The organism is Prosthecobacter sp. GW821-HT29F12 (assembly GCF_058803405.1).
This window is the reverse complement of sequence record NZ_CM179517.1, coordinates 344,981-460,323: the sequence shown is the minus strand read 5'-3', so window position 1 is coordinate 460,323 and position 115,343 is coordinate 344,981. Positions and strand designations below refer to the sequence as shown.

Genomic DNA, 115,343 nt, shown 5'->3' with positions numbered 1-115,343 from the left:
CCGTTTAATCGCAAATTCAGCAGCCTCAATGAAGTGGATCTGGTGGCACGTGCAGACGAAATCCAGGCGGCCAGACCAGACTGGCGCTCTTTTTTCACGCTCCGGGGCACCGGCCAGTTGGATGTGAACATGGCCTCTGCCGAAGTGCTGGCTGCGGCGACAGGAGCTTCACTGGAGAATGCCAGCCGGCTGGTGCAGCTGCGCAATGGTCCGGATGGTCTGCAGCAGACCGAGGATGACCAGCCGCTCCAAAATTTGAACGAGGCACTCTCGCTGCTTGGCATTGTCGGACAACAGGGAGCGGAAATCACCCCCTTGCTCACGCTTCAGGGAGCGACACTGCGCATTGAAAGCATCGGCACCGCAGGAGATTCACGCTGCGGCATCGCAGTCATCATGAACAAGAATGGCGGCCTGCCACGCATCACCGAGTGGCGCGAATTTCCCGTGGAAGGAGCACATCGGCTTTGAGATTTATGACCTTTCAACGTCCATCGCAGCAGTCACTCAGCTTTCCGGGAGAGGAATCTCGTGAAGCCTGGCAGTGCGGCGCCGATGGTGTTTGGATGCCTGTAGAGCATGCTGCCCACGACGGTCTGATGGGGATCGAGGCACTCGCCTTTGACAGCGCACCCTTCTGGTCTCTGACTCAGGAGGCCCTCAATGAAACGGTGGATCTTCGCTGGGAAGGTCTGGGGATGAAAAACGAAAGCGGTTCGCGCCTGTGGCTCAACTGGCCGGTGCTGCAAAAGGGCAGGCAGGCTCTGGTGGGCACTCTGGCGCTGGCCGAGGAATTTTCCGACTGGGAACAGTGCGTTCATGGCCGGTTTGAGCCCAGCGTCCGCATGCTCCCGCTGCCTGACAATGGCATAGCCCTGTGGAAGGAGCTGGGCCGCCATGTCGTGGCCTTCACCCATGAAGCTAAACTGCTGCATCTTGGAGTGCTGACGGCTCGCAGTCTGGATGTGGACGCGGCCTTTGAAATTCGTGACATGTGCGCCACGTTGCAAACACACGGCTTCATCAACTTTGCCCAGGTGGACGCCATCCACGTGTGGACGCACTGTGAAACCGATTTCGCCCCGCAGCTCGCCTGCCTGTTTGAATCTGCCTCCATCCTCAAGGAGAAGCGTCCTGACCCGCGCCCTCCTGCGGAGTCCAGCGGCCTGCTTCCGGTACAGGTGGCCGTGCGGCGGCAGCAGCAAAAGCGCCGCCAGAGCCAGATGCTCATCCTGGCCGCCGCAGCACTGGTTTATCTCTGCTTTTTCGGTGCCTGGTGGCTGCGCTTGCAATGGCGCACATCGCAGTTGGATCATGCGGATGTCGTCATGAGCAACGCTCAGCCGGAAATCGATCTCGTGCGCGAGGCGCAGAACCGCTGGCAGGAGATGGAGGCCGCGATCAATCCGGATTTGTATCCGGTGGAGCTGTTTCATCAGATCGTCTCGCTGCTCCCTCCCGAAGGCATCCGGCTGAAGGAATTTCAGATCGACGGCGACAGGCTCATCGTCAGTGGTGAGGCCACGACGGTAAATCAAGCGCTCGCCTTCAAAAGCCAGCTGGCCGCGTGCATTCCACTCCAGCGCTATGCCTGGAATTTCCCGGTACCGGCCATTCGCGAAGACAATCGCGCGGAATTTCGCGCCGAAGGAAGATTCAATGGAGGGCTTGTGAATGAAGGCCAGTGAACTCAGGCTGCTCATGATTCTTGGCGTGCTCGCCGCACTGTGCGGTGGTGCTCTCCTGTCACAGCGTCTCCTGCGCAAGCAGCATGCGATTGAACGGCGTGAACAAGCCCTCGAACTGCGGCAGATGGAAATGCAGTCGATGCTCACCGAAGTCGAAATGTGGAGGCAGCGCCTGAACTGGCTGCAGGAGACGCAGCCGGCGATGACCAGTGAAAACCAGGCCAGTGAGCAACTGCTCGAAACGCTGCTGGCCACTGCCGCCACAAACGGACTGACAGTGCAGAAGAAACAGCTGCATGAGCCGGTGACCGCAGCTTTTTACCGTGAGGTGGGAGTCACGCTTACCATCAGAGGTCCGCTGCCTTCCGTTTTCCGCTGGATGCACGGCCTGCTTGCTCCCGCATCTTTCAGGGTGGTCCCCCAGGTGAAGATCACGCCGGATGCCGCCAATCCGGCAGACGTCGTTGCCATCCTCCACATCAGCCAGCTTCATGCACCCGCCGTGGCGCAGGAACCATCCCCGGAGGGTGCTGGCTCATGAAACCTGGAGGCCTGATGATCCTTCTGCTGCTGACGGCCTTCCGGGCATACGCGCAGCAGGAAGCACTGATCTTCCAGCCGCCCGTCCCTCATGACGTGCAACGCTACGAGGCTGGCTGGAACAAGAATCCGTTCACCTTGAAAACAGTGGCTCCCGTAGCGGAGCAAGCCTCCTTCGCAGCGGATCTCACCATCGGCACCTACTTTGGCGACTCCGCCGATCCCACGATCATCATCGTCAATACGAAAACGAACGAACGCACCAGCCTCAGGCAGGGCCAGCCAGCTTCCAACGGCATGAAGCTCAGCAGTGTCAAATTGGGTGCCAGTCGCAAGGACTTGGTGGCCCAAGTCACGCTCGGCACGGAAACAGCCGCCATCCGTTACAACGACAGCTACGTCAAACAGATGGCCGCCGCCGAGACGACCAAGGCTCCTTCAATGCAGCCGTCCCATCAGCAGCCCGGCACCCAGTTGAAATTTCCGACACCACAAAATCCCTCTCAGCCAGGCAGGGGCTCTGCTCCGGGTGCCGCTCCAACCAACGCACCGGCCACCGCGCAGGCGAATACTCCCGTAAATCTAGGCCGGCCTGGCTTCGTTCCGCCTCCAGGCACACTTCCAGGCACCCTCAATGCGGTAAATCCGCCCCCCTCCTCACCGCTTGTGTCACAATCTGCTGTTATGCAAGGCTCTCCCCCTGTTCCAGTACGCCGCAGGCTGATTAGCCCGTCTCTCAATTCCCCAGTCATCTCGCAGTAATCATCTGCCTCCGCCTCCCCCATGAAATTTTTCTGCAAATTGGTTCTGCTTTGCACTGCCTTGACAGGCATGGTTCCTGGATTCCTGGCGGCGCAAAACGCCCCCATCCCCCCGACGCGCAACCGCCCGCGCTTGGGTGCGCCTGTAAATCCTCCCGCACCCACGCCTCCCCAAATCACCGTGCCTGCACCTGGGCGCACATCAGCTCCATTTCCCGCTCCGCTCCCGCCGCCCGCCGCCGTTCCCACTTCGCCTCCCACGACACCGCCTCCGTCCTCCGGCAAAAACATCATCGGCTTCACCGCCACCCCGCTCTCTGAGGTGATTGGAGAATATTTCCGGGTGACTGGACGCCGCGTTCTCAAAGACCGCGGTCTGGAAAACGCCACTGTCACCATTGAAGTCCCGGGTGAGTTCAGCGACGAAGAATACCGCACCATCATCGAAAAGGGGCTGCTCATGCACGGCTATGTGCTCGTTCCCAGCGGGGACAATCTGTTCAAACTCATCGCTGCCGAACAGGGCACCAGTCCCTCCACCCAGGGCGTGCCGCTTGTGCTGCGCTCAGAAGATCTGCCGACCAACGACCAGGTCGTCACCCATGTCATTCAGCTCAACTACCTCCAGGCGGAGGAGGCCTCCACCGCCTTTCAGCAGCTCATCCCCCTCCATCCGTATGGAAAAATCCTCGCCGTGGCCAACGGCCAGTCGTTGATCATCACCGAGGCTTCGCAGACCATCCGCGCTTATTTGGAACTGGCCCGGCAGGTGGATGCTCCCCCCATGGAAACCATCCATAAAACAGTCCGGCTTGAGCGTGCGGAAGCGGCAAAAGTGGTGGAGCAGCTCAACAGCCTGCTAGGCTTGGGCGGTGGCGATGGCAATCGTTCTGCCGCACCGAAATCCAGCGGCGCCGCCAGACCCCCGGGCGCACCAGGATCCGTTCCAAACACTCCAAACGCTCCAGTATCCGCCTCCATGGGTGGCGGAGCAGGCGCCACTCCGGAGGCATTTCAACCGGTCATCGAAGCCATTGAGCGAACCAACAGCCTCATCATCGTCGCTCGCCCCGTCGACATGCGGCGCATCGACAGCTTCATCACGGACTTGGACGCGCAATCGCCCTCCTCCCGTTATTATTCACGTCGGCTCAAATACCTCGACCTCACCGTTTTCCTCAGCCTCGCCGAAAAGGCGTTGCAGCGGACTTCGCAAAACATCGGCTCCAGCGGCCTCCCCCAGCAGAACTCATCCTCCACCCCGACAAATCCAGTCAACAACAGCTTTGGCAGTTCCGGTTCCAGCTCTGGATTCGGTGGCAGCTCTGCATTCGGTGGCAGCTCAGGATTGGGCGGCAGCTCAGGATTGGGCAGCGGCGGGATGTCTGCCAGCAACTCCTTTGGCGCGGGCAACATCTCGCCATTGGATGTCACCAAAAAAACCATCAGCATATTGATCGGCAGCACCTTCGTCATCGCCGATTCCGCCAGTTCCAAATTCATCGCCACCGGTCCGCCAGATCAAATCAAGGCCCTGGAGGAGCTCGCGGATGAAATGGACGTTCGTCCACGCCAGATCCTGCTCTCCGCCATCATCGGCGAGTTCACGCTCGGCGATAACTTCAACTTCGGTCTCGACTGGATTCAGTCCCTCAAAAAAGTCGGGGACAACGGCTTGGTTGGCGGCGTGCTCAACACGCAGGGCACCGCCTTTGCCAACCCTGCTAATTTGAAGGACGTCGCCGGCTTTCTCGGTGCTGGCGGCCCTGCGGCGCTCGGCGGGCTCACCGCCTACGGCCAGATCAACAAAAACCTCAACATCTTCCTGCAGACCCTCGAAAGCACGCAGCGCTTCCATGTCCTGCAGCAGCCCACCATCACCGCTCTGAACCACCAGTCCGCCAGCATCTACATCGGCCAGCAGATCGCCATCGCCGGGCAGAGCTACACCAGCGGCGTGGTTGGCGGCGGGTTCACCTCCACCACCCAGTACATTCCCGTGCGTCTTCAGCTCGACATCACGGCGCACATCTTCAACGACAACGAGGTCATGCTCGAATTCAAGCAGCAGAACAACGATGTCTCCGGCTACACCACCATCAGCGGCAACCAGGTCCCCAACATTTCCGAACAGGGCATGCACAACAGCCTCATCGTTCCCGATCAGGCCACCGCCATGCTCGGCGGCCTCATCACCGAGCGTGACACCAACAACAAAGGCGGTCTCCCATTTCTTGTTCGCATCCCCGTTCTCAAGCACCTCTTCGGCAACACCAACATCAAAAAAGAGCGGCGTGAGATGATGATCTTTGTGCAGCCTCGGATTCTCTCCGACTCGGCCGACCACATGCTGGAACAGGCAAAAATTGGCGACCACATGAGCACTTATACTCAAACCGAACAGTTCGCCAGCATGCCCGAAGATATCGTCCCACGCGCCTTGCCGGCTCGCGAAAACAAGCCCAACGATCTCCTCCCGCCGCCGCCCAATGCTCCCGCAGAACCCAAACAGGGTCTCTTCGGTAAAATGAAGGGCTGGTTTCAAAAGCCGAAAAAGTGATAGGCGGTGTCGTCTTCCGTCATCCCACTCCGCTTGACACCAGTCCCAACGGGACTGCGCATCATAGCGAAGGGTTGCCGAGCCTCAGCGAGGCTACCCTGGTACAGGGTACAACCCGGCAGGGAAAGCAAACCCAGCGCCTTCGCCACACACCACGTCCACCAGCAGCGTCTGCAAGGCGCTCCGCCGCACTCACAACGTACCGCCAGCTCCCAAATCTCGCTAACTTGCCAACGTCGAACTAGCTTCCGCCAGCCGTAAACACCAGCCGCATGAAGCGCCGGTTCGGATTGCCCGTCGCAAGCGGATCGCGAGCACGCCAGGTTTGCACCGGACCATCGCTCACAAGTTCCAGAGTAACGGGGCTCCACAATCCAAGGCTGTCCGTCGATTGCGCTGAGTAGCTGACGTCGGGCAAATCTTTGGGGCGCGTGAAGGTCAAGGTCAGACCATTGGCATCCGCGATCGGAGCGGGAGCGGCATTGCGCACCCACGGATCGGTGCCGAGCGCGTACTCGGCCAGATTCTTCAAGCCATCGCCATCGGGATCGACATCATCGGCGGCCCAGCCTGCGGTGGTCTGTGTGGGGGTGAAGTGCTGCGTGCGCCAGCTTGCGGCGGACTGCCCCCTGATGGTCAGCGTGCCGCTTGCCGTGCCGCTGTAGTTGGCGTCGTTGATGCTGGCGGCAATGACATAGCTGCCATGATTGGTGGGCGCTGTTGCGGACCCGTCATAGGTGATGCTCACCGTGAGTCCGGACGGCGTGGTGGTGGCCGAAACGGCCTTCGGGCTGCCGTCATACGTTTGTTGCAGCCCGTTCAAAACAAGGCCGGCTGTCGCTTTGTCTATAACGATGCTAAAATTCTGCGTCGCCGCCGTGCCAATGCCATTGCTCGCCGTCACCGTTCCCGTGAAGGTTCCCGCCGCCGTCGGCGTCCCCGTGATCACTCCGCCCGTGCTCAGGCTCAAACCACTGGGCAAGGCTCCCGCGGTCACCGTGAAGGTCGGTGCAGGTGTGCCGCTGGCCGTGTAGGCGAAGGATGTGTAGGCCGTGCCAAACACGCCGGTGCCAGTCGGCGGCCCATTGGTGAATGCAGGCGCCTGATTCACCGTGATGCTGAAATTCTGCGTGGCCGCAGCACCAATGCCATTGCTCGCGGTCACCGTGCCCGTGAAGGTGCCGGATGCCGTGGGTGTCCCTGAGATCACCCCTGCCGTGCTCAGGCTCAAGCCGGTCGGCAACGCTCCCGCGGTGACACTGAAGGTCGGCGCAGGAAATCCGGTCGTGGTGTAGCTGAAGTTGTAAGGCGTATTCGCGAGCGCAGCCGGAGGCGGGGAACTCGTGATGGCAGGCGCTTGATTCACCGTGATGCTGAAATTCTGCGTGGCCACAGCACCAATGCCATTGCTCGCGGTCACCGTGCCCGTGAAGGTGCCGGCTGCCGTGGGTGTCCCTGAGATCACCCCTGCCGTGCTCAGGCTCAAGCCGGTCGGCAACACTCCTGCGGTGACACTGAAGGTCGGCGCAGGAAATCCGGTCGTGGTGTAGCTGAAGTTGTAAGGCGTGTTCGCGAGCGCAGCCGGAGGCGGGGAACTCGTGATGGCAGGCGCTTGATTGACGGTGATGGTGAACGTTTGCGACACCGTGCCGCCATCAAGATCCGTCGCAGTAACCGTCACGTTGGTCTGGCCGCCTGCCAGCGCATTGATCTGCACGTTCGTGCCGTTGATCGTGGCACTGGCCACGGCGGGGCTCGTGTTTCCTGTCACCGCGTAACTCAGGACCGCCACCGGCGCCGCCGAGGTGATCGAAACCACCTTGGTCGTGTCCATCGCAGCGCTCGCGGAGGTCAGCGGCCAGCTGTCCATGCTCGTGGCGGTTCCCCCCAGATTCACGTTGTAGGTCGCGGTTGGCAGGTTGCCGATGGCGTCGGCCACCGTCATGCCGTTCCCCGCCACGCGCGCGAACGCGGTGAACCCTCCGTTCGCATTCGGGCTGCCGCTGTCGCGGTCCAGGTTGCTGCTGTTGTTGCCCAGGTTCACAAAGAACTGGTCCGTCGCGCTGTTCGGATTCCCGCCAACCTTCGCCATCGCCACGGTGCCGCGCAGGTTCGAGATCCCCGGTTCGTTGGTCGGGGAGGCGCTTGTCGGCGTCACGCTAAAATTGTTCGGTGCAGACTGCACTTTGAAAGCCCCGCCCTGCGCCACGAAGCCGGGGACCGAACGATGGAACACCGCCCCGTTGTAGTTGTTCGCTTCTGCAGTCACGTAACTCAGGAAGTTCGCCACGGCCAGCGGAGTGGCCGAGTTGTACAGGATGAAGTCCATCGTCCCCAGGTTCGTGACGATGCGCACCGCAGATTCGGAGTCCGGGTCCGCGAACTTGTCCCCCAGCGCCACGACAGTGTTCCCGCCCGCAGTGAGCGACTGCGTCCCGATCGTCGTCGCGGAGACCGGCGCCGCGGGCGCTCGGATGACACGCAGCTGCAGCGTGTTGCTGGCCGTCCACCCGTTCGCAAAGGTCGCGGACATCGGACAGTTGAAGGCCCCCGTGACAGTGGGCGTGCCGCTGATGGCACCCGTCGAACTGTTAAAGGTCAGGCCTGTCGGCAAACCCGTGATGCTCCATGAACTGCGAGACGATCCGGTGCTGACCACCGCCTGATACGAAAACGCCTGATTGTAAAAAATGGGCGGCGCTGTGCCACTTGTGAATCCGTCCTTCGTCGTCGCGCTGGCAGTGTTGCTTGGGGCCGATTCGATGACCGTCGTGGATTGGTACGCGGCGGTCACCTTGAAATCATACGCAGTGCCCGCGCTCAGCCCCGTCACCGAGTAGGTCGTGGCATTCGCGGCGGCATAATTGAACAGAGTGTAGCTGCCGCTGCCGCTCAGCCGGTAATACACCGCATACCCGCCCTCGACCGCCGAGTTGTCCGTCCAGCTCAAATTCACCGTGCCTTCCGAAGCAGCCGTGGCCGTGAGACCGGTGGGGGCATTAAACAGCGTGGTGAGGGTGGCGGTGTTGGAATACCCCGTGTACGTATAGGGAGCTGAGGCTCCTGCCCGAGCACGAACTCGAACTTCATAGCTGGTATTGGGTTCAAGAGAACCACTGAGATCGACTACTGCTATGTTGGCACCTACAGAACCAAGCGATGTGAATGAACCACTGGGCAGTTTTCGCGTCTCAATTTCAAAACCTGTTTCGGTCGTGGCGTTGTCCGCCCATGTGATAAGGACCGACTCTTTGTTGACCAGCCCGTTTAAGCTGCCAGGAGCGTTGAATGTGGCCTGCGTACAAGTCACAATCGGGGTAAAAGCCGAATTGCCGCTGCCGTTAATCGCGCGCACCTGATATTGCGCAGAAAAGCCCGCTGGAGTGCCTAGAACGGTATAGGTCGCATTAGTCGCAGCGACTGTGGCGGTGGCCCAGCCGCTGCCAGTGTTGTATTGAACCTCAAAACCCGTCTCGTCCGTGGAGTTGTCATTCCATAGGAGCACCACATTGGTCGCATCATAAGCAGAGGCGGCCAGATAGGTCGGCGCATTCGGTGCCGCCACCGCAGCACTGGTGAGAGCCAGGGTGAGGAAGCTGACTAAGGAAAAGCAAACAGCCCGGAGGGAGAAGGAAAATAAAGCCATGGACGTTAAACGGTCAGGAAACAAAAAACGGCGAGGGTAGCGAAGCAGGCTGCCAACGTCAATTCCTAGAAGTCGCAGCAAGCCTGACGGCCCTCTAAAGACACCCCGGAACGGATTTTGTTCAGCAAATGGGCGATCAGCCCCGGGCCTTGCGCGAGATCACAGATTGCTGAGCGTGATTGATGCTCCCGCGCATCATAAACTTTCATTTGGAGAAGGCGCACTCCCAACCCGCCTTGTGTCATCTCGACGCGGCGCAGAAGCACGCCCAGAGCCGGTTAAAAACCCACTGCTCCCACTACGGACTCCCGCACCGCGCCGGGCGAAGCTCATTGCTGGGAGCGCTGGTTTTTAACCGGCTCTGGGAGCCCCGTCATGCGAACACGCGCCGCATTTCCAACCGTACCGGAATGCATCATCTCTTTCATTTTGAGAAGGCCCACTTTTGAAGGTTGATGATGCGCGGCTATAACAGGCAAGCGCTCCACACAGCCAATGGGACCGCTCCGCCGCCGGGCACCGTGACAGGCTTTTTAAGAACGACCTGGGAAGGCATGCTGCTGGAAGTCCTGGTCTCCAGTCCATCCACTTCAGCCAGCCTCCCGGGCCGTCCATGATATTTTTGCGGAGGTGCTTGTCCCCTTGCCTTATCAGACAGATACTCTCACGTCTTGTCATGCAATCCCCGTCACCGTCTAAACCCGAGATCCCGGAAACGGACATCGAATCCTTGATTCCCAAAAAAGGCGGCAAGCTTTCTTGGTTCGCCATGCTGGCGTGGGTGCTGATCGGCGTGGCGTTGCTGGGAATGATAGGATTGGTCTTGGCCAAGTTCGACGTCGGCAGGCTGCGCGGACCCGGCTACTTTGTCACCCAGGCAAGGGCGGCCTTGGACGCGGGCAATCTCCCGGAAGCCCTGAGTGCGATCCAGAAAGTGCACGGGCCAGCCGCCGCCAGCCCGGAGTTCCTGCGGATTCTTGCGGACTACCTGCAAAAAACCTCCTCCGAACCCGCCTTGCTGGCAGATACCCTGGAGAAACTGGAAATGGCCGGCAGCGCGCGCCCAGAAGACGTCTTATGGATCAGTCAGGCACGCTTTCTTACCGGAGACATCCGGAGAGCCAGAGCCGCCTGGGCCCGCCTCCCTTCCTCCCAGCGTTCCAGTTTGATGGCGATGAAACTCAACATCGATCTTCTCCGCAAGGAAGGTTATGTTCAAGAAGCGTCAGAGCTTGAGCTTCAACTCTTCCAGCGTTTTCCGAACGAGCCCGAGGTGGCGTTCCGCAAGGCGTTAAAAGACCTGGATGGCACCTTCCCTGAGATCAAGGACGCGGCATGGAAGGCCCTCTTCAAACTGGCCTCGAACGGCGGCCCGACGGGACTCGATGCACTGAGGGCTCTGAGCCGACGCACCGAACTGACCCTGGCCGAGGCGGAACAATTGCTGAAACTGGCGGCAGCGCATCCCGACATCTCACCGGCTGACCGGCTGATGATCGTTTCCACCATCATGCGCCTGAACCCGGCGCGGCGTGAGGCAACGATCCAGGCAGAAATCGAACGCTACAGAACGGGCGATCCCGCCATCCTGGCACAGGTGGCTGCTTGGCTCACCAGGGAGAAGGAATACGCCAGAATTCGCGAACTTGTTCCGGAGAGTGTCCTGCTCGAATCACCTGCCCTGTTTCCCTTGGTCGCCCAAGGTCTGCAGGAACAACAAAAGTGGCAGGAATTGATGGATCTGCTGAAAAAAGGAAAAAAGCTCCCTGTCTCAAATGCACGCGCCGCCACCTGGCGGGCGCTGGCGGTGCGAAACCTGCATCCTTCTGACATCAAAGCCGCCCGGGATCATCTTGAAGAAGCCATCGTGCAGGGTCTTTCGGAAAGAAATGCCCTGGCCCTTTTGGGAGCCGCCACTCTCGCCGAGTCCTGGCATATGACGGATCTGGCGCTCCAGGCCTACCAGGCGCTCGCACAACCCGGCTCCCCTGGCGAGCTGCAGATGCTCGAGAAATGCTGGGAAATGGCCACCATTCAGAACGATTCCCCCTTGCTCGTCCGCCTCGCCAGCAGGCTCCTCAAGCTAAGGCCCGACGACTTTCAGTTTGTCCGAAGGCACGACTACCTCTGCCTCCTCCGTGGCGTGGAACTCGAGACCACATTGTTGGATGGCTCAACAGCCGCCAGAAGTGCTTCCGACCATCTGCTGGAAGCTCTCAAAGCCTACCGGCTGCATGACATGGCACACGCCTCCGTCGTCCTGCATAAGGTGGTGGACACAAAAGACTTTTCCATGGGTGAAAAAGCCGTTTATGCCGGTCTGCTCGCCACGACATGCAATGAAGTCTCTCAAGCTTACCAAATCGCCGAAAAAATCCACACCGATGGGCTCTTGCCCGAGGAAAGGGTGTTTTGGAATTTGGCCCAGTGAGCCTTGGTTCTACTTGGGTAAGTCATCGGGGGGGCACCGAATCCATTGGCCGGTTGTCGCCGTCTCATCCCACTCCGCTTGACACCAGTCCCAACGGGACTGCGCATCATAGCGAAGGGGTGCCGAGCCTCAGCGAGGCTCCCCTGGTGCCAGATGTCGTCATCGGAAAGCAAACCCAGTTTACCCTTCGTAGCTTCAGCGAAGAATGGGCGCCTTCGCCACATACCACGCCCACCAGCAGCGTTGGCAGCGCCCAGCGAGAGTGTCGCCCCCCCTCGATGACTTGCCAAAGTAGAATTAGCCCGGTGAGACTTGGCACGGTTAGCCTTGGCTCCAGACACCCCTGCACTGTCAAGGTGCACAATACACAAGACCTGCCCTTTCACAGCCCTGCTGAGCGAACCAAAAAAGGGCCTGCGTGAGCAGGCCCTTCGAGGAGAAAACAATGTGGAATCTCTTTTACCGCCGGCGGCGGCGCAGGGAGATCAAACCAAGTCCAAAGGCTGCCAGAATAACGCGGCTGGGTTCGGGAACACCTGCAACGGTGAGGGTAGCATTGCCAATCGAGTTGGCATTCGTGCCAGTGGCGAGCTGTGCACTCTGAGTAAACATATAAAGTTTGTAGCCACTACTTGTGCTCGAGGGTGTTACCCATGCGCTACTTCCGTCGGCATTGCCATTTCCGGTATAAATGCCATACGAATTTCCTGCTGCTGCTTGGGTATTAGCTGCGGTAAGCGTTGGGAACCAAAGAAGTGCCAAAGGGTCACCCGAAGTTAATGCGGAGTATATGCCAGAACCAGGTGTAATACTTGACGTGAATGCAGCAAAGGCACCAGCCGCTCCTGTCGTGGCCGCGATGGTGTTTTGGTACAATACGAGTTCTGTGTTACCCGCATCCAAGAATGAACCTGCCGTAAAGGATGCTCCTGGCACAACCGCTCCGAAATTGCCAAGTCCACTTGTGTCTGCCACAAGCATGACAATGCCATCAGGGGCAAGTGCTCCACCGCTTGTGCGAAGTGAATCTGCCTCCAGATCGAATGTAATCGTCGTGGCTCCGAACAGGGACGAACCCATGACCAGCATAGCAACAGCGGTAATTTTGCCGAATTTCATGATATTAACTTTGTATAAGGGCTCTTTAGCGGGTTGGCAACTGAAGGCATGCTAATAAGTTAGAGGCATGCGCCAAATGAGTGTGGACACGGCACCCGTGCCCTGCTTGCGAATATTGTAACCAGACCCTGGCTGAAACACCACGTCGTTGTTTCGAATGGTGGTGAGCCCTCCACCTTGCAGCCTCCAACCAGCACCACCAAAGCCTGTGCCTGTGTAGTAGTAGTAGGATTTAACTGCAGCCTTGTCGATTGCTGCAGTAGTATCATCAAAAACTAATAATTTATCACCCGAAGCTCCACTGATGCTGGTTGTTCCTGCAAATGCACCAGACTCAAAAAGATTGGACTGAGTCAAGGTCAGTGGAATTGGGACATCAACAGCAATTGCGTTGTCTTGATCCGTATTGGCGGCACGAGTCCCAATGACATAACTGCGAGCACTTGTTGGGACTCCGCCGGCAACAGTGATGGCCGCATTCGTGGCAACTCCATCTTGCCGAATGATCACGTACGAATCCGGCGAAAGAATATCGTCATTTTTCTTATTGGTGAGCCCACCGCCAGAGCGCCGCCAACCGGCACCACCAAACCCGGTTCCCGAGTAGTAGTAGTAACTGATCGTGGCTGCCAGATCCACTCCGGCCGAGGTTGGATCGGGAATAAAAATTCGAGTCATTGACCCCGCACCGCTGATTGAGGTTGTGGTGGTGATTCCAACTTGCCCCGGGAATACTGTATCCAAAGTCCAATAAGGCACAATTGACAGGCTGTCTCCGGTGACGATGCCGGACACGTCATCCAGAGTATCGCCGGCAGTGTCTACAGTTAAGGTCGTTGTATTTGCTGTGCCATTATCCGCTGCATTCGCCGTGATGGTGTAAAACATACCCATTTTGTTCCCGCTGGTAGGAGTCACATAATAGGTATTGGTTTGGGAGCCTGCTACGTAAAGAAATTGGCCCGAGGTCCATCCTGGAAGCCCCTGAACGGTAATGACATTGCCCGAAACACTTTGAACCAAGCCTTGATACACTGACGGACGCTGAAGAGGGATGCTGTAGCGTGTGTCAGAATTTCCGAGGGCGGTCACTGTGTTAAAACCTACCGGAGCGGTGGTCACCTGTGCCAACGTGACCGTGGCCATCAAAGGCAGCAAAAGCAGGGAGAGGCGGAGGGTTTTCATGTGTGAATAAGTTTCTATTTAGCAGAAGTGGCAGGATTTGAGTAGCGGAAAGTTGACAAATTTTACCCCTATGACTTCCGCATCGGGCGGGCGGAAGCAGAAGAAGCCTTAATGGTCATACCCCGACTTCGTTGATTTGTTACAGGAAAAAATATTTAATGCCAGATTTTCCCCTTTCGCTTAGGATTTGTGTTTATTATTTTTAAGAAAATTAAGCGCGATCCGCTTGCTTGAAGTCCCTCATCCCGCTCAACTTCACAATTGCACATTTCGATCATTCCCATATGATGATTTTTTTCCAGATTTGCTGCCTGAGCGAGTCATGCCAGTTTTTTTCCTTCAAGAGTACTCGTATTGTGTGAATAATCCGACGCTTGAACAACTAGCACCATGGGGTGATCCAATGCTTGGTGAATAGTCGCACCCATCTCTCCCGAACTCTTGGAACCGCAGACGAAGTCCACCACTCCAGCCCAATGACCTCCTTCCGCCGCCGAATGTTGCCTCAGAACCCAAAAAAGGCCTCTTCAGTAAATGAAGGACCCGTTTCAACAACCGAAAGCATGATGTCGGTGCCTGCACTCGCCACGATCTGACCCTATGATCTCCATCCTCCAATCCAGCGCCCAAGCCGCAGGGGTGATGGACTCCGACGTACAAGCCGCCCTCAACACCGCCGCAGGCGGCGGCATCTCCCCTGTCCTTGCCCTCATCGAGAGCGGGGCCGTCGATGAACGCCTTTTCTCCCGTCACCTCGCCGACTCCCTCGGCTGGCCCTGGCTCGAAACCCCGCGGCCCGAACCCGCCGACGCCGCCGAGCTCAAGCGCCTCATCCCCGCACGCTTCGCCGTCCGCCACCAGGTCTTCCCCGTCGGCTTCGGCCACGGTCGTGTGACAACCACGTCACACCAGACCGTGGTTGATTCAGTGACCATCAAACGCACCCTCAAGCTCGCCTGCCACGACCCCTGCGACCTCCTCGCCCGCCAGGCCGTCGCGAGGCAGTCCGAACTCCCCGTCGAGTGGTGCCTCACGCCCCGCACCGAACTCCTCAGCGCCGTCCAGCAGCTCTACGGCGTCGGTGCCGAAACCTTTGATGCCCTCATCGCCGCCGGCGGCGGCAGCTCCGACGACCAGCACCTGCGCGATGAAGCCAACGTCATCGACGACGAAGACGAAGACGCCTCCGTCGTCAAATTCGTCAACCAGATCATCCGCGAAGCCCTCGCCCAAAAAGCCACCGACATCCACGTCGAGCCCCAGCCCGACTCCCTCCGCATCCGCTACCGCATCGACGGCTTCCTCCACGAGATCCCCGTCCCCGAAAACATCAAATCCCTCCAGGCCTCCGTCATCGCCCGCATCAAGGTGATGAGCAAACTCGACATCGCCGAAAAGCGCCTCCCCCAGGACGGCCGCATCAATCTCAAAGCCGACGGCCAGTCCATCGACGTCCGCGTCGCCTGCATCCCCAGCGTCGAAGGCGAGTCCATCAGCCTCCGCCTCCTTGGCCAGGAACGCTTCACCCTCGACCGCCTTGGCCTCAGCGAAGAGCACCGCGCCAAGATCGAGCTCCTCCTCGCCAAGCCCAACGGCATCGTCCTCGTCACCGGCCCCACCGGCTCCGGCAAGTCCACCACCCTCTACACCTTCCTCTCCCAGCTCAACAGCGTCCACCGCCGCATCGTCACCATCGAGGACCCCGTCGAAAACAAACTCCCCGGCATCGTCCAGATCCCCGTCAAAAACGAAATCGGCCTCACCTTCGCCAGCGGCCTCCGCAGCATTCTGCGGGGTGACCCCAATGTCGTCATGGTCGGAGAAATCCGCGACCTCGAAACCGCCGAGATCGCCGTCCGCGCCTCCCTCACCGGCCACCTCGTCTTCTCCACCCTCCACACCAACGACGCCGTCGCCGGTATCACCCGTCTCATCGAGATGGGCGTGAAGCCCTTCCTAGTAGGCACCGCCGTCCGCGCCTTCATCGCCCAACGCCTCGTCCGCTGCTTGTGCGCCTCCTGCAAAGAGCCCGCCAACTACCCGCGCGCAGAACTCACCAAGCTCGGCTTCCCCGAAGTCAAAAAAGACAATAAGCTCTACCGCGCCGCCAAAGGCGGCTGCCAGCAATGCCGCGGCACCGGCTACTCCGGTCGGGTCGCCCTCTACGAGATCGCCCTCATGACCCCCGCCATGCAGGCCCTCGTCTCCCAGAAAGCCTCCGAGTCCGATCTCCAAGTCCAGGCCCGCAAAGACGGCTTCGTCCCCATGCGCGACTACGGCCTGCAAAAAGCCCTCGACGGCATCACCACCCTCGAAGAGGTCGCCCGCGTCACCAGCGAAGAACTCGAATGATGTTCGCCTTCCAAGCCCTGTCCGCCGACGGCTCCGTCAAATCCGGCACCCTCGAAGCCGCTGATCGCGGCGATGCTTTGCGCCAATTATCCCGGCGCGGCTTGCAGGCCCGCTCCATCCAGTCCCAAACCGCCGAAATTGCGAAATCCGACACAAAGAGTACCGACTCTGTCCTCACCCTCTCCAAGACCGATGTCATCCGCTTCACCGAAGACATGGGCGACCTCCTCGCCTCCGGTCTGCAAGTCGAGCAGGCCCTGCAGGCCATGGAAAACCGCAGCGCCTCCAAACTCGGCACCTTGGCGACGCGCGTTCGTGCACTTGTACGCGACGGCGTGCCACTTTCTGCAGCATTGCGCCAAGCCTCGCCCTCCTTCGACGAACTCTACTGCAACATGGTCGCCGCCGGTGAAAACAGCGGCGCCCTCGACGACATCATGGACCGCCAGGCCCGCCACCTCCGCCTCATGGAATCCGTCCAGGCCAAGGTCGTCGGTGCACTCATTTACCCAGCCTTTCTCATCAGTGCCGGAGGAGCGCTCGCTTTGGTCATGGTCACCTACCTTTTGCCAAAACTTGCCTCATTGCTCACCGGCTCCGGCAAAGAGCCCCCCTTCATGATCAAGGTCAGCCTTGCCCTCTCTGACTTTCTCAAAAACTACTGGTGGCTGCTCGCCATTGCACTGGGCTGCATCGTGATGCTGCTCTTTGCCCTGCGCAAAACCCCCGGTTTTCAGTCCGGATGGCACCGCTTCATGATCAAGATGCCCGGCATCCGCGACATCACCCGCGCGCGCTTTGAGCTGCAGTTCTTTGAAACCCTCGGCAGCCTGCTGCGCGGCGGTGTGCCCTTGCTGCATGCCTTGGAACTCGTGCGCCGCGCCGTCACCAATCTGCACCTCAAGCATTCCCTCACTCAAGCCGAAGCATTGGTGCAAGAAGGTGCATCCCTGAGTCATGCGATGAAAAAGACGCACGCTCTCGACTCCCAGGCCATCGACGTCATCCGCATCGGCGAAGACACCGGCCACCTTGCCGAGGTGCTGGGCAAAGCAGCCACGCGCATGGACACGCAGCTCACCCGCACCATCGAGCGCGTCACCGCCCTCATCCAGCCCTGCCTCCTCCTCATCATGGCCGCCCTCGTCGGCACCCTTGTTTACACCATGGTGAACATCGTCTTCTCCACTCTCAGCCAGCTCCGACATTAACCCAACCATGAAACACCTCCGCTCCACTTCGTTCCACTCCAAGGCCTTCACCCTGCTCGAAATGATGGTCGTCTTGCTCATCATTGCACTCATTCTCGGCACCGTGGCCTTCATGGTGCAGGGCATCGAAGGCGATGCCGAACACGTCACCACCGGCGCCAAGATCAAGAGCCTCGAAGTCGCCCTGACCTCCTACAAGATCAGCAATCTTACTTATCCCACACAGGAACAAGGACTGGATGCCCTGGTGTCACGCCCCACGGCAGAGCCCAAGCCCAAGCGCTGGACCCAGCAGGCCAAACCCGACGGCATCATCGATCCCTGGGGCCGCAAGCTGGTGTATCGCAACCCCGGCAAGCACAACGCGGGAGGTTATGATGTGTTCTCCCTCGGAGCGGACGGATTGGAGAACACCGACGATGATATTGGCAACTGGTAGCAAAATGAAGGCGTTCACGCTGCTGGAGATGATCGTGGTGCTCGCCATCGCGTCTCTCGTCATCGGCATCGGAGCCGGAGCCATGCAGAAGCTCACCGAAGAGCACGAACTGCTGCGCGTGGCCCATGACGCAGAGCGCGTGCTGATGCAGGCCATGACCCGCACACTCACCACCGTGCAGCCTCAGTTCGTTGATTTGAGCAGCCTGAGTCAGAAAGCCAAGCTCACCGTGCGACATGTCGGAAGCGAGACGTTTGTTTCCTCTACAGATCAACATCTACGCCTGCGCCCCGGCGGATTGTGTGAACCGCTGACCCTGCGCTGGCAAAACGGTGCAAACTGGGTCAATGCCACACTGGACCCTCTGACGGCAGGCTTCCAAGAACTGGAGGAAAACCCGTGAGACGCAAGGGCTTCACCCTGCTGGAAACCCTGCTGGCGCTGATGGTGTTCAGCACCGCGGTGGTGGCGCTGGTGGAAGCCGTACACCAAATCGGCGAGCACACGCTGCTGCGCCGGCATGAGGCTGCGGTACAGGAACGCATGCGGTCGCTGTTGGTGGAACACACGCGCAGGCCGGATGAGATTGAGGAAGTCAAAGTACAGGAAGGTGATGTGACCTACATCGTGACGCACACGCCTTTGGAATTGAAGGATCGCAATGGTCAGCCTGTGGCGGGATTGTTTGAGGTGCGCGTGACGGCTGCATGGAAGGAAGGACAGACGCTGCAGCAGGCCAGCGCTGAAACCTGGGTGTATCCGCCGCTGTTCCGCTGATGAAAAAACTGAGCCAGTCATCCCGAGCGAAAGCATTCACCCTGCTGGAGGTGATCATTGTACTGGCGATCACCGCGCTGGTGCTGGGGGCGGTGTATTCCCTGGCGCAGGGTACTCTGATGCTGGCGGATGATGTGCGCCGGGCGGAACGCCGGGACGCACGGATGCAGGCCTTTACCACGTTTTGCGAGCACTTGCTGGCGGAGGTGCCAGCCACGGCGCTGCTGAATCTCAGCACCACGGAAGAGCATGGGCAGTATCTCACGAAGCTGGAACTGGAGCCTGTGCGCTCCCCGTTTGATGAGACTCCGGACTGCCGCGTGGCGTTGTTTACGCAGGGCCAGCCTGGAGGCGGGTTGCGGCTGATGCTGACGAGTCATTCTGAAGCAAACGAGAGCAGCGTGGTGCTGTTTGAAGACCTGGCGCAGTGCGAGTGGCGCGTGTTTCATCCGACGACGCGGCAGTGGGCCACTATTTGGTCCGAAGGCAACCCCGGCGGAGTTCCGACGGCGCATCCGCATCCGCCGCTGATGAAACTCGTGATGTCGCAGGCGGGTGGTGAAATCCAGGAGCAGATTTTCTGGATCACTCCCAGTGAACCCAACCTGCTGACCGCCGCTCCAATCCCTGCCCCCCTTCCCCCTAAGTCTCCCCAATGAACCACCAAGGACAAGCCCGACAATCGCTTGCAAACTGGGCTGACTTTGATCGCCAACAAGGCTTCACCCAATATCGCGCCCCAAAGGAGCCTCGGGAAAGATTCAACAGATGCCGCTATCTGACGTGGCACTTCCTCGGTCTTGTTGCGGGTCTGACGGGCCACACTGGATCAAACTCAGCCAGCTTGCGCTTGGCGTGGACTGTGTCGGAGGTTTTCCAAGCTGCGACGAATCAGCTTGCCGGAATGCCGGATCATCGCATAATTCATTCCGTTCGATGAATAGTGAATCAGGCATTCACCTGCTTTCTCAAACGATTCTTGCTCAGTGTCGGCGGCTGCTGCCAGCCCCCACTCGGCAACATCCCAGAGAAATCTGACGAGTGCCACAAATTACCAGGCATCGTCCAAACATCCCATTTTGGGGCTATAGCTCAGTTGGTAGAGCGTCTCGTTCGCAATGAGAAGGTCAGGGGTTCGAATCCCCTTAGCTCCACCACTTTCCAGCAGATTGAATCTGCGCGACGAGACAACAAGGAACCTGGGATCGCGACTCTCATCGCCTCCCCTTCCCACCGCATCAGCGGTAAAGCTTACTTTTTCTTCGCAGGCTTGGCCTTCGGGCTCGGGCTTTCGGCGATCTGGTCCTGCTCAACCTGTCGAGCGACGGCACGTTCGACGTAGTTGGCAAAGCTGCGACCGTCGAGCGCCGCATATTTCTTCGCCAGCTTGGCGATGCGTGGATCAATGGTAATGCTGGTATTGATTTTCATCGGGTGGCAGAATGTGGTATTTTAACCCCTTGTGCAACAGGCAATTGCAGCTCTGTGCAGGCCTTTGCAAGGCGCTTTGAGGGACTGTCCAGCGTCATTTGCTGTTCGTTTGACCCTATTTAAGGGTGGCAGCCATGCGCTTTCAGCTGGGGGTGTCTGATAAAAAATGGCGGTGAGGGAGGGATTCGAACCCTCGGTAGCTGTTAAGGCTACGCATCTTTAGCAAAGATGTGCTTTCGACCACTCAGCCACCTCACCATTCATTGAATTTGTCCCGCAGGTGGTCAGCCAGCGGAGTGCTTATTTAGCGTGCAGCCCGGTGGATCGTCAAACGAAATGTCATGCTAGGACGCATCTCAGTCGATTAAATCCGGGCGGTTCGCCCGCGTGCGTTCCAGCGCCTGCTCTTCCCGCCATGCGGCGATCTTCGCATGATTCCCGCTCAGAAGCATGTCCGGCACCTTCAGCCCACGGTATTCCGCCGGTTTTGTATACTGCGGAGCCTCCAGCAGGCCGCTGGCGCCAAAGCTCTCCTCCACCGCGCTCATTTCATCCCCCAGCACCCCCGGCAGCAGGCGCACAATGGCATCCATCACCACCACGGCGGCAATGGCCCCGTTCGTCAGTACGTAGTCCCCCAGACTGATCTCCTCGTCCACCCAGTGCTCAATGATGCGGTGGTCGATCCCCTCGTAATGCCCCGAAAGGAAGATCAAGTGCGGCTCAGCGGACAGCCGCCGCGCCGTGGCCTGGTCAAAACGCTTCCCCGCAGGTGACATGTAAATGATGCGGGCCTCCGGCGTGTCGATGCGTTCCAGAGATTCAAACACCGGCTCCGGACGGATCACCATCCCCTGCCCCCCGCCATACGGGGTGTCATCCACATGGCGGTGCTTGCCCATCCCCTGCTCACGCAAATCATGCACCCGCAGGTCCAGAATGCCCTTCTCCTGCGCACGGCCCATCATGCTCAGGCCCATCGGCACTGAGACCAGCTCCGGAAACAACGTCACCACATCAATTCGCATTCTGGGGCTATGCCGCAGCCTTGCAGGCACGGCAAGCCCGGCATTCTCACCTTCACAGGGAATGCGCCTTGACGCTTGGGGTCGCACTTCTACTATCGGGCTCCCCCATTTTTTCTCCATGAACATCCACGAGTATCAAGCCAAGCAACTGTTCGACAAATTCGGCGTCGCCAGTCCCAAAGGAATCGTCGCCAGCACAGCGGCAGAAGCAGGAGCCGCGGCTCGCACAATCGGTGAAGCAGGACTCGTGGTGAAAGCCCAGGTGCATGCCGGTGGTCGTGGCAAAGGCACTTTCAAGAACGGTTTCAAAGGCGGCGTGCATCTCGTGAACACCCCGGAAGAAGCGGAAGACATCGCAGGCAAGATGCTGGGCCAGACCCTCGTCACCCACCAGACCGGCCCGGAAGGCAAGCTCGTGAGCAAGGTGCTCATCGCCAAGTCCGTGGACATCAAGAAGGAGTACTACTTCGCCATCCTGTTTGATCGTGTCTCCAGCAGCCACGCCATCATCGCCTCCACCGAAGGCGGCATGAACATCGAAGAAGTCGCCGAAAAGACTCCGGAGAAGATCAGCAAAGAGTACATCAATCCCGCCATCGGCCTCCAGGCCTACCAGTGCCGCAAGGTCGCTGCTTCGCTCAATCTGCGCGGCCCCCTCATGAACCAGGCAGTGAAGCTTTTCACCGCGCTGTGGAATCTCTACCTGAAGAGCGACTGCTCCCTTGTTGAAATCAACCCGCTCGCCATCACCTCCGATGATCAGGTCGTGGCTCTCGATGCCAAGTTTAATTTCGACGACAACGCCCTCTACCGCCAGAAGGACGTCACCGCCATGCGTGACACCACGGAAGAAGACCCCCGCGAAGTTGCCGCCAGCGAATTCGGCCTCAACTACATCGGTCTCGACGGTAACATCGCCTGCCTCGTCAACGGCGCCGGCCTTGCCATGTCCACCATGGACATCATCAAGTTCCACGGCGGCGAGCCAGCCAACTTCCTCGACGTCGGCGGCGGAGCCACCAAGGAACAGGTCACCGCAGCCTTCAAAATCATTCTGGGCGACCCGAATGTGAAGGGCATCCTGGTCAACATCTTTGGCGGCATCATGGACTGCAACATCATCGCCACCGGCATCATCGCCGCGGCGCAGGAAGTCTCCCTGAACATCCCGCTCGTTGTCCGCCTCGAAGGCAACAACGTCGAAGCCGGCAAGGCCACCCTCGCCGCCAGCGGCCTGAAGATCACCAGCGCCGCCGATCTGACCGACGCAGCGCAGAAGATCGTCGCTGAGGTGAAAGGCTGATTTAACCATCACCTAATGGCTTTAGGGGACCCTCTAAATCCCCTAAACAAGTTTGAAAACCCGATTTACGGCCTCGTAAATCGGGTTTTCATTTGTGCACCATGGCCAGCATCACCACCGAAGAACTCCTCGCGCACACTCAATGGCTTGAAAGCGGCGGCAAAAGCGGCCGCAAGATCGACGAAACCGGCATGAACCTCGCAGGTGCCACGCTCAATGACCTCAACCTGGCCAAAGCCCATTTTGTGGGCACCACCCTGACCAAGGCCAATCTGGCCGGCACCAATCTCTCCGGCGGCGACTTCAGTGGTGCGAATCTGGACAGCTCCAATCTGAGCGGCGCAGATCTCAGCGGGGCCGACCTCGGCGGCGTCTCCCTCCGCCATGCCAACCTCAGCAACGCCAACGTCCGTGGCGCGGATCTTTCCGGTGCCAACCTGGAAGGTGCCAATCTGACCAATGCCGACTTCACCGATGCGGATCTCATCGCCGCAAACCTCAACGGCACCGTGCAAACCGGCATGATCTACACCGGCGCCATCCTGGCCGACACTCAGGGCCTTAAAAAACTAAGCTGATTCGCGCAGCCGCGTCGCTGACGAGCAACATCGCCTTCCCTGCGGCGTAGTGGTTTCATGCCATCACGCCGCATCTTTTTGTCCACGGGTCTCGCCGCACTCACCTCCCGCGCCCTGGCGCAGACGCCACCGGCCGCTGAGCCTGTCATCGACATCCATCAGCACATGAACTACCACAAGCGCGCGGATGAGCATCTCCTCGCGCATCAGGTGGCCATGGGTATCACCACTTCGATCATTCTGCCTGCTGGCACCTACCTGGACCGCCCTTCCACTCACAACGGCAAATCCAACGGCCTCGCCGCCCAGTGCGCCACCACTGACGCAGCACGAGACTTCGCCAAAGCACATTCCGATGCCTACCTCTGGGCCGCCAATGAGGTCACCGACCTCGACACCGCGCCCGCCGAGATCGAAAAATGGCTCAAGCAGGGCGCCTGCATGATCGGCGAGCAGAAATTCATGGTGCAGTGTGACTCCCCCGAGAGCCAGAAACTCTACGCCCTGGCCGCAGCCTACAACGTGCCCATCCTTCTGCACTTCCAGCACCTGACCTACAACCTCGGCTACGAGCGCTTCCACACCATGCTGGAGAAGTTCCCCAAGACGAACTTCATCGGCCATGCGCAGGCCTTCTGGGGCAACATCGACAAGCAGCACGATCAAACGGTGAACTATCCCAAGGGCAAGATCACCCCCGGCGGCATCACCGACCGCTATCTGGCCGACTACCCCAATATGTTTGCCGACATGTCCGCCGGCAGCGGCCTGCTTGCCCTCACCCGCGATGAGGAGCACACCACCAAGTTCTTCGACCGTCATCAGGACAAGATCCTCTATGGCAGCGATTGTGCCGACCACCTCGGCCGCGGCCCCGGCTGCCAGGGTGCCCAGACCCTCGCCGCCATCCGCAAGCTCGCCCCCAGCAAAGCAGTCGAGCGCAAAATCCTTTTCGAAAACTCCCGCAAGCTCTTCCGGCTGGCTTAAGGCCTCCCGTTTTTATCTTGTCTTTTCGCGCCCTTTTTGGGACGATTTCCATGTCTTGACTGACCACGGATCGTTCACCCCAAAAACGACTCCATCATTCACGGTCCGGGCCGGTTTAATACTTTAACCCAACCCTGAATCTTATGAGCACTTCACTCGAAACTTCCCAAGCGTCGTCCACCCAGAAGTCGTGGCTCACGATGGCGCTGCTTTACGGCCTGCCCATGGGCCTCTTCTTTTCGTTCCAGTCCGGCAACTACGTGATCGGGCTGCCGATGGGCTTGGCTGCTGGCGCACTTTTTTCCAGCCTCATGACCAAGTTTGTGAACAGGCAGACTCAAAAGTTTCAGGCCGAGCCCCCTGACTTTGGCATGGAGACGATTCTGCATTCCGGCCCCGCCAACCACTTCAGAGACCTTGAAAGTGTCGGCGGCCATCTATGGCTCACCAGCGGGCAGCTGCATTTTCGTTCCCACAAAATGAACCTGCAAAATCATGAGTGGACCGCCCCGCTGGCTGACATCGTTTCGGCTGAGGCCACCAAGACGCTTGGCCTCATTTCCAATGGCCTGCGGGTGCGCATGTCCTCTGGCGAAGTACACCGTTTCATCGTGAATGAAAACGAGAGCTGGGCGAAGGCCATTATGAAAGCCCGGCAGGCGCTGGTCGCATAAGGCTGACTGCCAGGATTCATTGAGCTGTCGTTCGTACTGCGCCATTGGCCGCTTGCATCTTGGAGGCTGCTGGCCCCGTTATGCACCAGCCATGCCTGACACCGATCCCAGCAAGACCAATGTCAAAGTCGAAGCCTGGACCTTCGACGTAGGAGATGCAGGAAAAACCGTGGACGCCTTTGCCGAGGAAGTCATGCACCGCGTCGAGACCGCCTGGGCTGGCGGTGTGGACATCGTCCTTCTGCCCGAATACCTCTGGGCCGCTCTGGAGCCCCTGCTGCCTCCGGACGCAGACATGGAGGACATCGCCAAAGTCGTGTGGGTGGACCTGATGCCCAAGCTCAAACCGCGCCTCTGCCGCAAAGGCAAACACGCCATCGTCGGCACCGCCCCATATCTTGATCCGGCGACCAAACACCTCTACAATCGCGCCCTCATCTTCAGTGACGGCCGCGTCCTGCATCAGGACAAACTTTTCCTCACTCCATGGGAGCATGAGTTCAGGGCAGGCCGCGAACTCTTCGTCTTCGAAATGTCCGGCCTCCGCGTGGCCATCATCATCTGCCTCGACATCGAGGTACCGGAGCTCAGCTCCCGGCTGCGCGGACTCAACATCGACCTCCTCCTCGTTCCCAGCGCCACGGAGACCCTCTACGGCAGCGAGCGCGTCACCCGCTGCGCCTCCGCCCGCGCCATCGAACTCGGCTGCGCCGTCGTCGTTTGCCCGCTCGTTGGCAAATGCGACTCCAGCATGGTCAATGTGAACCTCGGCAGGATCGCCATGTACCTGCCAGCACTGAAGGCGTTCGAAGCCTATGACCGCTCTGAAGACACCCGCCTCGTCCATCAAGGCTGGCACGCGCTGCGTGTGGAAGTACCCGAGGCCGTCATTCACGAGGCCCATCGCCGGCGCAAAGAAACCAATCCCTCGCAGCTCAACGTCAACCTCACGCCTGAGGAAGTGCAGATCGACGAAAGCGCACGCACAGCACCGGCGAAAAAAGTCACCAGACGCGAACGCATGTGAACGCGCACGCTATGCGTTTTGGAGTGCTCCAGTCCTCTGGAGCTTTACGCATACCCAGGGCAGGCGAAAAGCGCCGGAGGTCCGGCGCACTCCAAGACGCTCTCGCGAATCTTGACGTGCGCAGCACCACCTAGATGCGGCCCGTGCCGTATCTTGCTCATATCTCTTGACGACGCGAAGCGCTACTTCTTCGCGCGCACCTCGTTCACGAACTCCTCCATCAAATCCATCGCCTTCGCGATGAGTTCGGGAGCCGTCGCATAGCAGCAGCGCACAAAGCCTTCACCTGCACTGCTGAAAGCACTGCCAGGCACAACGGCCACACTCTTCTTTTCCAACAGCTGAATGGCGAATTCTTTGCTCGTCAGCCCCGTGCTGCGGATCTCCGGAAACACATAGAAAGCACCGCCCGGATTGAAGCAGTGCAGCCCCATCCCGTTGAGCCGGCTCACGATCAGATTGCGCCGCTGCTCGTAGCTTTGACGCATGTCTTCGTAAGCGGCAGAGCCCATCTTGAGAGCTTCAATGCCCGCCATCTGGCTCATGATCGGAGCACACAGCATGCAGTATTGATGAATCTTCATCATCGCCTCACGCAGCGGTGCCGGAGCACACGCATAGCCCAAACGCCAGCCAGTCATGGCAAACGCCTTGCTGAAACCGTGCAGCAAAATGGTGCGCTCACGCATGCCAGGAAACTCCACGATGCTCTTGTGCTGACGTCCGTCATACAGCAGCTCGCTGTAGATCTCATCCGTGAAGACCAGCAGGTCATGCTTCACCGCCAGCGCGGCGATCTTCGCCAGCTCCTCATGCGGCATGATGCCACCCGTTGGATTAGTGGGGAAGTTCAGCGCGATGACTTTCGTCCTCGGCGTGATCGCCTTCTCCACATCTTCCGCCATCAGGGCAAACTCATTCTCCTCACGAGTCTGCACCACCACGGGCACGCCGTAGGCCATCTTGATGCTCGGTGAATAGCTCACGTAGCAGGGCTCATGATAGATCACTTCGTCTCCCGGATTCAACACCGCACGAAAGGCGATGTCGAGCGCCTCGGACACACCCACCGTCACCAGAATCTCCGTCTTCGGATCATACGTGGTGCGGAAGTGCTTCGTCACGTACTCGCTGATGCCGATGCGCAGCGATTCGAGACCGAGGTTCGAAGTGTAGCTTGTCTGGCCTTTTTCCAGCGAGCGGATCACTGCCTCGCGGATCGGCCACGGAGTGGGCTTGTCGGGTTCGCCGACGCCGAGCGAAATGACATCGGTGCGACCGATGACGAGTTCGAAGAAATCGCGGATGCCGGAGCGCGGCAGATCGCGAATGATGTTTGAAATTTTGTTGTCGTATTCCATGGCCTCAGGTTCCTCTCAGATCATGGACTCACTGGCAGGCGCTCTTCATCGCCGCCACCGTTCGCGAGGAAACCGTTTTCCTTGTACGCCTTCAATTCAAAGCGCGTGGCCGTGGACAGCACGCCTCCCAGAGTGCTGAGTTTTTCGGACACAAAAGTCGCCACATCCAGGAGGTCCTTGCCCTCCACGATCACGGCCAGGTCATAGCCGCCGCTCATGAGAAAGCAGTCGCGCACCTGGTCAAATTTCGAAATCCGGCGTGCCAGACGGTCAAAGCCGCCATCACGCTCCGGCGAGATGCGCACCTCGATCAGGGCCGTCACGCGGCGGTCCCCCGCCTTCAGACGGTCCACCACGGCGCTATACCCCAGGATCGTGCCATCCGCCTCCGCCGCGGCGATGCGGGCGGTGACTTCGGATTCGGCGAGCCCCAGTGCGAGAGCGATCTCTTTGGGGCTGCGGTTGGAGTTATTGCGGAGCAGTTCGATGAGCGGGTCCATATTAAGGGTCGCGAGTGTAATGCCAGTCCCCGATTTGAACAGCGGAAAGCAGAATCAACATTGAACATTCAACCCTGCCATGGAACATCCCGGCATGCGCGCCACCGCCATCCAGATCATCGAAAAACTCACCCAGGCCGGTCACAAGGCCCTCCTGGCAGGCGGTTGCGTGCGCGACATGCTGCTGGGGCGCGAGGCCAAAGACTTCGACGTGGCCACCAGTGCCACGCCCGAGCAGGTGGTGAAACTCTTCCCCGGGGCCCAGACCGTGGGCGCCCACTTCGGCGTCGTCATCGTGCGGCTGAATCATGTGCATGTCGAGGTCGCCACCTTTCGCAGCGACGGCAGCTACAGCGACGGCCGCCGCCCGGACAGCGTCACTTACTCCACCCCGGAGCTCGATGCCCAGCGCCGCGATTTCACCATCAACGGCCTCTTCTTCGACCCGCTCACAAACCAGGTCATCGACTACGTCGACGGCCAGATGGATCTGCGCATGGGCTTGCTACGAGCCATCGGCGTCGCCAAAGACCGCTTTGAAGAAGACCACCTCCGCATGCTGCGCGCCGTGCGCTTCGCCACCGTACTCGGCTTCGACATCGAGCATGCCACCTGGGAATCCATCTGCGGCCTCGCTCCCAAGATCAAAAGCGTCAGCATCGAGCGCATCCGCGAGGAGTTCGTCAAAACCATGCTCCATCCCAATCGCGTGCGCGGCTTCGATCTCCTCGTCAACAGCGGCCTCATGGAGCAGTTCCTCCCCGAGATCCTCGTGCTCCAGGGCTGCGAACAACCGCCTCAATTCCACCCCGAGGGCGATGTCTTCATCCACACCCGCCTCATGCTCAGCCTGCTGCCGGAGAAGGTCTCGCTGCCGCTGGTGATGAGCGTCCTCCTGCACGACATCGCCAAGCCCGCCACGCAGACCCGCGATGCCGACACTGGCCGCATCCGCTTCAATGGTCACGACAAACTCGGTGCTGAAAAAACCGGCGAGATCATGCGCCGCATGAAATTCCCCAACGATGTCATCGAGCCCACCGTCATCGCCGTGGAAAACCACATGGTCTTCAAGGACGTCAAAAAGATGCGCACCGCCAAGCTGCGCCGCTTCATGGCCCGCCCCTCCTTCGACGACGAACTCGCCCTTCACCGCGTCGACTGCCTCGGCTCCAACGGCTGGCTGGACAACTACGAGTTCCTCCTCGCCAAGCGCCAAGAACTCGCCAGCGAACCCATGCTCCCGCCGCGCATCATCACCGGTGCCGATCTCATCGCCCAAGGCTGGCACGCCGGCAAAGCCCTCGGCAAACTCCTCACCACCCTGCAAACCCTCCAGCTCGAAGGCACGCTAAAAACCAAAGAAGAAGCCCTCGCCTGGGTGGCCAAGCATGCGCCGGTGCCTGATGTGTTTGATGCCGTGGAGGAGTAAGTTGGTGCGCGAAGCAAAGTAGTCCAGTTGCGCCGCAACTGGAGTCTCCTCTCCGGCCCGTTGCGGCGCAACGGGTCAACTTTCACACCACCAACCCCGGCAAACTCGTCCCCGTGCTCGATCCAAACTCATCCGCCTCAATCCCCATGCGCTGCAACATCTGCACGAAGAGATTGCACATCGGCTGATTGTTCTTCGGATCAAACGCCAGGTGCTGCCCGTGTTTGAACCCACCACCCGCAAACACCAGCGGCAGGTTGTGCCAGTCGTGGCTGTTGGCATTGCCAAGGTTGCTGCCAAACAAAACCATCGTGTTGTCCAGCAGGCTGCCATTGGCCTCCTTCTTCGCCTTCAGCGAAGTCAGCAGCCCATTGAACGCCTCAAACTCCGCACGCTCGATGCGCTGCAGTTGTTCGATCTTCATCGGGTCCTGACCGTGATGAGACAGATTGTGATGTGCCATGGTCACCCCATTGATCAGAGGCACATCTCCCCTGCCCTGCACCAGCACCGTGATCGCCCGCGTGCTGTCCGTTTGCAGCGCCAGCGGGATCAGGTCAAACAGCAGTTTCATCCGCGCTATCAGGTCCGCCTCGTTATCCACATCCGTCGGCGGCTTCGCATCCACCTTGGGCTTGGGCTTTTGCACCCACGCTTCGGACTTCAGCATGCGCTCCTCCATCTCGCGCACGGAGGTGTAGTACTCATCCAGCTTCTCCTTGTCCGCCGCGCCCACGCGGCGTTCAAAGCGCTTCGCCTCCGCCTGCACCGTGTCCATGATGCTGCGGCCTTCCTTGAGCTTGCGCATCTGGTTGCTGATCTCTCCCGGCGTTCCATCCAGGAAGAGCTTGGCAAAAACCTGCGATGGCTTCGACTGCGCCTGCACCATCACGCCGCTGCGCGTGTAGCTCTGGCTGCCCTGCCCCGCCGTGCTCAGCACCAGCGAAGGATAGCGCGTCTCGTAGCCAATCTTCTCCGCCACGAACTGATCAATCGACACCGTGTTGCGAAAGCCACCCAGCCCCGGCCCACGCGCCGAAGTCAGCCACGTCATCTCCGAAGTATGCCCGTCCGCCCCGGCCTGATCCGGATGACACACGCCTGAAAGCACGGTGAAGTCATCCCGATGATCCTTCAGCGCCTCTAGATACGGCGTCAGCGTGTAACCACGCCCCGTCTCCTTCGGAAACAACGATGGCCCGTAGATGCCCAGCGAGGCACAGGCAAACACCATGCGCTTTGGCGGCGTGGCTGCCGCTGCGCTGGACAGCCGAGGCATCATCGCTTCAAGAAACGGCAGGGCCAGCGAGACACCGGAGCCGTGCAAAAAGGCGCGGCGGGAAATGGCAGGGCGTATGATCATGGTGGGATGGAGTCGGATGGAAACGTCGGTTACTTGCTCAAAAACAGCGGAGACTGCACGACGGCGTGGACCAGTGAACGCAGCCCCGCGCCATCGGCCTTGGCCTGCTTTACAATAGCTTCGATCGCGTCGCGATCCGCAAACTGGATGCCCGCGCCCGTGCCGTAAGTGACCAGATTCCCGGCCAGCGCACGCATCACTTGATCCTGCTGATCGAGCAGCAGGTTCTTGAATTCCGTGATGCCTTGAAACTTGCGGCCATCCGCCAGCTCGCCGCTGGCGTCCACCGGCAGGCCTTCCTTGTACTGCCAGATGTTCTGTCCGTTGAGTTTGCGTTTCACATTCGCCCCCTTCTCGTTGGAACGGTAGTTTTCACGGAAACCGCCAATGACATCAAAGCTTTCCAGCGCAAACCCTGGGGGGTCAATCTGACGGTGACAGGACGCGCAGCTCTCACTGTCACGGTGCTTGGCCAGTTGTTCGCGAATGGTGGTGCTGCCGCGTGTGTCTGGCTCGATGCCCGCCACATTGCCCGGAGGTGGCGGCGGCGGCTGCCCCAGCAGATGCTTCATCACCCACGCACCACGAATCACCGGCGATGTGACCGTGCCATTCGCCGTGACCTTCAGCACACTGGCCTGCGTCAGCACTCCACCACGCACACTGTCCTTCGGCAATGACACGCGGCGGAATTGCTCACCGGCAACGCCCGGCAGCTCGTAGTGCTCCGCCAGGCGGTTGTTCACCATGGCAAAATCACTGTGGATGAGATTCGCCACCGGCAGGTTTTGGGTCAGCAGCTCATTAAAAAATGCTTCCGTCTCCGTGACCATACCCAGCTTCAGCAGCATGTCGTATTCCGGATACAGCTTCGTGTCCGGGGTAGTCGCATCGATGTTGCGCAGTTCCAGCCATTGGCCCACAAAGTTGGTCACGAACGTCGACGCCTTCGGGCCTTTGAGCAGACGCTCGGTCTGCGCTTTCAGCACCGCCGGTTGGCTCAACTGCCCCGCGCTCGCCAACTTCATCAGTTCATCATCGGGCATCGAGCTCGTGAGGAAATACGCCAGCCGCGTTGCCAGGGCGCGATCACTGAGCCTGCCCGGATGTTCTTCCAAAAGCAGGAAGGCAGGTGACGTCAAAATGGCGCGCAAGCCCACGCGCATCGCCTCTTCAAAGGTGCCGCCCGCATCCACCGACTGATTGGCCAGCGCGATGTAAGGTGCCGCTTCATCCTGCTCCAACGGCCGCCGAAACGCACGTGCCGCAAAGCCGTTCAGCCCGCTGGCAATCGCCTGCTTCACATCCGCAGGCGCGAGTTCATAGCCGAGTTGCTTGCCATCGCGAAACTTCTTCTGCTTGTCTCCCAGTTCGGTCAGCGGCACATCCCCCAGCGCCTTCTTCAGGCTTGCAGGTGGCCATTCAGCAGACAGCGGCCCCTCCACTTCGATCCATTGCATGGCCAGCCCAGTTCCCTGGAATTCACCCGCCCCTACGTTGTAGATGTTCTGCCCTTTTTTATCGCGGCCCACACGGTCACAGTTGATCACGATGTGCTCGGTGCCATCCAGCCGCGTGGTGAATTCAAACTCGCGCGGCTTGTCCGCCGGCAGCTCGCAGTAGCTCAGCAGGCGCTTCTGCTTGTAGTTGTTGCTGTAAATCATGAGCGTCAGCGGCTCGCCCTCGCTTTGGAAGGCGTTGCCGGAGATCTTGATGCGGTAGTTGCCCGGACCCGGCAGGCGGCACTGCTTCAGGCCCACCAGGTAGTCCCCCGTGGTGAACATGATGACCTCCTTGTCGTTCTCACGAAACATCACTCGGTGGCCGCTCTTCGGATTGGTCTTGTCCGACAAAGTGCCGGGCGGTGTGTCGAGGTTTTTGCGAATCCCCTGCTCGTTCTTGTAGCTGTAACGCTGGTTGATCCCCACCGGCCGCTTGCTCAGCACAATGGCCGCATCCAGCGCGGCATCAGCCGCTTCCAAATACTTCTCGATTTGAAGCTGCGAAAAACGCAGCCCCTCCGCCACAGTATCAAACCCATGCAGCGGCGTGTCTTCTGGCAGGATGTGCTTAAGCGGCAGCGAGATGCCCAGCAGATCATGCACCGTATTCTCATACTCCGTGCGGTTCAGCCGGCGCAGCACCGTGCGTCCGTTCTTCGACTGCTGCGAGAGTTCATAGTCACTCAGCGGGGTCTTGAGCGCCGTCTGAAAGCTCTGCAATGCCGCCGCCTCAGGCCGGGGCTTCTTCGCAGGCGGCATCTCGCCCTTGATCACACGGTCATAAACCTTCACCCAGCGGTCAAAGTTCTTCCGGTCCTCCGGCTTGAACGACAGCGCGGTCAGATCCAGCCCGCCTTTCTTCACATCACCATCGTGGCACTCGGTGCAGTGCTGCTCAAGAAAAGGCGAAACCTGCGGCAGCGACGCGGCATAAACGGCACCGCTGAAAATGAACAAAGAAAAAATACGTGTCATGGCTGGGACGACAGGAGAACCGCCGCATCATGCGTGGCCACCTGGAGATAAGCAAGCATTCCGCTCGCCCTTCAGCCACCCCGCTCACTCGCCGCGCGAGCATAGCCTTGTCATCACCCGCTCGACCACTCATTCCCAAAGCTTCCTCCTGCTGTGGGAAGCCGTCCCTCCGATAGACCAAAAGATGGTCAATTTTAGCCGCGAGCACAGCGGTGCCCATTGGCAGGTCCCTTGAGCTCCCTCTGGAGGCCGAAAATGAGCAGGCTTCCGCCCAGTGCAGCTACCTCCCACTCTAAATGAGTAAAATGGCAAGTTTTTGGGGGGCTGTTCCAGCCCCGTCACACGCCCCAAAATGTAGTGCCACAACCCACTATTCACATAATTAAAAATCCATACGCAAATTCATGAATTTTTCTTATCTTACACAAGTAAAAATACCACATTGGTTTGGCTCAACGCCAATTCCAGATAGGCACTTAGGCTACTTTAATCATCTGAAAACCAAACATTTACACTTGAACCAAGCCCGATCTTTTTGTTGTTATTTGGAAGGTCGCCCCCCGGCTGTCAAAAGCCGATTTTTTCAGGTGCCCCGCCCAAACATTTTAGAAGCTCTTAAAGCAATCAACCACCTCTAACCACCCAGCGGTTCTCATGATCTCCGAAACCTATCTCGACAAAGAACCCCTTGGTCTGGCATTGTCTGGCGGCCGGCTCAGAAGCACTTTTTCGGTAGGTCCTCGGATGCGTGGGGCGGGCGGTCAGCACGAAGCGGTTGTCATGGAACCCGCCAGACTGGCGGAAAAAACCGACACACCCGCTCCATTTCCGTATCTGGATGCCCTTGCCGCCACCGATCTTTTTTTGGTCACTGGAGTAACCGGCTTTCTGGGTGGCGCGGTCGTTGCGGAACTGCTGGCCGCCACATTTCCAGGCAAGCTGCTGCTCATGGCACGGGCTGCCACACCCGAGGAAGGACTGGAGCGTGTACGTCGCTCCTTGAAGCGCTTTGATGTGCCTGCCGCACAGCTCGAGGCGCTCACTGTGGAAAACATCCTCTGCGGAGATCTCGCCAATGTGGGCGCCTTTGCAGACGATGCGAGACTTGAAGGAGTGACCCATGTCGTCAACTGCGCAGGCATCACTTCTTTTGGCAAGGACCCCAACGTGTGGCGCGTGAATGTGGACGGCACGCTGGAGTTTGCGCGCCTCCTGAAGCGTGCCTCCGGGCTGAAGTGTTTCATGCATATCAGCACGGCCATGATCTGCGGTGACAAGCCGCCCAGCGTGGTGCAGGAAGACGTGAGCCTGACGATCAACGGTCAGCACCTGGTGCCCTACACCGAGAGCAAGGCGGAGGCCGAACGCCGGCTGATGAAGGAGATGAAAGGTCTGCCTTTTGTCATTGTGCGGCCCACGATCATTGCCGGGCATACCAGGCTGGGCTGCCGCCCCTCTGGCAGCATCTTCTGGGCCTTCCGCATGAGCCACGCGCTGCGCATGACCACTTCGCCCCTCACCGGCATGATTGATGTGGTGCCCGTGGACTATGCGGCACGTGCAGTTCTGCACCTCGCGGCGGCGCGAAAGCTGAAGCATGGCATTTATCATGTCGGGTCCGGCCCCAGCCACAGCGCCACCTTTGCGGAAATCGACGCCGCTTTCGTGAAGTCGGCGGGCACGGATGCAGGCAGGGCGTTCTACAGCGGCACGGTGGAGGAGGCCGTGGGCAGGAAGGCAAGCTTCCCGGAAATTTTCGGTGAGTGCAACCGGCGCTTCATGCAGATGGCCATCCGTCTCTACGGCGGATTTGCGGCGCTGAACACCACGTTCGACAACTCACGCCTGCTCAGAGAAGGCGCTCCGCCTCCGCCCAAGTTTTCTGAATATCTGGGCGTCTGTTTGGAGAGCTGCAAAGATGTGAGCATCTATGTGCAGGCAATGATCGACTTTGTCTGAGCCCGCATGAGTTTCTCGGGCTTTATCCATGACTATGGCCTCTTTGCATTGGTCATTGGAACCATTTTTGAAGGAGAGGGCGTGGTGCTTCTGGCCGGACTCGCGGTCCGCCAGGGACTGCTGCCACCGGTCGCTGCTCTTTGCGCCGCCCTGATGGGAACCGTCATTTCAGACCAGTTTTGCTTTTACACCGGCAGGCTGATGGGCAGCAGAGTGCTGCAGCGCTTTCCGGGCATGCGGGCGCGCTTTGATTCCGTGCGTGCGCGGGTGGAAAACCACCAGACCGCGATCATTTTCAGCTTCCAGTATTTTCCCGGCTTGAGCATGATCGTTCCATTCACCCTGGGAATGACGCGGCTGCTGGCGCTGCGCTTTCTGGTGCTGGACGTGCTGTCCGCCGGGCTGTGGTCAGGCACCCTGATGGTCGGGGGCTATCTCTTTGGTGTCTCCATCCAGCCTCTGCTGGAAAAATTTCATGCTTACAGCGGCTGGCTGCTTGGCTGTCTCGCCTGCCTCATCCTGCTGCTGTTCCACTGGCGGGCCGTGCGCGCCTCCAAGCGGGTGGAAACGGAGGGCACCCTGTGAGCACGCGCGCATGCTGGCTGCATTTGGGCCTCGCGCTGCTCTTGGCTCTCGGCGGCACCTCCTGCCGCACAGCCAAGAGCGTGGTGGCCGCTGTCGAAGTGAAGCCCTCCACCTTTCTGGAGCACGCCACCCTGCTGAAGGAGAACCGCAAGCGCTCGCCCTTCCTGGGAAACTGGTGGAACCCTGACAAAAAAGCGAAGGCCGCACTTGAGACGGCCAAAAAAATCCACATCGCCCCGGTGCTGCACAGCTATGTGCGGCCGATGGAAGGCATCCTTCCAAAAATTGAATTCGGCACCTGGCGGCGCGACCGCAATCTGCCCTCGCTGGCAAAGTACACCCGCAAGAAATTCATCCAGGTTTTCCGGGATGCGAAAAATCCACGTTTTGCCGTCGTGGACGAACCTGACAAGGATGCGATCACCCTGGAGCTTTCACTGCTGGAATGGGTGCCCAACACCTACTCAGGCTTCACCGTGCGCGAGATCGTGGACTGGGTCACTTTTGACGGAGTCGCAGCAGTCACCCTCAAAGGCACCCGCGGGCTCATTGCCATCGAAGGGCGTTTGATTGAACCCAAATCAGGGAAGTCTGTTTTCGAGTTTGCCGACAAGGAGATTGGCAAGACGGTCTTGATCCTGCCCATCCAGGAATTCTTTCCCTCAGGCCAGGCGCACTTCGCCATCACCGAATGGGCAAAGCAGCTGGAGGAACTCTTGCGCACCAAGCCGGATGTGAAGGTGAAAGACAGCTTCCCGGTGGTGCTGTGGAACTACTGACACGCGACACCATGTTCAACTATCAAGGCCCCGAATTCCAACTGGTCGAAACCATCTCCGCAGCTGACCTGGCGCGGCAGGGCGGATTTCAGCCACGCAAATCACCTCTGCTGGTGAAGGGTGCGTTAAAAACTTGGCCTGCCTCGGAAAAGTGGACCTTTGCCAGACTGGCAGAGCTCAAACGCCCGGATGGCTCGGAAGTCATCTCCAGTTTTCAAAACGGGTTGGTGGAGCAGGGAGTGACCCAGGAGCCTCTTGATCTCCCTGTGGCCCCCTACCTGCGTGAACTCGATGAACTGGCCCGCAAAGTTCGTGCGGAGTGGGACGACAAAACCGGGCTGTGCCCGGACCGCTTATGGAAAGGACTGAAACCAGGCGACCGCTTTCACCTGAACTGGGACCATCTGCAGAGCTTCATCCCGAACCGCATCTACCTGGCCCAGTGGGATATTTTGCGGGAGTTCCCGGAATTGAAAAAAGACTTTGCCATCTCTTCTCTCTGGCCCGGCTGGCGCCTGACCTGGCAGTATGTTTTTATCGGCCCTTCAAACACCGTCACCGGCCTTCATTACGACTTTCCTGACAACTGGTTCTGCCAGGTGGCCGGGGTGAAGGAGTTTTTGCTCTTCCCCCCGGAAAACGCGCCGTACATGCACGCATCCAAAAAGTTCGACTGGGGTGCCACCCTCAGTGACATCAACATTTCTGAACTGGCGGAGCAGCCGCATCTGCGGGATGGTTTTGCCAGAGCCAAAGGACTTTATGCACGAGTGGAGGCGGGGGATGCGCTTTTCGTTCCCAAACAGACGTGGCATTGCGTGGTAGCGCTGGAGCCGTCCGTGAGCCTCGCCGTCTTTGGCCTGACACTCCCCGAAGTGTTGATCGGTGGTGGCAGGGCAGAGATCAAGGCACTGCTGCACCGGATGCGCCTCTACCGCTGGGGCAACTGCACCTGCCACAAGATGGCGGCTGATCCCGAAGTCTGACGATTGCTGGCAAGTTCCGGACGAGCCTGAAACGCAGACTGAATGGACGGCATTTTTCACCTTTCAAAATGCCATTGCACCGCTCTGCTCTTCCGTCACGCATCGGAAACTATCATCTCAACCAGCGCCCATTCACTTCCCTGCCTTCTGCTTTTCCCACTCCTTCTGAAAAGCACTCTCACGGTCTTCCACATAGCGCATGTACCCCGCAGGATCGATGAACGGATTCGCGTCGCCCGTGCCCAGCCGCGCATGCTTTGCCTCCATGCCGTAGTAGCCGCCATGTGCTCCTAGAAACAGGTCCACCGGCAGCGCCTTCAGCACACGAAACGTCTTCTCATAATCCGTCGCGATGCCCGGGTAGTTCTTGTTGCCCACCAGCACGTAGCCGGGATTCACATTCGGGCTGCCAATGATGACCGCATTCAGCGCCTTGCCGTTGTCCGTCACCTGCATCGTCCACGTCGTGCATCCAGGCGTATGTCCGGGCGTCAGGTGTGCCACCAGCACCGCGTCTCCGAGTTTGACCTCTTCGCCGTCCTTCAATCGCCGGTCCACCTTGGCAGGCGGAAACTGCGTGTAGTCTCCCTTCCCGATCCGAGGCTTCTTCGCACCGCCGTTTTCCACCGCGTCCGCATCCTGCTCCATCACATAATACTTGGCGCCGCTCTGCTTCACGATCTCCGCGCTGCCTGCACAATGATCCGAGTGCGCATGACTGATGAGCAGGATGCGGATGTCCGCGAATTTGAATCCCAGCTTCTCCACGCTCGCACGGATCAGCGGCACGGATTCCTCCAGGCTGCTGTTGATCAGCACATGCCCCTGCGGCGTCGTGATCAAATAGGAAGCCAGATCACGCGACCCGACATAGTACAAATTCCCAGCGATCCGATGCGGCGGAAACGGCTCCGTCCAGCTCGACGTGTCCTGCGCGGACGCCAAGTTGCAGCCTAGCAGCAGCAGGATGGCGAAAAAAATGTGCGAGCGGAGTGGGTTACTCATGGTTGGCCGTGGTTCCGAGAATCTTCATGCGCTGCTCATTGGTCAGCTTTCGCATCGAGGATACTTCACGATGAAACGCCTCCAGATCGCCAGCTTTCTCCTTCAGCAGCCGTTCAAACCCGGGCACCATGGTGTAGTAGGTGGCCACCGTGTTGAGTCGTGCATTGTTCCAGAAATTCGGCGCATGATTGATTTTGATCCGCGCCTGGGGGCTGGCGGCCGCGCCCTCCTTCAGCATGTCATCAAAGACTCGCTGTTTGGCCAGCCTCTCCGTTTCTACGCTGGGATAGGTGCGGGCATAGACAGCCTTCAGCTTCTCACGTGTGCGCAGCATCAGATGCACGGATTCGCGGTTCTTCTTCAGGTGGGCCTCATACTCGCGCAGCCCGCTGAGATTCTTTTTCGAGCGCATCCAACGTCTCACCCCCTCCTGCCCGTTCGCGGTGGCAAAGGCTTCGTTGAAATCGGTGTCACCGGGTATGAACACCTTGGCATGCGTCAGCTCATGAAAGATGAGCTCGGCCAGCTCACCATCGCTGCGATGCAGAAAGGTGTTCAGCACCGGGTCCGCCAGATAGCCCAGCGTCGAATAGGCCTCCACACCGCCTACGAACACATCATACCCTTTGTTCTTGAGCCGTGCGGCTTCCACGGTGGCATCCTTCTCATCAAAAAAGCCGCGATACTTCAGGCTGCCCACCAGCGGGTACCACCACTTCTTGCTTTCCGTGGAAAACTCCGGCGCGGCATACACCACCCACACCACGAAGGGCCGCTTGAGGTCGCAGTACTTGCCAAAGCTCTTCGTCGGTAGATGCAGGTCGCTGGCGGCAAAGGCACGCAGTTCTTCGATCAATTTCAGGCGCTGTTTGACGCGCTCCGCCACGCTGGGATCCGCCAGCGCCTCGGCATTGGGCCGTGATTTGCGCCAGATTTCCGTCTGTCCGCTGATCGCCTGGGTGTAAAACTGCACCGTACTGCATGCGCACAAGCAGAGGAGGGGCAGTAATGCGAACCAGTTGCGTGTTTTCGTCATCCTGCCAGTGTAGGCAGATCACCACCAACCGACAAACAGCAATGTCCTTCATCCACGACGATTTTCTCCTCTCCACCAAGGCAGCAAGCCACCTGTACCACAGCTTTGCCAAGGACGAGCCCATCCTGGATTACCACAATCACCTGCCGCCTAAGGACATTGCGGAAAACCGCCAGTTTAAGAACATCTTCGAAATCTGGCTCGAAGGCGACCACTACAAGTGGCGCGCCATGCGCTGCAACGGCGTCCCGGAAGAATTCATCACCGGCAAGGCCAGCCCCCGCGACAAATTCCTCGCCTGGGCCAAGACCGTCCCTCACACCCTGCGCAACCCGCTCTACCACTGGACCCACCTCGAACTGAAGCGCTACTTCGGCATCGACACCCTGCTGGATGAAAAGACCGCCCCCGCCATCTGGGAGCAGACCGAGGCCGCCCTCGCCAAGCCTGAGATGAGCGCCCGCGGCATCCTGCGCACCCAGAAAGTGAAAGCCCTCTGCACCACCGACGATCCCATCGACGATCTCGCCCACCATCAAAAGTGCGCCTCCGACGGCTTTGAAGTCGGCGTCTACCCCACCTTCCGCCCGGACAAGGCCCTCGCCGTCCACCTTCCCGAAGCCTGGAATTCCTGGTGCGACAAACTCAGCGCCGCCAGCGGCATCGAAGTGAAAAGCTACGCTTCCCTGCTGGATGCCCTCAAACAGCGCCATGACTTTTTCCACAGCATCGGCGGTCGCCTCAGCGACCACGGCCTGAACTACTGCCACGCCAATTTCGTCAGCGATGCCGAGGCCGAGCGCATCTTCCAGAAAGCCCGCAGCGGCACCGCCGCCAGCGCGCAGGAGCAGGACCAGTTTGCCAGCAACATCATGCTCCACGTCGGCCGCCTCAATGCCTCACGCGGCTGGACCATGCAGCTCCACCTCGGCCCCGTTCGCAACAATAACAGCCGCCTCGCCCGCGAGATCGGTGCAGACGTCGGCTGCGACAGCATCGGCGACTGGCCGCAGGCGGAAACCCTCTCCCGCTTCCTCGACCGTCTCGATACCGAAAACGCTCTACCCAAGACCGTTCTCTACAACGTCAACCCCAACGCCAACTACGTCTTCGGCACCATGGCTGGTAACTTCGCCGATGGCACCACCCCCGGCAAAGTCCAGTTCGGCTCCGCCTGGTGGTTCGTCGATCAGAAGGAAGGCATGGAATGGCAGATCAATGCCCTCAGCAATCTCGGCCTTCTGAGCCGCTTCATCGGCATGCTCACCGACAGCCGCAGCTTCATGAGCTTCCCCCGCCACGAATACTTCCGCCGCACCCTCTGCAATCTCCTCGGTGCAGACGTGGAAGCTGGCCTCATTCCTAATGACGACGCCCTCGTCGGCACCATGGTGAAGAACATCTGCTATCCCAATGCCAAGGCCTATCTGGGCCTGAAGCTGTCTTGATGCAGCTCATCGCTGCTTGGATCGGCCGCGTGGTTCTCGGTGATCCTCGAAAAGCGCCTGCTTCAACATGTGGGAATACTTCCACTGTTGAAGCGAGTCGAAGGCCGCGAACTGGTGGATGCAGATGATCAGCCAGAACTCAAACTGATAGCTGATTTTGGAGCACTTGTGCCGCAGCCGACGCTGAGCCAGCCAGGCGCCCGGCCAGCCGCCGGCAAGTTCCAGCAGATGTAGCAGCACCTCAGGGGTGCGCCATGCCTCCACGCGCGCCTTGCGCTTGTCGCTTCTATACGCGGCATAGGTGATCCATGACAAAATGCAGACATAGGCCGCCAGTATCCACATCTCCCACCCATTCTGCCGCCACGCGTAGGCGGGCAGCACCAGCAATGCCCCCAGAAGACACAGCCTCACCAGACCGACATCCGAGACTTCACGCACCTGCACGGCATTTTGGGCACACTGACGTTGTTGTGTATCCAGCCCCCAGTTAAAGCGTATCTCCTCACCCACCTTCGGCTGGTGGTGAAACCTGGAAAAATCACGGCGATGCAGGAACAGTCGTTTGTCGCCGAACTGCAGCCAGCCAAAGCCCTTGTCGGCATGCCATTCAGCGATTCGGGCAGTGTATTCAGGCTTGCGCGTTTGGGCGGAAATCATGGAAAGATGACGGCTATCTGCCCCTGCATTCACCAAAGGGCAAGCCTCTCCATTTGCAGACCGCTTACTCCTTCCACCGTATCAGCAGCAGCGTCAGTACTGCGCCGCTGGTCCACAGCAGCCAGCTTTCAGTAACGAGGTAAGAGCAGCCCAGCATCGCCGCCCCCAGGCCCATTTTGACCACCGATCCCACCGATTTGCCGTACAGCAAAGCCCCCAGGCCGATGGCTCCGAAGATCAGGGAACCGAAGAAATCAGAGGCGGAAGGCATGGGAGTTGAACGCAGCTCCCTTCACAGCCTTGCGCCTGTTTGCACCAGCCAGCCCTTAGCAGGACTTGGCATGGAAGGAAAACACATGCAGGAAGGTCCGGGCGATGATCTCCAGATCCAGGTAGAACGACCAGTTCTGGCAGTACTCAATGTCCGAAGTCACCCGGTGCTTGATCTCGCTGGCATCATCCACCGGACCCCGATGACCACGCACCTGGGCGAGTCCCGTCACGCCAGGCTTCACCGTATGGCGCATCGCATACTGGCTGCATTCCATGGCAAACAGCACGTCATGCTCCGCCATGTGCGGCCGTGGTCCGACCACGGACATATCACCCAGCAGCACGTTCAGGAACTGCGGCATTTCATCAATGCTCAGCTTCCGCATCAGCCCGCCGCCGGTAAAGATGCGCGAGTCATTGGCACGCGCCTGCACGCTCTCCTTGCCATGGTTCACTGTCATGGTGCGGAATTTGAAGATCTTGAACATCTGGCCATCTGCCCCCGAACGCGACTGCTTGAAGAACAGCGGACCCGGCGAGAACAAGCGATGCACGATCCAGACCCCAGCGCACAGGAATGGCAGCACCAGCACTACCACCGGCAGGCTGATGGAAATATCCAGCACCCGCTTCAGGAAACGATGCGCAGGGCTGACCAGCGGGTGCTTGTGCAGGCTGATGAGCTTCATCTGCGAGTATTCCGTGAGCTGCACGGATCCCATGTCTCCGACAATCGGCTGCAGATCCACCGCCAGGTGCGTGCCATGCGATTCAGCAATCACTCGGATTCGCTCCGTGCGGGCGGCATCCGTTGGCAGGCGCCAGATCAGCAGGTTTGGGCGGCCACGTGTGAGGGCTTCCTCAAGTCGATGCTCCAGGAAGGACTCATGGCTCGCGTCTGTCTCCATGGCCAGCACATCGCAAAGATGAATGCCCAGCATCGTTTTGTTGGAAAACCACTGCCTCGTCGCAACCTCACCCTCTTCATCGCACACCGCGAGAATGCGCAGCCGGGGTTGAATCTTGGCACCCAAGACCTGGAGAAGCTTCATAAAGGCGATCTTTCCGATCATCAGGCAGGGCCCCAGCGTCAGCACAAACATCAGCAGCAGCTTGCGTGACACATCGTAGTTCCGCCACATGCCCATGTAGATGAACAGAGTCAGTGCCAGGAACAGCACCTGCGCAGCGCAGATGCGCAGCTTGCGGCCGTTCAACAGCTGAAACATGTAATGGCCATCACGCGACCAGATGAGGGTGTGCAGCAGCAGGCCGATGATGCCCAGCGCCAGCAGCACCCCTTCCTTTGCCGGGGGCGTCCAGTGCAGGCTGAGCGTGTCCGGCGGCATCAATTGGGATAAGACAAATGCTGCGATGTAGGCGCTGGCAACGGATATACCATCCACCAACACGAAAAAAGGTGTCCATCCTCGAACTCTTTGGCTTAGGGCGTCTTGCATGTGGAAAACTTCCACCGCGCAAACCATAAATTCCAGAATGTGAGGACTTACATTCCAATCAGTAATGCTTTAGGTCGCCCTCAGACAAGTGGAAGTCAATTTCTCACTCCCGTGCCCGTGTGCCCTGCTCTTTTGTATCGCGCCTCGATGTGCTGGCGGATGTACTTGTCATCGCAAAAACGCATCCCACCATGGCAGCAAAGAGGGGCCGAATGGCATTTATCTGCAGCGGAAAGTCCACCACGGCATGCAGCAGCACAGAAATAATCGCAGTGGAGAAGCAGATCAATCCCGTGCGCCGCTCAAAAGACATCCGGTAACGACTGTCCTGTAAAAAGGACTGTCTTAATGCATTCAGCAAGCGCCGTCCTGGCAATGCCAGTACAAGAAGAAAGAAAAAAGCCCCCGGCCACCCCCATTCTGCAAAGAACTCGGCATAATCATTATGCGCATGCCGCCACCGCCCCTCCTGCAACATCGGGTCCAGCGGCGTGTAGTGTGCAGCCACCCACTCAAAGGTCCCAGGGCCCGTCCCTGTCCAGCCATAATCGGCTCCGATCTGCAGCGCCATCAGCGCGGCATGCCGTCTGGCAGGATCATCAAAATGACGTTGTGAAAAATTATCCCACCGCCCGAGCATGGCTCCGGCACCGCTCAGCCAAGCGCCAAGTACCAGCAGCCCCACGGCAATGAGGACGAACAAGGCCAGTCTCTTCTTACTAAACGGCAAATTTTCGAGATGGGGCCTCCACACCACAAAACCCGCCACCACTAGGAGCACGATCTCAAAAATTAATAAAAAATGCCCAACCTTGGAAATAATCACAAAAACCGCGATGATCTGGACCATCACCGCAACCAATAGGAAGGCCAGTGCCATCTGCTGACGGAAGCTGCGCAGCCCATGGTGCAGCAGCAGCAGGCACAGCCACACGCTCACCGGCCACGACAAATTCAAAAAAGCCGCTGTGTTGCCATGGTACCAAAACAACCCAAAAACGAATTTGGGAATGTGCTTCACCTCCCATAGCGCCGCAAGATCTGCAGGCGTCTGAAGCCATAGCCCCGCCACTGCTGTGACAAACCCTCCAAACGTCACCGCCAAGGCTAAAACATACCGGCCCGTTCGCTCAAAGGCAAAATCCAGCGCAACCACCAGCAGCATCAACGCTGACGTTATAAAAATCATTGCCTGCACTGATATTTCTTGATCCAGCGTCCCAAACGCAAGCCACGGGCTTTTGTCCAGATCGAGAATCGCACCGCTGGCCCGGTCCACCATCGCATGAGGGAAACTGGTGACCACCCAGCCGTGCGCGCTGATCAGAAGAGTGATCCACCAGACTGCCTTTTCATGTGGGCGGGGGGATCTCCATTCCAGGATCCTGGCAACCAACCAGCAAACAAAAGCCGTGCATGCCAGCCACGGAATCAAAGCGTGCGTTGACCCCGGCAGTTTCACATTGGCCCAGGGAAGAATGCCAATGCACAGCGCCATGGTGGCGAGAGCAAGACTGCGAAGAATGGTTGTAAGCTGATTGATCCTCCAGTGTGCCTCCATTCATGCCTCCAGGTCAAGATTCAGAGAGCTTAACTAAACTAAGACATGCCTTACCGACATCTGAACCGTGAGTGAGTGGAGTTCTTCTAATACCAGCGGATTCTTATGGAAGTTCAGAAACAGGCTGGGGGGAGCACAGACTCAACCAATGGCGGCAGCTTGTTCACATTGACTCACTGTTCATTACAACATGCCCGCGTTGATTATGAAGCTGTCTTTTGACTCTGGTATCTCAAGGGCTGATCATACACGCTTCCTCTGAACGGCCTCGAAAAACCTCCGCCCGCCTAAATTTTTGTCTTCAAAACCTAAACACGAGCATTAATCCATGAAAAAACGCATTCTCATCACTGGCGGAGCCGGGTTCCTCGGATCCCACCTCTGCGAACGCCTGCTGGAACAGGAACACGAAATCATCTGCGCGGACAACCTCTTCACCGGGCGCAAGCAGAACATCGCCCACCTGCTGAGCAATCCAAACTTTGAGTTCATGCGGCATGACATCACCCAGCCGATCAACGTTGAAGTGGATCAGATCTACAACCTCGCCTGCCCCGCCTCTCCTCCCCATTATCAATACAACGCCATCAAGACCATCAAGACCTCGGTCATGGGGGCCATCAATGTCCTCGGCCTCGCACGCCGGCTCCAGGCCCGGGTCTTTCAGGCCTCAACCTCGGAAATTTACGGTGATCCCGAAGTGCATCCTCAGCCGGAAAGCTACTGGGGCCACGTCAACACCATCGGCCCCCGTTCCTGCTATGACGAAGGCAAGCGTGTCGCTGAAACCCTCTTCTTTGACTACCACCGCCAGAACGGCGTGGACATCCGCGTCGTGCGTATCTTCAACACCTACGGTCCGCGCATGCTGCCGGATGACGGTCGCGTCGTCTCCAACTTCATCGTCCAGGCCCTCAAAGGCAATGACATCACCATCTACGGGGACGGCCAGCAGACCCGCAGCTTCTGCTATGTGGATGATTTGATCAGCGGCTTCATCAAGTTCATGGACACCGACGACTTCACCGGTCCCGTCAACATCGGCAATCCCGGCGAATTCACCATGCTGGCCCTCGCTGAGCAGGTGCTCGCCAAAGTCGGCGGCAAATCCAAAATCGTCTTCCGCCCCTTGCCCGCAGATGATCCCAAGCAGCGCCAGCCGGACATCACTCTCGCTAAACAGCGCCTCGGCTGGGAGCCTAAAATCCCGTTGTCTGAAGGACTCGACCGCACCATTGCTTACTTCGCCCAACTGCTCGCAGGCCCGGCGGCCAAGCAACCTCGGCCGATGAAGGCCCCGTTGAAAAAACTGACCCTTAACTGATTTACCCGTTCTAAAAACCCTATGAGAATTTGTTGCATCGGCGCCGGCTATGTCGGCGGACCCACCATGGCGATGATCGCCGCCAAATGCCCGCACATCCGCGTCGATGTGGTGGACCTCAATGCCGAGCGTATCGCAGCTTGGAACTCCGACGAGCTCCCCGTCTATGAGCCAGGACTCGATGACCTCGTGCGTGGCTCCCGTGGGAAAAATCTGTTCTTCTCCACCGAAGTCAAAACCAGCATCCACGAAGCCGACATCATCTTTGTGAGCGTGAACACGCCCACCAAGACCTTCGGGGTCGGAGCTCACAAAGCGGCGGATCTGCGCTTCATCGAAGCCGTGGCCCGCACCATCGCCGAAGTCGCTGATTCACCGAAAATCATCGTCGAAAAAAGCACCATCCCGGTGCGCACCGCTGAGGCCATCAAGACCATTCTCGCCTCCAGTGAGAAAGGCTTGAAGCATCAGGTGCTCTCCAATCCGGAGTTCCTCGCTGAAGGCACTGCGGTGGTTGACCTCACCAGCCCTGACCGCATCCTCATCGGCGGTGAGCAGACCGAAGGTGGACTGGCAGCCATTGAGTCACTTGTCAGCGTCTATGCCAACTGGGTGCCGCGCGAGCGCATCCTCACCACGAACCTTTGGTCCTCCGAACTGTCCAAGCTCGTCGCCAACGCCTTCCTGGCTCAGCGCATCTCCTCCATCAACAGCATCTCCGCCCTTTGCGAAAAGACCGGTGCAGATGTGGATGAAGTCGCCCGCGCCATTGGCTCCGACTCACGCATCGGGCCCAAATTCCTCAAGGCTTCCGTCGGCTTCGGCGGCTCCTGCTTCCAGAAAGACGTGCTCAATCTCGTCTACCTCTGCGGTCACTTCGGACTTCCGGAAGTCGCCGCCTATTGGGATCAGGTCATCATCATGAACGACTGGCAGAAGCATCGCTTCGCCGAGCGCGTGCTCCGCACCCTCTTCAACACCGTCACCGGCAAACGCATCGGCGTCCTGGGTTTCGCCTTCAAAAAGGACACCAACGACACCCGCGAATCCGCAGCCATCTTCGTCTGCCAGGATCTCATCGAGGAGCGCGCCAAGCTCTCCATCTACGATCCAAAGGTTGGCCCTGCCCAGATGTGCAAAGACCTCGGCATCGAAGGAGAAAATCCGAATGTCGAGTTCGCCACCAGCGCCGCGCAGGCAGCCGCCAGTGCACATGCGCTCCTCGTTCTCACTGAGTGGGATGAATTCCGCGAGCTCGACTTTGAAGCAATCTATGAGTCCATGGTGAAACCCGCCTGGATCTTTGACGGCCGCAGCCTGCTGGATCACGCGAAGCTCCGTAAAATCGGCTTCAAGGTCTACAGCATCGGCAAGCCGCTGCCTCAAGAAGTGACAGAATAAAAAGTGCGCCGGCCCGCCCAGGGCCGGCAGCAGCAGCTTCCCCAAGATGGAAGCCACGCATAGATCGTTGCAAACGCCCAGGCAGGACAAAAATCTGCCTGCCTGGGAAGCAACCTTGAGAATTTGAGTCAATGAACCAAGTCCTCTCCAAGATTGGCCAGGTTAAGGCCAACATCGACATCTCCGGCGCTTCCTCCGCGCGCTCCGCCAGTCTGCTCTGTGAACTGGTCGAACTGCAGCTCATGCAGAATGTGAAGTATCAGCTGCCGCAGTCCCTGATGCCCTTCCGCCAGAAAATCTTCTCGCACTATGGTCAGGACGGCATCATCGCAGAGATCTTCCGCCGCATCGGTGATGGCAGCAGGCGCTTCGTCGAAACAGGCACCTCACCGGCGCAGAACAACACCAATCTCCTTCTGCTCAAAGGCTGGCGCGGCCTGTGGATCGATGCCGGGCTCGCCAAAGATGAAAGCCTTTCCACAAACCTTCAAATCCTGCTGCGTGAGGGCAAATTGAAAATCAGCCGCAAGCTCGTGAACCGTGACAACGGCCGCACGCTTCTCTCGAGCCGGGGATTCGCCGAGGATCTTGATCTCATCAGCATCGGCATCGACTACAACACGCATCACATCTTCACGGAGCTCCTGTCGCTCCAGCCGCGCGTGTTCAGCGTCGCCTACAACGGCATGCTGCCGGCCGATCTCGACTGGGCCGCTCCCTATGATGCAAAAGCCGTGTGGGACGGCTCCACTTTGTACGGAGCCACGCTCGGAACCCTCAGCGCCGCCGCCGAGGCGGGCGGTTATTCACTGGTCGGGTGCGAGCTCTCCGGCACCGATGCATTCTTCGTGCGTCATGATTTGCTCAAAGGCCGGTTCCTGCGGCCTGGAGATGCGATGTTCCACTGGGAGCCTCTGCGCATGCACCTTGGGCAGATGCAGCGGCTTCGCAGCGCGATGCCACTGCCGGCATGATTAGAAACCGGGTCGTATGAAAATCGCCATCGCATCCCATGTGCATCCGACCGCCGTCGGTGGTCTCGCCGCCTATCAGCGCGAACTCGTCGCCGGCCTGCAAAGCTTCAGCCGCATCAACGGAGAATCACTCAGCGTGCAGCAACTGCAGATGAAACAGGATGACAACAGCGCTGACTTGAAACGGTCCCGCTGGGTCAGCCAGTTCGCCACTCGTGGCCCGCTGCTGCGTCTGGCAGACAGTCTGAGCCGTGTGATGCACCATCATCCGTCCTGGACCTTGGCCGTGAACACAGCGGATGTCCTGCACTTCATCGGCACCGGCTCGGAAATCACAGGCCATCCGCTCTGGCGCGAAGCGCGCGAGGCGGAGGTCCCCTTCACCGTCTGGCCCGCCTTGCATCCGGAAAATTGCGCAGAGGAGGCTTTCGACCTGCAGCTTTATCAAGAAGCTGAAGCCGTCTTTTGCCAGTCTGATCATGAGCGCGAACTCCTCATCTCAAAAGGCGTCGCTGCCAGCAGACTGATCCGCTGCGGTCTGCCGCCGATGTGCCATCCGAACGGCACCGGCACACGCCTCCGCTCCAAGCTCGGCATCGGCATGCGTCCTGTCGTGCTGTTTGTGGGGCGGCGAGATGAAGGGAAAGGTTACGCCGCCCTGCTTGAAGCCTGGCCGCTGGTGATGCGCCAATGCCCGGATGCCGTGCTGCTCCTCGCCGGCCCTGGCGACGCAGATGAATCCAGACTCGCCAAAATTTCACCCGAGAGCGTTCGCGATCTCGGCTGCCCATCGGAACAGGACAAGGCAGACGCCTACGCTGCATGCGACGTCTTTTGCCTTCCTTCAGCCTGCGAATCCTTCGGGATTGTGTACGTGGAGGCCTGGTCCTACGGCAAACCAGTCATTTGTGGAACCGCTCCAGCAAGCCGAGAACTTGTGGAGCATGGTGTCACAGGTGTGTGGGCTGATCAACAGCCGCAGCCATTGTCTCATAGCCTGCTGCGGCTGTTGATGCACCCGGACCAGCGCCACCGCATCGGCCTCGCGGGCCTGCGACATCAGCTGATGAATTTCACGACCGAGCAAATGGTCGGCGGCCATCTGAAGGCATGGAAAATCACGGCGCCAAAGTACTGAGCATGGAAGCCTCCCCGGAAACAACGAACGCACCAGGCCAGGCACTCCGCCTGCCATTGCTGAAAGGCGTGTGTATGCATCAGGTCCGCCGCATCGTGGGCCTGATCGCATCCTATGCTTCCCTCAGCATCCTCAGCCGGGTCGTGCAGATGGTCACTGCGTTCCTTGTCGTGCGTTCGCTTGCCAAAACTGAGTACGCCTGGTACTCGCTGGCCAACAATCTCGTCGGTGCCCTCGTCATTTTTACCGTCACCGGCATTGGCAGCGGACTCATGCCGCTCGCGGGTGAAGTCGCGCATGATCCGCTGAAGCTGGGAGCCGTGCTGGCATCGGCACGTCGTTTCCGTGCCGCCCTGCTGTTCTTCGGTTCGCTCGTGGGTCTTCCGGTCTTCATCCACCTCCTGCTGCGCAGTGGCTGCCCGCCGCTGAGCATTGCCCTGCTGGTCGGCTCCGCCATCGTCTCCCTCATGGTGAGCATCAGCACGCAGATGATCGCCACGCCTCTCAGCCTGGCTCGCCGCTACAACATCCCTCAGTGGGAGAACATCCTGAGTTCGGCTCTGCGGCTGGTGTGCATCGTTGCACTCGTTTTCGCGGGCTTTGCGGACGCTGTCACGGTGATGCTCATCACCGTGCTCGCACCGCTTCCCACAGTGTGTGGCTGGATGCTGCCCAAGGCGCGCGAACACGCCGCCTTCGGGCAGCCGGCCGATCCCGCCGCCACAAAGCGCCTGAAGAAGTACTTCATTATCGGCCTGCCTGCCAACATCACACATCTCTTCGAGGCCCAGGTCGCCTTGTTCATCGTCGGCTGGCTGGGAAACATCGACAAAGTCGCTGATCTCGGGGCCATCTGCCGCGTGGCATTGATTCTGCAAATTCCATTGGCCGTCGCCTCTGGCATCATGCTCCCACGCATGTCCACGGAACAGAACATGCAGCGCCTGTGGAAGATGTGGACTGGCAGCAGTCTTCTTTCTGTGGTCATCGGTGTCGTCATCGTCGCCTGCGGCTGGTTGCTGCGCCATCAGCTCCTCTTCCTTCTCGGCCCTGGATACGCAGGACTGGAAAACGAACTGGTCCTCTATCTCGGCTTTCAGGCCTTTTCGTTCTTCGCCACCGTGACCACCATTCCAATTCAGGCGAAGGGCTGGGTACGTCACTCCTGGCTGCGTCCGGTTGCCGTGTTTGGATCCCAGGCTTTGGCCGCATTCGTGCTGGATCTTTCCACCGTCAGCGGTGCCATCGGCCTCATGTGGGCGGGCTCGCTGGGCAACATGCTTTTGGACTCCTTCCTTCTCTTCAATGGCTGGCGCGGACGCGCCAGCATCTGACCCACTCCGTCGGAAATATTCAATCCCCGGTTCAATCATGCGCATTGGATTCAACGCTTCTCTCTTTGGTTCCCCCGAAATCCGTGGCTGGACTCGCTACGGCCTCAACCTGATCAACGCGCTCGACCGCGAAGGCCACGAGATCACACTCTTCACGCCCTACGCCATCAATCAGGAGATCACTTCGCGGTTGTCCCCTGGCGTCAGGATCGTCCACACCCAGTCCCCGCGCTACTGGCGCTGGCTGTCCATGGACCTGCCCAAGCTGCTGAAGCGTGAGAAGATCGAACTCTTTCACACGCCTCATCACTTCGGGCTGCCGCTCAATTCCCCCTGTCCCACAGTCGTGACCATCCATGATGCGATCGAGATGCAGGACCGCAAAATGCGCTTCTCCGATCTGCGGCAGATGCAAGTGCTGCCGAACAAGATGGACCATTGGCTGACAGAAAAAGTGGCGCACCAGGTGATCACAGTCAGCCAGTACAGCCATGACCGCATTGTGGAGCAGCGTCCGCATTGGCGTGGCCGGGTGCAGGTCATTCCCAATGCTGCCGACCCTCTCTTCAGCCCTTCCTTCACCCCGCTGCCGCAGGAGATTCAGGACAAGTTGAATGAGGCACCTTACTTCTTTTACGTGGGCGGGTTTGAGCAGCGCAAAAATGTCCCCTTCATGCTGAAGGCCTTCGCTGAATCCAACTTGGACAGCACTCGGTTGGTGATGGCTGGCGGCATCGCCACTCATGGCTCTTCTTTGCAAACGCTTATCAAGGAGCTGAATCTGGAGTCCCGCTGCCTGCTGCTGGGCCGCGTCGATGATGCATGGCTCCCGGGTCTTTACGCCGGTGCCCTGGCGTTTGTCTACCCCAGCCTTTACGAAGGCTTCGGCCTGCAGATCTGTGAAGCTTTCGCGATGGGCTGTCCGGTGATTGCCGCAGATGCCACCAGCCTTCCCGAAGTGCTCGGCCCTGGAGGCGAAACCTTCAATCTCGAAACCACGCAGCAGTTGTCCGGACTCATGAAGCGCATCGCCTGTGACGAGTCCTATCGTGATGATTTGAAAAAGCGCGCAGTGACGCGCTCCACGACTTTTAGCTGGGACGAAACGGCGCGGCTCACCGCACGAGTCTACTCGAAAATCCTCTCCCAGAACTGAACCATGAAGCTGAAGTACGTCTTCCCTGAACCTCCCCTTCCCTTTCTGGGGGCTGCCGCACGACTCTCCCACCTCCTTCTTTCGGAGGCCATCCGCCGTGGTGTGGATGTCGAGGCCTTCATCGAGTACTTCGATGAGAAGGACGCCATCGCGATGCGCGAGATGTTCAATGCGCCGAACTGCAAGCTGCGCCTCTTCTGCGCCAAATCAGTGCCCAAAACTTTCCTGCGCACCACCCGCAGCCTCTTCTGGCAGGGAGCCTTCCTCTACGATGCAGCCTTCATGGCCGCCCTCGACGAATCCATGCGCGATCCCGAAGCTGTCCTGCATCTGGAAACACATTCCGCCTGCTGGCCCGGTCTCAAACACATCGACCGCACCGTTCTCAATCTCCATTACCTGCTGAACGCCGACATGCGTTCGGAAAAGCATCATGGACTGCGGATGAAATGGAATCTCCACCGCGAGCGCCAGATGCTCAAGACTTTCAAATACATGGCCGCTGTGACCCCGGCGCTTGCAGAAGAAGTATCGTTGATCAATCCCAGCGCACAGCTTCATCCCGTTCAATTTGGACTCGATTTGGCAGGCTATCCCTACGCAGCCCCGTCAGCATCAGGGGACCGGCCATTGAACATTGGCATGATCGGCAGCTATGCCTGGGCTCCCACCCGTGCCGCCGCACGTCATTTCCTTCAGCTCTGGCCTCGCATCAAGCAGGCGGTGAAGGATGCAAGACTCTTCCTCGTTGGCCGCGGAGCTGAACGCATCCTTGGAGAGAATGCCCGGGCCGTCGATCCTGATGCCCGCGTCGTTCAAAACGTGCCGGACATCATTCCCTACTTCCGCGAACTCGACTGCATGGTCTATGCACCTGAACATGCCTCCGGAATCAAAGTGAAAGTGCTCGAAGCCTTTGCCCTCGGCGTGCCTGTGGTCACCAATCAGCACGGCATCGACGGCATCCCGGTCCGCCATCGCGAACATTGCATCGTCGGCAGCACCGACGCGGAGCTCGTGGAGGGCGTGCGTTATCTCACTGAAAACCCCGATGCGAAAATGCAGATGACTCAAGCGGCAAGGAAGCTCGTCGAGGAGATCTGCGCTCCATCCAATGTCTTCGACCAATGGCTGGCCGTCTATGCGCAGATGAATGCATGCAAGGCTGCGAAGCCACGAATGCTGGAGCCATCAGCAGCTTCCGCCGGTCTCGCCGTGACTTGATCCGCTCTTTTCAACCTCATCTACATCGACCATGGCACATGAAATCTCAGCTCTGATCATCTGCAGTGACCGCCTCGAGGAAGTCACTCGTTGTCTTGCAAGCCTCTCCAAACTAGGCGATCAGTTGCACGAGGTGCTGCTGCTCAAAAACGCACCGAAGCAACCCTGGCGGGACAACTGCTTCGATTCCGTGCCTGCAGAAGTTCGCAAACGCTTGCACATTATTTCCACAGACAAGCAGGTCTTTCCCACCACCGGCCGCAACATGCTGGCGGCGCAGGCCACGGGCTCTGTTTTCTTGTTCCTCGATGACGATTCCCTCGTGCTTGAGCGCAAGGGCATTGAAGACGGCCTCCACCTCTTGAAAAACGAACCGACCATCGGTTCGATCGCCTACCCGCAGTCTACAGAAGATGGAAAACTGGGACCCTACATGCAGCCGGCACCGGTGGAGCATCCATGCTTCACCTGCGGCTTCATGACCTGCGCTGCACTGACTCGCGCAGATGTGTATCATCAGATCGGCGGTTTCCAGGATCTGCTGCAAATGGCGCACGAAGAGAACGAATTCTGCAAACGTCAGTGGGATGCAGGTTTCGCCGTCCTCTATCTTCCAGAACGCTGCATCTGCCACAACCCCAGCCCGAATGCGCGCAACAGCCGCCAGCGTGCCAAACTGAACGCTCGCAACATCTGGTATCAGGCCGTGCTGCATGAACCACTCTGGATGCTCACGCTCAGCTTTGGCCCCCGCGTGCTGCAAGGCGCGCGCTATCTCCGACAGGCTAACGACTGGACCGATGGAGACTGGCAGCCGCTGTTCAAAGAAGCGCTGACTGACCTGTGGCGTGACCTGCCGCGCCTCTGGAAGGCACGCAGACCTCTCAAGCTGAACACCATCCGCCGCTGGCAGCACATGAAGAAACATTTCCCGCCTTTTAACACCACGTCCGCCACAGCAAGCCCTTCCAATTCACCCTCCACCCTCATCGAATATGCCCACTGCTAACACTGTTGTTATTGGAGCCATCAATCATCACGAATGGCCCGTGGTCGCGCCATGGATTCGCTCCCTGCGCGGCACAGGCTTTGACGGCCGTGTCGTGCTGGTGGCCTACGAAGATATCAGCGATCACGTCATTGATGCCATGCGTCGTCAAAACGTGGAAGTTCGGCGCGCAAAAATGGAAATCTCCGTCAATCGCGGACGCTTCAAGGACTTTGAAACCATTCTGGCCGAGATGCCGCCTGAGACGCTGGTCATTGCCACGGATGTGCGAGATGTGGTGTTTCAAAGCAATCCTTCGCGGCTGGCTGAACTGCTCAAGCCTGCCGAGGGGCTCGACATTGCCGTCAGTTCCGAAGGATGGCGCTACTGCGATTCAGAATGGAATTTGAGCACGTTGCGGAAAGTTTTTCCGAGTTATGAAACCTCGATGCACGGTGAGGAAGTGTACTGCTCGGGAGTGATCGTCGGCACCGCTGCTGCATTGAAGCAGATGTGCGCCAGAATCTGGGAGATCAGCCGCACAGCGCCCAGCTTCAATGGGGATCAGGTGGCGATGAACATCATCTTGCGTGAACCTGCGTTCGCACACCGCGTCAATCGTCTGAATGTGCGCGATGGCAGAGTTTTTCATGCACGTGCAACGTGGCTCCGCCGCATGCAGGGAGGTTCCGTGACTGGAGAGCCTGTGTTCTCGCTGCTCACCGGCATGGCCAGTCGTGCAGACGGCAGTCTGGTGAGCGTGCTGCATCAGTACACGGAGAGCAAATGGGAGCGTCTGCGCGTCTTGATGCGCTACAACAGCCTCTGGATTGGAATCTGGTACCGGCTGACGCAGCGGTTCCGCTCTTCGGAGAACGACAATGTCTACTGGAAGACCAAGCCGGCGATTTGACATTTTCTTGTGTCGGATTCCGCAAAAACAATCACCCGCGCAAACACAAACAACAAATAAACAAACGAAGATGAACACACTCAAAAAATCAGTCAGACCCGGGCTCCGCCACTGGTGCCTCAACACCCACCCCAAAGAAATCGGCGCATGCGTGAAATGGGCGCTGCGCACCCGCCGGGTGGAAACGCGGATCGAAGACAACGGCGTCAAACTCTGGCTGGACCCCATCAGCCCGCTGGCGGATGCCCTGGCACAAGGCAAGTATGAAGAGAAGCTGGAAGAGTGGCTCAGATCCACTCTCGACTCCACCGGCACCTTTCTGGATGTGGGAGCGAATGAAGGCTACTTCTCCATGTTTGCCGCCACCACGCTGAAGGCTGCACGAGTGATCTGCGTGGAGCCCAACGCGGCGCTGTGGCCTGTCATCCTGCGCAATGTGCAGCTCAACCGCAGCAGCACCTGCACACTGGCTCCCTTCGCCATTGGTGATTTCGAGGGCAGTGCGAACTTTGTCGTCCAGCCCTCCACCAACAGCGGCGCCTCTTCACTGTGCACCCGCCCGAGCCGGCTTGACCGCTTCCGCGAACGCCGCAGCGTCCCGGTGGTCACTCTGGACTGGCTGATCGAGTCCAACGGCCTGAAGGAAGTCTCCGCCATCAAGGTGGATGTGGAAGGTTTCGATGAGAAGGTCATCGCAGGTGCGCGGGAGAGCCTGAAACGCCGCATCATCAAATCCATCGCGATCGAGATGCACAACACGTCGGAAAGAACGCTGGAAAAGGCTGCCGACGACATCCGCAAGATGATGGCAGAAGCAGGCTATACCGAGAGACCTTCGGACAATTTCCGCTGGATCTACTTTGACCGGCCGGCCGCCTGACATCCCCCACATCAAACTTACTTCAGCTCTTTGCAGCCATGAAATCCAACGATAGCAACGACCGTTTCCCGCAACTTGATGGACTTCGTGGCCTGCTGGCTGTGTATGTGGCGTTCCACCATCTCATCATGTTTTGCGGCATCCCCTTTCTGGGCGCTGCCGCACTGCTGGGACGCGGTGAAAAGGCCGTGCATGTTTTCATCATCCTAAGCGGCTTTGTGATTTTCCATCTGCTTCACAAATCCGGCATAGGGTGGTGGACATTCATGGTCCGCCGCTTTTTCCGCCTGTGGCCCCTGCTCGCCGTGGCGGTCATCCTTGCTTCATTCGTGGCACCTCTTGAAGTCGAGGTCTGGCAGCATGGCCCGCCGGAAACAGCTTATCGGCAGGAACGCATCATCCATTTCATGGAACACCCCGCTGCGTTTCTGACATCCACCCTGATGATCGTTCATGGGATGATTCCTGAGTTTCTCCTCCCGAACGCGCATGCGAACATCCTGCCACCGGCCTGGAGCATCGGTCTTGAGTGGCAGTTCTATCTCATCGCGCCTCTCTGTCTGTGGGTGGCGCGCAGCGGCAAGACCTGGCTGCTGGTTCTTGGCATCCTTGTGCTGGCGCTGGGGGAGGCTGGTGGTGAGCGTTGGAAGGCATGGAATGATGCGTTTCTGCCAGCCTACACCGGCTACTTTGCCATTGGTGCCTTTTGTCATGCCGCATGGGGCCAGATGCAAAAAAACATGACCTCCGCCACGCTCGGAACCGTGGCGTTCATGCTGGCGGCCATTGTCTGGTCCAAGGACACGGCGCTCATCTTATGGTCCTTCGCCCTGCTGTCCGCCCTGCCTGCCGGTCATGCCTTTGACGCTCTCATCCGGCCGCTGCGGAGTCTTCTCGCCAGCCGCTGGCTGGTCTGGATTGGTGACAGGTCATACAGCATCTACCTGCTCCATTGGCCGCTCATGATGGTGATTGTCTGGTGTTTGCAGGACGCAGCATGGGCTTCCCATTCGAAGTGGGCCTTGTTTGCGGTTTCCAGTCTCGTAGCGGCTCCGGTCGTGCTGATCGCGAGTCATCTGACCTACACCTTTGTGGAACTGCCGTTCATCCAACTCTCGCGCAAACTGACCCGGCGTCCTGCGGCCATTGCGGGTGCCGCGGTCACGACAGCCTAGAAGCAGACTCGCACCGGGCAAATCACTCTCGAATCCCATGAAAATCGCCGTCAGCGGATATGTCTCAGCCCAGGAGGGCAGCGTGGCTTCGGCCAATGCGCTGCTGCTTCGTTCACTTCTTGAGGACGGGCACGAGGTGGACTTCTTTTCGAAGCCCTCGTTTGTGGATCCCCGCCCCTGCGTGGGCGAGCATGAACGTTTTCGTTTTGTCTGCACGGACAACGTGGGCCCGGACCGCTTCCGTGCCAGGGTGCAAAAGATACCGGCATTGGGATTCATGGCCTGCCGTGTGGACTGCGCCACTTATGAGCGTCTGCTGTTGAAGAAGATGCGCCAGCAGCATGCCACACGCCATTATGACCTCTGCCTCTGGCTCGGTGACTATGCACCGGGCCGTGTGAAGAACCTGCCAATGATCAGCTTTGCCCAAGGCCCGCCCGGAACGGATGCGCGGTCCATTGTGTCCCGCTTTGCGGAGATCAAGAAACTCGCAGGACCGCGCAAGGCGCTGCAATGGCTGATGCTGGCACGCATCCGCCTGTCCTCCATCGGCCTGCCGGGATTGAAGTACTCGGACCACATCATCGTGGGCAGCCAGCAGTCTAAGAAAACGCTGACCGAAGTCTATGGCATCGAGGAAGAGCGCGTGGACACGCTGCCCTACCCGATTGATTTGAACATGTTCCGCCCGGCAGAGGAAACGACGGCCGCGAAAGCGGAACTGCGCGTGCTGTGGCTGGGCCGCATCATTCCACGCAAGCGGCTGGATCTTTTCCTGCGCGGTCTGGAGCTGGCCATCCGCCAGGGGGTGCATGTGCGCGCAACCATCGTGGGCGGCACGGGCTTCGTGCCCGGTTATGAAAAGCTGATCGATTCCTTCCCCTTCCCCGACCGGCTGAGCTGGATCAAATCCATGCCACGCACGGAGGTGCCCGCGCTGCTGCGCCAGCATGACGTGCTGGCCCAGCCGAGCGATGAAGAAAACTTTGGCTCCTCCGTGGCCGAGGCACAGGCGTGCGGACTGCCCGTCATCGTGGGCCACACGAACGGCAACGCGGATTATCTCTGCGACCGTGACATCCACCTGGCAGACGACCGGCCGGAAACTTTTGCCAGCGCGCTGATGCGCCTCGGCCAGCACCTGCCTGAGGCACCCGTGAAATCCCGCACGGTGGCCGAACGGTATTTTGATCTTGGCCGCGTGACCAGCCAGGTCACCACGATTCTCGAGAACGCACTGCGATCCCCTTTCAAGAACCTTTCACCCGCCTGATCCATCATGGAAAACATTGACGTCATCATCCCCACACTGAAGAGGCCCGACCATCTGCGCCGGTGCCTGGAGGCACTCAAACTGCAGGAGAAGCAGGCAGACCAGATCGTGGTAGGCGTGCGCGCGGATGACGATGTCACGCGTGCGGTGATCGAAGAATATGAAGCCGTGCTGCCGGTGCGTGCCGTGGAAGCGCGCGGCGTGGGTGTGGTGGGTTCGATGAACTCCTGCCTGAAGGAATGCCAGGCGCCGTGGATCGTGCTGCTGGATGATGATGTGGAAATACCCCCACACTGGCTGAAAGTGATGCTGGCCCATGTTCATTCGGCTCCTGACATCGTGGGTGCAAGCGGTCGCGACATGCTGATGGATCATCCGGAAATGCGCCGCAACGAGCCGTTGACGGAGAACGTTGGGCGAATCCACTTGTACGGTCGAGTCACCGGCGCGCATCACCACGGCGGAGGGCAGCCGCGAGTCGTGGACGTGCTGCGTGGGTCGAACTGCCTTTACCAAGGCGATTTCCTGCGGCGCTGCGGCTTTGAAGCCGGACTACGAGGGAAAGGCGCCCAAGTAAACTGGGAGCTAGCCCTGGCCCTGCAGGCGAGACAGATGAGGGTGCGCATGATTTTTGACCCCACCATTCACGTCATTCACAACGTGGCACCGCGTCATGACAACGACAACCTGCACCGTGACGGCTTCAACTTCGAAGCGACGAGCGACATCGCCTACAACGAGACCTTCGTGGCGCTGACCCATGCGCGTGGCATCATCCGCTGGTCGCTGCCTCTTTGGCACTTCTGTGTCGGCAGCCACCTGTGTCCGGGACTGGCCCGCGCGATGGATTTTGTGCTGCGCCCAAACTCGAAACCACGCCAGCGCTTTGCCGCCACCCTTACCGGACGCCTAGGCGCCTTTAAGGCATGCCTTAGCCGCATTCAGACAAGTGAGAGGTTAATGTCTGAGCAGGCAGCCGCGCCAGCCCCTTGATGGGCGTGTGCAGGGTGTCTGACCAGACTTCGGTTTTCCTACATCCTTATGCTCGCCTATCTTTTTCAAAACCGGCTCAAGCCGCGGCTCCTCAGCCCGACATGGGTGAAGACCTGGCTGAAGCGTGTGTGGACGCTGCCGAGCCTGCTGGGCTACTGCTGGCAGTCGCTGCGCTGGACTCTGAGAGGTGCGCGCATCGCACCTTCCACAGTGATCTCCAACCTGACGCTGCATGGCGAGGCTTCGAACCTGAGCATCGGCAAAGGATGCAGCGTGGGCATCACCCGCATGCAGGCCCATGCGGAAATCAAGATCGGCAACTGTGTGGTGATCAATGACGGCGTGCGACTGATCACCGGATCGCATGACTTGAACTCCCCCACCTATGAGCATGTGTTTGCGCCGATCGTGGTGGAAGACTACGCGTGGGTGGCCACGGATGCCATGGTGCTGAAAGGCGTGACCATCGGCCGAGGAGCGGTGGTGGCAGCCGGTGCGGTGGTGGTGAAGGATGTGCGGCCCTTCAGCCTGGTGGGAGGCAACCCCGCCAAGGAGTTCGGCACCCGCGACATTGAACGATTCGAGTATCTCCCCGCGTCATGGTTTGGCCCAGTAATGGCCTGGACCGGACGCAATCCTGGGACGGCCTCCACGCCTGCGAAACCAGCCAGTGAGCCTGAGTGCCCGGCCGCAGAACCTCTGCTGCAATAGCATGGAATACTTCATTGCGCTTCTCATCGTGCTGCCGGCCTTTGTGCTGGCCGCGCAACGCTCCAGCTACCTGCTGGACTATGTGTTCTTTGTGGTGGCGCTGAACCGCGGCATCCGGCGACTGGTGGACTTCTACATCAACGGAGCCTTCAACCCGCTGTCGAGCATCAGCCTCACGCCGCTGGTTGTCAGCGCGGTGCTGCTTGTGCCTGCGATGTCGCGCTTCGGCCAGCTCACACCAAACAGCCGCAATGTGGCCACTCTCATCATGGTGGCGCTGGGCCATGGACTCGTGATCGGATTTTTGAACGCTGGATTTGGCGCCTTCTACTCACTGGGTGAATGGATGGCCGGCTTTGGTGCCTTTCTTTACGCGGCCACGTCACCGATCAGCACTCAAACAGCGGACCGCTGGATGCGGTCCTGCGGCTACGCGGCCCTGATGGTGGCAGTGTATGGCTGGTATCAATACTACACTATACCAGAATGGGATGCCTACTGGGTCACGGCGGTCAACTTCGTCGGCTATCTGGGCCAGCTGAAGCCCACGGAGATGTCCGTTTTTTCCACACTGCATGAGCGCGGTCCCTGTGCCAGCTTCCTGGCGTGGGCAGCCATCCCCATGATTCTGCACCCCCGCTGGCGCATCATCGGAGGCTGGCTCACCGTCGTGCTGCTGCTGTCCGTGGTGGTGCTGACGATGACGCGCAGCATGTTCATCATCGTGGGCCTGGTGGCCATGCTGCAGCCGGCGCTATCCAAGGGAAAAGGCGTCGGCCGCGTGATCGTGCTGGCAGCAGTGTTTGGCTTGGGTGGCAGCATCGGCCTTCAGTACATGCCAGGCTCTGAGCGCATCACCAAGCGCTATGACACCATGAAGGACATGCAGAACGACGGCTCCTTCAAAGGCCGCCTGAGCATCTTCACCACAGGCCTTCCCTGGGTGCTTCAGCATCCTTTGGGCATGGGCCTGGGGAGTTCGGGCTTTGGTGCAGGCCGTATCGGTGAATCCGGCTCCAGTTCGAGTGCAAGCTCCAGCCCAAAGGAGGGCTTTTGCGACAGTGGCTACATTGAGGTCTTCAGCCAGTTCGGATGGATCGGAGGCCTGGCCTTTTTCGCAGCCATGGCGCAGCTTTGGGGGGAACAGACCCGACGCATCCGCCTTGGTGGTGACAATGCATTCCTGACCACCGGCCGTGCCGTGCTGCTGGGCAGCCTGGTCTTCCTCGCGGTAGGAAACGTGTTTGGCAGCTTCTCACTATTCTGGGTCTTCCTCGGCATCTCGCTGAACCGCATGACGCTGCCCGAAATGAAGCCGCAGCAAGAATGGGCAACCTTTTCTTCGGACCCCTACTTAACCGAGCCTCATTTTCATGAGCCGCAGCTCTGGACCCATCCAGCGCCTGCCATGGAACAGCCATTTCACTCCGTAACGCAGCACTCCACCGTCTCCTGAAGTTTCACGCGCCCTTCCTCCGAGTCCTGCCTTTTACCCACCTTATGAACCTGCTGATTCCTGGCCCCGGCCTCCTGCGCTTCCTCCTGGCCTTGGTAGTGGTCGTGCATCATTCCTTTCCGCTGCGGATGGGCACATGGGCGGTTTATGCATTCTTCATCCTCAGCGGCTATTGGATCGCCCGCATGTGGGAAGATAAATATATCAACACCCGCAATGCCCCTGTAACCTTTCTGTGCAGCCGGTGGTGCCGGCTCGCGCCGGTGTTCTTCGCATCCCTGGGGCTGGCCTTTGTCTCAAGCTGCGTCATTCCAGGAGCGCCCCCTCTGCCGCAACATGTTTGGGAGTGGTTCATACGCCAGCTTCCAATCATTGGCTCGAAGTCTGCAGGAAGCATCCTTCCCCCAACCTGGTCTCTGGATGTGGAGATGCAATTTTACGTTGTGTTCACGGCGCTCATGCTCGTCGCCAGTTCCCGTTGGCGGAGCGTGGTGAACTGGCTGGTCATCATGATGGCGGCCGCATCTCTCTTGCTGGTGCTGCAGGAACTCGGCACGAGCGTCACGGAAAACACTGCATCGTCTCTAAGCCTTTATTTCTGGCTGTTTGCCATAGGCATGTGGTTTCACAAGGCCCGCTGGGCTCCGTCCCGCCGGACCGCACTCGTGTCGGCCGCCGCGTTTGTGGGAGTGACCGCCCTTTTGATGATCTGGCTTCCTACACGTGAAGCCATCTGGATCCGCGGCTCCATGAAGGTCACGCCTGTGCGTGAGGGAGCTTTGGACCCGCGCACATTGGTTCATTTGTGGTGGGCTCTTGGTGCGGTGGTGTGTGCGCCATTCATTGCTTGGAATGTTCTGCAAAAGTCCCCCGCATGGGATCGGATGCTGGGCAACTGGGCCTTCCCGCTCTATCTGTTTCACTGGATTCCGCGTGATTGGTATTATTCCCAGGTGAACTGGTCGGCCCCTGCCTGGCAGGCTCCGCTGCTGCTTGGCGTCAACTTTGCGGCCGCCCTTGGGGGAAGCTGGCTGATTTTGAAACTTATTGACCAGAACGCCGACCGCTGGCGCGCCCGGTGGGTGCATGCGCGCCTCGAACCCAAGGCACAATAGCTCAGTTTCTTTGCCGTTTCTCACAGTCTCCGGCCACGCTTTTCGCCCTTCAAAACCCTCACTTCCGAATCATATGAAAATCGCCTACGCCATGATCAACTGCAACCGCCGTGATGGCAGCGCGCGCGCGGTCAATGAAGTCGCTGAACGACTTGCCAAAAAACACGAGGTGCATCTCTATGCACGAAAGGCGGAGGACCTGGACCTTTCCAACATCGCATGGCATCGCATACCAGGCGTCAACTGGGCGGAGGTGATCGACTTCGGCAGCTACTATCTGGAAGTGAACCGGCGCGTGCGTCCGGGACAGTTTGAAATCGTTCACACGATCGGCTGCAACACGCAGCGCGGCAATGTGGTGACGATTCAAAACATCCAGCCTGCAAAGAAGCTGATCCTCGACCGGCTGGGGCGCTCTGAGAAAGTATCGCCAGCACGCCGGCTCACACGCTGGATGTACCTGAACGCGACGTGTGCGGCGGAGAAGCGGCTGTATCAGCACCGTGAAGGGCACAAGGCGCCGATGTTCCTGCCGGTGTCACGGGGTGTGGCTGCCGAGCTGAAGAAGCATTACAACATCGGTCCGGCGCAGGTGCGCATCGTCCCCAATGCGGCGGACACCGTGCGCTTCAAACCGCTGAGCGAGGAGGCACGCAGCGCCTGGCGTGCGAAGCACAACGTGCCTGAGGACCGGATCATGGCGATCTTTGCGGGTGGCGAGTGGGCGCGCAAGGGACTGGACTTTGCCATCCAGGCGATGGGACATCTCAAGGATGTGCCGCTGACGTTGTTCGTGGCGGGTGATGATCCTGACCGTGCACGGTTCACACAAATGGCACGTGATTCGGGCGCGGCCGATCACATCGTCTTTGGCGGTTTCCGCAAAGACATGCCTGAGGCACTGGGCGCAGCGGACTTCTTCCTGTTTCCAAGCTGGTATGAAGCCTTCAGCCTGGCGACCATCGAAGCGGCCGCGTGCGGCCTGCCGGTGGTGGCGACGCGCATCAATGGCACGGAAGACTTCATCTCCCCCGGTGAAAATGGAGACTTCATCGAGCATGACGCCGTGCAGGTGGCCACGGTGCTGCGCCGACTTTGCGAACATCCTCAGCATCTCAAGATCATGGGCGCGAATGCCCGTGAACGTGTGGAGATGAACTACACGTGGGACCGCATCGCGCAGATGACGGAAGACGCCTACCTCGCGCACCTCAACAGCTCCAACTGATTTCAAAGCCATGCATATTCTCATCGTCAGTCATTCCTCCGCCACGGCGCTCAACCAGGAAGTGTATGCCCGCGTCCAACGTGAGACGGGCTGGAAGATCACCCTCGTGGTGCCGGACAACTGGCACGACGAATTTGGCAACGCGCTGCGGCAGGAGCCCTGCAAGGGGCTGGAAGACTCCGTGATCCGCTGCGCGGTGTGGAAAAACGGCAGCATCATTTTCCACGTGTATCGCATGCGCTGGCAGCGCTTTCTGCGCGAGCTAAAGCCGGACGTGATCTACATGAACCACGAACCGTATGCGCTGGCCACGGCGCAGGTCTGCCACGCCAACAACCGCTCGATCCGCGTGCCGTTTGGCTTCTACTCATGCCAGAACATCAACAAGAGGTATCCGGTGCCGTTCTCATGGCTGGAGAAGATGGTGTACGATTCATCGAGCTTCGCGCTGCCGATCACCGACCGTGTGGCGGAGGTGCTGCAGGCGAAGGGGTACCGTGGCAGGCAGACCGTGTGTGCGCTGCCGCTGGATCCTGAGCGCTACCATCCGCGCCTGAAGGCGACGCCGCCGGAACGCTTTCCGCAAACCAACGTGCCGGTGATCGGCTATGTGGGCCGACTGATCGAGCCGAAGGGCCTGCGCACTCTTGCTGGGGCGCTGGGCCGTGTGCGTGATCTGGACTGGCGCATGGTGCTGGTGGGCACGGGTGAGTTTCAGGCAGAGTTTGAAAAACTGCTGACGGATGAAGGCGTGCGCGACCGCATCTTCTTTGCCGGCTATGTGCCGCATGATGAAACGCCCCGCTGGCTGGCCTCCATGGACATGCTGGTGCTGCCGTCTGAAACCCAGCCGAACTGGGAAGAGCAGTTTGGACGAGTGATCCCCGAGGCGATGGCCTGCGGAGCGGCGGTGATCGGCTCTGACTCGGGCGAGATCCCGCATCTCATCCGCCAGAGTGAAGGCGGACTGATTTTCACGCAGCGTGATCCGGCGGCGATGGCGGTGCTGCTGCGCCAATTGATCAGCGGACCGAAGCTGCGACGCCAGCTGGCGGAAAATGGCCGCCACTGGGTGGAGCGTGACATTTCAATCCCTGCGGTGGCGCAGAAGATGATCGAAGCATTCACCGCCGCTGCGAAGAACCCGCAGGCCGGGCAGGTGGAAAAACAACCGTCGTTTAAATCGAGCCATGCGTTTGCACAGTCCTGAACTGCTCTGGAAGTGGAGCCGAGGCCTGCTGCGCCGTGGCTGGAAACTTCCTGCGCGCATCGTGAAAACGGTGAACTTCACGCTGCACAAGTGCCTGCTGCCCGCTGAGGCGGAGGTGGGTGACGGCGTGATTTTGGAGCATTATGCGATGGGCATCGTGATGCACCCGCAGGTGCGGATCGGCAAGCGGTGCCGCATCTACCATCATGTGACACTGGCGGCGGAAACGTGGATCGGATCTCCGCACTACATCACGCTGGAGGATGATGTGACGATCGGCGCGCACAGCATCGTGGTGGCGCGGCCGAACACGCCTCTGACGATCGGCAAGAAGTCTGTGCTGGGCGCGGGCTCGGTGCTGACGAAGACCATTCCCCCCTTTGAAGTCTGGGCCGGCAATCCGGCACGCAAAATCGGCGACGTAGCCCAAGCATCATGATTGCACAACTTGGCATGAATTTGAAGGCCTCCGCAGGCGGAGTGGACCGCTACTTCAGCGGGCTGAACAACGCGCTGGTGCGCCAGGGTGTGCGCGTGACGGCGTATGGCTTTGGTGATTCCGAAAAGGCGGCCTGCCTGGGGCCGGCGAACAAACCGCTGATGCAGCGCTGGAAGGCGGTGCGCGAAGCGGTGGTGCCACGGCGTGGCAGGCTGCTGGCGTCTCACTTTGCGCTCTATGCGCTGCCTGCCCTGCTGGGCCGGCGCTGGGACGGACATGTGGTGCATTTCCATGGGCCATGGGCCAGCGAATCCCAGCGTGAAGGCGGGAAGATGCACACGGTGATGTGCAAGCGCATGCTGGAGCGTGCGGTGTATCACCGTGCTGATCGATTCATCGTGCTCTCCAAGGCATTTCGTGACCAGCTTTGCCAAGGCTACGGTGTGCCGGCTGACCGTGTGCACATCATTCCCGGAGGTGTGGAGACGGATGCGTTTCAACCGCTGGATGTGGTGGAAGCGCGGCAACGCCTGGTCTGGCCACAGAAGCAGAAAATCATTGTCTGCGTGCGCAGGCTGGCGCGCCGCATGGGACTGGAGACATTGATCGAGGCCTTTAGACAGGTGACGCTGCAGCATCCTGATGTGAAGCTCATGATCGGCGGCCAGGGTCCGCTGCGTGAAGAACTGGAACAGCAGGTGCTGCGTGCAGGCTTGTCCAAGCGCGTGGAGTTTCTCGGCTTCATCCCGGAGGCCACGCTGCCGACGGTTTATGCGGCGGCGGATCTTTCGATCGTGCCGAGCTCGGCGCTGGAAGGCTTTGGATTGATCTCGCTGGAATCACTCGCATGCGGCACACCGGTGCTGGTGACTCCGGTGGGTGGACTGCCTGACACGGTGGAAGGGCTGGGTGAAGACCTGGTCTTGAAAGGAACGAGCACCGAACACATCGCCGACGGACTGGGCCGATGGCTGGACGGGACGCTGCGCCTGCCAACACGCGAGGCCTGCCGTGAGCATGTGATGAAGAGCTTCACCTGGGACAGGATCGCCAAACAGGTGTGTGAAGTTTACCGCGAAGCAGGATGGCGCCCCCAAACACCATGAAACGAAACGCACGCATTGCACTGCTTCTCATGCTTGCCGCTGGCCTGTGGCTGGCGCTGAAGCCAACGCTGGGAAACCGGCGCTTCACGTTTCTGCCTTTCAGGTGGTCTGAGTACATCGACCTCATGGATTTCTGGCTGAATCTGGGTGCCTTCGGCATTCTGGGTATGACTGTGTGGCTGGCGTTTGGCACGCTGAAGAAAGCATTCAAAAAAGTGTGGCTGATGACAGGATTCATCACGCTGCTGAACATTCTGCTGGAGCTGATTCAATCTTCGATCCCGGGCCGGGCGATGGACATGGCGGATGTGTGGGCTGGCTTTTTCGGCTGTGTGGGAGGCATCTTTTTCGGCATGGTGCTGCAGCTGCTGAGCATTCGTAAAAAGACCGGGAGCAAGGAGCCGCAGGTGCTGTTCCTTGATCAGACAGGACGCCTTGGCGGTGCTGAGCTGATGCTGCTGGACATCGCGGCTACACGCGCGGCGGACAGCGAGGTGATTTTGTTTCAAGATGGTGAGTTTCGCACGGCCCTGGAAAACGTGGGCGTGAAAACGAGCGTGATCGAACTGGGGGATGAGGCATCTACTGTGGACAAGCAGGCGGGACTGAAACGTGTGCTGCGCTCCATCCCGGGCATCGTGGAACTGATGCTGCAGCTTGTGCAGGCGGCGCGGTCCTTTGATGTGGTGTATGCGAACACCGCGAAGGCTCTGATCATCGGCGGGCCTGCGGCGAGGCTGGCAGGACGCCCGCTGATTTTTCATCTGCATGACATCATTGCGGACGGCCACTTCAGCGTGCTGAACCAGCAGGCGCTTGTTCACTGCGCGAACTTCTGTGCGCAAAGTGTAATCGCGAATTCTGAGGCGACGAAGGCGGCCTTTATTGCGTGCGGTGGACGCGCCGAGCTGTGTGTGGTCATTCCGAACGGGTTCCTCATTCCGGCAGAACGATCGGATAAAGCCAAGGTGGAAGGCTTGCGTGAGAGTCTTGGCATTCCGGCTGGCGCATGGACGGTGTTAATGGCGGGACGGCTGGCGCACTGGAAGGGGCAGCATGTGCTGCTGGAGGCGCTGAAAGCTGTGCCTGAGGCGCATGCGGTGCTGCTGGGCGATGCGCTCTTCACGGATGAGGACCGCCAGTATGCACTGCGGCTGCACACGCAGGCGGATGCGCCGGAGCTGGCTGGTAGAATTCACTTCGCAGGATTTCAAAAGGAGACAATGCCGTATTTTGACCTGGCTGATGTGGTGGTGCATGCCTCGGTGCATGCGGAGCCTTTTGGCCGTGTGATTGTGGAAGGCATGCTGGCGGGCAAGCCGGTGATCGCAGCGCGCGCCGGTGGTGCGGCGGAGATTGTGCAGCATGAGCAGACCGGACTGCTGGTGGATCCTGGTAGTGCGAGCGAACTTGCAGATGCCTTGATGCGTCTGCTTAACGATTCCAAATTTGCGGAAGACATCGCACGGCAGGCGCAGCAGACAGCACAGGACACTTACGCCCTGCATGCAGTGCAGGAAAAAATCGAATCTGTGATTCAGAAGACAGCGAGCCATGAGTTCCGTGAGGAATCCGAGACGGCTGCAAACCACCCCATTCAACAGGCGGCATGAACACTGCCCCAAACTCCCCTACCCCAACAAACACCGTCATGAACAGCACACAATCCAAGCGTCGTATCGCCATCGTCCACGACTGGCTTCCTGTTTATGGAGGAGCCGAACGCGTACTGGAGCAGATGCTCAAGGTGTACCCGGAGGCTGATGTTTTCAGTCTGATCGACGCCCTGGACGATGAAAGCCGGAAGTTTCTGAACGGCAAGCCGGTCAAGACCTCGTTTGTGCAAAAGCTGCCCGGCGGCAAAAAGTACTACCGTCATTGCTTTCCGCTGATGCCGCTGGCGATCGAGCAGTTTGACTTCAGCGGGTATGACATGGTGATCACCAGCAGCTATGCGTTTGCCAAGGGCATCATCACGGGACCACGGCAGCTGCATCTGTGCTACTGCCACTCGCCGATTCGTTATGCGTGGGATTTGCAGAACCAGTATCTGAAGGAATCGAAGATGGATCGCGGGCCGCTGACGTGGTTCGTGCGCAGCATGCTGCATTTCATCCGCATGTGGGACAGCCGCACGGCTGCGGGTGTGGATGCGTTCATGGCGAATTCGCGCTTCATCGCGCGCCGCATTGAAAAGGTTTACCGCCGAGACGCGACGGTGGTTTATCCGCCGGTCAACATTGAGCGGTTTGACACCTGCCATGAGAAGAAAAATTATTATGTGACGGCATCACGCCTGGTGCCCTACAAGCGCATGGACCTGATCATTGAGGCTTTCAACGGGATGCCTGAGCGCGAACTGGTGGTGATCGGTGACGGACCGGAACTTCCCAAGCTTCGCCGTCTTGCGGGGCCGAATGTGAAGGTGCTGGGCTGGCAGCCGCAGGCGGTGCTGAAGCAGCACCTGGAACAGGCGCGTGGGTTTGTCTTCGGCGGCGAGGAAGACTTTGGCATCATCCTGCTGGAGGCCCAGGCTTGCGGCACGCCCGTCATTGCTTATGGACGCGGTGGTGCGCTGGAGACGGTTGTGGAGAATAAAACCGGGCTGTTTTTCGGAGAGCAGAGTGTTGAATCGTTGCAAGGCGCCATCGCTGAATTTGAAACGCGCGAGTGGGATGCACTCACCTGCAGGAGCAATGCGGAGCGTTTTAGCACGAAGATTTTTCGTGATCGATTCCAACAGTTCGTCGAAGGCGAGTGGGAACGGTTTGCGGCGGCGTCCACCGCAGTGGATTCCGAGGCTGAAGGACATCGGGACTGGCGGGAAAGCATGCCGCAGGAAGAGATGTTCGACGAAGTGCCCCAGGTGGTGAGGAGACAGCGGCAACTGCTGCCGGCCTGAGCGGAACGAAGGGGATGCGCTGTGCGGGCAGGCGGCTGACGTTTGCTGCGCATGGCGTGACTGATGGCGGAGCCATGCCATCGAGGGATAGAATCGACAAGGAGTCCAAGGAATAGAGAATGCAGCAATTGCTGTCATTCTAAAAGGAACGGAGAGGGACTCGCCTCTGGTGGCGGCGCTGCCAGAACTGGTAAATAGAGCGCAAATGATGGCGGAGCCATGCTCTAATTCCTAGAGGCTCAGTCTATTACTTTGGATTTATTTGGTCCGGGCCTTCTCAGAAGTGGGGCTGTCAATAAGCATAGCCTTAACCAGATTTAAGCCACGCAAGCGTCTCTATGGAGATTCCTGTGCTTTATAGTTCATGATGATTCTAAACAATCGTGTTTTCATGGCAAATGACAAAGCTGAGTCGGGCACCCACCTGATATTGCGGCGTCATCCTATTTCTTTGTGCTGGCTGCTGGTATTTCTTACTGCCGGATCGCTGCTGGCTCAGCAAGGCACCCATGTTTCAGCACGGTTTGCTGCCGTTAAAGGCGTGGTGATGGTGTCCATCGGTGGCCTGGGTGAAAAGCAGGTACATAAGGGGGACAGTGTCCGATCTGGGGCGGTCATCACCAGTGGTGCTGAGTCCGGGGCTTCGCTAAAGCCACTGCCGACACTGCATGTGGTGATTTATCCCGACACCAAAGTGCGGTTTGACGGAGCGGACACCAATTCCGATGGCGGCGGCAGCGTGATGTGCACCATTCTTGAGGGGAAAGCCTTGTTTCACATGGACCAAGTTCCGCAGGGCCCGGAAGGGACATCCAAAGAAACACAGCCCGTGATCAAGGTGACGGTCGTCACGGATGAAGGGGTGATCGTCAACAAGATGGGCGGGCCGCCGGAGCCGAACGACGGCACACAGCCGACGGACAAAACGACCCAGCAGATTACTGGTGCGACCTGGACAGTGCTGCACGACGAAGGCAGGACCGTGGTGGCCGTGGGCGAAGGCCTGAGCCAGGTCAGCATTGGCAAAGGTGCAGCGGCCAGCGGTGGCGATGTGGGCGGACAGGTCAAGGTGCCGCAGGGGTCGGTGATCTGGCTGTTCAACCGTGGTGGTAAAATCGAGGCCGATCTGGTGGATACACAGACTGGCAAGGTCACCAACCTCACCGGTGGCACACCTTCAGGCGATCTTCTGGCCCAATCCAAACAGCAGCTGGTCACCCCCTCATCCAGCGGCACGACCACAACCATTGGCGGCACTCCGACAAGCACACCCAGCACACTTCCCACCAACCCTTCATCGAACCCCGATTTGTCCACCCCGCAGAAACCCCTTCCGGTTGTTTCAGCCGACACCCCCTAACTCAGCCGATGAAAATCAAAAAAACAACATCCCTTCGACTTTCAGCCGCACTGCTTGTGTGCAGCATGATGCTGCACGCCGTGAAAGCTGAAGGCCAGGAGACACTGCGTGATGCAGCCGCCGGCACCCAGGCGTCGCTCGCTTCACCAGCCTCTGAAAAGGTGCTCGACACCCTCGATGAGAATGACTCCGAGGATGTCTTTCTGGATGAGTTCATGAACTACCAGATGAAGCTGCTGAAGAACTGGAAGCTGCGGGTGTTCACCTCCGGCACGTGGCGCTACGATTCGAATGTGTTTCTGCGAAACAGCAATGTTCAGAGCGACATGATGTACAGCGTCAGCCCGGGTTTTCAATACTCCTACGGAGATGAGCAGGCCAAGCTGCAAGTGCTGGCGGACTACAACGCACAGTTCAATTTCTACGACAAGTACAGCCAGCAAGACTCGCTGAACCATTTCCTGCGGCTGTCACTGGCCTACCGCATGAAGAAAACTTCGTTCAAGCTTTCGGGGCTCTTTCATCAAGTGACCGGCGGTGATCTTGACGTGGGCGGACAGGCATCGCGAGTGCAGTTCTCCCCGCAATTGCAGGTCATGTATGAAGTTTCTGAAAAGGTGCGCGTGGGCCTCAACGGACAGCTTCAGCGGACGCACTATGATGCACTGATCTCATCCACCACGTATCGATTCGGCGTGTTTGCGGACTACTCCTTTTCCCCCCGCTTCCGGCTGGGCCTTCAGTTCAATGAAATGCTTCAAGAGGTGGACAGGACGGGCAACCAGACCGGTCAGGATTACCTCGGGCGCCTGGAGTATGAGGCATCCAAAAAGCTTTCGCTCACGGGTTCCGGCGGGGTGCACGTACTCCACACGACATCTGCGGGTGATGCCACGCTGCCTCTGGGCACGCTGGGGTTCAAGTATGCAGCGAGCCCCAAAACGACCCTGTATGCCAACCTGTATGCACGGGCGCAAAACTCCCCTTCTCTGGGCGGGCAGTACTTTCAGTCTGAAGGTATGCAGATGGGCGTCCAGCAGCAGCTGGGCAGCAAGGTCACCGTCGGCGCTGACTTCGGCTACGATTTTTCCGCCTATCATTCCTATCTGGCCGGAGTGTCGAGCACACGTAAAGATCATGTCCGATTCGCACGGCCCTGGATCAAGTACGCACTGCAGCGCCATCTGTCGCTGGAGGTTTTCTATCAGCACACCACGAACGATTCCACCGGGGTCGGATCACAGCCATTTGCGCGTGATCTCGTCGGGGCCGGCATCACGGGTTCCTGGTAAGCGCAAACACTTCAACTTCTATGATCACACACAAGCATCTCTCATTCATTCTTGGCAACGGCTGCCTGCGTGGCCTCTGCCTGGCGCTGTGCTGTGCTGCTGCAAGCCCGGCACTGAACGCACAACAACAGGGCGCATTTCCATCCAGCGCCCCATCCACTCAATCCTCACAAAAGAGCATTGTACCACCCGACTACCAGATTCGCGAAGGCGACATGGTTCAGGTTTCCGTGTTCGATGAGCCTGAGCTGACCGCAGGCGGCAGAGTGCGGAATGATGGGACGATTCAATGCCCGTTGATCGGTGCCGTGAAGATCCAGGGGCTGAGCCAGACGGCGGCCGCGAGGCTGATCGAGGCGGAGTACCGGAAGGACTACCTGGTGCATCCGGAGGTGAATCTGTTCATTTCCCAGTTTTCCGTGCAGCGCATCACCATTCTGGGCCAGGTGCAGCGGCCAGGCTCGCATGAGCTGCAGGCGGAAAAAAACCTGACCATCCTTCAGGTGCTGGGACTGGCCGGCGGTCCGACACGAATCGCCAATCTCAAGAAGGTGCTCGTGAAGCGCGTGGTGGAAGGCCAGGAGAGAATTTTCAAAGTGGATGTCCAGAGCATGGCGTCCGGAAATCAAACCATGATGTTTTATGTCCGTGAGGATGACGTCATCACCGTGCCTGAAAGCTTCTTTTAATATTATGCAAACAGCCCCCCTATCCCTGCACCAATCACCTCTCGTGATGCCGCAACGTCTGGGACCAGACGCTGAAGCACCACAGTCATTCATGAATCCGGCGCAGCTGGTGGACGGAGTACGCCGTCACAGCTGGATTCCCATCACGCTGGCCCTGTTTGGACTGATTCTTGGCTATGCCTACTTCAAGCGCCAAAAGCCGGTGTATGAAGCCGTCAGCGTCGCACAGTTTGGTTCCGAGCAGAATTCCCTGCTGGGCCTGAACAGCATGAGCACGCCCGGGCTCGGGGATGAGAAATCCGTCAACACTCTTATCCAGGCCGCGAAAAGCCGTGAGGTCATCGGACGTGTGGTTACCGAACTGAATCTGACCCGGCTGGCCGGGTTCTCAGGCGGGCATCCCAACAATTCCAAAGAAGCCCGGGAAAATGCGATTTCCACCGTGAGTTCCATGGTCCGGATCAGTCTGCGCAAAGACACGCGGTTGATCGACTTCAATGTGACCGGGGCCGATCCGGAACAGGTGGCGTCTTTGTCGAACCAAGCGGTGCTGAGCCTGGTGGCAGAGCTGGAAAGTCAGAAGAGCAAGACCATGCAGGGAGCCGTGCAGGCCTTGGTGGCCGAAGGGCAGCGCCTGCAGGACAAGCTGACCAAGTCAGAGATAGCGATGCATGATTACAAGCGCTCCAACCAGGCCATCTCGCTGGACGAGCGCAAGGACCTCGTGCTTACGAAATTGAAAGAGCTCGGTTCTGAACTGAACCATCAGTCCAAAGAACGCCTGACGCTCGAAACCCAGCTCAAGGCCTGCAAGGAGGAGAAGCTTCCCCGTGATGAACTGCTCAGCCTGCCAACCATCGCGAGCCATCCCAAGGTGTCGGGAATTCTCACTCAGCTCAGCAATCAAAAATCAGCCCTGGCCCTGCTGGCGGAGCGTTACAAACCCAAACACCCCAAGTATGAGTCAGTGCAGGCGGTGATCAACAATCAGGAACAGCAGCTCACCACCATCCTTGCCGATGCGGTGCACATGCTGGAATCAAGCTGTGAACATGCCCGTGAACTGGAACGCCGGCTGCAGGAGCAGCTCAAGAAGCAGGAGTCAGAAGCACTCGATCTGGAGCAGCTGGCGGTGCAGTACAATGTGCTCAAGCGTGAGATGGAGTCTGACCAGGCGGTCTATGAATCGGTGCTGACACGCATCAAGCAGGTGGATGTTTCCAAGGGAATGGAAACGCCTCCCATCTGGGTGCATCAGCTGGCCATGGTGCCCGGGGAGCCCGTCTCACCGAACGCTAAAAAAGTGGTGGGCAGCTCCACCGCCGGTGGTTTCATGCTTGGTCTGGCCATCATCGGTCTGATTGTGATGCAAGACCGCTCCATCCGCTCTGTGGAGGATGCGCGCCAGAAACTGCGTGTGCCGGTTCTTGGCATGATCGCCAATCTTCCGCAGCATCCTGACAGCAAAGACCAGCGATCCAAAGAGCATGATTACTCCCAGGGACTGACGCCTGCGCTGATAGCTCACAAAGCGGTCGCTGAAAGCTTTCGTGAATTTCGGGCCATCATTGCACGGATGGCGAAAGGCCCGCAGACCTGCCACATGGTGGTCAGCGCCATTCCCGATGAGGGCAAGACCTTTGTGTCGACGCACCTGGCCGTCAGTCTGGCCAGCCAGGGCTACCGCACGCTGCTGATCGACATGGATCTGCGGCGCTCCCAGCTGGCCCAGGTTTTCGGCATTCCAAGCAGTCGGAAGGGCGTGATTGATCTGCTGCTTGAGGAGGCTTCTTTTGCGGAGGTTTGCCTCAGCGGTGGCATTGCCCATCTTGCCATCATGCCGGCTGGCAAACGTGTGGCCAATCCTGCCGAACTGCTTTCGACCTGCGGCGTTGAGCGGCTTAAGGACATGGCTTTTGCGGCGGGTTTTGACCGCATCGTGATCGACACCGCTCCGTTGATCCCGGTGAACGACACGCTGGAACTCGGCGGCCTGGCCGACAGCACTTTCCTGGTGGTCCGGTGCAACCGCACTCCATCCGACATCATTCAGGAGGCGATCCGCAAACTGCAGCAAACGGGCATACCATTGACCGGGCTGATTTTGAACCGCCTCGCCCAGCGCACGCGGAGCTACGATTATTATTACCACCGGTCGTATTACAAGGCGGGTGAGAATGAGGAGTCCGCGCCACTGCGCCCTGTGTCACGTGGGTTTAACTCCCCGCACAAAATGGGCTGAGAGAGGTGTCCATTCGACGGGAACAGACCTTCTTCATTTAATCAGCGAGCCGTGTGCGCATTTCCAAATGAGCACACGGTTTTTTTTGTGCCTGTGCATTGATGCCCCGAGGGTGAATGTGATGGTCGAGCTTGGGGAGGCAATGATGCGACGCCTGCGACAAGGCTGGGACTAGCGCGCGATCACCCGCCCCCCCCCTTCAGGGGAGGAGCAACCTTGGGTGAGAAGGAGGTGCCATGCATGACCCAGAGCTTGCTCCGCTGCGCCCTAGGCTAAGTCCTGCGGCCCTTCAGGCCGCGATGAGTGGGGCAAGGTCCATCTGCTTCCCATCAAGGCGCGATGATTTAAAAGGCTCCTGGCCTTGTTTGAAATACTTCTAGCGAGTAGCTAGGCGCATAACCCATTCATACTCCTCACTTGGAATGAGCTTCCACTTTTGCTGCAGCAATGCCGAGGTGTTTGCTGCACTTGCTGATCCATTATAACTTTATAAAATGATCAACCTGCTGTGGGCTTGGGTGCACGTGCGCCCTGGGCGCCGTGGCACGAACCCGTGCTGGGGGTTTCCATTTGAGGCTTATCGGTGCTTCAACCCGCAATGCCGGGATATGAATGACGGACAAGGGACTTCCCACCACTCTTGTGCAGTCCTTCAAGCAGAGTGCTGCTTGTGACCTTGCGGCCAGGCTCGTGCGTTTAAACCAAGAGGTTACTCTCAAGCTATCATTGAGAGCAACGCTGGCACTTTACGCCGCATCAAAGATGCGGCGGACAGTCTTAGTTAGTTTAAGCGGCCTGGAAGGCCTGGCTGCCGCCGGCGAGCAGACCGTGCTCAACGCAGTAGCGGGCGATTTTCGCGCCAGAATCAATGCCTGTCTTCTTCCAGATATTGTGCTTATGAACTGAGACGGTCTTGGCGGAAAGGCTGAGATCCAAGGAAATGGCTTTGAGACTTTTGCCATGGGCGAGCTGGAGGAAAATTTCGAATTCACGGCTGCTCAGCACTTTGTGCAGTTCTTTGCCGCCCGCCGGAAGTCTCACGGCATTTTCAGCAAAGGACTGCGCGACACTGCGTGAGAGGTATTTTTTTCCGCGGAGGGCGTAGTTGATGGCGGTGACGATCTCACCCGGGGGTGAATCCTTGGCAACGTAGCCGCATGCCCCGGCCTTCAAGGCACGTTCAATCCAGAGGGCTTGAATGTGCATGCTGACCACGATGCAGGCAGGAGAAGGCATGGCGGCGGCAAAATCCGCCAGCAGTGTCAGGCCAGAGCAATCGGCCATCTCCAGATCAATCAGAGCGACATCAAAGTTATGTCTTGACGACTGTTCGCGTGCTTTTTCCGCGCTTGTAACCACCACAATTTCAAAATCTTTAAACATCAGCCGAAGATATTGACCCAGCGTCTCTGCGAACATGGCGTGGTCATCAACAAGCATGATTTTTTTAGTAGCAGGAGTCATTGTATTTTTGAGAGGAGTTGATGCTGATGAGCACCGTGATTTGAAAATAAAGCAATCAGTCTGATTGCTATGGTAGATAGATTTATATGGAATATCTTATAATGCCGCTAAATTAAGTTTTATTTCTTTAGCTGAACCCAAGACTCTTTTTAAGCCACCGTTTAAACAGAAACCCCGTCTGGATGAGGGATAGTTTAATGGGAGTTTAGAATCCTTCGCGAAAAGTCGAAAATGCTCGACTCGCTATAAATTCACCACTTTCATAAATACTTATAGGGAAGCCTAACGTGATTCTTTGGCTCCCAGTTTATTAAGCCTCCGCTTAGGCGATTACAAGAGTGGGCTTTAATGACCAAGAAACATGGAAGTCATAGTATGTGATTGCTTTTCGAATGGTCTGAGGCAGGCCGACAACCGTGAACAACGCATCCATGCGAACCTGCTTCAGTCCCCGCACATTCCTGCCTTCCCTCGCTTATCCCATGCCGCCCTGCGTCACGATTTTTTTCACCCATGGCAGGCAGGAAACTTTCAAGCATTCCAACTGAACATGAGCCCAACCAACCCGAGAGCCATCCAGCCACTTTCACCTGAATCTGCACCCATGGAGTCAGCCGTGGGCATGATGGCAGATGAAGAGTCTTTACCCTCATGAACATGCCCAACTGTGTACTTTTTCATCCGAGCGAGTTCACGCGTTCGAGCTGGAAATTATTGCTGAAGAAAATTTTGCCTCAGTGCAAAACGACCGAGGCTTCGAATGTGGAAGAAGTCAGGCAGGCCACACAACTCGGTCTGGTGAGCCTGCTGATGATGGAATTCCACCCACGAGACATGGAGCATGGGCTGGAGGCATTAAAATCCGTGATCGCGCTGACGGGAGGAAAGCACTTGATGCTTATTTGCGGCCCGCCTGCGCCGGTGACCACGAGAACGGCGATGCAGGCGGGTGCCAACGTGTGCCTGGGCTGCAATGAGTCCGTGGAAGAATTGAAGCGTGCACTGCAAGCCGCGCTGGAAGGAGTGCCTTACATGTCGAGTGAGCTGGCCTCAGTGCTGGCCAGATCCATCACTCCGGCCGGAGGTTTACATGAGGAGGATGAGGCCTCGCAGTACGCCCTCTCCCTCCGAGAGGAAGAGGTTCTCGACCTGCTGGTTTCAGGATTGCGGCCCAGCCAGGTGGCCAGCCGTCTGGGTCTGAGCATGAAAACGATCTCAAGCCACAAGCGCAATGCTCTGGGCAAACTGGGGGTGTCGAACATTCTGGAAGCTGTGAGAATCTGGATCTGAACGAGCAGACTGCAAACCCATGACGGCTCATCAGGATTTCGATGGAGCTTTGGTGCCCGGTTTCGACCTCTGTTGAGGTTTATAGCGATTCGCAAAACTCATCTGCGTTTGGCAGGCTGTTTCTTGGTCGAGGATCATGGGCTTCCCTCTTGGCTTTCCTTCGTCGAGCTGCAAAGGACAGGCCGACGGCGGCTGGCTGAGGACAGAAGGCACGACCAGCGCTGGAGATGAGAGCGCCCAGTGCAAGGTGGGGTGGATTGTCCTCAAGCCGCTGCTGAGCGTCTCCACGTTCGCTTTCAGGAAATCAGTTTCGCAAAACGCTACACGCAGCAGGCTGACACGATCCGCAATCCCATGTCATGCGTGGCAGAACCCAATTGCGTTTTGTCCTTTGAGCGGGGTTCAGGGCAGTGCTGATTTTTCACCTCACCGGATGGAAGGCAGCAGAGAATGTTTCCTATTCATGCCATAGACGGCGCTTCATTCGGCACCGTCGACTGCATCTGGCTGACAGTGTGACTCATGGAACATCACCCGACATGTGAAGGCGGCGTGCTGGTTTCTTCAACCAAGCTATGAGGGCGGGTACGGTCTGTAAGGCCTGCTTTATCAGAGTGCATTGGGTGCTCAAAGAGGGGGCGAAGCAGCTGATTCATCGATGATTCAAAAAAACAACACAAGTTGTCCATGCCGCTAAAGGTTTGGCTTTTATTCGTTAAGTTTAAAGACCCCACACCACTGCATATTTTTGCAATAAAGCCGAGGGGAGAAACTTGAACTGGCGGTTTTAGATGCCGCGAGAGCAAGGGAAAAAACTGATGCGGTTTCGGGCAGGAAATTGCCATGCTTGGAAAGGCGCATTTCTCTGGGCAAAACCGTTGATTTTATCGCCTTTGGAAAGCGAGCGAACTCGGAGCAGAAAACGTCTGTCGACACGGTAAACGACCTATAAGGCTACACTTACCAATCGTGATTTGTTTCTTTCTTCTTCTTGCCGATTGTATGGCCGTTATGAAAATAATCTCTGCTCTACTCATACTTACCTTCTCAACGGCTCTCACCTGCAGGGCTGATGTCATCTCACAAACCGTCGATTTTGGCACCATCACTGGTGGCAGCCAATTTTACTTCAACCAGTTCAACACGGCTCTGGGGACGCTGACAGGCGTCACGCTGGACTGGACGGTGAACTCCAGCATCTCCACGGCTGAGATCACCAACATGAACACTGGAACGGTCACGGTGAGCCGAATCAGTTTCACCAACACCGTGGACGGTTTTGTGCCTTCGATCGGCACCTCTGGTGACCTGGTCGCTGAAGTGGCCAAATCCAAATCAGTGACACCTGCCGGTGGCACCGTGACACTGACGAGCGGCCAGTCCTACACCGTCAACAACATCACGTTCAGCGGTTTCACGCAATCGGACAGCTATACTTCGGCAGACGCAAACTTCTCTGCGTTCCAAGGAACTGGAACGGTGCCTCTTTACCTGGACAACACGTTCGGGGCGACTCCGACGGCATCGGGCTCTGGCAGCACCACCTCATGGCTGACCAGCATCACGGGCAGCACCACGGGCAATCTGCAGGTCACTTATACTTACACTGCGGCCCCGATCGCACCGGTGCCTGAGCCACCTTCCATCCTGCTGGGATTTGGCGGAATCCTGGGAATGGCGGGCTTTGCCTTCAAACGCCGCACGAAAAACTCTGCTGCTGCTCTGGCCTGATTTAACAACCTTTTACCTTCCGCTCTCTTGAACTCCCGGAACCCAGCAAAAAGCAGTGCGTTGTGGTTGCTGCCAGCCGCATCGGTGGTCTGCCTTGTTTTTGCTCTGCAAGAGATCTGGATTCGACATCCTGCCAGTCATTTCTTTCCGCTGCCTCTGCTGGCGTGGATCTGGCTGGCGAAACGAGACGGCATGTTCCGGGCCGTCTTGTTTCCGCAAAATCCCACGGCCTTCAAATGGCTCGTCACATGCCATCTGCTGCTGGCGCTCGCCGCTTTCGTCCTGGTCTCCCCTTTCATGGCGGGACTGGCGTTTGTGGTGAGCTCCGCAGCGCTGGCTGTGGCCAAGGGAAAACCCGCAGTGCATGAAGCGCCTGCGTGGTCGCTGCCTGCGCTTTCTTTATTTTTCATCCCGCCGCCGATGATGCTGGACCAGCAGGTGCATCAGGTGCTTGCCGGACTGGCGGCGCGGCTGAGCCAGGGATGGCTGGATGCGATGCAGGTGCTGCATGTGGTGCAGGGCACGATCGTCGCAACACCAGAGAAACGCTTTTTTGTGGATGATGCGTGCAGCGGCACGAACACCCTGATGGTGGCGATGTGCGTGGCTTTGATCATCAGCAGTTTCAACAACCGTTCATGGATTCATGCGATGGTGCTGCTGGTGACAGCGGGACTGATCTCGGTGGCATCGAATGTGCTGCGCATCTGCCTGGTGATCGGAGGTCTGCACTACTGGAGACTGGAACTGGATCAAGGAGCTGCGCATGAGGCTGTGGGAGTGCTGTTCTTTCTGCTGGATCTGCTGCTGGTGTGGAGCGCTGACCATGGCTGGCACTTCGCCTTGAACAGCTCGCAGAGCAAACAACGCCCATCTGCTTACGGGACAAGCACAGCTCCTGCCGCTGTGAGCGGGCTGTTTGGCAGCCTGAGCCTGGGGGTGGCGGTGATCGGCATGACGCTGCTGCTTGGCCCTGAACTTCTGGCACTGAGCCGTCATTCCAATGCTCCCGTGACAGCGAAGGCACTGGCTGAAGCGGACGAATTTCAACTGCCAGAGGTGCTTGCCGGCTGGGTCCGTGAAGGTGACCAGCCCGTGGAAAATTCGATGATCGGGAATCTGGGGGTGCGCAACCAGGTGTGGCGCTACCGCAAGGGCAAGCAGGAAGCATTTGTGGCGGTGAACTTCCCATTCCTGGGCTTTCATGACACGCGCCTCTGCTACTCCGGCCAGGGCTGGCAGTTTCAGAAACAAGTGGATGGATCGCTGCCCGGAGACACACAAAAGACCGTGCGCTTTCTGGAGATGAACCAGCCGACGGAGCTCGCCCGCGCCCACCTTTGGCTGAGTGTGCTGGATGAAAATGGCACGGCTCAGACATTCACGAGTGAACAGCCGCTGGATCGAATGGCCGAACGTCTGCTCTCACGCTGGTCCAAGCCGAGTCCGGTCCTGAACACTTATGTGCTGCAGATCATGTCGGTCGAACCGGAGAACGACACCCAGGTGCAGAGCGCGATGACTGAACTGCTCGCTGAAGCACGCAACCGCCTTGCCCAAGCTCTTGTCAACCACAGCCCCCATGCAGGAAAGGAAAGCGAATGACCGGTCATTTCATTCAAGATTTACGTTATCGACTCAACTCCATGCTGGAGGAACGCAAGCGCATGGACGGGCTGCTGGGACTGCCCGCTTTGTTCACGCTGATCCTGCTGGCGTTCATGGTGCTGAACTCGCGTGACGACTTCAGCCGCGAGCATTTGCTGCGGCTGGAGAGAGAAGCGCAAAGCCATCTTGATCAGGGACATTTCGTGGAAGCGCGCCTCGCGGCGATGCGGCTGATGCAGGATGGCGAGCAGAATTCGCGGGCCATCCTGATCGAGGCGAAGGCCCTTCGTGGCATGGGGAGAGAGAGCGACGCGCTGCGCCTGCTTGCGCGCATCGCGCCCAAAGACGGACCTGGCTATGCGCCGGCCCACGTGATCCAAGCCACCATTTTGCTGGCGCAGAAGAATCCTGATGTGCAGGCGGCTTTTGATCACATCAACAAAGCGCTGCTGAGCGACCCTGCGAGCCAGGATGCGCGGGAACTGGCGGCGCGCTTTGCCGCGGGACAGCGGCGGTGGCAGACGGTGCTGACACATTTGGACAAGATGGAGCTGAAAAAACGTCCTGACCTGCTGCTGATGAAGGCGACAGCGCTGCAATTTTCCGGCCAGGAGGAGGCAGCAGTCGAATTCGCCCATCACGCGGAGAATGCTCTGCGGGGGATGTCAAAATCGGCTGCTGCCAATGGCTCCGAGGTGCGCTTTTCGATCGCCGTGAGCCTGAGCCTGCAACGGAAGTTTGAGGAGGCGGTGCAGTGGATCATCGGCTCGACCCATGGCAATCCAACGCGTGAAGAGCGGCAGCTTGTCGGCGGCATTTATTTGTCCTGGAGCCGATACCTCAAGCAGCAGCCGTCCGGCAAGCGCATGGAAGTGCTGAAGCTGCTGGAACAGGGCATCCAGATCAGCCCGGAAAGCCAGGATCTCATCATGGCATTCCTCGGTGACTGTGAGGAGCTGACCAGTGAACCTGCGGAGCGCCAGCGCTATGTGGAACGGATTCTGAGCAACGGAGGGATCTCCTCATCCTTTCTGCATTACTACCTGGGGGTGATGGACTGGAAGCAGGGCAACCGCGAGTCTGCGAAGTCGCATTTCGAGCTCGCCAGTTCGCTCAATCCTGGATTTAAGGTGATCGGCAACAATCTGGCGATGGCCATTGCATCGGTTTCCACGGATCGCGCTGAACTGGAGAAGGCGCTGGCGATGATCGATGAACTGCTGAAGGGGGAGCCGAACAATCCGTTCTTCCTTGATACCCGAGGCCATGTGTATGCCAAGCTGGGCAAGTATAAAGAAGCCGTGGGTGATTTCGAGCGTTCGCTGCCCAATGCCCGAGACAAGAAGTCCTGCCACGTCAAACTGGCGGATCTGTATGAACAACTTGGCATGAAAGACCTGGCGTCCAAGCATCGGTCGGAATCTTTGATGCACATGGACGATGCACCGGGAGCGAAATCGGCGGCGCGGTAAGCTGATTCGATGAGCGGGAGACCGGGATCGTGTGGGTTTGTTTGCAGATGAAAGGCAGTCTGAAGTCTGCTGAACAGCGTAACCCATTTGCGGTCTATAAGAGCGCGCACCTTGACATTCGGGGTGAAAGCATGCCCTAAGTAGGCCCATTTTCCGATATAACCTGTTCATACGCACATGCCCAAAGCCCTGATCATTGCCGAAAAGCCCAGTGTCGCAGCCGATCTTGCCCGCGCACTTGCCAAAGCCCCCGGCATGAAGCCCTTCGTCAAAGAGAAGGACTGGTATGAGAATGACACGCACGTGATCTCTTCGGCCGTGGGCCATTTGCTGGAACTCGGCATGCCCATGGTGGACGGCAAGAAGATCGGCTGGGGCTTCACCAGCCTGCCGATCATGCCGGAGCAGTTTGAGCTCAATCCCATCGAGCAAAGCGCGGACCGCTACAAGCTGCTGACCAAGCTGCTGAAGCGCAAGGACGTGGACAGCGTGATCAATGCCTGCGATGCCGGGCGTGAGGGTGAGCTGATTTTCCGTTACATCATGGACGCCAGCGGCTGCAAGAAGCCGGTGCAACGTCTGTGGATGCAGTCCATGACCCAGGGCTCGATTCTCGATGCCTACAAGCATTTGCGCACCAACGAGCAGATGCTGCCGCTGGCGGACGCGGCGAAGTGCCGCAGCGAAAGCGACTGGCTGGTGGGCATCAATGGCACCCGTGCGCTGACCGCGCTGAATTCGCGCCATGGTGGCTTCCGCCTCACGCCGGTGGGCCGGGTGCAGACGCCGACGCTGTCTGTTCTTGCGCAGCGTGAGCGTGACATCGCTGCTTTTGTACCGCGGACGTATTTTGAGGCCATCGCGCTGTTTGAAGTGAAAGCCGGCCAGTATTCTGGGCGCTGGATTGATGAGCGCTTTAAGAAGGACGAGAACGACGAGCACAAGAAAGCCGAGCGTCTTTGGGACCAGGGCACCGCGCAGGCGATCGCCGACCGCTGCAAAGGCAAGCCAGGGATCATTGAGCAGATCACCAAGCCGACGCGTCAGGCCCCTCCCCTGCTCTATGATTTGACGAGCCTTCAGCGAGAAGCGAGCAACCGCTTCGGCTTTTCGGCACGGCGCACGCTGCAGATCGCGCAGGCGCTGTATGAAAAGTTCAAGGTGCTGACCTATCCTCGTACCGATTCACGCCACCTGCCGGAAGATTATCTCGGCACGGTGACGGACACGCTGAAGACTTTTGCCAGCCATGACAGTCGCAAACAGGATGCACTGCCGCATGAACTGGGCACGCATGCCGCCACGGCGCTGGACAAGAAGTGGGTGAAGCTCAACAAACGCATTTTCGACAGCAGCAAGGTCAGCGACCACTTTGCCATCATCCCCACGGGGCAGATTCCGCCGAAGGAGCTTCCAGAAGCCGAGCAGAAGCTGTTCGACATGGTGGCACGCCGATTCGTGGCGGTGTTTTTCCCTGCGGCCGAGTTTGAAGTGACCACGCGCATCACGCGGGTGGGACAGGACGCATTCCAGAGCAACGGCAAGGTGCTCAAGGAGCCGGGCTGGCTGGGTGTCTATGGCAAAAAGGCTGCTGAAGAAGCCGCTGAAGGTGGCGAGGATGCCGCCAAGCTGCTGGTGGCTGCGAATCCAGGCGACAAGGCCGAGACTCTGGACGTCGAGGTGAACGAACACCAGACCAAGCCGCCACCGCGCTTCACGGAAGCCACGATTCTGTCCATGATGGAAGGCGCCGGGAAACTGGTGGAGGACGAAGAACTCGCGGAAGCGATGAGCGAGCGTGGTCTCGGAACGCCTGCGACGCGCGCAGCGATCATCGAAGGTCTGATCATGGACCGGTACATTGAGCGTGTGCAGAGGGACTTCCACGTCACAGCCAAAGGGCTGGCCCTGATTGATCAGATCAGCGCCATCGGCATTGATGCGCTCAGCTCACCGGAAATGACCGGCCAGTGGGAGTACAAGCTGCGCCAGATGGAGCATCGGGAACTGGACCGTGCGAGTTTCATGCGGGACATCCGGCACCTGACCAAGCAGGTGGTGGAAAAGACCAAGGCTTATTCCAAAGCCGCCAAGGACAAGGTGTTCCCTGACTTCCCGGCCACCTGCGGCGTGTGCGGCAGCAAGGAAGGCTACAAGCAGACGGAAGAGTTCTACGGCTGCAAGAATCCCAAGTGCAAGGTGCGTGTGTTCAAGACCGTGGCGAGCCGTGCGCTCAGCGAGGATGAAATTCGCACGCTGATCGAAACACGCTTCCTCGGTCCGCTGGAAGGCTTCCGCAGCAAGAAGGGCAAGGAATTCAGCGCGGCACTGCAGATCAAGGACGACATGAAGATCGCCTTTGTCTTTGGCGACGGTTCAGATCCTGACAGCATCAACTGGGACGAGTGCCCGGTGATCGCCGACTGCCCGGTGTGCGCCAAGAAAGGCCGCAAGGGAGAAAAGATCTACGAAACGGCGGACGCCTATCAGTGCAAAATCAACGCCACGGAGACTTCCAAGTGCAACGCACGTCTGCCGAAGAAGCTGTGCCAGAAGGACATCACGCCAGAGAATGCGCGTGAGTTCTTCGTCGATGGCAAGACCTCGCTGATCACGGGCATGATTTCCAAACGTGGCCGCCCGTTCAGCACCTTCCTGGTCTGCACGCCCGGTGAGAAGCGCATCATGAGCTGGGAGTTCCCGCCGCGTGAAGCGAAGCCCAAGGCCGAGAAGAAGGCGAAGAAACCTGCTGGTGTCAGCGGGCGCTGAGGCATGGCTGCAAGGAGGAGGGATCAGGTTGATCCCTCATTTGGAGCGGTGGAAGGGGCGGAGCGTGGAGGGATCAGTATGAACCTCTCCTGTCGGACCAGTTGCGGCGCAACTGGGCTACTTTGCTTTTGCCAGGTGCGCGTATTTCGTTTTCCAGTCGTCTGGAAGGCGCGCGGGCCTGCCCTCGGGCATTTGCACGAGGGCCAGTGACTGGCGGCAGGTGATGAGGAGGGCGTTGTCTTCAGCGCGGCGCATTTCGAAGGAGCACCAGAAGCGCACGCGTTCGACGGTTTCGAGTTTGCCGTGAATGATCAGCTCATCGCCGAGCTTCGCGGGCTTTTTATAGTCGATCTCGGTGCGGACAACCACGGGGAAAAGGTGGGTATGGGCCATGTCGCGCAGCTTCATGCCCATCAGTCCGGCAAGGCGGGTGCGCGCCGTTTCGATCATGCGGAGGTAGGCGATGTTATGGACGACACCACCGCAGTCGGTGTCGAAAAACATCACCTCTTCGCGGGTTTCAATGGTCGGAGTGTGCTGCATGTCAGTTCAAATCTAAAGCGGCACGGACAGCGGCCTCATCGACCCCGCGCAGCCCAAACACGCGCAGCACGGTGTCCTCGATGAGATTGTTGGGGCAGGAAGCGCCGGCTGTGATGCCGACGGTCACCGGGCCATCTCCAGCTAGCTTGGTGGAGTAGCTTTCCTTCTCGGCTTTGAGGTGAAGGTCAAAATGGACGATCTGCTCCAGTGATTTGAGGCAGTCCGCAGTGCGGATGAAGAAGGTGGGGAGCTGCTGCTCGCCGATTTCGACGAGGTGCGTGGTGTTGGAACTGTTGTAGCCGCCGACGACGAGGAGCACGTCCAAGGGCTGCTTGAGCAGGCCAAAGAGGGAGTCCTGCCGCTCCTGCGTGGCACCGCAGATGGTGTCGAAGACCTGGAAATTGGTAACTCCGGCTTCGGGGCCGTGGCGGTCCAAAACGGCCTGACGCAGGCGACGCTGAACTTCCTCGGTCTCCGATTTGAGCATGGTGGTCTGATTGGCCACACCGATGCGGGTGAGGTGCAGATCGGGGTCGAAGCCGTCAGAATGAGCAGTGGCCGGGAAGCGCTTCATGAAGGCTTCTTTGTCACCGCCGTTGCGGATGTAGTCACAGACGTAATCGACATCGGCCAAGGTGAGCACCACAAGGTAGTTGCCCATGCCGTCGTCGCCCATGGCACGGGAGGAGGTGGCTCGGGTTTCCTCGTGGCTGGCTTTGCCGTGAATGATGGAGGTGAAGCCGGTCTTGGCATACTGCCGGACACGCTTCCAGACGCTCATGACATCGCCGCAGGTGGTATCGACCACCATGCAGCCGCGGGCTGCTATCAGCTTCATGAGGCCTGTTTCCGCGCCGAAGGCTGGCACGATCACGACGTCTTCAGCCGTCATGGTGGCGACCATGGCCTCATGGTCGACATTGGGAATGCTGACCACGCCCATTTCGGTGAGCTGGCGGTTGACCTCCTGATTGTGGATAATTTCACCCAGCAGAAAGACGCGACGGTCGGCAAAGACTTTGCGAGCTGCGTAGGCCAGGTCGATGGCGCGTTCAACGCCGTAGCAGAAGCCGAAATCCCGGGCCAGACGCACCGTGGTGCTGCCGATCTGAATCACGCTGCCTTTGGCGCGGATTTGCTCGACAATATGGCTGCGATAATGAGTCTCCACCTCGGCCTGCACACGCTCCATGACCTCCGGGGTGCGAACATTCACACGGCGGGCGGCTGGGGCGGGTGCAGACATGAGATGGAATCAGTTAAATCAATAGTACATTTTGCCCTTGGCGGCGTCTTCGAAGACCTTGTTACTATTCATATACGAATCAGGCGGGTCGGCGAGCTTGCTATCATCAAGCACTGGGAGAGTTTTGCCAATGGTGGCGTCTTCAGGCTGGGATGAGGCGATGTTGAGCGGAGTTCCACTCTTGACCATGCTGAAAATCTTCTGTGCAGCCTTGATCGGCAGACGGACGCAACCGTGGGTGCAGGGATAAGGCTTCACCCAGCCCCAGTGCATACCGTAGGCAGACTTGAACTCCATCCAGAAGGTCATGGGATAACCGGCGCCAGGGCTGCTGGCACGGCGGCGATTGGCCACTTTGCTGTAGATGGTGAAGTTGCCCTGGGGGGTCGGAGCGCTGGCGGTGCCAACGGAGCATGGGGTGGCGAGGAGCACTTCGTTGCCTTCCATCACATAGACGCGCTGGGCGCCGGTGCTGAGCTTGACCCGCACATTCGAAGGATTTTTCACCGGTTTGGTCACGGGGTCATAACTCAGGGAGGAATGACCTCCAGTTTTCACGGCGGCACAGTTGCTGAGAGCGAGCGCGAGTCCGGCATAGGCGAGCGCCTGCAAGGACCGGCGGAGGATGGGGAAGGGCGAATTCATAGAGGCTGCGCATGTAGCACATGATTGCCCTCACTCCACCGTTTTTCTTTGTGGATGATCCTGTTGCAGAGAACGCGAAACTTTGCCCTCGTTGCGGCGTTGTATCGCCCCACATGCCCACCCCTACTTTGATCGACGTCCTCGTACGTACCGCCGCCAGCGCTGGATGCGAAGAACCCACCCGGCTGCGCCATGCCCTCGAGGTGGCCTCCGACAACCGACAGCCGCTCATGGATGCCGTGGTGGACAGCAGCATGGTGGATGAAGACCGATTCTTTGCCCAGCTCGCGACCGGTCTGGGCATGCCGTATGCCGAAGAAGGCGTCGGCGAAGCGGCTGAAGGACTGCGCAACAACTTCCCTGCCAAACTGGCCCTGCGCCACCGCATCTGCCCGCTGCATGTGGCCAGTGGTGAGGCGACGATCCTGACCTACAACCCGTTCGACCTCAGCGCACGTCAGGCGGTGGGCCAGGAACTGCGCAAACGCGTACACTGGCAGATCGCCCCGCGCCACCGCATCCTCGAAGCCCTGCACCAAGGCTACGGCGTCGGGGCAGAAAACTTTGAAGAACTGCTGGAAGGCCGTGAAGGCGGCGACGAGCATGATGATCTCAAGCAGGAAACCACGGTGCTGGACGAGGCGGATGAAGAGGCCACGGTGCTCAACTTTGTGAACCAGATCTTCCGTGAAGCCCTCAAGGAACGCGCCACGGACATTCATGTGGAGCCTCTGGAACGCGATCTGCGCATCCGCTACCGGGTGGATGGCAAGCTGCTGGAAGTTCCTGTGCCGCCGAACATGCGACTGCTGCAGGCCTCGCTTATTTCGCGCCTGAAAATCATGGCGCACCTCGACATCGCCGAACGGCGCCTGCCCCAAGACGGACGCATCAACCTCGAACTCGATGGCGAACCCATCGACGTGCGTGTGGCCACCATCCCGAGCGTGAATGGTGAATCCGTGGCGCTCCGCCTGCTGACGCGCAAAAAATTTGACCTCCAGTCCATCGGGCTGGATCCCGCCACCGAGGCCACCATCCGCAAGCTGCTGGCGGCACCTAACGGCATTATCCTTGTCACCGGTCCGACGGGGTCCGGCAAATCGTCCACGCTCTATACATTCCTCAAGGAGCTCAACACGAAAGAGCGCCGGATTGTCACCATTGAAGACCCGGTGGAAAACAAGCTCGACGGCATCATCCAGATCGCGGTGAAGCCGGAAATCGACCTCACTTTTGCCGCCGGGCTGCGAAGCATTCTCCGTGGTGACCCCAACGTGATCATGGTGGGGGAAATGCGCGACCAGGAAACGGTTGAGATCGCCATCCGCGGCGCTTTGACAGGTCACTTGGTTTTCTCCACGCTCCACACCAACGACGCCGTCAGCGGCATCTCCCGTCTGATCGACATGGGCATCGAGCCGTTCATGATTTCGTCCTCGGTGCGGGCCTTCCAGGCCCAGCGTCTGGTACGTACGCTGTGCGGATTGTGCAAGCAGCCCGCTCATCACGAAGAAAGCCACCTGCGCAGCATTGGGTTCCCGCTGGAATGGAAAGACAAGCTGTTCAATCCCGTGGGCTGCCGCGCCTGCCGCAACACCGGTTTCACCGGACGTCTGGCGATCATGGAAATCTGCCTCATGACGGAAGCCCTGCAGGACAAGATCAACAAACGCGCCAACACCATGGAACTCAAGGCGCAGGCGCTGAAGGACGGCATGGTGCCCATGCGGCAGTATGGATTCCGGAAGGCTTCGCAAGGGGTGACGACGATTGAGGAAGTGATGACCGTGACGGCGGCGACTGAGTAGTGTTGCGAAGTACCGTCCCATGAATATCCTTTGACCATGACACTCGCAGCCAATCCGCCCATTGAGATTCCTTTGGAACGCCTGACTGGCCCTCAGAAGTGGGACCTGTTCCAAGCGCTATGGGAAGATCTAAGCGGCAGCATGGACGATGAGGCTCGCTCACCAGACTGGCATGCGGACGTTCTGCGCGAACGTCTGGAACGCGAGGAGCGAGGCGAAGCCGTCTGGCGTGGTGTGGATGAAACCTTTGACCGAATCCGTGCCCAGATCGCTCATGGTCGTAAGAATTGAGGACAGCGCGGAGCGTGATTTGCTGAATGGATTCTGGTTTTATGAAGATCAAGATCCTGGGATGGGAGAGTATTTCCTGACCCAAATCCGTGAGGAGATTCTGGAACTGGCCGGATGCGGCGGGGTTCATCGCAAGCGTCATGGCTTTCATTTCTGCCCCGCACGACGTTTCCCCCATGCTTTTTATTATCGAATCAACAGCGAGACTGTGAAAGTTTACGCCGTTCTCGACTGCCGACGCAGTCCGCGCTGGATACGCCGCCAGCTTAACAGCCGCCAATCTCCTTAAGATGCCCGCCTTCACCTACACCGCCCTCACCACCACCGGCCAGACCGTCACGGGATCCGTCACGGTCGGTTCGCGTGCGGAGGCATTTCGAAAAATTGAGGCGCAGGCACTGACGCCGGTGAAGGTGACGCAGGATGAAAAGTCTGATGCGGCGAAAGCGAAAATCACGGCGGCAGCAGCCGGAGGCCCTGTGAAGCTGAAGCGCGCCCAGCTTATCTTGTTCACGGAAGAACTCGCGGATCTGCTGGATGGAGGCCTGCAGATCGACCAGGCATTTCGAGTGATGCAGGAACGGCAGGAGTCGGGAGCGCTGCGCATCATTGCCAGCACGATGCGGAACGAACTGCGCGAGGGCTCATCGGTGGCCAAGGCGCTGAGGAAGGCTTCACCAAGCTTTGACGATCTTTACTGCAATCTGGCTGCGGCTGGCGAAGTGAGCGGCTCGCTGCCAAGCATTCTGCGGCGGCTGGCCAACAATTTGGCGGTGATGGCCGAACTGCAGGCCAAGGTGACGCAGGCGATGATCTATCCGGCGTTCCTGATCGGCGCGTGTATCGTGCTTATGGTGGTGTTCATGACCTTCATGGTGCCGCAAATCATGGACTTGATGGGCAAGAACGGGCAGAAGCTCCCGGCGGCCACGCAGCTGCTGATCAGTTTCAATCAATTCATGGGCCAGTGGTGGTGGGCCATCGCAGCCGCCATCACGGCAGGTGTGCTGACATTCCGGGGGTACATTTCCAGCCCGGCGGGCCGGATGTGGTGGGACGAAACGAAGCTCAAGCTCCCGCTGTTCGGCGCCATCATGAGCATGCGCTTTTACGCGCAGTTCGCGCATTCGCTGGGCAATCTGATCACCAATGGAGTGCCGCTGCTGAACAGCATCCGCCTCGTTTCCAAGATTTCTGCGAACGTCTTCATCCAGTCGCTGCTGGCCAAGGTCACCAGCATGGTCTCAGAAGGTGCCCCGCTTTCCAACACGCTGCGCAAGGTCGGCAGCTTTCCGCTGCTGCTGGCAGACATGATCGCCGTGGGCGAGCAGACGGGGCAGCTTGGCAAATCGATGGAAAAATGCGCCATCCGTTACGACAAGGAGCTCGACAAGCGTATCAAACGCATGACCTCGATGATCACGCCGATCATCCTGATCGTGATGGCCGTGATGGTCGGCACGGTGGCGTATTCCATCGTTGCAGCCATCGCCCAAAGCGTCACGGGCATCCGTGGTGGCGGCTAAAGCCGGCGCAACCAACTTCATTTCCTCCTGTTCATTTCTCCATAAATCCTGTTCAATCGTCCCGTCATGAAAATCCGCACATCGAACCCCAAAACACTCCCTGCCGCCGCCGCCTTCACGCTGATCGAAATCGTGATCACGCTGACCATCATCGCCATTCTGGCCTCCGGCTCGATTTACCTGCTCAAAGGCCAGATCGACTCCGCCAAGGACACACGCGTGGACAGCGATTTGCAGGCCATCGGGCTGGCGCTGCAATCTTATGAATCCCGTGCGCTGCGCATGCCGACGACCGAGCAGGGGCTGATGGCGCTGGTGGAAAAGCCGACGCTGGAGCCGATCCCTGAAAACTACCGAGCCTTTATGGAAGAGCTGCCCAAAGACCCATGGGGCCTGCCTTACAAGTACCGTTTCCCAGCCCAGAAATCCAAGAAGCCCTATGACCTCTGGACGGCTGGCCCGAACGGGATCGATGGTGACGAAGACGACCTCGGCAACTGGAAGAAGTCGGCGGCGAAATGACCCATGAAACCTGCATGCCGAAGCACGAAGACCAGCCATGACGCGAGTGATGCCCTCACCCTCCGTCAAGGCAGCTTCGTCCGGCATGAGGTGGCAAGTGCACGGGCGTTCACGCTGGTCGAAATCGTCATCGCTTTAACCATCGTCGCTGTGCTGGCAGCGGCGACGGTGCCGATGCTGAAAGGCTTCCAGGATGAGCGACTGGCACGGGAGCCGGTCACGGCGCTGCTCAAGCTGGCGCGTGAGGCGCGGATGCGCGCGATGCAGGAGAAGCGCCCCTACCAGGTGGCCTTCCATGCCACGGGATTCACGGCGTCCCGCTATTTCAATCCGTACCTGCAGCTCACGGAACTGAACGAATTTCTTGCGGCTGGCGAAGCGGCACCGGCCGTGGAGAGCACGATCGAGGAAGGTGATAAAACGGATATCGACAATGGTGGCCGCTCCAACAAGACCACCGAACTGCCGCTGGCCCCGCCGGCACCGAAGTATGATGAATACTGGTCTGAAAAATACGAGCTGCCGAAAGAGGTGAAGTACCAGATCCAGCACTGGTATGATGCTGAGCCGACGCCGATCGAGGGAGAGATGGTGAAGCTGTGGGTGTTTCAGCCCAGCGGCGTCTGCCAGCCGCTGAAGATTCATGTGGAAGGGCCGTCCTCGACGTTTGACGTGGAGTTTGCGGCACTGACGGCGGACATTGTGAAGGAAACCGTCGATCTGCGATGAATGCGACTTTCCATCGCCGCCAGCGCCCGGTTTCGCGTGGCTACATTCTCTTTGAGCTGGTGCTGGCGCTGACGATTTTTGCCATCGCCGTGCTGGGGCTGGCGAAGTCGCTGAACCAGGCGCTGGAGACGGCGAATCTGCTGAAGCGTGACCAGATCATCCGCATCGGCATGCGCAATGTTTTCGAAGAGCTGCGAAACAAGCCGCTGGCCAAGATGAGCACCACCATCTCGGACACGACCTACGGCATCACCTACACGACCAGCACGGAGGCGCTGTCGCTGAAGACCACCAGTGGCGGCATCTTGAGCGACATGTACAAACTCACCATCCACGCAACCTCGTCTTTTGACGGTGTGCCGCAGGAGGATACCCTCGACGTCTATGTTTACAAGCCCGCCCAGCCCTAGACGGCGTTCCGCCTTCACACTGATCGAGGTGGTGATCGGCATCACGATCCTGTCGATGATCACGGCCACGTTGTTTGCGATCATCCGCGGCTCGGTGCGCGGGGCATCGGAGATCGAGCACATCCAGCGTGAGAGCGATTCCATGAACCGGTACATTGAACTGTGCCGGCGCATGTTTGCCACGCTGCCGAGCACTGCCACGCTGGCGCTTAAACTGGTGCAGGGCACGGACCCGGTGATTCAGGAACTGACGATCACCGGCTCGCCAGACTGCTTTCCTTTTGGGAACAATCCCATCACTTCCAAGGACACCATCCTGAGCCTGCGGCCCTACCCGGATGCGGTGGTGGACGACAACCAAAAACCGCTGAACTACCTGAGCCTGTCGCGTGAGGATTTGATCCCGCAGACCGGGGACATGAAGTCTGGCATTCAACAGTCGACGACGGGAATCTATGCGCCGGACACAGAGGGGCGGTACTGGATGCCGCTGCTGCCGGATGTGGTGTCGTTCAAATGGCGCTTCTATGTGGAGAAGGAGGAGACGTGGTATGAAGAATGGAGCAAGTCGAAATGGCCGGACCTCATCGAAGGCCAGCTGGTGATGAAGAACCGGACGCTGCCAGTGCGCATGGTTTTCAGCCTGCCAGTACTGACGCTGGTCGCGGGGAGAGCACCGGCCAACAATGGCAACAACAACGGCAATAATAACAACAACAACAATCAGCAGGGCGGCACGGGTGGGAACAATGGTCAAGGCGGTCCAGGCGGCGGACGTGGAGGCCCTGGCGGCGGAGGGCCAGGAGGAGGACCAGGCGGCGGCGGCGGTCGTGGAGGTCCTGGTGGGCCAGGCGGTGGACCTCCTGGTGGCGGCGGCTTTCCGGGCGGTGGGCCTCCTGGTGGTGGCGGACCTCCCGGTGGCGGGGGCGGGCCTCCTGGCGGCGGAGGAGGTGCCGGGCCATGAGGACACCTGTTCATGCAACATTTTGCAGCGCTCGTCCGGCTTCAGCACAGGGCTCAGCGCTCATGCTCATGATCTGGGCCATCCTGCTCATGTCCGTCACGGTCATGGGGGTGGTGGAATACATCACTTACAGCGCGGAGGAATCCAAACAGGCGGCGTATGATTTCCGCGCCCTGCATCTTGCGGAAAGCGGCATCGCCGTGGGTTTGCACCCCAGCACGCGGCGGGGGGACATTGTGATGAAGCAGAAGGTGGGGCCGGACAGCGGCTTCGACGTGGTGATCAACTACGAAGGCGCGCGCATTCCGATCAACTACATCACGGATGAACGGTTGCGCGAGGCGATCTACAATCTCTTCATCTACTGGCAGCTCAATGCGGAAGACGCCGGTGTTGCGGCGGATTCACTGGCGGACTGGGTGGACAATGACAACACCCAGCGCGCCAACGGTGCGGAGGCGGAGTATTACAAGAGCCTGGGGATTTATGACGCGCCGCGCAACCGGGGCTTCATCCGCGTGGAGGAAATGATCCTGGTGCGTGGCATGGATGCCGTGGACCGCAAAAAGCCGGACTGGCGTAATTTCTTCAGCATCTATGGAGAGGGACAGATCGACCTGCGCACGGTTTTCAAGGATGTGCTGCTGGCCATCACCGGAGCATCCGAAAACGACGTGCAGCGCTTCATCAGCGAACGCGATGGCGGGGATGGCATTCCCGGGACGGAGGACGACCGCCGCATCCGTGCGCCGGAGGCTTACCAGATTCTCGGCCTCAACGGGGACCGGCTGAACGCTGTGAGCGGCATCGTCAATGACAGCGACACGACGCTGCGGCGCATCACCAGCATCGGCTGGGTGGGGACGAAGCGCTCGAAAATCATCCTCGTGACCCGGCGCGATCAGACGACGGGGGCAGTGACCTATCTCGGAAGGATTGAGGAGTAAAACGGACTCGACAACCAGAGCATCACCGGACATTCGATAATCGTCATTCAATCACGCAACTTCCCACGCGATCGCGCGTTCTACCCAGCCCTTCACGAATGTCACTCGCCGCCACTACCCTGCTCCTCCCCGCCCCTGATGCCTCCTGGCGTGTGTGGAAGCCGCGCGCGACCTCCAGTGCTGAGACGGTGGAAAGCCCGGCCGAGGCGAAGCATGTGAGCAAACCCCTGCTGATCGGGCTGCCTGCCTCGGCATGCCGGACGATCGGGCTGATCCTGCCGCAGACGGACGCGGAGCTGCTGGAGCAGATCATTTCCACCCAGCTGGAACGCCGAGGCTTCAAGCTGGAGCAGGATGCCGTGGGCAGAAACTACCGGTGGCATCTGCTGGGCCAGAACGGCGGGCTGGCCATCGTGAGTGTGGACATCCTGGCGGAACCGTTCCCGGAAGCGCTGGCCGCCTCCCACGCCAGCGACTACACCGCCGCGCTGAGGCTGGCGCAGCTGCCTGCCGGACATATTGTCATCATTGAAGAACAGGGAGATCTGGTGCTGGCGGCCAGTCATCAGGGGAAGCTGTATCACAGTCACATTTTTGCCAAGGCACCGGCTGCGGAAGATGTGCTGACGCTGGAGATCACCCTGGCCCGGCTGACCTTGGAGTCCGAGCTCGGACCCAACACGATTGACGGGGTGGCGCTGGTGGGAGCGAATTTTGACAAGGGTCTCACCACGCGACTGAGTTCCATTTTGGACCTGCCGGTGCGGGTGCTCGCTGACCTGCCGCCCAATGGCGCTTTGGAAACCCGCACCTGGACGAAGATGCTGCCCTCAGGGGTGCGGACGGCGATCAGCTCGAGCACCCAGCGCTCCAAGCTCATCCGTGCGCTTGTGCTGGGTGGCATGCTGTATGCATCGCTGGCATTCCTCGGCTTTGCTTACCTGCATTTTCAAGAAAAGCGTGCAGAGAAACTGGCCGAAGAGGTGGAGGTCACGAGCGAGCCGGCGGCGGCGGTGCGCAAGGCGAATGAACGCTGGAAAGTACTGGCTCCGGCCATCGAGCCGCAGCGGTATCCGCTGTTTCTGCTGGGTGAGATCAACCGCATCATGCCGGGCAGCGGCATCGTCATTCGCAAGTTTGAAGTGAAGGGCAAGGAGATCGACATCCGCGGTGAAGCACGGGATGCGCAGCTCGCGTTTCAGTTCATCGAAGACTTCAAAAAGAACCGCGTCCTGAGCCGTTACGAATGGACGAATCCCCGGCCGGAAGTCAAAGGCACCACGGCCTCCTTCCGCGCCCAGGGCAAGCTGCCGTAACGAATCCGATTTTTTCAAATTCCATGGCACTCGCCCTCACCCAACGTGAAAAGAAACTGCTCGGAGCCTGCATCGGTGCCCTGGTGCTGATGGCGACGTTCATCATGCTGAAGCAGTTTCTGGACCGCCGCACGGCGGTGCTGGCGCGCATCACCTCGCTGGAGAATGAGAAAAAGGAGAACAGCCACTGGATGGACGACCGTGAGTTCTGGGACAAGCGCTCGGCGTGGATGGAGCAGCACATGCCCACCACCGAGAGCCTGGGCACGGCGCAGGCCAAACTGCTGGAAGAGATTCAGAATGTGGCGCTCGACTACCAGCTGCAGGTGCAGAAGCAGCAGCTGCTGCCGGATGCGGCGGACAGCAAGACGAACGCCTCCGTGTATCGTGAGGTGGCCGTCGAAGTAAGGCTGCGCGGTGATCAAACCACGCTCCTGGGCTGGCTGGCCACTTTGCAGTCGCCTGAAAAGTTTCAAGCCATCAAGCAGCTGGAGCTGGAGATCGACGGCAAAGCTAAAGAAAAGACACCCCAGGCCTTGTGCAACCTCGTCCTGGCGCGCTGGTTCAAACCTGAAGCCGGATTCCAGCCATGAAAACTCTTTCCACCACTCTGCTGATGCTGAGCGCGGCACTGAGCCTGCGCGCGCAGTCGATTGTACCAGCTGCGCCTGCCGAGGCACAGCTCACGACTTCGGATCTGCTGGCACTGCCCGGAGACGAACTACTGACACCGGAGCAACCCGTGGCCGCATCCGCAGCGCCTGCCGGGCCTGTGGATCCCGACCTGCCGCAGCCTTTTGATGCGACGTCATTGAGCGCGATCATTCAAAACTCCCCGTTCACCCGCATCGTCAGCATCTCTGATTCCCTTGTGCTCACCGGGATGGCCTACGTGAATGGCAAACCGGTCGTGACCATTTTTGACAAGAACGAGAAGCAGTCCCTAGTCGTCAGCGAAGAACCCAATCTCAAAGGCTGGAAACTGATTGAAGCACTGCCCACCAGCAACATTGAGCGCGCCCAGGCCAAGATTGCCATCGGTGGAGAGACCTTCAGCATCCGGCACAGCGTGCTGGACAAAAACGACCTGACGAAGGGAAAAAGTGACAAGGGCGACCGAGGCCCACGCAATGATTCCTCCGGCGGAGACCGACTCAACCGAGGCAACCGGGGCCCCAGTGAGGAAGACCGGAAGAAGTACGAAAGTCTCTCCGACAAAGCCAAGGAAAAATTCCGCGATGCCATGCGTGAAAAGTTCAGCGATGAAAAGTTCCGCAACGCTCCTGAGGAGGAGCGCCGCAATGCCATCCGCACCATGTTTGAAAAGATCCAAAAAGATGACGGCGGGGGCAAATAACACGCCCCGCTGAAGTCCCCACCTGCCACTCACGCCACATCCCTTTCGCATGCATCGTTGTCTTCCTGCCCTCACCACGCTTCTGTTTGCCATCTCCGCCGTTGTGCGCGGGCAGAGCATTGTACCGCCAGCCCCACCTCCGACACCTGCCGCAGTTCCTGCAGCCGCCACGACGGAAACGCCTGCGGCCACAACAACAACCACTACCACCACTCCGCCCCCCCTTCCCCCACCGACTCCGCCAGTCGCCGCCCCTGCAGCAAGCGGCACAGCCCCTGCAATGCCTCCTGACGGCGCACGCCCTCCTGGAGGAGGTTTCCCTGGCGGTGGGCGCAGCGGTTTTGGCCGCCGTGGTGGCTTTGGAGCACCGGGCGGTGGTTTTGGCGGTCCTGGCGGCATGAGTCCTGACGGCGCTGGTGGTGCCGCAGGAGAGGCGGAGGCCTTTCAGATCACCGGAGACAACGTGATGATGCAGTTTGCCAACAATCCCGTGGCCGACCTGCTGGCGATCTATGAGAAGCTCACGGGCTACACGCTGATCAAGGACACCAACATTTTTGAAGGGGCCACGATCAGCCTCGTCACCCCCAAGCAGGTTCCTAAAGCCGAAGCCATCAAGCTCATCGAGGCCTCACTGCTCGCGAACGGCTACGCCATTGTGAACGAGCCTGGCAGCAACAGCGCCAAGATCCTGCCGGCACGCAACCAAAGTGCGAATGCCGTGCAGTTCTCCCATGGGGTGCGGTTTTACACCAGTGCCATGGACATCCCTGACGGTGAAAGCATCGTGTCCTACTTCATGAAGCTGGACTACCTCGCGCCTGAGGACGCCGCCACCATGTTCTCCGGACATGTGGGTCTGGGTGCTTATGGCCGCATCACACCGGTGACCTCCCCGCCCGGACTGCTGATCACGGAAAGCGCCACGATCGTCAAGCAGCTCATCGGCATTCGTGAAGCGATTGATCTCGGTGACACCGGCTCCACGCTGGTCACGAAATTCATTCCCATCAAATTTGCCGATGCGGCCGTGATCGCCCAGATCATTCAGGCCACCTTGAATGCGCAGGCGCAGGAAAAGGAAACGAAGGGCGTGAACACGATCCGTGGTTCCGCCGCCAGTGATGGCCGTGACAACAAAGGCGGCGACAACAACGCCCCAAGACCCCCGTCCGTCCCAAACAATTCATCGCTGTCATCGAATCAAAATGCGCTGAATCCCCAGCCCAGCACGCAGGTGGTGGCAGACACGCGTTTGAACCAGATCCTCGTCGTGGCTTCACCGCTGGACTACACCTACGTCGCCAGCCTCATAGCTGAATTTGACAAGCCGCTGGACAGTACGGAGCCGTATGAGCGCAAGCTCAAGTATGCCGCCGCCCTGGATGTCTTGAGTGCGCTGGTGGACCGGTTGCAGGAAGTGAACGCCGGCACCACCCAGCTGCCGGGCGGGGGCAGCATTCAACAACAGCGCCAGCAGGTGCTGGCGACGAACAGCAGCCAGCTCCTTGGCGGCAGAACCACCCAGGGCACACGGGGTGGCGTGGTGGGCAACACCGCCTCCTCCGCATCTGGCTCTGACACCGCCAGTGCGTCCACAGGAACCACCGGCACCACATCATCAGCTACAAGCACTGGAGGCTCCCGTGCTGACGTCGTGTCTGGCCCCACGGAAAACAACGCCCCAGTGTCCGTGCTTGTCGGCAAGAGCCGCATTGTCGCAGACCCGATGTCGAACACGATCATCGTGATTGGCAGGCAGGAAGAGATCTCCAAAGTCGATGCCCTGCTCGACAAGCTCGACCGCAAACCTTCCCAAGTTTACCTCGCCACCGTCATTGGTGAACTGACCCTGACTGACACGATGATCACCGGGGTGGATTACATCTCCTCCCTGACCAACAAGAACTTCACAGCGAGCAGCATCACCAACCGCACGGACATTCTTGGCGGGACGGGCGGCGCGGGACGAGCCATCAATGACCTGCGCAACAATGCCATCACCACCCCGTTTGGTCCCAGCTCCGGCCTGAACCTGTATGGTGCCGCCGGCAGCGGCCTGGGAATCTTCCTCAATGCGCTGCAGACCAACAGCAATTTCAAAGTCCTCTCCCGGCCCTCCATTTTCGCCCTGAACAACAAGAAGGCGGTCATTTCTTCCGGTCGCAAAGTTCCGTATCCGGCAAGCACCGTCACGAACGCCGCCAACCTCAACGGCACCGTTACATCCACCACCAGCTACCTTGATGTGGTTCTGAAGCTTGAGGTCGTGCCGCTGATCAACACGGATGGCGAAGTCACGCTCACCATTTCTCAAATCAACGACACTCTCATCGGCACCCAGCTCATCACCCCCAACCTGGTCCCGATCATCGGAACCGAGCAGCTTGTGACCTCCGTCACCATCCCGGACCGCAACACGATCGTGCTCGGCGGCCTCATTTCCGAGGAGAAAAATCTCGGCCAGAACGGCATCCCCTTCCTCGGCAAAATCCCCGGTCTGGGCAAGCTCTTCCGCACGGACAACAACAGCGTGACCCGCAAGGAGCTGATCGTTTTCATTCAGCCGCAGGTGGTGACTGACACCGACAGCGTCCGCGAGACCTCGCTGAGCGAAGACATTCGCACCACGTCGGGGGCTCAGGCGGCCCAGCGCTTTCCGCAAGTGCCGCCGCCCCCCGTGCCTGAGCCGGTGGAGGTGCCAGCCAAGAAGAAAAACTTCTTCCAGCGCATGTTCAACCGCGACCCGAAGCCGCAATGATCATTCGGCGGGGCAACGACCAGCGAAGATCGAGACAGGACTCCTTGACCAGCGGGGCTCTTGACCTTTGACTGGGAGCATTGCACTTCGAGATCAAAACCCTTCATCTCAGCGAGCCTTTTCGCATCGCCCACGGCACCTCGGCTACTCGCCAGGTGCTCCGTGTTTCGAATGGAGAGCTCGTCACTGAGGCCCCGTTTGTCCCCTACTATGGAGAAGATCCGGCGCTGACGCTGGCCGTGCTCAATCAAGCCGTGCTGCCAGAAGTACTGCCGCGCACCGCAGGCCTCGCGCTCAATCTGCTGCGCCATGACATCATCGGCCACCAGACGGGCCGGACGTTTGCGGCCTTTGCCGAGTCGAAACTGGGCTTGCCCGTGCATCACACTCCACCCGGCTGCCGATCCTTCAGCATTCCCGAGGATCTCGATGTTTTTGCGGACAAGGTGCGCGAGATCGCCACCCAATTTCCCGTGCTCAAACTCAAGCTCGGCTCAGGTGACCTGGGGCTGGACATTGCCATCGTCTCCGTCGCACGCCAGGCTGCGCCGCATGCGAAACTGCTGCTGGATGTGAACGGCGGCTGGGACATGGCCGAGGCTCCGCTCATGATCGAGAAGGTTGCGGAATACAGCCCGACGCTGATCGAGCAGCCCATCCATCACCGCCTTGGTGTCGATGGCTGGGAAGAACTGCGCGCGCTGCTTCCTGGCAATCCCCCGCCGATCTTCGCGGATGAAAGCGTGCAAACCGTGGCGGATGTTATCGCACTCGCGGATTTCGTGGATGGCGTGAACATCAAGCTCCTCAAGAGCGGCAGCCTGGATGCTGCCGTGGCCATGATCGCGGCGGCGAAGGAGCAGAGCCTACAGGTCCTGCTTGGCTGCATGATCGAAACCAGCCTGGGCACCACCGCTGCGGCGCATCTGGCACCGTGGGCCGACTGGATCGACCTCGACGGGCATTTCTACGTGGCCGATGACGACTTCACGGGCATCACGTATGATGCCAACGGCAACCTGATCATGCCCAACCTTCCCGGCATTGGCGCTGTACCGCGATGAATGTTTCTCTTTTCCAATCTGCCGCTGAACGCCATCTCCCGGCTGCGCTCGATTTCCTGCGCCGTCTCGTGGCCATCAACAGCTTCACCGCCAATGCTGAAGGAGTGGATGAAGTGGCCCGGCTGACGACAGCAGCTTTTGCGCCGCTGGGTTTTGAGGCTGAACTTGCGCCCTGTGTCACTCCCGGCACCGGCCATCACCTCTTTCTCACGCATCGCGGTCAAGGGGGAGAACCCATCGTGCTCGTCACGCACTCTGACACGGTGTTTCCACCCGAGGAAGAACGGCTGAATGATTTCAAGTGGGATGAACGCCCCGTGGAAGGCCGCATCTATGGGCCGGGCACCGTGGATAACAAAGGCGGCACGGCCTTGATCTGGCTCATCCTGCAAAGCCTGCGGGATGCGGCTCCCGAGGTGTTTGAGCGCACGCACTGGCTCGTGGCTGCCAATGCTGCTGAAGAAATCACGGGGGACGATTTTGGCCGTGTGACCGCTGAACGTTGCGGAGGGAAAGCACGCGCGGTGCTGGTGTTTGAAGGCGGGCCGGTGGATGAGCGCGGCTGGCACATTGTGACCTCGCGCAAAGGCCGCAGCACGTGGAGGCTCAGCGCCGAAGGCAAGGCCGCGCATGCGGGCAGCAAGCACCATGAGGGCATCAATGCGATCGATGCGCTCGCGCGTGTGCTGCCGGACATCGCCGCGCTGACGAATCCGGAAGCTGAGCGAACGGTGAACATCGGCCTGGTGCAGGGTGGCACGGTGGTGAATCGCGTGCCGCATGAAGCGGTGGCCGAATGGGAATGCCGGGCCACGGAGCCTGCGGCATTGCAGCAGGCGGATGATTTTTTTGCAACGCTCAGCGGCACGGCGGCCAACGGCGCAAAGCTCACGGCAGAACGGACCGGTATCACTGCTGCGTGGCCTGGGGGTGTGGAGTCTGAAGCTTTGTTTCACCTCTGGCATGAGGCTGCTGCGATGATGAATCTCACGGCGGTCTCGGTGCCGCGCGGTGGCTTGAGTGATGCGAACCACCTCTGGCACCTGGCGCCCACGCTCGATGGTCTCGGACCCTATGGTGCCAATGCGCACTGTTCTGAACGCAGCGCTGATGGGAGCAAGCTGCCTGAGTATGTGGAGCCGGGGTCGTTTGTGCCGAAGGCAGTAATGAATGCGCTGGCGCTGGTGAAGCTGGTGAAGCTGGTGAAGGGCATCAGCTCATGAAGACCCTGCAATGAGCTAAAGCTCATGAGTACTTTCACAGCCCCTTGGCGAGCGTTTTAACGCGCAGCAGGAACATGTCTGCGGTGATGTAGAGGGTGCTGTGGTCAGCGCCGCCGAAGGCGCAGTTGGCCGTGGCCTGGCCGGTGAGGATGCTGCCGAGGTGTTTGCCGTCTTTGTTGATGATCAGGACGCCACCGGGGCCGGTGGTCCAGATGTTGCCATTGGCGTCCACCTTCATGCCATCACACCCGCCTTTGCGTTCGGCGCTTTTGAGAGGCTGGGCATTGAAGAAGACGCGGCCGTTTTTTGTAGTGCCGTTGTCTTGGAGATCGTAGGCCATGACGCGGGTGTCCTTAGGATCAGACACGGCGATGTAGAGTATCTTTTGATCGGGGCTCAGAGCGATGCCGTTTGGGAAACGAATGTCTGAGATTACCAGCGAGACTTTGCCAGCAGGAGTCACGGCGTAGATGCCGTGCTGCTGGAGCTCGGGTGCCTCGCCTTTCTTCAGGCCGTAGGGGGGATCGGTGAAGAAGATGGTGCCGCTTTTTGCGATGACGAGGTCGTTAGGGCTGTTGAAGCGCTTGCCTTCATACTTGTCCGCCAGAGAGGTGAAGGTGCCGTCCTTTTCCAGACGTGCGATGCGACGCTCGCCATGCTGGCAGAGGATGAGATTTCCTTGGGCATCGACTTGGAGACCGTTTGAGCCCTGGCCATCTCCGCTGAGACTGCCGCTGGGTTTGAGCATGACCTTGGCTGCGGTGTCGCCTTCCTTCCAGCCGAAGACGGTGTTTTCCGGCACGTCTGAGAAGACGATGCCGCCATCGCGCCAGACGGGGCCTTCGGACCAGTTGAAGCCGGAGGCGAGCACTTCGATTTTTGTGTCGGGAGCGATCAAGGCATCGAGCGCGGGGTCGAGTTTTTCGATGGAGCCTTTGAATTCAGGGACGGGCTCGGCAGCGAAAGCTGCGAGGGATGTGGCGAGGAGAAGGGAGAGTGTGCGGTGAAGCATGGGGAAGGCGGTTGGGAGTTCACTAAAACGGTCTTGCACCACGGAAACATTTCTGACTTTAATTGTGAGCCCAACACTTGATTCCTCTTCCAGTCACCGCGTGTGAAGGAAAGAAACCTTAAGCGGGACTTATCGCATGCGTGATTTTCTTCACTTCATCAAATGGATGGTCATCATTGGATGCTCATTATACCTCGCTTTTGTGGCGCTCGTCGCTGCGTTTTGTTATTTCGCCTACTCTCCCACCACCCGCCTGGGGCAATATGAGACCATCATCGGCAAATTAAAAAAGAATGAGGCATCAAAGAATCTTTCTGACCGCAATTTCGAACATCTTCCCGCACGAATCCCGGCTTCGGCAACCGATGCTAAGTTTTATTACTCTCCAGGATTTATTAGTGGCTTGAAAGTTAAGCTCTTGCTCACGCTACCCTCTTCGGAAATATCTGACATTGAGCAACGCTTGAGGGCTAAACACACCGCCCTTTCTGTTGAGAAGACAGCCGGTTTTTTGACCATTATTCCAAAACCATGGCGCGCCAGAAGATGGGATGCTTATGCCTCTGACAGTCAGGAACATCACTTTGGGGATGATTTTATCTTCTTTGATTTTTCACCGCCGCCAAGACCCAGCAGCAACATGAACAATTTTCACTATAAAGGGATCGCTGTATCGCAGAGCAAACATCAAGTCCTCTACTGGGTTGATTAGGTGATCGAACTCAGGCCTTCCACTCAGCGCGAAGCGGTCTTGGCGGTGCGTTTGCCGAGGCAGATGAGGCTTTTGTCGGTGCGGATGAAGATCTGGCCTTCGCTGAGTGCGGGGGAGGCGAAGACTTTTTCCTTGAGTTCGCTTTCGGCGAGGAGCTTGTAGGTTTTGTCGGGCTGGACGGTGCGGAGGATGCCGAAGTCGTTGATGAAAAAGACGTGGCCTTCGGCGCTGGTGAGGGAGGCGTGGTGCTCGCGCATGCGCTCCTCCCATTGGATCTCGCCGGATTTCGCATCGAAGCAGTGGGCGACGCCGGAGTCGGAGACATTGAGCAGGTGGCTGCCTTCGATGATGGGTGATGGGACGTAGGAGACGCCTTTGTTGGTGCGCCAGACGATGTGGGTGTTGGTGACGTTGCCGCTGCCGTCGGGCTTGATGGCGAGGAGGTGGTGCTCGGGGAAGCCGCCGGTCATGTAGAGGAGGCCGGACTGCTCGCTGTAAACGATGGAGGCGACGAACTGCTCGGTGGGGCCGTCGATGATCCAGAGGAGCTTGCCGGTGCGCGGGTCATAGCTGGTGACGCACATGGTGCCGGAGAGGACCATCTGCGTGCGGCCGCCGATGTCGCGAATGAGAGGGACGCAGTAGCTGCGGGTGTTGTTGGGGCGGGCGATGCGCCAGAGCTCTTTGCCGTCGGCTCTGGCGAGGGCGACGATGTAGCCGTCGCCATCGTGGTCGCAATTGACGATGACCTTGTCCTCAAAAACGATGGGGCTGGAGCAGAAGCCGTGCTTGCTGGAGAATAGGCCGGGGCGCACCTGCCAGATTTGTTTGCCGCTGAAGTCGTGCGCGGAGATGACGACGGTACCTTTGGGCACTTCGCCTTTGCCGATGACACGGCCGGCATTCGCCGCGCGTGTGGCGTCAGTCTCGGTGTTGTCGAGGAAGGCGGTGAAGACGCGCTCGCCATCGGTGGCGGGTGTGCTGGAGGCCTGGCTGTTGAGTTTGTGGATGCTTTCGATGGGTGCTTTGAGGACCGTGGACTGCCAGAGCTGTTTGCCTGAAGCGCGATCGATACAGAGCAGGACGCGCTCCTGGTTTTCTGTCAGTGCGGCGACGATGAAAACGCGATCCTGCCACACGATGGGCGAAGCATGACCACTGCCGGGGAGCTCGACCTTCCATGTGACATTGCCATCTGCGGAGATCGGAAAGCCGGTGTCTTTGGAGGTACCATCGAGACGCGGGCCGCGCCACTGCGGCCAGTCTTCGGCAGGGAGGAGCGCAGGGGTGAGAGCGAGGAGCAGGGAAAGCGTGCGGAAAGTCATGAGTGGGAGAAAACGCCGGGGAGAGGGGAGAGCTTGCGAGAATGAGGCGAACAGCTTCCGCCACATCAGCCGAGCCACCAATGCAACAGCAAGACGGCTGTGATGACAATCAAGCCACGAAGGCAAAGGCGAATGAGGCGGCGATCACCGGCCGAGGTGTCCGGCGAGGTTTTGGAGAAATCCTGCTGGAAGATCACAGACACATACGGCCCCAGCCAGAGGAGCAGAAGGAGCAGGGCCGGGTAGAGAATGTGACGCCAGTCCATGGTGCTCACGAGGGCGAACAAGTGTCGAGCAACCGCATCACCACCGGCAGCGCTCGTTTGAAAGCATCGCGCAGTTCTTGGATGTCCGGCATGCGCACGTCGCGAAAGGCGGGTTCCATCTGTTCACTGGTGATGCCATCGTGACGGATCAGGAACTCGACGTCCTGCATGTCTTGCGGGTCGTTGCCGCGCATCATTTTGGTCAGGATGAGGTCGATGGTGTGAGGACGAAAGAGCTTCAGAAATCGGGTGGGCGGACGGAGCACTGGAACGATGTGATCCTCCCAGTCCGAGCGGAGAAAGACCTGATCCTCTTGAAACAGATGTGTCATATAAAGCCCCTGCTTTTCCAGAATTGCATTCACCTGGGATTGGGCTTCCCAAAACTGGTCATCTGCTTCCAGTTCAGCAGACTTGGAGAAGCGTAAAATCACATCCATGTCCAATGAACGTCCAATGGCTGCTGGCACGTCATCGAACCCAAGCGCGATGGAGGCACGGCCATAAGAAACCAAGGAAACCTCATGGTCGAGCAAACCATCCAGGGTGGAGGCAATAATCTCAGCATTAGTCATGCCGCAAAACGCCGTGGACGCTGCCATTCGAAAGTAGTTTTCCTCCCCACATGCCGCTCGTAACCATTCATTGCCACGAAGCGGGTGGGATGAGGCATCACGCCGTCTTTAGGCTCCGGCATGGGCGGTAGCAGCGCCAGCAGTTCAGTCCAAAAAGAATTGTCGGGTTCGTATTTCCTACCACATGCCGCCACATAGGCGACGACCATTTCGCTGCGCTCCCAAACCGCAAGCCGAGCCAGCGCATGCGGATCATTCCCATCCGCTCCGAGCATGGCAGCCCCGCAACGGATCGAAAAAGGATCGTAAACCTGCGCGATGGAAAGCAGCGCCACGGCAAGTTCCTCATTGGAGAAGACTTCCACCGGGACAAGTTCGCCCGCTGGCTCATCTCCTTGCCAGTAGTGACGACACCCCCGCTGGACAGCCAACGTGCGCAGATCCTCTGGCACACGCAGCCCCAGCCGACGCGCCTTCATCAACAGAGGAGAAAGGTGTGTCGTGGTGCCAAGTTTGCGGGCCAGGGTTTCTGTTTCCACAGACGGAGTTTAGCCGAGCTCGGCTCAAAAACAAGCCCTCGCCTCAGCTCTGCCGTGCGCGGATGTCCAGCAACTGCTTCATCACGTGGTTTATCTTGCCGCTCCATTCGGTGGTGCCGAAGGCATCATGGAGGGTGCGGTAGAGGGTGTAGAGCTCGGCGTAGACGGTTTGGTTTTCGGGGATGGGGTAATAGACTTTTTCGCGGGTGGCGGTGACTTGGGACTGGAGGGTGTGGATGTCCCCTGCCCCGGCGGCGGCGGCACCGAAGATGGCGGCGCCGAGGGCACAGGTCTGCTCGCTCTGGCTGACTTTCATGGGCTTGCCGATGATGTCGGCGTAGCACTGCATGAGGGTGGCGTTTTTGATGGAGAGGCCGCCGGTGTTGATGACTTCCTCGATTTTGACGCCGTATTCTTCGACGCGCTTGATGATGGTGAGCGCACCGAAGGCGGTGGCCTCGATGTAGGCGCGGTAGATTTCGTGGGCTTCGGTGTGGAGGGTCTGGCCGAGGAGCAGGCCGGTGAGGCGGACATCAACGAGGACGGTGCGGTTGCCGTTGTTCCAATCGAGCGCGAGCAGGCCGGTGGAGCCGGGCTTTTTGCCGTGCATGGCCTTCTCCATGTTGACGAATTTTTCGCCCACGGTGGCGCCGTAGGTGTCGGGCACGAGGTGATTGACGAACCAGAGGAAGATGTCGCCCACGGCGCTTTGTCCGGCCTCGATGCCGTAGTAGCCGGGGAGCACGGAGCCGTTCACGATGCCGCAGACGCCTGGGATGTCGGCGAGAGGTTTGCTGGTAGGAGCGATCATGAGATCGCAGGTGCTGGTGCCGAGGATTTTGACCAGCGTGCCTTCCTTGATGCCTGCGCCAACCGCGCCCATGTGCGCATCAAAGGCACCGACGCTGATGCCGATGCCTGCTTTGAGGCCGAGGCGCTGGGACCATTCGGCGCAGAGAGAGCCGGCTTTCACATCGGCGGTGTGGGCCACGGAGTAGAGGCGGTCGCGGAGATCAGCGAGTGCGGGATCGAGCCGGGCGAGGAATTCTTTGTCCGGAAGGCCGCCCCACTCGGTGCTGAACATGGCCTTGTGCCCGGCGCTGCACACACCGCGCTTGAGGGTGAGAGGATCGGTGTTGCCGGTGAGTACGGCGGGAATCCAGTCGCAGTGCTCGACGAAGCTGAAGGCGGCCTCGAAGACCCGGGCGTCCACGCGGCGGAGGCGGAGGATTTTGCTCCACCACCATTCGCTGGAATAGATGCCGCCGCATTTGGCGATGATGTTTGGGCGCATCTCGTGGGCGAGCTGTGTGATCTCCGCCGCCTCGGCGTAGCCGGTGTGGTCTTTCCAGAGCCAGACCATGGCGTTGAGGTTGTTCTTAAACTCAGGCAGCAGACCGAGTGGCGTGCCTTCTTTGTTTACTGGAATGGGGGTGCTGCCGGTGGTGTCGATGCCGATGCCGATGACCTGAGCGGGATCAAAGCCGGGGACGTTTGCCTGCGCCTGCTGCAAGGCACCACGCACCACGGCTTCGAGGCCGTCGAGGTAATCCTGTGGGTTCTGCCGGGCGACGTGGGGGTCTTTGGGATCGAGCAGGATGCCAATCTCGCCGCTCGGGTAATTGAAGACGGTGGAGCCGACTTCGGCACCGTTGTCGAGGTCGATGAGGAGAGAGCGGCAGGAATTGGTGCCGTAGTCGATGCCGAGGGAGTAGCGCTTCATGGGTTGGGTTGGAGCAGTCTGCGGATGTTTTAGCGGGTTCATCCCGCAGTGCGAGCCAAAACCGGACAAGGTTTGTGACCGGGGTATGACGGTTCTTGATACGGTTCCAGGATCGCAGGGCGGCCACAGGGGATCACCCGCCATTGGCGACCGGAAATACTTTTCCCTTGAGGTGCCGCGCCTCAGCAGCAGCAGCACTTTGTTTCATGGATTCCTCACGGCCTCGTCACCCGCAGTCGGACAAAGCGGCGCTGGACTCCGGAGGCCGCAGGGATACTGGCCTTCACCTGCTGCAAGGTGCTGGTGGCGCTGAGGATGGACTCGGTCACACCGGACGTGCTCCAGCTCCCGCTCAGCAGGGTGTCGCTCCATTCAATGATGAAGGTGCACTCTGTCATGGCCTCGATGCTGCGGGGATAGGTGACATCCAGCGTGCTGGCGCTCCTGACCACAGCCAGCGGAGACACGCCGGTGACCGCAGGGTTCATCCCTAGGGCGAACTTCAGGAGGTTCTGCAAGCCATCGCCCTGCGGTGCGGCAGTGTCTGCAGCGGAGCCGGTGTTGGCAATGGTGCTGAAGTAAAAGTTGCGCCAGCCTTCCACATAGGTCCAGCGGGTGACGGTGGTGGTGTAGGTCATCGTGGTGGTGCCGTCCTGAGCGGTGACGAGCACGTCGATCGTGTTGCTGCCCAGATTTAGCGCGAGCGCCGCGCTGGCGCTGCCGGAGGTCACCGCCGCATAGGCACCACCGTTCACACGGACCTGCACGGTGGCGGTGCTGTCAGCCACCGTGGGGGTAACCGTGATGCTGTCGCTGGGCCGCAGCACCCTGGCGGAGTAGGCCGTGGTGGCGGAGGCAAACACCGGTGAAAGGGTGCCGCTGCTGAGAGAAAGCGCGGAAAGCAGCGCGTTGGAGGAAAGTGCGGACACGGTGACGGACGCCGCAGTCGAGTCAGTGCTGAAGGTGGCCTGGGGTGCATTTTCCGCATACACCGCCACACTGTGCGGGCCGGTGGCCAGCGGCGTGCCAGGGGTGAAGGTGAAATTACCGCTGCCATCCGCCGTCGTGGAGCCAATCTCCACGCCATCCACCAAAATATGGACCAAGTGGGAGGCTGTGGCCGTGCCGGAAAAGACCGGGGAGGGGGGCAGCATGGCACCTGCGGCAGGAGTGGCGAGCACAGGCACCGCCACCTGAGCAAAGCCGCCGCTCAAGGTCGTGACACTGCCCACGGTCCCCGCGGTGGCACCGAAGTTCTGAAACGATTGGTCGAATCCCGCAGCTCCCCCCGCCACTGCACTGGCACTTGGGGCTGCTATGCCGCTACCTGTTTGAAAAATGATGAGCCCGCCACCTCCTCCACCGCCCGGCCCCACCGATGAGACTGTTGTGCAGGATCCGCCCTGAGCGCCCAGAGCTAAAAGCTGGCCGCTGGCTGCGCTGCCAGCAACGCGCAAATAAAGAGTTCCCCCCGCACCACCCCCCGGACCTGCGTCTCCACTAGTTGAATTCCCCGCCACAGAGCCGGAAGCCAGGCAGGTGCCCGTACCCGCCAGGATGCCCGCCCGAACAAAGATGCACCCGCCACCCGCTCCCCCCTGAGGCGTGCCGCCGTTTACCGTGTGCCCAGCCCCTCCGCCGCCGCCCATCAGGAGGTGATTCAAAGCTGTGTACGAGAGCGCGGCACCGCCCTGGCCGCCAACGGCTCGTCCGCCATCTTCGGAATTTCCCCCCTGCCCCCCAGCGCCGATGTGCCCGCCCCCCCCTCCGCCAGACAAATGGGCAACGCCTCCTCCTGCAGCATTCGCCACCCGGCCAAGCCCCGTTGCGGTAGCGCCGAAACGACTCACCGCGAGGCCTTCGCCCTTCTGCGCGCCAGTGGGTGCAGGTTCATCCAGTCCTACCGAACCCGTAGATCCCGAGGTATCGTTCACCGGTTTTCCGCCGCGAAAGCCCCTGGCCACCGTGGAGATGGTGCCACCATTGGTGAGCGTACCGGATACAAGGAAAGCCACCACCCCTCCCGTGGTGCCGTTCCAAGCTTGTGCAATCACAGAGCGCGAGGCGTTGATTGTGAGGCTCGAGTACTCGGGCACGCGAATGACCTGCGTTACCGATCCGTCAAATGAGTTCACAAGCGGCCTGGTCAACGTCAGTGTCAGGCCCGAAATCGACAAAATGCGCGCCAACTCCCAACGCCCCACGCTGGTGCTGGAGAGAACCACCGGACCTGCCGTGCCTGACAACGGCTCAGGACTGATGCCGGTGGTCTGATGCACCAGGATCAAATCTCCCACGGCAAAGCCGGTGGTGGCCGACACTGTGACGGAACTGCCACCCGCGCTCAAGGCGGCAGTGACCTGAGCATAAGCGTTTACGACAGTATTGGAGGTGGATATGGTCACGGCTCCATCTTTACCGGTACCGGTGAAGAAGGAGTCGCGTTCCGCATGTGCGCCCCAGGGGAAAGCCAGCAAGATTCCTGCAGCGCAGGCAGCCACTTGCAACCAGGAAAGGATGTGGAATTTCATGATCAAGAAGGTTTGAAAATGTGAGCACAAAGCCGCTTGTTTATGAAATCACAGCTTCCCGCCCTATGTGACCTAACATTCTGCTACGTCAACTTAAGGAACACCTAATCGATCCACCCGCCACCTTCTTCCAGAACACTTGAATTCCCAAGTCTGCGATCATTCACATGCCCGCCTAAGCGGTCCAATGAATTGCCTGCCTGATCGAGAAACACCCCGGCAGGAACGCAGACCAATGATCCGCAGCACGATGGCGGGCTGGAGGCCGAACTTTCCGTCTGGCTAAACCAGGGAACCAGATGCAAGCCCCGGCTTGAACAAATGCTCCGTCGCAGGGGCAAATATCCGCGAGACGGTGCTGGAGTGCGACGTTTACCACCGCCCTATGACCAACCGTCTGCTTTCTTTCGCCGCTGTTTTCTCCCTCACTGCCGCCCTGCATGCCGAGGACGCTTTTGTCCCGCTGTTTGATGGCAAGACCCTTGCAGGCTGGGAGCAGCACAGTGGCAAGGCGGAGTACCGTGTGGAAAACGGTTCGGTGGTGGGCAAGACGGTGCCGGACACGGGCAACTCCTTCCTGTGCACGACGAAGAAGTACGGGAACTTCATCCTGGAACTCGAGTTCAAGGTCGATCCGTCGATGAACTCGGGGATACAGTTTCGCAGCAACTACTACACGCAGGAGACGGAAGTGGAGATCGCGGGAAAAAAGAAGAAATTCCCGGCGGATCGGGTGCATGGCTATCAGTTTGAGATTGATCCGAGTGCGCGTGCCTTCACGGGCGGAGTGTATGACGAAGGCCGCCGTGGCTGGCTCTTTGACCTGAAGAACAACGAGGCGGCGCGCAAGGCCTTCAGGCAGGGTGAGTGGAACCAGGCGCGCATCGAGTGCCGTGGCAGCAGCATCAAGACTTTCATCAATGGGGTTCTCGCGGCGGACTTCACGGATGACATGACCGCCGAGGGCGTCATCGCCCTGCAGGTGCACGGAATTGGCAAAAAGACCGAAGCGGTGGGCAAGGAAGTGATGTGGAAAAACATCCGCATTCAAGAACTCAAGTAGAAACATCTTTCGAGTTCATCCGGGAAACGAGTTGGAAAACTCGCTTCCTTCTGTGTACACTGCCCCCACAACCATGAAAACCAACCGCGCTCTGCTTTTCATCTCCTCTCTGCTACTTTCCACCAGCCTGCTGAAGGCTGAGATCAAGGAAACTGTCGTCGAATACAAATCCGGAGACGTGCTCTGCGAAGGCCTGCACGTCGTCGATACCGCCAAGACCGGCAAGCTGCCCTCCGTGCTGATCATCCACCAGTGGACCGGCCTGAGTGACAACGAGAAGATGCGGGCCCGCATGCTGGCGGAGCTCGGCTACAACGTTTTCGCCGCCGACATCTATGGCAAAGGCATCCGCCCGCAGCCTCCAGAAGCTGGCAAGGAGGCCGGCAAGTACAAAACCAACCGCAAGCTGTACCGCGAGCGCATGCTGTCCGCCTTGGAAGTGCTGGACAAGGACCCGCAGACGGACCTCTCCAAAGTCGCCGCCATCGGCTACTGCTTTGGCGGCACCGGGGTGATCGAGCTGGCCCGCAGCGGCGCACTGATCAAGGGCGTGGTGAGTTTCCATGGTGGACTCGATTCCCCGACTCCTGCCGACGGCAAAAACATCAAGGGCAAGGTGCTGGCGCTGCATGGCGCGGACGATCCGTTTGTGCCGGCCAAGGACATCGCCGCGTTTGAGCAGGAGATGAAAGACGCCAAGGTGGACTACAAGCTGGTGAGCTACCCGGGCGCGGTGCATTCCTTTACGCAGAAGGCTGCGGGCAGTGACAACAGCAAAGGCGCGGCTTACAACGAAGCCGCCGACAAGGCCTCCTGGGAGGAGATGAAGGCCTTCTTCGCACGCATTTTCAAGACGGAAGGCTGAAACAAGGGGGCCGACCATGAAACGACTTCTGCTGCTGCAAGCCACTCTGGCCTTTGCCGTGCTGACGGCAGCGGAAGAGCCCACGAACTTCATCCGGTTCGTGGAGGAGGATGAGAGCGACAGCCTGCAAACGGCGGTGGTGAGCTATGAATCGCCGCAGAAGGTCAAACTGGACCTTGTGGGGGCCATCCATATCGCAGACAAGGCGTATTTCGATGGACTGAACGTGCGGTTCAAGGGCTATGAGGTGGTGCTTTATGAACTCGTCGGCCCATCTTTTGAGGAACGGGGCAAGCCGGAGGCCAAAAAGCAGGCGGAGAAGCTGCAGTGGGTGGGCCAGCTGCAGACCATGATGCGCGATACGCTGAAGCTGCACGGCCAGCTCGAAGGCATCGACTACACGGCGAAGAATTTCGTGCATGCGGACATGGACATGTCCCAGTTTACGCAGACGCAGACCGAGAAGCAGGAGAGCTTCCTTTCGCTCTACCTCAAGGCGGCTCAGGCGCAGAAAGAGGTCAATGAAAAGCGCGGGGTCAATTCCGATGCCGCCGGGATGGTGATGCTGCTGAAAATTCTAACCATGAAGGACAGCAGCACGGAGCTGAAGCGCATGATCGCCCAGGAGTTCGACAGTGTGGAGGACATCATGGCGGGCATGGAGACCGGCGACGGCACCGTGCTCGTAGGCGAGCGGAACAAGGTGGCGCTGCAGGTCATGGACAAGGAGATTGCCGCCGGGAAAAAGCGCATCGCCATCTTTTACGGTGCGGCACATCTGGGGGATATGGAGGAACGTCTGCTGAAGAAGGGCTTCAAGCGCACGAAGGTGGAGTGGCTGAAGGCCTGGGATCTGCCTCACGCGAAGTGAGTTGAGGGGCTTCTATCCGGTGATGAATGACCGGGTGGTTGGTGTGCGTTTGGTTGTGCGGCTGCAATTGGCTGCCGCTTTGGAGTGACTTGTGGCGTGCGGGAGTTGACCGGTCGGCGATGAATCACCGGCTCCCGCTTTCGCGGATTTTCTGGCACGCATGAATCACCGAGTCCGTCAAAAGCGGTAGCTGCGCTCGTTCCTCGCTGCGCAACCGCCCTCCATATGGGAGGGGGGGCCTCGACTCGATTCGGAAAGGAGTTTTTAAATCGCCATAGACCGCCAGATTCCGGCTGCTGCGCAGCCGCGAAGCGAACCCGGGACTACGGAACAGCGCTGTGAGGAGCTTGAATTTAAGAGCCAATAGTGCTGCGCAACAAGAGGGCTTGCGACTCAGCTGGCAAACTCGGATCGAGAATGTTACTTTTTGGCGCCGGCGGCTTCCAGACGGAGCTGCTCAAGGCGGGAAAGAACTTTGGGAGCGGCCGGAGCAGCAGGTTTCGGGGCTTCCTTAGGTTTGTTGGCGGCGAGGACGGGGGCTGCAGGTGGCGGAGTGACCACCTTGCGAGGGGCGTCGATGCGCAGGATGGAGCCAAGCGCAATGCGATGGATCGTGGTGGTATTGGTGCCTTTGACAGGAACATCGACACGCACAAACAGGTTGGCCTGCTTGCCGATGGGCGACTTGTCGTTCGTCTTCACCTTGAAGGAAACTTCCTTGGTGTCCTTGGTGATCTTGGCAGGCTCGATCGGGATGGTGTCTGGAACGCCGAGAACCTGGGCAGTGGCCTCGCCATCGAATGGCAGGAGCTGCTCAAGCTTGGCGACCATGACGGCTTCCTTGCCCTGCTCAACGGCGACGAGCGGGATGGCCGGCGCGGTGATGTAGGCGGGGGCGGTGACGACAGCCGTGAATGGAGACGCATTGTAGATGCGGCCCTTGCCGGCATCGGCCTCTCCCATGACGGTGAAATTCCAGGAACCGGCCGGTGTTCCGGCATTGGCATCCAGCTGGAAGACGCACTCG

101 protein-coding genes and 2 tRNA genes (2 of these 103 running past the window's edge) are annotated in these 115,343 nt (G+C 59.1%); 74 read left to right on the top strand and 29 right to left on the bottom strand.

Annotated elements, in window-relative coordinates; genetic code table 11:
• The 5 genes from AC3RLQ_RS01860 to AC3RLQ_RS01840 form a co-directional block, all read left to right on the top strand.
• On the top strand, positions 1-471 hold the 3' portion of the coding sequence (locus tag AC3RLQ_RS01860; protein ID WP_422315282.1) for a type II secretion system minor pseudopilin. It extends 390 nt beyond the left edge of the window; only the last 471 of its 861 coding nucleotides appear in the window; its start codon lies beyond the left edge, outside the window; the stop codon is at positions 469-471.
• Between the two features lie 5 nt (positions 472-476).
• A complete protein-coding gene (locus AC3RLQ_RS01855; RefSeq protein ID WP_493033793.1) occupies positions 477-1,688 on the top strand; it encodes a hypothetical protein in 1,212 nt (403 codons plus the stop codon).
• Positions 1,675-2,229 (top strand): GspMb/PilO family protein, encoded by a 555-nt coding sequence (locus AC3RLQ_RS01850; RefSeq protein WP_487687120.1) that lies wholly within the window; start codon positions 1,675-1,677, stop codon positions 2,227-2,229. Before AC3RLQ_RS01855 ends, AC3RLQ_RS01850 begins: the two co-directional genes overlap by 14 nt.
• The gene (locus AC3RLQ_RS01845; protein WP_493033790.1) at positions 2,226-2,990 is read left to right on the top strand and encodes a hypothetical protein; all 765 of its coding nucleotides are present in this window, start codon (positions 2,226-2,228) and stop codon (positions 2,988-2,990) included. Before AC3RLQ_RS01850 ends, AC3RLQ_RS01845 begins: the two co-directional genes overlap by 4 nt.
• A 69-nt stretch (positions 2,991-3,059) precedes the next feature.
• Positions 3,060-5,549, top strand: a complete 2,490-nt coding sequence (locus AC3RLQ_RS01840; RefSeq protein ID WP_493033788.1) for a secretin GspD/PilQ domain-containing protein — start codon at positions 3,060-3,062, stop codon at positions 5,547-5,549.
• A gap of 241 nt (positions 5,550-5,790) precedes the next feature.
• Here the strand turns inward: AC3RLQ_RS01840 and AC3RLQ_RS01835 are convergent, their stop codons facing one another.
• Positions 5,791-9,195 (bottom strand): putative Ig domain-containing protein, encoded by a 3,405-nt coding sequence (locus AC3RLQ_RS01835; protein WP_493033786.1) that lies wholly within the window; start codon positions 9,193-9,195, stop codon positions 5,791-5,793.
• A 769-nt stretch (positions 9,196-9,964) separates the two neighbouring features.
• Here AC3RLQ_RS01835 and AC3RLQ_RS01830 point away from each other — a divergent pair.
• Positions 9,965-11,626, top strand: a complete 1,662-nt coding sequence (locus AC3RLQ_RS01830; protein ID WP_493033784.1) for a hypothetical protein — start codon at positions 9,965-9,967, stop codon at positions 11,624-11,626.
• A 459-nt stretch (positions 11,627-12,085) separates the two neighbouring features.
• Here AC3RLQ_RS01830 and AC3RLQ_RS01825 read toward each other — a convergent pair whose 3' ends face one another.
• Together AC3RLQ_RS01825 and AC3RLQ_RS01820 are read right to left on the bottom strand one after the other, a co-directional pair.
• Positions 12,086-12,745: a PEP-CTERM sorting domain-containing protein gene (locus AC3RLQ_RS01825; protein WP_422319249.1), complete on the bottom strand. Its 660-nt coding sequence runs from the start codon at positions 12,743-12,745 to the stop codon at positions 12,086-12,088.
• A 51-nt stretch (positions 12,746-12,796) separates the two neighbouring features.
• Positions 12,797-13,930 carry a TIGR02597 family protein gene (locus AC3RLQ_RS01820; protein WP_493033782.1) on the bottom strand — a complete coding sequence of 378 codons (1,134 nt, stop codon included), beginning with the start codon at positions 13,928-13,930 and terminating at the stop codon, positions 12,797-12,799.
• Positions 13,931-14,530: 600 nt separating this feature from the next.
• On the opposite strand from AC3RLQ_RS01820, the gene AC3RLQ_RS01815 reads away from it, so the two are divergent.
• From AC3RLQ_RS01815 to AC3RLQ_RS01785, 7 genes are all read left to right on the top strand, one after another.
• Positions 14,531-16,282, top strand: a complete 1,752-nt coding sequence (locus AC3RLQ_RS01815; protein ID WP_493033780.1) for a GspE/PulE family protein — start codon at positions 14,531-14,533, stop codon at positions 16,280-16,282.
• Positions 16,279-17,493: a type II secretion system F family protein gene (locus AC3RLQ_RS01810; RefSeq protein WP_493033778.1), complete on the top strand. Its 1,215-nt coding sequence runs from the start codon at positions 16,279-16,281 to the stop codon at positions 17,491-17,493. The genes AC3RLQ_RS01815 and AC3RLQ_RS01810 overlap by 4 nt, the downstream gene beginning before the upstream one ends.
• A 7-nt stretch (positions 17,494-17,500) precedes the next feature.
• Positions 17,501-17,932 (top strand): type II secretion system major pseudopilin GspG, encoded by a 432-nt coding sequence (gene gspG / locus AC3RLQ_RS01805; protein ID WP_493033776.1) that lies wholly within the window; start codon positions 17,501-17,503, stop codon positions 17,930-17,932.
• A gap of 4 nt (positions 17,933-17,936) precedes the next feature.
• Positions 17,937-18,335, top strand: coding sequence for a prepilin-type N-terminal cleavage/methylation domain-containing protein (locus tag AC3RLQ_RS01800; RefSeq protein ID WP_493033774.1), 399 nt, complete (start codon positions 17,937-17,939; stop codon positions 18,333-18,335).
• The gene (locus AC3RLQ_RS01795; RefSeq protein WP_493033772.1) at positions 18,332-18,709 is read left to right on the top strand and encodes a type II secretion system protein; all 378 of its coding nucleotides are present in this window, start codon (positions 18,332-18,334) and stop codon (positions 18,707-18,709) included. Before AC3RLQ_RS01800 ends, AC3RLQ_RS01795 begins: the two co-directional genes overlap by 4 nt.
• The gene (locus AC3RLQ_RS01790) at positions 18,709-19,368 is read left to right on the top strand and encodes a type II secretion system protein (RefSeq protein WP_493033770.1); all 660 of its coding nucleotides are present in this window, start codon (positions 18,709-18,711) and stop codon (positions 19,366-19,368) included. Before AC3RLQ_RS01795 ends, AC3RLQ_RS01790 begins: the two co-directional genes overlap by 1 nt.
• Before the next feature lie 422 nt (positions 19,369-19,790).
• Positions 19,791-19,866: transfer RNA gene (locus tag AC3RLQ_RS01785), tRNA-Ala, on the top strand.
• 94 nt (positions 19,867-19,960) lie between these two features.
• On the opposite strand, the gene AC3RLQ_RS01780 is transcribed toward AC3RLQ_RS01785, so the two are convergent.
• The 3 genes from AC3RLQ_RS01780 to trmD all read right to left on the bottom strand — a co-directional run bounded on the left by AC3RLQ_RS01780 (position 19,961) and on the right by trmD (position 21,168).
• Entirely contained in the window at positions 19,961-20,140 is a 180-nt protein-coding gene (locus AC3RLQ_RS01780; protein ID WP_397383494.1) for a hypothetical protein, read from the bottom strand.
• 167 nt (positions 20,141-20,307) lie between these two features.
• Positions 20,308-20,398, bottom strand: a tRNA-Ser gene (locus AC3RLQ_RS01775).
• Positions 20,399-20,496: 98 nt separating this feature from the next.
• Entirely contained in the window at positions 20,497-21,168 is a 672-nt protein-coding gene (gene trmD, locus AC3RLQ_RS01770) for a tRNA (guanosine(37)-N1)-methyltransferase TrmD (RefSeq protein ID WP_493033768.1), read from the bottom strand.
• A 118-nt stretch (positions 21,169-21,286) separates the two neighbouring features.
• Between trmD and sucC the strand changes: the two genes are divergently transcribed.
• From sucC to AC3RLQ_RS01745, 5 genes are all read left to right on the top strand, one after another.
• Positions 21,287-22,471 (top strand): ADP-forming succinate--CoA ligase subunit beta, encoded by a 1,185-nt coding sequence (gene sucC / locus AC3RLQ_RS01765; protein ID WP_422316314.1) that lies wholly within the window; start codon positions 21,287-21,289, stop codon positions 22,469-22,471.
• A 101-nt stretch (positions 22,472-22,572) separates the two neighbouring features.
• Positions 22,573-23,049: a pentapeptide repeat-containing protein gene (locus AC3RLQ_RS01760; RefSeq protein WP_493033766.1), complete on the top strand. Its 477-nt coding sequence runs from the start codon at positions 22,573-22,575 to the stop codon at positions 23,047-23,049.
• A gap of 57 nt (positions 23,050-23,106) precedes the next feature.
• Positions 23,107-24,036 carry an amidohydrolase family protein gene (locus tag AC3RLQ_RS01755; RefSeq protein WP_493033764.1) on the top strand — a complete coding sequence of 310 codons (930 nt, stop codon included), beginning with the start codon at positions 23,107-23,109 and terminating at the stop codon, positions 24,034-24,036.
• 143 nt (positions 24,037-24,179) lie between these two features.
• Positions 24,180-24,710 carry a GRAM domain-containing protein gene (locus tag AC3RLQ_RS01750; protein ID WP_493033762.1) on the top strand — a complete coding sequence of 177 codons (531 nt, stop codon included), beginning with the start codon at positions 24,180-24,182 and terminating at the stop codon, positions 24,708-24,710.
• A 91-nt stretch (positions 24,711-24,801) separates the two neighbouring features.
• Positions 24,802-25,737: a nitrilase-related carbon-nitrogen hydrolase gene (locus AC3RLQ_RS01745; protein ID WP_493033760.1), complete on the top strand. Its 936-nt coding sequence runs from the start codon at positions 24,802-24,804 to the stop codon at positions 25,735-25,737.
• Positions 25,738-25,919: 182 nt separating this feature from the next.
• Here the strand turns inward: AC3RLQ_RS01745 and AC3RLQ_RS01740 are convergent, their stop codons facing one another.
• Entirely contained in the window at positions 25,920-27,098 is a 1,179-nt protein-coding gene (locus AC3RLQ_RS01740) for a pyridoxal phosphate-dependent aminotransferase (protein ID WP_493033758.1), read from the bottom strand.
• A gap of 20 nt (positions 27,099-27,118) precedes the next feature.
• Positions 27,119-27,598 (bottom strand): Lrp/AsnC family transcriptional regulator, encoded by a 480-nt coding sequence (locus AC3RLQ_RS01735; RefSeq protein WP_397383397.1) that lies wholly within the window; start codon positions 27,596-27,598, stop codon positions 27,119-27,121.
• Between the two features lie 79 nt (positions 27,599-27,677).
• Between AC3RLQ_RS01735 and AC3RLQ_RS01730 the strand changes: the two genes are divergently transcribed.
• Positions 27,678-29,030: a CCA tRNA nucleotidyltransferase gene (locus tag AC3RLQ_RS01730; RefSeq protein WP_493033756.1), complete on the top strand. Its 1,353-nt coding sequence runs from the start codon at positions 27,678-27,680 to the stop codon at positions 29,028-29,030.
• 82 nt (positions 29,031-29,112) lie between these two features.
• Here the strand turns inward: AC3RLQ_RS01730 and AC3RLQ_RS01725 are convergent, their stop codons facing one another.
• Both AC3RLQ_RS01725 and AC3RLQ_RS01720 read right to left on the bottom strand, forming a co-directional pair.
• Positions 29,113-30,393, bottom strand: a complete 1,281-nt coding sequence (locus AC3RLQ_RS01725) for a DUF1552 domain-containing protein (RefSeq protein ID WP_493033754.1) — start codon at positions 30,391-30,393, stop codon at positions 29,113-29,115.
• A gap of 29 nt (positions 30,394-30,422) precedes the next feature.
• A complete protein-coding gene (locus tag AC3RLQ_RS01720; protein ID WP_493033752.1) occupies positions 30,423-32,870 on the bottom strand; it encodes a DUF1592 domain-containing protein in 2,448 nt (815 codons plus the stop codon).
• 780 nt (positions 32,871-33,650) lie between these two features.
• Here AC3RLQ_RS01720 and AC3RLQ_RS01715 point away from each other — a divergent pair.
• From AC3RLQ_RS01715 to AC3RLQ_RS01700, 4 genes are read left to right on the top strand one after another with little or no spacing between them, the layout of a single operon-like run.
• Complete coding sequence (locus AC3RLQ_RS01715; protein WP_493033750.1) at positions 33,651-34,829, top strand: SDR family oxidoreductase; 1,179 nt, start codon at positions 33,651-33,653, stop codon at positions 34,827-34,829.
• 6 nt (positions 34,830-34,835) lie between these two features.
• Positions 34,836-35,414 carry a DedA family protein gene (locus tag AC3RLQ_RS01710; RefSeq protein ID WP_493033748.1) on the top strand — a complete coding sequence of 193 codons (579 nt, stop codon included), beginning with the start codon at positions 34,836-34,838 and terminating at the stop codon, positions 35,412-35,414.
• Positions 35,411-36,193 carry a DUF3313 domain-containing protein gene (locus tag AC3RLQ_RS01705; RefSeq protein WP_493033746.1) on the top strand — a complete coding sequence of 261 codons (783 nt, stop codon included), beginning with the start codon at positions 35,411-35,413 and terminating at the stop codon, positions 36,191-36,193. The genes AC3RLQ_RS01710 and AC3RLQ_RS01705 overlap by 4 nt, the downstream gene beginning before the upstream one ends.
• Before the next feature lie 11 nt (positions 36,194-36,204).
• The gene (locus AC3RLQ_RS01700; RefSeq protein ID WP_493033744.1) at positions 36,205-37,179 is read left to right on the top strand and encodes a cupin-like domain-containing protein; all 975 of its coding nucleotides are present in this window, start codon (positions 36,205-36,207) and stop codon (positions 37,177-37,179) included.
• Between the two features lie 132 nt (positions 37,180-37,311).
• Here the strand turns inward: AC3RLQ_RS01700 and bla are convergent, their stop codons facing one another.
• Together bla and AC3RLQ_RS01690 are read right to left on the bottom strand one after the other, a co-directional pair.
• Positions 37,312-38,184, bottom strand: coding sequence for a subclass B3 metallo-beta-lactamase (bla, locus tag AC3RLQ_RS01695; RefSeq protein ID WP_493033742.1), 873 nt, complete (start codon positions 38,182-38,184; stop codon positions 37,312-37,314).
• Positions 38,177-39,220: an aminopeptidase gene (locus AC3RLQ_RS01690; protein ID WP_493033740.1), complete on the bottom strand. Its 1,044-nt coding sequence runs from the start codon at positions 39,218-39,220 to the stop codon at positions 38,177-38,179. Before AC3RLQ_RS01690 ends, bla begins: the two co-directional genes overlap by 8 nt.
• A gap of 41 nt (positions 39,221-39,261) precedes the next feature.
• Between AC3RLQ_RS01690 and uxaC the strand changes: the two genes are divergently transcribed.
• Complete coding sequence (uxaC, locus tag AC3RLQ_RS01685) at positions 39,262-40,668, top strand: glucuronate isomerase (protein WP_493033738.1); 1,407 nt, start codon at positions 39,262-39,264, stop codon at positions 40,666-40,668.
• Between the two features lie 6 nt (positions 40,669-40,674).
• Here uxaC and AC3RLQ_RS01680 read toward each other — a convergent pair whose 3' ends face one another.
• The 4 genes from AC3RLQ_RS01680 to AC3RLQ_RS01665 form a co-directional block, all read right to left on the bottom strand.
• A complete protein-coding gene (locus AC3RLQ_RS01680) occupies positions 40,675-41,328 on the bottom strand; it encodes a DUF1294 domain-containing protein (protein ID WP_493033736.1) in 654 nt (217 codons plus the stop codon).
• Positions 41,329-41,392: 64 nt separating this feature from the next.
• On the bottom strand, positions 41,393-41,599 hold the full coding sequence (locus AC3RLQ_RS01675) for a hypothetical protein (protein WP_493033734.1): 207 nt from the start codon (positions 41,597-41,599) through the stop codon (positions 41,393-41,395).
• 55 nt (positions 41,600-41,654) lie between these two features.
• On the bottom strand, positions 41,655-43,061 hold the full coding sequence (locus tag AC3RLQ_RS01670) for an exopolysaccharide biosynthesis polyprenyl glycosylphosphotransferase (protein ID WP_493033732.1): 1,407 nt from the start codon (positions 43,059-43,061) through the stop codon (positions 41,655-41,657).
• Positions 43,062-43,164: 103 nt separating this feature from the next.
• Positions 43,165-44,559, bottom strand: coding sequence for an O-antigen ligase family protein (locus tag AC3RLQ_RS01665; RefSeq protein ID WP_493033730.1), 1,395 nt, complete (start codon positions 44,557-44,559; stop codon positions 43,165-43,167).
• Positions 44,560-44,950: 391 nt separating this feature from the next.
• Between AC3RLQ_RS01665 and AC3RLQ_RS01660 the strand changes: the two genes are divergently transcribed.
• The 26 genes from AC3RLQ_RS01660 (at position 44,951) to AC3RLQ_RS01535 (ending at position 75,145) form a co-directional block, all read left to right on the top strand.
• Positions 44,951-45,946 (top strand): UDP-glucuronic acid decarboxylase family protein, encoded by a 996-nt coding sequence (locus AC3RLQ_RS01660; protein WP_493033728.1) that lies wholly within the window; start codon positions 44,951-44,953, stop codon positions 45,944-45,946.
• A 21-nt stretch (positions 45,947-45,967) separates the two neighbouring features.
• Entirely contained in the window at positions 45,968-47,347 is a 1,380-nt protein-coding gene (locus tag AC3RLQ_RS01655; protein WP_493033726.1) for a UDP-glucose 6-dehydrogenase, read from the top strand.
• A gap of 131 nt (positions 47,348-47,478) precedes the next feature.
• On the top strand, positions 47,479-48,321 hold the full coding sequence (locus AC3RLQ_RS01650; protein ID WP_493033724.1) for a hypothetical protein: 843 nt from the start codon (positions 47,479-47,481) through the stop codon (positions 48,319-48,321).
• 16 nt (positions 48,322-48,337) lie between these two features.
• The gene (locus AC3RLQ_RS01645; protein WP_493033722.1) at positions 48,338-49,459 is read left to right on the top strand and encodes a glycosyltransferase family 4 protein; all 1,122 of its coding nucleotides are present in this window, start codon (positions 48,338-48,340) and stop codon (positions 49,457-49,459) included.
• Positions 49,432-50,793: a lipopolysaccharide biosynthesis protein gene (locus AC3RLQ_RS01640; RefSeq protein ID WP_493033720.1), complete on the top strand. Its 1,362-nt coding sequence runs from the start codon at positions 49,432-49,434 to the stop codon at positions 50,791-50,793. Before AC3RLQ_RS01645 ends, AC3RLQ_RS01640 begins: the two co-directional genes overlap by 28 nt.
• Before the next feature lie 37 nt (positions 50,794-50,830).
• The gene (locus tag AC3RLQ_RS01635) at positions 50,831-51,949 is read left to right on the top strand and encodes a glycosyltransferase family 4 protein (RefSeq protein WP_493033718.1); all 1,119 of its coding nucleotides are present in this window, start codon (positions 50,831-50,833) and stop codon (positions 51,947-51,949) included.
• Between the two features lie 3 nt (positions 51,950-51,952).
• Positions 51,953-53,173: a glycosyltransferase family 4 protein gene (locus AC3RLQ_RS01630; RefSeq protein ID WP_493033716.1), complete on the top strand. Its 1,221-nt coding sequence runs from the start codon at positions 51,953-51,955 to the stop codon at positions 53,171-53,173.
• A gap of 31 nt (positions 53,174-53,204) precedes the next feature.
• Positions 53,205-54,182 carry a glycosyltransferase family 2 protein gene (locus AC3RLQ_RS01625; RefSeq protein WP_493033714.1) on the top strand — a complete coding sequence of 326 codons (978 nt, stop codon included), beginning with the start codon at positions 53,205-53,207 and terminating at the stop codon, positions 54,180-54,182.
• On the top strand, positions 54,169-55,074 hold the full coding sequence (locus AC3RLQ_RS01620) for a hypothetical protein (RefSeq protein WP_493033712.1): 906 nt from the start codon (positions 54,169-54,171) through the stop codon (positions 55,072-55,074). Before AC3RLQ_RS01625 ends, AC3RLQ_RS01620 begins: the two co-directional genes overlap by 14 nt.
• A gap of 70 nt (positions 55,075-55,144) precedes the next feature.
• The gene (locus AC3RLQ_RS01615) at positions 55,145-55,954 is read left to right on the top strand and encodes an FkbM family methyltransferase (RefSeq protein ID WP_493033710.1); all 810 of its coding nucleotides are present in this window, start codon (positions 55,145-55,147) and stop codon (positions 55,952-55,954) included.
• Between the two features lie 38 nt (positions 55,955-55,992).
• Positions 55,993-57,129, top strand: a complete 1,137-nt coding sequence (locus AC3RLQ_RS01610) for an acyltransferase family protein (RefSeq protein WP_493033708.1) — start codon at positions 55,993-55,995, stop codon at positions 57,127-57,129.
• Positions 57,130-57,166: 37 nt separating this feature from the next.
• A complete protein-coding gene (locus AC3RLQ_RS01605; RefSeq protein ID WP_493033706.1) occupies positions 57,167-58,402 on the top strand; it encodes a glycosyltransferase family 4 protein in 1,236 nt (411 codons plus the stop codon).
• 6 nt (positions 58,403-58,408) lie between these two features.
• A complete protein-coding gene (locus AC3RLQ_RS01600) occupies positions 58,409-59,395 on the top strand; it encodes a glycosyltransferase family 2 protein (protein WP_493033704.1) in 987 nt (328 codons plus the stop codon).
• Between the two features lie 48 nt (positions 59,396-59,443).
• Positions 59,444-60,106: an acyltransferase gene (locus tag AC3RLQ_RS01595; protein ID WP_493033702.1), complete on the top strand. Its 663-nt coding sequence runs from the start codon at positions 59,444-59,446 to the stop codon at positions 60,104-60,106.
• Between the two features lies 1 nt (position 60,107).
• The gene (locus tag AC3RLQ_RS01590) at positions 60,108-61,562 is read left to right on the top strand and encodes an O-antigen ligase family protein (RefSeq protein ID WP_493033700.1); all 1,455 of its coding nucleotides are present in this window, start codon (positions 60,108-60,110) and stop codon (positions 61,560-61,562) included.
• Between the two features lie 44 nt (positions 61,563-61,606).
• On the top strand, positions 61,607-62,677 hold the full coding sequence (locus tag AC3RLQ_RS01585; protein WP_493033698.1) for an acyltransferase family protein: 1,071 nt from the start codon (positions 61,607-61,609) through the stop codon (positions 62,675-62,677).
• Positions 62,678-62,750: 73 nt separating this feature from the next.
• On the top strand, positions 62,751-63,905 hold the full coding sequence (locus AC3RLQ_RS01580) for a glycosyltransferase family 4 protein (protein WP_493033696.1): 1,155 nt from the start codon (positions 62,751-62,753) through the stop codon (positions 63,903-63,905).
• A 10-nt stretch (positions 63,906-63,915) separates the two neighbouring features.
• Positions 63,916-65,115 (top strand): glycosyltransferase family 4 protein, encoded by a 1,200-nt coding sequence (locus AC3RLQ_RS01575; RefSeq protein ID WP_493033694.1) that lies wholly within the window; start codon positions 63,916-63,918, stop codon positions 65,113-65,115.
• Positions 65,096-65,554 (top strand): serine O-acetyltransferase, encoded by a 459-nt coding sequence (locus tag AC3RLQ_RS01570; RefSeq protein WP_493033692.1) that lies wholly within the window; start codon positions 65,096-65,098, stop codon positions 65,552-65,554. Before AC3RLQ_RS01575 ends, AC3RLQ_RS01570 begins: the two co-directional genes overlap by 20 nt.
• Entirely contained in the window at positions 65,551-66,660 is a 1,110-nt protein-coding gene (locus AC3RLQ_RS01565; RefSeq protein ID WP_493033690.1) for a glycosyltransferase family 4 protein, read from the top strand. The genes AC3RLQ_RS01570 and AC3RLQ_RS01565 overlap by 4 nt, the downstream gene beginning before the upstream one ends.
• A complete protein-coding gene (locus AC3RLQ_RS01560; RefSeq protein ID WP_493033688.1) occupies positions 66,657-68,273 on the top strand; it encodes a VanZ family protein in 1,617 nt (538 codons plus the stop codon). Before AC3RLQ_RS01565 ends, AC3RLQ_RS01560 begins: the two co-directional genes overlap by 4 nt.
• Before the next feature lie 38 nt (positions 68,274-68,311).
• Positions 68,312-69,562: a glycosyltransferase family 4 protein gene (locus tag AC3RLQ_RS01555; RefSeq protein ID WP_493033686.1), complete on the top strand. Its 1,251-nt coding sequence runs from the start codon at positions 68,312-68,314 to the stop codon at positions 69,560-69,562.
• 391 nt (positions 69,563-69,953) lie between these two features.
• A complete protein-coding gene (locus AC3RLQ_RS01550) occupies positions 69,954-70,922 on the top strand; it encodes a hypothetical protein (RefSeq protein ID WP_493033684.1) in 969 nt (322 codons plus the stop codon).
• A 65-nt stretch (positions 70,923-70,987) separates the two neighbouring features.
• A complete protein-coding gene (locus tag AC3RLQ_RS01545; RefSeq protein WP_493033682.1) occupies positions 70,988-72,214 on the top strand; it encodes an outer membrane beta-barrel protein in 1,227 nt (408 codons plus the stop codon).
• Between the two features lie 20 nt (positions 72,215-72,234).
• The gene (locus tag AC3RLQ_RS01540) at positions 72,235-72,903 is read left to right on the top strand and encodes a polysaccharide biosynthesis/export family protein (RefSeq protein ID WP_493033680.1); all 669 of its coding nucleotides are present in this window, start codon (positions 72,235-72,237) and stop codon (positions 72,901-72,903) included.
• Between the two features lie 91 nt (positions 72,904-72,994).
• A complete protein-coding gene (locus AC3RLQ_RS01535) occupies positions 72,995-75,145 on the top strand; it encodes a GumC family protein (protein WP_493033678.1) in 2,151 nt (716 codons plus the stop codon).
• Between the two features lie 786 nt (positions 75,146-75,931).
• Here AC3RLQ_RS01535 and AC3RLQ_RS01530 read toward each other — a convergent pair.
• Entirely contained in the window at positions 75,932-76,585 is a 654-nt protein-coding gene (locus tag AC3RLQ_RS01530) for a response regulator (protein ID WP_493033676.1), read from the bottom strand.
• 675 nt (positions 76,586-77,260) lie between these two features.
• Between AC3RLQ_RS01530 and AC3RLQ_RS01525 the strand changes: the two genes are divergently transcribed.
• On the top strand, positions 77,261-77,899 hold the full coding sequence (locus tag AC3RLQ_RS01525) for a response regulator transcription factor (protein WP_493033674.1): 639 nt from the start codon (positions 77,261-77,263) through the stop codon (positions 77,897-77,899).
• A 530-nt stretch (positions 77,900-78,429) separates the two neighbouring features.
• Here AC3RLQ_RS01525 and AC3RLQ_RS01520 read toward each other — a convergent pair.
• On the bottom strand, positions 78,430-78,744 hold the full coding sequence (locus AC3RLQ_RS01520; RefSeq protein WP_493033672.1) for a hypothetical protein: 315 nt from the start codon (positions 78,742-78,744) through the stop codon (positions 78,430-78,432).
• Between the two features lie 166 nt (positions 78,745-78,910).
• Between AC3RLQ_RS01520 and AC3RLQ_RS01515 the strand changes: the two genes are divergently transcribed.
• The 4 genes from AC3RLQ_RS01515 (at position 78,911) to AC3RLQ_RS01500 (ending at position 85,479) form a co-directional block, all read left to right on the top strand.
• Positions 78,911-79,630 (top strand): choice-of-anchor E domain-containing protein, encoded by a 720-nt coding sequence (locus tag AC3RLQ_RS01515; RefSeq protein WP_493033670.1) that lies wholly within the window; start codon positions 78,911-78,913, stop codon positions 79,628-79,630.
• Positions 79,631-79,714: 84 nt separating this feature from the next.
• Complete coding sequence (gene xrtU / locus AC3RLQ_RS01510) at positions 79,715-81,235, top strand: exosortase U (RefSeq protein WP_493038804.1); 1,521 nt, start codon at positions 79,715-79,717, stop codon at positions 81,233-81,235.
• Between the two features lie 41 nt (positions 81,236-81,276).
• Positions 81,277-82,710, top strand: a complete 1,434-nt coding sequence (locus tag AC3RLQ_RS01505) for a tetratricopeptide repeat protein (RefSeq protein ID WP_493033668.1) — start codon at positions 81,277-81,279, stop codon at positions 82,708-82,710.
• 177 nt (positions 82,711-82,887) lie between these two features.
• Positions 82,888-85,479, top strand: coding sequence for a DNA topoisomerase III (locus AC3RLQ_RS01500; protein WP_493033666.1), 2,592 nt, complete (start codon positions 82,888-82,890; stop codon positions 85,477-85,479).
• Positions 85,480-85,596: 117 nt separating this feature from the next.
• On the opposite strand, the gene AC3RLQ_RS01495 is transcribed toward AC3RLQ_RS01500, so the two are convergent.
• Genes AC3RLQ_RS01495 through AC3RLQ_RS01485 form a run of 3 tightly spaced genes read right to left on the bottom strand, consistent with a single transcriptional unit; the run spans position 85,597 to position 87,913 of the window.
• The gene (locus AC3RLQ_RS01495) at positions 85,597-86,022 is read right to left on the bottom strand and encodes an acyl-CoA thioesterase (RefSeq protein WP_493033664.1); all 426 of its coding nucleotides are present in this window, start codon (positions 86,020-86,022) and stop codon (positions 85,597-85,599) included.
• Position 86,023: 1 nt separating this feature from the next.
• A complete protein-coding gene (locus tag AC3RLQ_RS01490; protein ID WP_493033662.1) occupies positions 86,024-87,268 on the bottom strand; it encodes a 4-hydroxy-3-methylbut-2-enyl diphosphate reductase in 1,245 nt (414 codons plus the stop codon).
• 18 nt (positions 87,269-87,286) lie between these two features.
• The gene (locus tag AC3RLQ_RS01485; RefSeq protein ID WP_493033660.1) at positions 87,287-87,913 is read right to left on the bottom strand and encodes a L,D-transpeptidase; all 627 of its coding nucleotides are present in this window, start codon (positions 87,911-87,913) and stop codon (positions 87,287-87,289) included.
• A 113-nt stretch (positions 87,914-88,026) separates the two neighbouring features.
• Here AC3RLQ_RS01485 and AC3RLQ_RS01480 point away from each other — a divergent pair, with 113 nt between their 5' ends.
• The 15 genes from AC3RLQ_RS01480 (at position 88,027) to AC3RLQ_RS01410 (ending at position 102,834) form a co-directional block, all read left to right on the top strand.
• Positions 88,027-89,724, top strand: a complete 1,698-nt coding sequence (locus AC3RLQ_RS01480; protein ID WP_493033658.1) for a GspE/PulE family protein — start codon at positions 88,027-88,029, stop codon at positions 89,722-89,724.
• Positions 89,725-89,760: 36 nt separating this feature from the next.
• Positions 89,761-90,015 (top strand): addiction module protein, encoded by a 255-nt coding sequence (locus AC3RLQ_RS01475; RefSeq protein ID WP_493033656.1) that lies wholly within the window; start codon positions 89,761-89,763, stop codon positions 90,013-90,015.
• Positions 89,972-90,304, top strand: coding sequence for a type II toxin-antitoxin system RelE/ParE family toxin (locus AC3RLQ_RS01470; protein WP_493033654.1), 333 nt, complete (start codon positions 89,972-89,974; stop codon positions 90,302-90,304). Before AC3RLQ_RS01475 ends, AC3RLQ_RS01470 begins: the two co-directional genes overlap by 44 nt.
• 1 nt (position 90,305) lies before the next feature.
• Positions 90,306-91,541, top strand: a complete 1,236-nt coding sequence (locus tag AC3RLQ_RS01465) for a type II secretion system F family protein (RefSeq protein ID WP_493033652.1) — start codon at positions 90,306-90,308, stop codon at positions 91,539-91,541.
• Positions 91,542-91,607: 66 nt separating this feature from the next.
• Entirely contained in the window at positions 91,608-92,063 is a 456-nt protein-coding gene (gspG, locus tag AC3RLQ_RS01460; RefSeq protein ID WP_493033650.1) for a type II secretion system major pseudopilin GspG, read from the top strand.
• Positions 92,064-92,066: 3 nt separating this feature from the next.
• The gene (locus tag AC3RLQ_RS01455; protein WP_493033648.1) at positions 92,067-92,792 is read left to right on the top strand and encodes a pilus assembly FimT family protein; all 726 of its coding nucleotides are present in this window, start codon (positions 92,067-92,069) and stop codon (positions 92,790-92,792) included.
• Positions 92,789-93,202, top strand: coding sequence for a type IV pilus modification PilV family protein (locus AC3RLQ_RS01450; protein WP_493033646.1), 414 nt, complete (start codon positions 92,789-92,791; stop codon positions 93,200-93,202). The genes AC3RLQ_RS01455 and AC3RLQ_RS01450 overlap by 4 nt, the downstream gene beginning before the upstream one ends.
• Positions 93,177-94,166, top strand: a complete 990-nt coding sequence (locus tag AC3RLQ_RS01445) for a type II secretion system protein (protein ID WP_493033644.1) — start codon at positions 93,177-93,179, stop codon at positions 94,164-94,166. Before AC3RLQ_RS01450 ends, AC3RLQ_RS01445 begins: the two co-directional genes overlap by 26 nt.
• A gap of 68 nt (positions 94,167-94,234) precedes the next feature.
• Entirely contained in the window at positions 94,235-95,113 is an 879-nt protein-coding gene (locus AC3RLQ_RS01440) for a hypothetical protein (protein WP_422319768.1), read from the top strand.
• 98 nt (positions 95,114-95,211) lie between these two features.
• Positions 95,212-96,429, top strand: coding sequence for a hypothetical protein (locus AC3RLQ_RS01435; protein WP_493033642.1), 1,218 nt, complete (start codon positions 95,212-95,214; stop codon positions 96,427-96,429).
• Between the two features lie 23 nt (positions 96,430-96,452).
• Positions 96,453-97,022, top strand: coding sequence for a GspMb/PilO family protein (locus tag AC3RLQ_RS01430; protein ID WP_493033640.1), 570 nt, complete (start codon positions 96,453-96,455; stop codon positions 97,020-97,022).
• Entirely contained in the window at positions 97,019-97,786 is a 768-nt protein-coding gene (locus tag AC3RLQ_RS01425) for a hypothetical protein (RefSeq protein WP_493033638.1), read from the top strand. The genes AC3RLQ_RS01430 and AC3RLQ_RS01425 overlap by 4 nt, the downstream gene beginning before the upstream one ends.
• Positions 97,787-97,835: 49 nt before the next feature.
• Positions 97,836-100,547: a secretin GspD/PilQ domain-containing protein gene (locus AC3RLQ_RS01420; protein ID WP_493033635.1), complete on the top strand. Its 2,712-nt coding sequence runs from the start codon at positions 97,836-97,838 to the stop codon at positions 100,545-100,547.
• Between the two features lie 80 nt (positions 100,548-100,627).
• Positions 100,628-101,611 (top strand): enolase C-terminal domain-like protein, encoded by a 984-nt coding sequence (locus AC3RLQ_RS01415; protein WP_493033633.1) that lies wholly within the window; start codon positions 100,628-100,630, stop codon positions 101,609-101,611.
• The gene (locus tag AC3RLQ_RS01410) at positions 101,608-102,834 is read left to right on the top strand and encodes a M20/M25/M40 family metallo-hydrolase (RefSeq protein ID WP_493033631.1); all 1,227 of its coding nucleotides are present in this window, start codon (positions 101,608-101,610) and stop codon (positions 102,832-102,834) included. The genes AC3RLQ_RS01415 and AC3RLQ_RS01410 overlap by 4 nt, the downstream gene beginning before the upstream one ends.
• Before the next feature lie 34 nt (positions 102,835-102,868).
• On the opposite strand, the gene AC3RLQ_RS01405 is transcribed toward AC3RLQ_RS01410, so the two are convergent.
• Complete coding sequence (locus AC3RLQ_RS01405; RefSeq protein WP_493033629.1) at positions 102,869-103,846, bottom strand: SMP-30/gluconolactonase/LRE family protein; 978 nt, start codon at positions 103,844-103,846, stop codon at positions 102,869-102,871.
• A gap of 136 nt (positions 103,847-103,982) precedes the next feature.
• On the opposite strand from AC3RLQ_RS01405, the gene AC3RLQ_RS01400 reads away from it, so the two are divergent.
• Entirely contained in the window at positions 103,983-104,558 is a 576-nt protein-coding gene (locus AC3RLQ_RS01400; RefSeq protein WP_493033627.1) for a hypothetical protein, read from the top strand.
• A gap of 23 nt (positions 104,559-104,581) precedes the next feature.
• Here the strand turns inward: AC3RLQ_RS01400 and AC3RLQ_RS01395 are convergent, their stop codons facing one another.
• The 6 genes from AC3RLQ_RS01395 to agmC form a co-directional block, all read right to left on the bottom strand.
• Complete coding sequence (locus tag AC3RLQ_RS01395; protein WP_493033625.1) at positions 104,582-105,883, bottom strand: PQQ-binding-like beta-propeller repeat protein; 1,302 nt, start codon at positions 105,881-105,883, stop codon at positions 104,582-104,584.
• A 65-nt stretch (positions 105,884-105,948) separates the two neighbouring features.
• Positions 105,949-106,149, bottom strand: coding sequence for a hypothetical protein (locus AC3RLQ_RS01390; protein ID WP_493033623.1), 201 nt, complete (start codon positions 106,147-106,149; stop codon positions 105,949-105,951).
• Positions 106,150-106,154: 5 nt separating this feature from the next.
• Entirely contained in the window at positions 106,155-106,751 is a 597-nt protein-coding gene (locus tag AC3RLQ_RS01385; protein WP_493033621.1) for a hypothetical protein, read from the bottom strand.
• Positions 106,721-107,263, bottom strand: coding sequence for a hypothetical protein (locus AC3RLQ_RS01380; protein ID WP_493033619.1), 543 nt, complete (start codon positions 107,261-107,263; stop codon positions 106,721-106,723). Before AC3RLQ_RS01380 ends, AC3RLQ_RS01385 begins: the two co-directional genes overlap by 31 nt.
• A gap of 43 nt (positions 107,264-107,306) precedes the next feature.
• Complete coding sequence (locus AC3RLQ_RS01375; protein ID WP_493033617.1) at positions 107,307-108,986, bottom strand: ribulokinase; 1,680 nt, start codon at positions 108,984-108,986, stop codon at positions 107,307-107,309.
• Between the two features lie 215 nt (positions 108,987-109,201).
• Positions 109,202-111,517, bottom strand: coding sequence for an adventurous gliding motility protein AgmC (agmC, locus tag AC3RLQ_RS01370; RefSeq protein WP_493033615.1), 2,316 nt, complete (start codon positions 111,515-111,517; stop codon positions 109,202-109,204).
• 313 nt (positions 111,518-111,830) lie between these two features.
• Here agmC and AC3RLQ_RS01365 point away from each other — a divergent pair, with 313 nt between their 5' ends.
• From AC3RLQ_RS01365 to AC3RLQ_RS01355, 3 genes are all read left to right on the top strand, one after another.
• Positions 111,831-112,580 (top strand): 3-keto-disaccharide hydrolase, encoded by a 750-nt coding sequence (locus tag AC3RLQ_RS01365; protein ID WP_493033613.1) that lies wholly within the window; start codon positions 111,831-111,833, stop codon positions 112,578-112,580.
• 73 nt (positions 112,581-112,653) lie between these two features.
• Positions 112,654-113,445: a dienelactone hydrolase family protein gene (locus AC3RLQ_RS01360; RefSeq protein WP_493033611.1), complete on the top strand. Its 792-nt coding sequence runs from the start codon at positions 112,654-112,656 to the stop codon at positions 113,443-113,445.
• 16 nt (positions 113,446-113,461) lie between these two features.
• Positions 113,462-114,316 carry a hypothetical protein gene (locus AC3RLQ_RS01355; RefSeq protein ID WP_493033609.1) on the top strand — a complete coding sequence of 285 codons (855 nt, stop codon included), beginning with the start codon at positions 113,462-113,464 and terminating at the stop codon, positions 114,314-114,316.
• A 420-nt stretch (positions 114,317-114,736) separates the two neighbouring features.
• Here AC3RLQ_RS01355 and AC3RLQ_RS01350 read toward each other — a convergent pair whose 3' ends face one another.
• On the bottom strand, positions 114,737-115,343 hold the 3' end of the coding sequence (locus AC3RLQ_RS01350) for a PPC domain-containing protein (RefSeq protein WP_493033607.1). Its footprint extends 1,868 nt past the window's final position; only the last 607 of its 2,475 coding nucleotides appear in the window; the start codon falls outside the window, past its right edge; the stop codon is at positions 114,737-114,739.

Excerpts from the sequence above, each read along its gene's own strand:
- AC3RLQ_RS01450 (WP_493033646.1), top strand. The coding sequence starts at position 92,789 with ATGAATGCGACTTTCCATCGCCGCCAGCGCCCGGTTTCGCGTGGCTAC.
- AC3RLQ_RS01535 (WP_493033678.1), top strand. The coding sequence starts at position 72,995 with ATGAATCCGGCGCAGCTGGTGGACGGAGTACGCCGTCACAGCTGGATT.
- AC3RLQ_RS01790 (WP_493033770.1), top strand. The coding sequence starts at position 18,709 with ATGAAAAAACTGAGCCAGTCATCCCGAGCGAAAGCATTCACCCTGCTG.
- AC3RLQ_RS01420 (WP_493033635.1), top strand. The coding sequence starts at position 97,836 with ATGCATCGTTGTCTTCCTGCCCTCACCACGCTTCTGTTTGCCATCTCC.
- AC3RLQ_RS01855 (WP_493033793.1), top strand. The coding sequence starts at position 477 with ATGACCTTTCAACGTCCATCGCAGCAGTCACTCAGCTTTCCGGGAGAG.
- gspG (WP_493033776.1), top strand. The coding sequence starts at position 17,501 with ATGAAACACCTCCGCTCCACTTCGTTCCACTCCAAGGCCTTCACCCTG.
- AC3RLQ_RS01580 (WP_493033696.1), top strand. The coding sequence starts at position 62,751 with ATGAAAATCGCCTACGCCATGATCAACTGCAACCGCCGTGATGGCAGC.
- AC3RLQ_RS01555 (WP_493033686.1), top strand. The coding sequence starts at position 68,312 with ATGAACAGCACACAATCCAAGCGTCGTATCGCCATCGTCCACGACTGG.
- AC3RLQ_RS01735 (WP_397383397.1), bottom strand. The coding sequence starts at position 27,598 with ATGGACCCGCTCATCGAACTGCTCCGCAATAACTCCAACCGCAGCCCC.
- AC3RLQ_RS01665 (WP_493033730.1), bottom strand. The coding sequence starts at position 44,559 with ATGGCGCTGTGCATTGGCATTCTTCCCTGGGCCAATGTGAAACTGCCG.
- AC3RLQ_RS01390 (WP_493033623.1), bottom strand. The coding sequence starts at position 106,149 with ATGGACTGGCGTCACATTCTCTACCCGGCCCTGCTCCTTCTGCTCCTC.
- AC3RLQ_RS01825 (WP_422319249.1), bottom strand. The coding sequence starts at position 12,745 with ATGAAATTCGGCAAAATTACCGCTGTTGCTATGCTGGTCATGGGTTCG.
- AC3RLQ_RS01590 (WP_493033700.1), top strand. The coding sequence starts at position 60,108 with ATGGAATACTTCATTGCGCTTCTCATCGTGCTGCCGGCCTTTGTGCTG.
- AC3RLQ_RS01465 (WP_493033652.1), top strand. The coding sequence starts at position 90,306 with ATGCCCGCCTTCACCTACACCGCCCTCACCACCACCGGCCAGACCGTC.
- AC3RLQ_RS01850 (WP_487687120.1), top strand. The coding sequence starts at position 1,675 with ATGAAGGCCAGTGAACTCAGGCTGCTCATGATTCTTGGCGTGCTCGCC.
- AC3RLQ_RS01610 (WP_493033708.1), top strand. The coding sequence starts at position 55,993 with ATGAAATCCAACGATAGCAACGACCGTTTCCCGCAACTTGATGGACTT.
- AC3RLQ_RS01675 (WP_493033734.1), bottom strand. The coding sequence starts at position 41,599 with ATGCCTTCCGCCTCTGATTTCTTCGGTTCCCTGATCTTCGGAGCCATC.
- AC3RLQ_RS01565 (WP_493033690.1), top strand. The coding sequence starts at position 65,551 with ATGATTGCACAACTTGGCATGAATTTGAAGGCCTCCGCAGGCGGAGTG.
- AC3RLQ_RS01780 (WP_397383494.1), bottom strand. The coding sequence starts at position 20,140 with ATGAAAATCAATACCAGCATTACCATTGATCCACGCATCGCCAAGCTG.
- AC3RLQ_RS01385 (WP_493033621.1), bottom strand. The coding sequence starts at position 106,751 with ATGGCAGCGTCCACGGCGTTTTGCGGCATGACTAATGCTGAGATTATT.
- AC3RLQ_RS01395 (WP_493033625.1), bottom strand. The coding sequence starts at position 105,883 with ATGACTTTCCGCACGCTTTCCCTGCTCCTCGCTCTCACCCCTGCGCTC.
- AC3RLQ_RS01645 (WP_493033722.1), top strand. The coding sequence starts at position 48,338 with ATGAAAATCGCCATCGCATCCCATGTGCATCCGACCGCCGTCGGTGGT.
- AC3RLQ_RS01720 (WP_493033752.1), bottom strand. The coding sequence starts at position 32,870 with ATGACACGTATTTTTTCTTTGTTCATTTTCAGCGGTGCCGTTTATGCC.
- AC3RLQ_RS01440 (WP_422319768.1), top strand. The coding sequence starts at position 94,235 with ATGATCTGGGCCATCCTGCTCATGTCCGTCACGGTCATGGGGGTGGTG.
- AC3RLQ_RS01375 (WP_493033617.1), bottom strand. The coding sequence starts at position 108,986 with ATGAAGCGCTACTCCCTCGGCATCGACTACGGCACCAATTCCTGCCGC.
- AC3RLQ_RS01670 (WP_493033732.1), bottom strand. The coding sequence starts at position 43,061 with ATGCAAGACGCCCTAAGCCAAAGAGTTCGAGGATGGACACCTTTTTTC.
- AC3RLQ_RS01540 (WP_493033680.1), top strand. The coding sequence starts at position 72,235 with ATGATCACACACAAGCATCTCTCATTCATTCTTGGCAACGGCTGCCTG.
- gspG (WP_493033650.1), top strand. The coding sequence starts at position 91,608 with ATGAAAATCCGCACATCGAACCCCAAAACACTCCCTGCCGCCGCCGCC.
- AC3RLQ_RS01525 (WP_493033674.1), top strand. The coding sequence starts at position 77,261 with ATGAACATGCCCAACTGTGTACTTTTTCATCCGAGCGAGTTCACGCGT.
- AC3RLQ_RS01760 (WP_493033766.1), top strand. The coding sequence starts at position 22,573 with ATGGCCAGCATCACCACCGAAGAACTCCTCGCGCACACTCAATGGCTT.
- AC3RLQ_RS01835 (WP_493033786.1), bottom strand. The coding sequence starts at position 9,195 with ATGGCTTTATTTTCCTTCTCCCTCCGGGCTGTTTGCTTTTCCTTAGTC.
- AC3RLQ_RS01530 (WP_493033676.1), bottom strand. The coding sequence starts at position 76,585 with ATGCTTGTTGATGACCACGCCATGTTCGCAGAGACGCTGGGTCAATAT.
- AC3RLQ_RS01410 (WP_493033631.1), top strand. The coding sequence starts at position 101,608 with ATGAATGTTTCTCTTTTCCAATCTGCCGCTGAACGCCATCTCCCGGCT.
- AC3RLQ_RS01650 (WP_493033724.1), top strand. The coding sequence starts at position 47,479 with ATGAACCAAGTCCTCTCCAAGATTGGCCAGGTTAAGGCCAACATCGAC.
- AC3RLQ_RS01635 (WP_493033718.1), top strand. The coding sequence starts at position 50,831 with ATGCGCATTGGATTCAACGCTTCTCTCTTTGGTTCCCCCGAAATCCGT.
- AC3RLQ_RS01630 (WP_493033716.1), top strand. The coding sequence starts at position 51,953 with ATGAAGCTGAAGTACGTCTTCCCTGAACCTCCCCTTCCCTTTCTGGGG.
- uxaC (WP_493033738.1), top strand. The coding sequence starts at position 39,262 with ATGTCCTTCATCCACGACGATTTTCTCCTCTCCACCAAGGCAGCAAGC.
- AC3RLQ_RS01490 (WP_493033662.1), bottom strand. The coding sequence starts at position 87,268 with ATGTCTGCACCCGCCCCAGCCGCCCGCCGTGTGAATGTTCGCACCCCG.
- AC3RLQ_RS01700 (WP_493033744.1), top strand. The coding sequence starts at position 36,205 with ATGTTCAACTATCAAGGCCCCGAATTCCAACTGGTCGAAACCATCTCC.
- AC3RLQ_RS01545 (WP_493033682.1), top strand. The coding sequence starts at position 70,988 with ATGATGCTGCACGCCGTGAAAGCTGAAGGCCAGGAGACACTGCGTGAT.
- AC3RLQ_RS01520 (WP_493033672.1), bottom strand. The coding sequence starts at position 78,744 with ATGGCAATTTCCTGCCCGAAACCGCATCAGTTTTTTCCCTTGCTCTCG.
- AC3RLQ_RS01430 (WP_493033640.1), top strand. The coding sequence starts at position 96,453 with ATGGCACTCGCCCTCACCCAACGTGAAAAGAAACTGCTCGGAGCCTGC.
- AC3RLQ_RS01715 (WP_493033750.1), top strand. The coding sequence starts at position 33,651 with ATGGAACCCGCCAGACTGGCGGAAAAAACCGACACACCCGCTCCATTT.
- AC3RLQ_RS01475 (WP_493033656.1), top strand. The coding sequence starts at position 89,761 with ATGACACTCGCAGCCAATCCGCCCATTGAGATTCCTTTGGAACGCCTG.
- AC3RLQ_RS01800 (WP_493033774.1), top strand. The coding sequence starts at position 17,937 with ATGAAGGCGTTCACGCTGCTGGAGATGATCGTGGTGCTCGCCATCGCG.
- AC3RLQ_RS01730 (WP_493033756.1), top strand. The coding sequence starts at position 27,678 with ATGGAACATCCCGGCATGCGCGCCACCGCCATCCAGATCATCGAAAAA.
- AC3RLQ_RS01445 (WP_493033644.1), top strand. The coding sequence starts at position 93,177 with ATGTTTACAAGCCCGCCCAGCCCTAGACGGCGTTCCGCCTTCACACTG.
- AC3RLQ_RS01755 (WP_493033764.1), top strand. The coding sequence starts at position 23,107 with ATGCCATCACGCCGCATCTTTTTGTCCACGGGTCTCGCCGCACTCACC.
- AC3RLQ_RS01455 (WP_493033648.1), top strand. The coding sequence starts at position 92,067 with ATGAAACCTGCATGCCGAAGCACGAAGACCAGCCATGACGCGAGTGAT.
- AC3RLQ_RS01740 (WP_493033758.1), bottom strand. The coding sequence starts at position 27,098 with ATGGAATACGACAACAAAATTTCAAACATCATTCGCGATCTGCCGCGC.
- AC3RLQ_RS01495 (WP_493033664.1), bottom strand. The coding sequence starts at position 86,022 with ATGCAGCACACTCCGACCATTGAAACCCGCGAAGAGGTGATGTTTTTC.
- AC3RLQ_RS01745 (WP_493033760.1), top strand. The coding sequence starts at position 24,802 with ATGCCTGACACCGATCCCAGCAAGACCAATGTCAAAGTCGAAGCCTGG.
- AC3RLQ_RS01845 (WP_493033790.1), top strand. The coding sequence starts at position 2,226 with ATGAAACCTGGAGGCCTGATGATCCTTCTGCTGCTGACGGCCTTCCGG.
- AC3RLQ_RS01480 (WP_493033658.1), top strand. The coding sequence starts at position 88,027 with ATGCCCACCCCTACTTTGATCGACGTCCTCGTACGTACCGCCGCCAGC.
- AC3RLQ_RS01840 (WP_493033788.1), top strand. The coding sequence starts at position 3,060 with ATGGTTCCTGGATTCCTGGCGGCGCAAAACGCCCCCATCCCCCCGACG.
- AC3RLQ_RS01830 (WP_493033784.1), top strand. The coding sequence starts at position 9,965 with ATGCTGGCGTGGGTGCTGATCGGCGTGGCGTTGCTGGGAATGATAGGA.
- AC3RLQ_RS01485 (WP_493033660.1), bottom strand. The coding sequence starts at position 87,913 with ATGAATTCGCCCTTCCCCATCCTCCGCCGGTCCTTGCAGGCGCTCGCC.
- AC3RLQ_RS01560 (WP_493033688.1), top strand. The coding sequence starts at position 66,657 with ATGAAACGAAACGCACGCATTGCACTGCTTCTCATGCTTGCCGCTGGC.
- agmC (WP_493033615.1), bottom strand. The coding sequence starts at position 111,517 with ATGAAATTCCACATCCTTTCCTGGTTGCAAGTGGCTGCCTGCGCTGCA.
- AC3RLQ_RS01615 (WP_493033710.1), top strand. The coding sequence starts at position 55,145 with ATGAACACACTCAAAAAATCAGTCAGACCCGGGCTCCGCCACTGGTGC.
- AC3RLQ_RS01815 (WP_493033780.1), top strand. The coding sequence starts at position 14,531 with ATGATCTCCATCCTCCAATCCAGCGCCCAAGCCGCAGGGGTGATGGAC.
- AC3RLQ_RS01605 (WP_493033706.1), top strand. The coding sequence starts at position 57,167 with ATGAAAATCGCCGTCAGCGGATATGTCTCAGCCCAGGAGGGCAGCGTG.
- AC3RLQ_RS01600 (WP_493033704.1), top strand. The coding sequence starts at position 58,409 with ATGGAAAACATTGACGTCATCATCCCCACACTGAAGAGGCCCGACCAT.
- AC3RLQ_RS01500 (WP_493033666.1), top strand. The coding sequence starts at position 82,888 with ATGCCCAAAGCCCTGATCATTGCCGAAAAGCCCAGTGTCGCAGCCGAT.
- AC3RLQ_RS01655 (WP_493033726.1), top strand. The coding sequence starts at position 45,968 with ATGAGAATTTGTTGCATCGGCGCCGGCTATGTCGGCGGACCCACCATG.
- AC3RLQ_RS01660 (WP_493033728.1), top strand. The coding sequence starts at position 44,951 with ATGAAAAAACGCATTCTCATCACTGGCGGAGCCGGGTTCCTCGGATCC.
- AC3RLQ_RS01550 (WP_493033684.1), top strand. The coding sequence starts at position 69,954 with ATGGCAAATGACAAAGCTGAGTCGGGCACCCACCTGATATTGCGGCGT.
- AC3RLQ_RS01355 (WP_493033609.1), top strand. The coding sequence starts at position 113,462 with ATGAAACGACTTCTGCTGCTGCAAGCCACTCTGGCCTTTGCCGTGCTG.
- AC3RLQ_RS01625 (WP_493033714.1), top strand. The coding sequence starts at position 53,205 with ATGGCACATGAAATCTCAGCTCTGATCATCTGCAGTGACCGCCTCGAG.
- AC3RLQ_RS01360 (WP_493033611.1), top strand. The coding sequence starts at position 112,654 with ATGAAAACCAACCGCGCTCTGCTTTTCATCTCCTCTCTGCTACTTTCC.
- bla (WP_493033742.1), bottom strand. The coding sequence starts at position 38,184 with ATGAGTAACCCACTCCGCTCGCACATTTTTTTCGCCATCCTGCTGCTG.
- AC3RLQ_RS01515 (WP_493033670.1), top strand. The coding sequence starts at position 78,911 with ATGAAAATAATCTCTGCTCTACTCATACTTACCTTCTCAACGGCTCTC.
- AC3RLQ_RS01425 (WP_493033638.1), top strand. The coding sequence starts at position 97,019 with ATGAAAACTCTTTCCACCACTCTGCTGATGCTGAGCGCGGCACTGAGC.
- AC3RLQ_RS01640 (WP_493033720.1), top strand. The coding sequence starts at position 49,432 with ATGGAAAATCACGGCGCCAAAGTACTGAGCATGGAAGCCTCCCCGGAA.
- AC3RLQ_RS01620 (WP_493033712.1), top strand. The coding sequence starts at position 54,169 with ATGCCCACTGCTAACACTGTTGTTATTGGAGCCATCAATCATCACGAA.
- AC3RLQ_RS01400 (WP_493033627.1), top strand. The coding sequence starts at position 103,983 with ATGCGTGATTTTCTTCACTTCATCAAATGGATGGTCATCATTGGATGC.
- trmD (WP_493033768.1), bottom strand. The coding sequence starts at position 21,168 with ATGCGAATTGATGTGGTGACGTTGTTTCCGGAGCTGGTCTCAGTGCCG.
- AC3RLQ_RS01435 (WP_493033642.1), top strand. The coding sequence starts at position 95,212 with ATGTCACTCGCCGCCACTACCCTGCTCCTCCCCGCCCCTGATGCCTCC.
- AC3RLQ_RS01710 (WP_493033748.1), top strand. The coding sequence starts at position 34,836 with ATGAGTTTCTCGGGCTTTATCCATGACTATGGCCTCTTTGCATTGGTC.
- AC3RLQ_RS01585 (WP_493033698.1), top strand. The coding sequence starts at position 61,607 with ATGAACCTGCTGATTCCTGGCCCCGGCCTCCTGCGCTTCCTCCTGGCC.
- AC3RLQ_RS01505 (WP_493033668.1), top strand. The coding sequence starts at position 81,277 with ATGCTGGAGGAACGCAAGCGCATGGACGGGCTGCTGGGACTGCCCGCT.
- AC3RLQ_RS01750 (WP_493033762.1), top strand. The coding sequence starts at position 24,180 with ATGAGCACTTCACTCGAAACTTCCCAAGCGTCGTCCACCCAGAAGTCG.
- AC3RLQ_RS01405 (WP_493033629.1), bottom strand. The coding sequence starts at position 103,846 with ATGCTTCACCGCACACTCTCCCTTCTCCTCGCCACATCCCTCGCAGCT.
- AC3RLQ_RS01810 (WP_493033778.1), top strand. The coding sequence starts at position 16,279 with ATGATGTTCGCCTTCCAAGCCCTGTCCGCCGACGGCTCCGTCAAATCC.
- AC3RLQ_RS01570 (WP_493033692.1), top strand. The coding sequence starts at position 65,096 with ATGCGTTTGCACAGTCCTGAACTGCTCTGGAAGTGGAGCCGAGGCCTG.
- AC3RLQ_RS01820 (WP_493033782.1), bottom strand. The coding sequence starts at position 13,930 with ATGAAAACCCTCCGCCTCTCCCTGCTTTTGCTGCCTTTGATGGCCACG.
- AC3RLQ_RS01595 (WP_493033702.1), top strand. The coding sequence starts at position 59,444 with ATGCTCGCCTATCTTTTTCAAAACCGGCTCAAGCCGCGGCTCCTCAGC.
- sucC (WP_422316314.1), top strand. The coding sequence starts at position 21,287 with ATGAACATCCACGAGTATCAAGCCAAGCAACTGTTCGACAAATTCGGC.
- AC3RLQ_RS01680 (WP_493033736.1), bottom strand. The coding sequence starts at position 41,328 with ATGATTTCCGCCCAAACGCGCAAGCCTGAATACACTGCCCGAATCGCT.
- AC3RLQ_RS01690 (WP_493033740.1), bottom strand. The coding sequence starts at position 39,220 with ATGACGAAAACACGCAACTGGTTCGCATTACTGCCCCTCCTCTGCTTG.
- AC3RLQ_RS01725 (WP_493033754.1), bottom strand. The coding sequence starts at position 30,393 with ATGATCATACGCCCTGCCATTTCCCGCCGCGCCTTTTTGCACGGCTCC.
- AC3RLQ_RS01575 (WP_493033694.1), top strand. The coding sequence starts at position 63,916 with ATGCATATTCTCATCGTCAGTCATTCCTCCGCCACGGCGCTCAACCAG.